Origin of the sequence: Microbulbifer sp. VAAF005 (assembly GCF_030012985.1) — a bacterium.
Classification (GTDB): Bacteria; Pseudomonadota; Gammaproteobacteria; order Pseudomonadales; family Cellvibrionaceae; genus Microbulbifer.
In genome coordinates, this window is the sequence record NZ_CP120233.1 from 3,151,888 (window position 1) to 3,266,757 (window position 114,870).

Genomic DNA, 114,870 nt, shown 5'->3' on the forward strand with positions numbered 1-114,870 from the left:
GGCAACGATCACCTCTTCTTTAAAGTGGTCCCGACTACCGACCCGAACGCCACCCTGGGTATGGCCCTGGCGGTGTTTGCGCTGATGATTTTCTTCAGTATTCGCGAAAAAGGTGCCATCGGCTTCCTTAAAGAGCTGACTCTGCACCCTTTCCATACCGGCAAGTTGTTCTTTGACATCCTGCTGATCCCGGTGAACTTCCTGCTGGAAGCAGTATCCCTGATCGCCAAGCCGATCTCCCTGGGCCTGCGTCTGTTCGGAAACCTCTACGCCGGTGAAATGATCTTTATCCTGATCGCGATTGTCTTTGGCGTTGGCGTTCTCGGCTTTATTGGTGCGGGCCTCCTGCACATGGGCTGGGCGATCTTCCACGTATTGGTAATCGTGTTGCAGGCGTTCGTATTTATGGTATTGAGCACCGTGTACATGGCGATGGCACACCATCGCGACGATGAGCACGAGCACGATCAATAAGTTTTTAACCCTTTTTTCGACCTTTACAACAACTCTTTAACTTTGATTTGGAGAACACAATGGAAGCATTAGGTCTGGTTTACATCGCAAGTGCACTGCTGATCGGTCTGGGCGCCCTGGGCACCGCAATCGGTTTCGGTACTCTGGGTGGCAAGCTGCTGGAAGGTTCCGCTCGTCAGCCTGAACAGGCTCCGGCTCTGCAGGGCAAGATGTTCCTGATGGCTGGTCTGCTTGACGCGGTTCCGATGATCGGTGTTGGTATCGCTATGTACCTGATCTTCGCCGTAGCTCCTGGTCTGGTTTAATTACGCCGTTCCAATTGCCCTTAACCCTATTTAAAGAGCAAGAGGTGTCGGAGTGAATATCAACCTGACTCTAATCGGCCAGTCGATTACTTTCCTGTTTTTCGTCTGGTTTTGCTGGAAGTTTGTTTGGCCGCCGCTTTTGGGCGTGATGAAAGAGCGTGAGCAGAAGATCGCAGATGGTCTCGCTGACGCCGAACACGCACAGAAAGATCTGGAGCTGGCCAAGCGCAAAGCTGCCGAGCAGTTGAAGGAAGCCAAAGATCAGGCTAACGAGATCATTGATGGTGCCAACAAGCGCGCCAACCAGATTCTCGATGAAGCCAAGCAAGCGGCTCAGTCTGAAGGCGATCGCCTGAAAACTGCGGCCAAAGCTGAGATCGACCAGGAAGTGAATCGCGCTAAAGAGCAACTGCGCAGCCGTGTGGCAGACCTGTCTGTCCTGGGTGCGGAGAAGATTCTCGCGGTCAATATCGACGCTAAGGCGCACGACGACCTGATCGATAAACTGGCAGCCGAGCTGTAAGCGAGGAACCCAATGGCGGAACTCAGCACACTGGCCCGGCCCTACGCTAAAGCTGCATTCTCTTATGCGCAGGAAGCCTCCCACTTAGGTGGTTGGAGCACTGCGCTGAGCACTGCGGCAGCGGTCAGCCAGAACGAAAAAGTGCGTGAGCTGCTGGATAATCCCCAGCTCACCAGTGAAGAGCGCGCAGATAAATTCCTGTCGATCTGTTCAGACGAACTCGGCGAGCACGGAAGGAACTTCATCCGGTTGCTGGCGGAAAACAACCGCCTGCAGCTGCTGCCGGAAATTTCCGAACTGTTCGAAGAGCTGAAAGCGCAAGCGGAAGCCACCCTTGAGGTGGAAGTTATTTCCGCGCACGCCTTGAGCGATGCACAGGCGCAAGCACTGGGCCAAAAGCTCAGCGCGAAGTTTGAACGCGAAATACATCTGCACAGCTCGGTGGACGAGAGCCTGCTGGGCGGCGCGATCATCCGCGCCGGTGATACAGTCATCGACGGTACCGTACGCGGCCGTCTGGCCAAGCTCGCCGAGGCGATGAACTCCTAAATTACTCTCCCCGTTGGCGTTAGCCGGCGGGGACTTGAGGAACAGAGCATGCAGCAACTGAATCCCTCTGAGATCAGTGAAATCATCAAGAGCCGCATCGAAAATCTCGATGTGAGCACTGAAGCCCAAAATGAGGGCACCATTGTTTCCGTATCCGACGGCATCATCCGCATCCACGGCCTGGCCGATGTGATGTACGGCGAGATGATCGAGTTCGAAGGCGGCGTTTACGGTATGGCGCTGAACCTGGAGCGCGACTCCGTTGGTGCTGTAATCCTGGGCGACTACAAGGCGCTGGCTGAAGGCCAAAAGTGCCGTTGCACCGGCCGTATCCTGGAAACCCCCGTTGGCCCGGAACTGCTCGGCCGCGTTGTAGACGCGCTGGGTAACCCGATCGACGGCAAGGGCCCGCTGAACAACAAGCTGACCGACGCGGTGGAAAAAGTAGCGCCTGGCGTTATTGCCCGTCAGTCCGTTGACCAGCCTGTACAAACCGGTTTGAAAGCGGTTGATACCATGATCCCGATTGGCCGTGGCCAGCGTGAGCTGATCATCGGTGACCGTCAGATCGGTAAGACTGCTGTGGCGATTGACGCCATCATCAACCAGAAAGGCACCGGCGTTAAGTGTGTCTACGTTGCCGTGGGCCAGAAGCAGTCCTCTATTGCCAACGTAGTGCGCAAGCTCGAAGAGCACGGCGCTATGGATCACACCATCGTAGTAGCCGCTGGCGCCGCCGATCCGGCAGCGATGCAGTTCCTGGCTCCCTACGTGGGTTGTACCATGGGTGAGTACTTCCGCGACCGCGGTGAAGACGCCCTGATCGTATACGATGATCTGACCAAACAGGCTTGGGCCTACCGTCAGATCTCCCTGTTGCTGAAGCGTCCGCCTGGACGTGAAGCCTACCCCGGTGACGTTTTCTACTTGCACTCCCGTCTGCTGGAGCGCGCAGCGCGTGTAAACGCCGACTACGTAGAGAAGTTCACCAACGGTGAAGTGAAAGGCAAGACCGGCTCTCTGACCGCCCTGCCGATCATCGAAACCCAGGCCGGTGACGTATCTGCGTTCGTACCGACCAACGTGATTTCCATTACCGACGGCCAGATCTTCCTCGAGACCGATCTGTTCAACTCCGGTATCCGCCCAGCGATCAACCCGGGTATCTCTGTATCCCGTGTAGGTGGTGCAGCGCAGACCAAGGTGATCAAGAAGCTGTCCGGTGGTATCCGTACCGCTCTGGCTCAGTACCGCGAACTGGCGGCATTCTCCCAGTTTGCCTCTGACCTGGACGAAGCTACCAAAGCCCAGCTGGATCACGGTGAGCGCGTAACCGAGCTGATGAAGCAGAAACAGTACTCTCCGCTGTCTATCGCGGACATGGCTGTTTCCGTTTACGCCGCCGACAAGGGTTACCTGAAAGAAGTAGAAGTTGCCAAGGTTCTCGATTTCGAAGCCGCCCTGCTCGCTTATATGAACAGCGAACACGCAGAGCTGATGGAGAAAGTGAACAGCACTGGTAACTACAACGACGAAATCGACGCAGCTTTCAAAGCCGCTATCGAGAAGTTCGTCGCTACTAGCAGCTGGTAAGAACTCCCTGGAGAGCGCGAGAGAGCGGCGTGTCCGCTCTTTCGGAATATAACTTCCAGCGAACAAGGTAAATCACTATGGCAGGCGGAAAAGAAGTACGCACAAAAATTGCCAGCATCAAGAGCACGCAGAAAATTACTGCCGCAATGGAAATGGTTGCAGCCAGTAAGATGCGCAGGGCTCAGGATCGCATGGCACTGGGGCGTCCCTACGCCCAGCGCATACGCGCAGTGATCGGCCACGTCGCCAACGCTTCGGCCGAGTACCAGCATATTTACCTGCAAGAGCGCGAGGCCAAGCGGGTCGGTTTTATCCTGGTATCCACTGACCGCGGACTCTGTGGTGGCTTGAACGTCAATATGTTCAAAGCCGCTATTCGCGAGATGCAGGCGTGGTCCGAAAAGGGTGTCGACGTCGAAGTCTGCGCGGTAGGTAACAAGGCGGCCAGTTTCTTTAATGCCATCGGCAGCAAGGTTGTCGCAGCGGTACGCGATCTGGGCGATGCGCCCCAGGCCAACCAGCTGATTGGCTCAGTTAAGGTAATGCTGGACCGTTACGCAGAAGGCGATATCGATCGCCTGTTCCTGGTATCCAATGAGTTTATCAACACCATGTCCCAGAAGCCGCAGGTTGAGCAATTGCTGCCGCTGCCGAAGGACGAAGATGAAAAACTCATGCACGAGTGGGACTACCTCTACGAGCCGGATCCGGTTGAATTGCTGGATGGATTGCTGGCTCGCTACATCGAGTCCCAGGTATACCAGGCAGTAGTTGAAAACAAAGCCTGTGAACAGGCAGCGCGTATGATCGCGATGAAGAGCGCCACCGATAACGCCGGTGAGCTGATCGATCAGTTGCAGCTTGTCTACAACAAGGCGCGCCAGGCGGCCATTACCCAGGAACTGTCCGAAATTGTCGGCGGTGCGGCGGCGGTTTAATCCGCTGCCAGTAATGGTCAGCCTAGAAAGAATTTAAAGCTGAGGATCCGGAAATGAGTAACGGGCAAATTGTGCAAGTGATCGGAGCGGTCATCGACGTGGAATTCCCACGCGATTCTGTTCCGAATGTATACGACGCACTGGTGGTTGAGGACAAAAACCTCACCATGGAAGTGCAGCAGCAGTTGGGTGACGGCGTGGTACGCGCTATTGCCATGGGTTCATCCGAAGGTGTCAGCCGCGGTCTGTCCGTGCGCAATACCGGCGCTCCGGTTTCTGTACCGGTTGGCCTGGAAACCCTCGGTCGCATCATGGACGTGCTCGGCAACCCGATTGACGAGTGTGGCCCTATCGGTGAGAAAGAGCGCTCCTCTATCCACCGCGCTGCGCCGACCTACGAAGAGCAGTCCAGCTCTACCGAACTGCTGGAAACCGGCATCAAGGTAATCGACCTGGTTTGCCCGTTCGCCAAGGGTGGTAAGGTTGGTCTGTTCGGTGGTGCCGGTGTAGGTAAAACCGTAAACATGATGGAACTGATCAACAACATCGCTACCGAGCACTCCGGTCTGTCCGTGTTCGCAGGTGTTGGTGAGCGTACCCGTGAAGGTAACGACTTCTACTACGAGATGGCTGAATCCGGCGTTGTTGACCTGGAAAACAAAGCCAACTCCAAAGTGGCGATGGTTTACGGTCAGATGAATGAGCCGCCCGGCAACCGTCTGCGCGTAGCCCTGACCGGCCTGACCATGGCGGAGAAATTCCGTGATGAAGGCAAAGACGTACTGTTGTTCGTCGACAACATCTACCGCTACACCCTGGCCGGTACCGAAGTATCCGCACTGCTGGGCCGTATGCCTTCTGCGGTAGGTTACCAGCCGACCCTGGCGGAAGAGATGGGCGTTCTGCAGGAGCGTATTACCTCCACCAAGACTGGCTCTATCACCTCTATCCAGGCGGTATACGTACCGGCGGATGACTTGACTGACCCGTCTCCGGCGACCACCTTCGCGCACTTGGACTCCACTGTAGTACTGAGCCGTGATATCGCCGCTAAAGGTATCTACCCGGCTGTTGACCCGCTGGACTCCACCTCTCGTCAGCTGGACCCACAGGTAATTGGTCAGGAGCACTACGAAGTGGCTCGCGGCGTACAGTCTGTACTGCAGCGCTACAAAGAGCTGAAGGACATCATCGCGATCCTGGGTATGGACGAGCTGTCTGAAGAAGACAAGCAGACCGTAGCCCGCGCCCGTAAGATCGAGCGCTTCCTGTCCCAGCCGTTCCACGTTGCGGAAATCTTCACCGGTGCACCAGGTAAATACGTTTCCCTGAAAGAAACCATCCGTGGTTTCCAGGGCATCCTGAACGGTGAATATGACCACATGCCGGAACAGGCCTTCTACATGGTGGGAACCATCGACGAAGCTGTGGAAAAAGCCAACAAAGCCAAGGGCTAATCGAGAGAGGCATATACTATGGCCATGACAGTACATTGTGACATTGTCAGCGCCGAGCAGTCTCTCTTCTCCGGGCTGGTAGAGATGGTGATTGTGAGCGGTATCGAGGGTGAGCTGGGTCTCTCCTACGGTCACGCCCAGTTGCTCACCGCTCTGAAAGCCGGTCCGGTGCGCATCATCAAGCCCGGTGGTGAAGAGGAAGTACTGTTCGTCAGCGGTGGCTACGCCGAGGTTCAACCTAATATGGTGACTATCCTCGCCGATGTAGCCGAACGTGAGATCGATGAAGACGCCGCGCAGAAGGCCCGCGAAGAAGCGGAACACGCCCTGCACAAGGCGCCGTCTGAAGTCGACTACGCGCGCATCTCAGCCCAGCTGGCCGAAGCCGAAGCGCGTCTGCGTACCCTGCAGGCAATTCGCAAGGCGGCCGGTAAGTAAACAGTTCTTACCTACTCGTAAGGCCTGTTTTCAGGCGACAAAAAAGCAGCCTCGGCTGCTTTTTTTATTCTTCTGGAAAACTCTAAAAGCCTACCCTTACTCCTACCCTGCGCACACCCTATAACGGCTATAGTTTCAAGTGATGGTTGTATGTTTAAGGATTGAAGAAGCTATCAACTATGAAATGGATGTTAACTGTCGCGTATTTACTTTTTATGTTTGCGCCCTTGACTGCCACTTCTAACAAAGTGATTGCAGCCTCTATTAAAACTAGTAAAGAACCTACTACAGCTGAAAATCTAAAGTCCCCTAGAGCGTTACTAATTCACGGAAGTATCACCTCCCCTATATATGTAGATTCTGAAAATAATGTGCCTGAACACTTGGTGGAGTTTGGTTTCTTTCATTCCGGATGGACTGTCGATGAAATTGCTGAGGTATCGCAATTTACAACGTTTGTTGACGTCTATTACAATGAAATAGATATTATGAAGGCCGCAAGAAGTCATGGACTAAAGATATGGGTACAAATAGCTCCGATATTCTTTGATGGTTATCCGACCTATAGGAAGCGAGCGGATTATTTGGAACGGTGGGAGCTAGCAAGGAAACGATTAGAGCCATTTAGTGATATTATTATAGCGTTTGATCCATTAGATGAACCTTTCCATCGCTCAAAATTAAATAATCAAACACTAAAGCTATATCTAGAAGAAATTGCTCAATTAGTGAAAGAAAGCTTTCCTAAAGCAAAAAGAGCAATTACATTTATGAATGAAACAGTTAGGAAGTCAAATTTCAAAAAAATAATTCCTAAAAAATATAATTTATTTGCTGTAAATTACTATGTAGGAGAGAGTTTTCAACAACAACTAGTAGAAAAGCTAATGGTTAAAACATCACATTTAGATGTTAAATATTATTTAATTCCAAGAGCATTTAAAACCTCGAATAGAGGTTTCGGTAGTATTTCTGAATCACAATTAATCAGCCAGGCAAAGCAAGCTTATGATTTTGCAATAGCAAACCCCAAGGTTATCGCCATTTATCCCTTTGTTTGGGAGAGCATTTTTGGCAAAGACGACTACTACCTTGGGGTTGACAATCTCGAGCGAGTACAAGAAGAGTATCGAAAAATAGGTCACGCGATATCAAACACCAGATAAACTATTTTTTATCACCCATTATGTAAGTGCTGTATATAGCTCTATCATCACCAAGAACCTGCAGGGCAAATAGTTTTTCTTCAAGTGTCTTTACAGACTTCATTCTAAAATCCATTAAATCAGTTGATTTTAAATCAATGACAATAAAATCTGCTTCTTTTCCTTTTTCAAAGTTTCCAACTTTGTCATCGATATCTAATGCTTTTGCAGATCCTAAGGTTGCAAGATAGAAAGCTTTTAGCGGAGAGAGTGTCTTTATATTGTTGTTATTTCCAATCGACTTTTGCAGCTGAACTACCTTATAGGCCTCATCCATAGTCTCTAACATAGAGAAACTGGTGCCGGCTCCCACATCGGTTCCCAGGCCCACGCTAACATTGATTTCTTCACCTCTATTAAGCGGGAATAATCCGCTCCCTAGAAACAGATTAGACGTTGGGCAAAAAGCAATAGCGCTGCCGACAGAAGCCATACTTTCCATCTCTTTGTCATCCAGGTAAATACCATGAGCAAACACTGAGTGGTCCCGATTTAATCCATATATGTTATAAACATCAAGATAACTATTTGCTTCTGGGAACAATGATTTTACCCAATTAATTTCATCCTTATTTTCGGAAACATGGGTATGCATATACACATCGGGATATTCATCTAGTAACTTAGCTGCCTGCTTAAGCTGCTCAGGAGTACTTGTCGGGGCAAATCTTGGAGTAATGGCATAGCTCAATCGATCCTTATTATGCCAACGTTCGATCAGTTTCTTGCTATCGGAATAGGCACTTTGCGGTGTATCTTGCAGGTATTCTGGCGCATTGCGATCCATCAGCACCTTACCTGCAATTAGTCGCATGTTCTCTCGTTGAGCAACTTCAAAGAGAGCATCTACAGACTCTGGGTGAACGGTACCAAATACAAGTGCTGATGTTGTGCCATTCTTTAGTAACTGACTAATAAAGAACTCTGCAACCTCCTTTGCATGTTCTTTATCGGAAAATTTCCTTTCAGTTGGAAAGGTGTATTCTTTAAGCCACTCTAATAATTGCTCACCATGAGCCGCAATCATTCCCGTCTGTGGATAGTGAATATGAGAATCGATAAAGCCGGGAAGTATTAACTTGCCGCGATAATCTACAATCTCTGCGCCTCTTTTTTTTACCGAAATTTCTTCTTCAGAAATTATCCCGGCAATTATTCCATCTTTGACAATTAATCCGCCATCCTCAATATACTCATAAGCTTTACTAGTCTTCGCCGGGTCGGAAGTAAAATGAAGTATGTCACCTTGAAATATAGTTGTCTCTGCATAAACAAAGTTGCTAGAGGCTGAGAGTAATAGAAATAATTTAGCTACATTGGACTTTATATTGCTGCTTAAGGATAAATATTCGACCACCAATTCACTCCGTTAAAATAATAAGCAAACCTACATATTTAGCATTTGAAAGATAATGTGACAAATTTATTTCGATTGTCTCTAGAAGAGCTGGAATACAAAACAACAAATTAACTTATATATTGAGTAATAACCTACTTAAAAATACAGAAATTTGATTTGTATATCTTGTATTTGGAAAAAACTTAATAAATTCCATCTAAACTTGTACTTAAATCTAGATTGAAGGCTCTCAATCCATGTTTAAACATCCAGATCACGTAACAGTAGTTGTTACGAAATTAGAGGAAAGTGTCAGCTTTTTTGAATTGCTGGGTTTTGAGCTTCTACTCAAAAACTTTCTAACTGGCGAGAAAGCGTCACGGTATCTCCAGGTGGATAATGTAGAAGCAGATCACTTTACGATGGTACTAAAGCAGTCATCTCCGAAATTTGAGATACAGCTACTTCACTACCGAAATCCAGTGGTTAAAACTAATCCATCACTAATTGACTTGGCAAGGCCCGGTTATAACCATCTGTGTTTAAAGGTAGATAATTTGAATGAAGCTTTAGAGTATTTATCGAAGCAAGGAATTAGTACAAGAAGCGGAATATTGGAGTATCAAGATAAAAAATTAGCTTTTCTCTTGGGACCAGAGAATATAACCGTTGAATTAGCCGAGTGAATTGTCCAAGCAAATAGATAGTACTTCTACTCAAACTTGACATGTAAATCTCTCGAAGAAATGATACTAGCCTAGCTAAAATTTATGTCTCCATATAAATTCGAGATATTGACATGGCAAATGAAATCATCTTTTATACGAATCCTCAGTCGAGAGGCTGTATTGTTCGATGGATGTTAGAGGAGATATCAGTACCCTATCAAACCAAAGTACTTGAATATGGCGAAGACATGAAATCGCTAGAGTATCTTGCTTTGAATCCCATGGGGAAAGTTCCAACACTAGTGCACGACAACAAAACAATAACTGAAGCAGCAGCAATATGTGTCTACTTGGCTGATGTGTTTTCCGATTCAGGTTTGTCTCCGATAAATAACGAAGAGCGTGCCAATTATTACCGGTGGATGTTTTATTCGGCTGGACCTCTAGAGTCCGCCATTGTGAATAAATATATCTTTGATGAAGATGTGGCTAAAGATAAACAGCAAATGTTGGGTTACGGTAATTATAAACTTGCACTAGATACGCTATCTGGTGCAATAAAATCAAACCCGTATATTGTTGGAGAACGTTTTACAGCAGCAGATGTATATATTGGTGCACAGCTGGGGTGGGGGTTACAGTTTGGAACTATAGATGGACGTGAAGAGTATCAGGAGTATGTAAATCGTTTATCTCAACGTAAAGCATTTCAACGAGCTCAAGAACTTGATGCAGCTTTGGAAAAAGACATGAATATAAGCCCAGCTTAAATTTAAATATATTTTGTTTGAACTAAAAGGTCAGAAACTATATTCCTGACCTTTTTGATTTATCCCAAATACTAGTTTTCAACTAAAAATTCCGCTTTTTATTTGCCGGACAGCTCTGTTGAATCGAAAACGATCATTTCTGTCTATAGAAGTATTTTCATCCATCATATGCTCATAATCACTTTCAACTACTTTGAGATAATCTAGTGCTTCATCTTTATCCCCTTTCATTGCAATAAGGTATGAGCGAGACAAGCACATTCTTAATTTATGAGCATCTGTTAGATGTTCTTTAGGATGATTATCGTGGAGCTTCAAGCATTCCTCTAGGCTAGCTTCGGTGAATGGGTCGTATTCAGCTACTTCCTTAGGAATTGGTTTTTTACACTTATAGATTGAGCTTGAAAATACTTGCCCATACCAGTCGAAATAATCTTCAAGATATCCCATGGTTACTTTAATCCATGGTAAACGATCAAAGAAAAAATCCTGATTAATGAAAAATGATTCGCGCTCAATAAGCTTTGGCATAAACTCTGCTGAAACATGTTTATTTAGGTCCTGAGTTTTACATACATCAATAAAACAAATTTCAATTGGATTATCAGGCCAGGAAAACTCATTAAAATCACCGATATTTAGTTCAATCAATGACTGAAATGGAGAAATACTATTTTCTAATATTGGAACAAAAGATTCACCAAACTTATAGGTCAATGAGTCACACTCCCAAACACGATCCGAACCATTTGCAGGTTTAGGTAGAAAACCCAATTCATAACTACTAATAGGCTTACTATTCAATATATTTGAATTTACGTTGTTTGAAAAATTTGAATTACTCATCAATCCATGCGCGAGAGAAACTACAGAAGCTCCCATAAAGCTTCCTGCATCAACAATATATCCTTTTTGCTGGAAATTTTTTGACGCCAATGAATAGAGTAATTTGCGTTCCGCAATCGAAACCATTCCTGGCGTCTCAAATACGCTCTGGGGGACTTCAGTTTTAGAGAATGATATTTCTGGGTGTACATAACAACCCCTTGCAATTTCCGCATCTTCAATTTCGTACATTATTTTGCTCCGGAAAGAAAATTAATTACTTAGCGTAAGCTACACAAAAAACAACATTTGTCTTCATTTCATCCAGTGTAATATCAGGAATTTCTTCTCTTACTCTGGTCTCTATTTCCGGAGTTAAACGTTCTAAAACATTACTATGTGAAGGCTGTAGTTCCCAGGTATCGATATTAAAATACTTACGTGTTAATGCGCGTAATTCATCGATTCGAATGCGATTTAGATGTGTGTGTAAATAGTGGTCGTGTGGCAAATGGCGAACAATATTAATATGGTTCCAATCACAAAACTTAAGATGATCTGGATTCCCTTCATCTAAAACTGATGGATTATGAGGAGGCATATGGTGCCCACTCCAGCCATAAAAGTTGTGATGCAGAAATATAATTTTTCCTCCTTTCGATAACAACCCCGCAATATCCTCGAATACACCCTCAATTTCCAATAGGTGCTCAGTGACATTGTGTAGGCAAACCGTATCAAAGGTCTTTATACCAACGAGATCGCGGGTAGAGCACTGGCGTAAATCAATATCCGGGATCAAATCCATGATGTCCTGGCCGGACATTGGCGCGTTAACCCACTTTCTTATCCTTTTATTGCGAACTCTCCTGGAGTCTAAAGACATTGCAGGGTCTACACCGGTATAACTGTTTGCCCCAGCACAGAGGTAGCCCATGGCATAGCCGCCAAAACCACAACCGACATCTAAAACATTGCACCCTTGTACATATTTATGTAGTTTTCTTGGCCATGAACAGTAGCCGAGTTCAACGGCACTAGTGATGAGGTCAGAATCAAAATTCTTCAGTGCGTGGCGTATATTAGTGCAGTTGTGGAAAAATGCGATTTTAGCCTGCAATTCATGATTGTCCCAATCTTCTAAAGGCTCGATTTTCTTCAATTGTTTTGCTGCTTTTGAGCGGGAAAGTTTTGAAAATGCAGGGTGAGAACGGGAGGTGTCTAAAATTTCAATCGCTTCCCTGGCGTTATTTTCGATTCGTATCAGTTTGACTTGGTCAAAGACTTTCAGAGCTCGTTTATGTTCTGGACTGCACTTGATTGCTATTTTTATATCTTTTTCAGCTTGATCTATATCTCCTTTAGCTATATTTAGCATAGCGGAGATTATTCTCATGCCTACATGGTGTGGATGTCTTGATATGAAGGTCAGCGCATATTTATCACAATTTAGAATCGAACCATTTTTTGATTCGGCATAGCAAAGAAAATAAGTAGCCGGATGAAAAGGGTTGAGATCGGCAATTGGACGCAATAACTCTCTCGCCAGGTCTATTTCTCCAGCTAATGCAGCTTGCTTCCCTTGTTCAAAATTATCCAGCTGATTGATTTCTAAAGTAGACATTTAATTTTCCAAGTAATGGTAACCAGGTTTTTTGGCGTGGATATTTACTTGCATGCTGCAAATAGGTGCAGTTGCGCTCGATTTAAATCAAATATAATAAGATTGCTTATTATTGAGTACATGCTCGCAGCTAGCATTGATTTTCTTAAATTATGAAAATATTCATAAATGTGAAAGTTGGAGCTGTCAAATAATAAATTTATTTTCTCTGAGAAAACTATTCAAGGTGCAATCTATAAAAGTTGGCGCGGATGCTAACTCGTATAATCGGTAAAGCTGTAAAGCCTGTGTTATAAATTGGATTTTGTAAGATTCACGTTATCCAATTAAGTAGCAGACGATAACACCTCAACCCTTAATAAATTGATCTGCCAACGGCCTGGTTGGCAAAACTTGTGGAGGTGGCTCTTTGAAACTGATAATAGTCGGTGGCGATGGCTTTTGTGGATGGCCAACCTCATTACATCTGAGTAATTTAGGTCATGAAGTTATTATTATTGACAATTTTTCTAGAAGAAAAATTGATAGTGAACTCAATGTAAAGTCATTAACACCGATTCGAGAACTGAAAGAACGTATTGATACCTGGTTTGAGTTAACGGGAAAGGTTATTCGCTTTGTCGAGTTGGATGTTTCCCAGAAATTTAACGATCTTGTAAATCTAATAGAGGAGGAAAAACCAGATAGTATAGTTCATTTTGGTGAGCAGCGTGCTGCCCCCTATTCGATGAAAAGTAGCGCTACTAAAAATTATACGATCTCTAATAACATTTGTGGTACCCATAATATTCTCAATGCGATTGTAGCGACACAGCTTGATATCCACTTGGTTCACCTCGGTACAATGGGTGTGTATGGTTACGGCCATGAGGAGCCCATACCAATACCTGAAGGTTACTTGGATGTAAAAATAGAGACAATTGATAATCGTCAAATTTCAGACTCTATCGTTTATCCGCCTAATCCCGGCTCCATTTACCATATGACTAAGACGATGGATTCGCAGATGTTTCAGTATTATGCGAAAAATGACAGGCTTCGTATTACCGATCTTCACCAGGGGATTGTTTGGGGAACACAGACTGAACTCTCTAGTCTGGATGAGCGCCTGATAAATCGTTTTGATTATGACGGGGACTACGGCACAGTCCTAAATAGATTTCTAATGCAAGCGACTGTCGGTTTTCCACTGACTGTTCATGGCACAGGTGGTCAAACTCGTGCATTTATCCATATCTCTGATACTTGTAAATGTATTGAGCAGGCACTTTTACATCCACCGGAGCTCGGTGAACGGCCACTGATTCTCAATCAGATGGCGGAAACGCAAACACTTTCCGATCTTGCACAATTAGTTCATTCATTGACAGACTGTGAAATAAGTTATCTGCCAAACCCGAGGAAGGAGGCAGAGAGAAATGATCTCAATGTAAAAAATGATTTACTTCGTTCATTCGGATGGCAGCCGATTCTTATTAAAGATAGCCTTCTGCAGGAAATTACAGATATAACAATGCAATATCAAGATCGGGCTGATCATTCAAAAATACCTTGCGTTTCCTATTGGACACAAGGTAATAAACTAGCCGATATTTCCTATCGGGAAAAAACTAGTGAAGTTACAGAAACCATTTCTTAGTGGGTAGCTTTAGCTATGTCTACGCGAATCCTTATTACTGGTGGATGTGGATTTATAGGTTCAAATTTAGTCAAATATCTCAGTACTTTGAGTTTATATGACGAAATTTTAGTTTTAGATAATGAGGTCACTGGCACTACCGCAGCATTAGCCGGCATACCTCATCAATTTATCAGAGGAGATGTTAGAAATCAGCGGGATGTAGATGAGGCAGTAAAGCATGCTGATGCTGTTATACACTTAGCTGCAGATACACGTGTTATTAATTCAATAAATAATCCTGTCTATAACTTTGAAGTAAATGTACAAGGGACAGTCAATCTTCTGGAAGCGATGCGAAGGTATGAGGTTAGATATCTAATTAATGCTTCTACAGGTGGGGCGATCATTGGGGAAGCTGATCCACCTGTACACGAATTAATGCCGGTGAACCCCGCATCGGCTTATGGTGCGTCTAAGGCTGCAGCGGAAGCTTACTGTTCTGCATATTCTCAGAGCTATGGACTATCAATAACTTGTTTACGATTTTCTAATGTTTATGGTCCGCTTTCCCTTCACAAGGGAAGTGTGATAGCAGCTTTTATAAAAAATATTCTGAAAGGACAGGTCTGTGATGTCTACGGAGATGGCTATCAGACTAGAGACTTTATTTTTGTAGGCGATCTCTGCCAGGGAATAATGAAGGCTCTGGAAAAGAGAGAAAATGGAGTGTTTCAGCTAGGCAGCGGCCAGCCAACGTCAATTAACGAAGTAATTAGTTTACTAAGGGATGTCTCGGGCTGCCATGAAGACCTTGAAATAGTTAACCACCCTTTCAGAGCAGGTGAAGTACGTCATAACTATACCGATATTACTAAAGCAAAACAGTACTTGGGCTTTAGACCGGAAGTATCATTAAGGGACGGTATTCAAATTACATGGGATTACTTTGTCAATAAGGAGGATGTTCTGAAGCCCAGCCTCTCGCAGAGGGCCCTACAGAATGCAGATTGACAAATTTTCAGTAGAATCATTCCCTGATTTAAATACTTATGCAGGTTTTGAGTCGGACCAGAAGCTCAGAGTTTGTATAGCCACAGAAGAAATCCTAGGTCCGGTGAGAAATGGAGGGATTGCTTCAACCTACTATCACCTAGCGAAAGGACTGGCAGCACATGGGCACGAAGTACATGTGCTCTACTTAAAGGGTGAAACAGTTGAGAATGAAACACCTGAGTATTGGGTTGAGGAATATTCCAAGTTTGGTGTTTCACTGCACTACTTGGTGCACACGGATGAAACAATAATCGGCCCCTCACAGAGTTGGCAGCGACGATATAGTGCGGCATACCGCTGGTTAATTGAACAGAGACGTTTTGATGTTATCCACACCTCCGAATGGCGAGGTGGATTAATTTATGCGTTGATGGTTAAGAAGTTGGGTTTGGCGTTTAAAGATACATTATTTATTGTAAAGACATCGTCCCCGCACCTCTGGAATCGTCATTATCAAATGCAGCCATTGGTAAAAAGGGAGCTGTTACCAGCGAGTTTTGCCGAGCAGAAATGTGTTGAATTTGCCGATATGGTAATTGGTGGTAGCGCACACCTACTTTGCTTTATGCGCTATGTGGGCTATAAGCTGCCAACATCAACTTATGTTCAGCCAAATATTCTTGATTTTTCTGAAGTTCCCGTTGATGATAAACGCATTAATCGACAGCCTGGTGATGTAGTTCGCACTAAGGAATTGACCTTCTTTGGTCGTTTGGAAATGCGGAAGGGATTGGAGCTCTTTTGTACGGCTCTGGATTTACTTGAGCGGACGGGGAATTGTCCTACCAGAGTTAATTTCCTAGGTAAATATGGTGAAGCCTTACCTAATCAAAACAATGAGAAGGTTGCGGACTATATTGAGCGAAAAGCATCTAGTTGGAGTTTTGAAGTCAATTGCATCACAGATTATAACCAGCCGGAAGCTCTCTCGTTTTTATGTTCCAGGGATATGATAGCGGTAATGCCCTCCCTGATTGAAAACTCCACCATGGCAGTATATGAAACACTGGAGAATAATATTCCTTTTATTGCAACGCGAGTAGGGGGAACTCCAGAGCTTATCGCAAAAGAAGACCATGAAAGTTGTCTTATCGCACCCTACGCATTTGAGCTTGCGAAAAGGCTAGAAGAGGTACTGAAGAGTGGGCATAGGATTGCGCATTCCAGTTTTGATAACAATTATAACCTTCAAGTTTGGTATGGTTTTCATGCCTACTTAGCAGATCTTTTTAAGCAGTATGGTGGCGCTGAAGCGATCACTAAGATTACAGGCTTTCCCACCTTAACAGTTTCTAATGAGATGGAGCTACCGACCCTAGAAGTAGTTGTTCTATTGCGGGATACTGAGAGTGTTATGGAATTTTCTGAGGCACTTTTAGTTGATAGACCCGACTCCATCAAATTTTTATTAATTGATCCCTATCTTGAAAATATTGCTGAGAGAGCTTCTAACTTTCTATTGGAAGCCGGTCTCAATTGTAGTTTGGTGGATTTCATTGGATTTCCAGCAGGGATTGCACTGGCAAAAAGTCTTTCTGAAAGTACTCTAGATGCTTGCATTCTCTGTGATGGTACATCCTCTCGATTAGGTGGAAAATTTTGTGGTGAGTTACGCAAAGCTCTTCAAATAAATCATGAATTCATAATCACTAGCTTTTTATCTCTACCTGAAAACAAGGTGGTAATGCCGATAGGTGGAGATATCGTGTCTGAGATCAGTTTTGGAAATGCAATAGGCACAAATATTATTTGTATCCCAAAACTGGTATCAAGCAAGGTGGGGTCAATACTCCCTTATGATATTCGCTACGGTTTGGTACAAGAATATATTTTAAGGGCGAACAAAGAATTTGGGTTTGAATTGATGGTTATTCCTGAGTGCCATCTTCGGAGTGATTACTATTTAGAGGAATTGGAAGAATCTCGAAATAACGCTAACTCAGTCTACCTTCGCTCAATGTCGTTGATTGAAAATGATAATATTGCCTATCGTAAACTAGCCCTTCTTCCTTCAGCTCAGCCTATTGGAGCTAAATTAAGACCAGCACTTTATCGGGATAAGAATCGTTTGGATGAGGAACCCGTGTGGCTTTTACATGCCGACCGGCCTCGTAAAATGAAAAACCGTAATCCGAGGGTGGTTGTTGGTTTGGACGAGAGAAATTCCCATTTGCTCTGTGTAGCCAAAGGTCCGGGAAATAGGCAATTAATAGTTAATGGCGAGCCCCAGTCAATTTCTTTGGAGCTACAAGATAATGAACTTACTTTACATAGATTCCCAATTCCAGATAAATGGGAAGAAGGTGAAAAATTTAATATTAAGTTTCTTTTAGAAGATCAAGAAATGACTTACACCCGTTTTATACGGGTTATAAAACTTTCTAAAAATGTATTTGCAGCTATCTCTGGAAGCCCAATACTTAATGAGGTAGCTGTTGAGGAGATATTTAACCAAAAATATACCTGGAGTTTCTTCTCTAAATCAGAAAATAACACACCTGAAAACATTCAAGGGGTAGATACTGAAGATACCACTTTATATGGGCAAGATCACGCAGAGGTAGGAGAATTTGTAGACAAGGATTATACAGTAGAAGGTAAGGATGAGCCTGAACATGATATTGCAAAAATTATCCATGAGCAGGGAAAAATCAATGAAACTGAATTTAAACCCAAGTTTAGTTTTCAGGCTGTGATTCAAAAATCTGGCACTACCTTGCAGCGCATATTCAAGGGATATACCGGCTCACCTATTAAAGGTTCAATTCCACCACGAGAACTATTTGCACTCGATCCACGGGTTCTTGAGGGATGGGCATGGGATAGAAGCAATATAGCTAAAAATTTAGTGATTGTCTTAGAGGTGAACGGAAATATTGTAGCTGAAACCACGGCGAATCGTTATGTGGAACGTTTCGGTACTCGAAACCCGAAACTAGCTTGGTATGGATTCCGGTTCTCTTTAACCCCAGAAATAAAGCAGGAAAACTCAGAAATTACCGTACGTGTTAAGGAAAATGGACTTGTCTTACGAAATGGCCGATTGCGTTATCTTAAACAAATGTTAGTCGCGATCTAAGGTGGCTTGAATAATGAAAGAGCTTCACGAGGATATACGCCTTGAAGCTGTTCAGAAATCTAAACGTATTTGTATCCTAACGGAGGATATGTTTGGTCCAATAAAAAATGGTGGTATTGGAACGGCTTACTTTCATTTGGCTATTTTTCTGCAGAGATCTGGTCACAAAGTCACCATCTGTTTCGTTAATGGTTTAGCAAAAAATCCTGTAAAAATGAAAATCACAAAAAAATTTTTTGCAAAACTCAATGTTGAATTTCATGGTGTTGCACCGCAAGCGCTAGCCAAAACGACAATGGCTCGTACTATGGCAATGCCCTATGCAGCCTATGAATGGCTCAAGCGAAATGATCGCTTTGATATTGTCCATGTTTCAGAATGGCGTGGAATGGGTTATATAGCGTTACTTGCCAAGAGTCTTGGTATTGCATTCCAAGATATACATTTTGCTGTTAAAGGTTCTTCCCCAACACTCTGGTCTGCTGAAGGTAATCAACAATTCCTTAAAGAGGAACGGCAATTGGGGTGGGTATTTATGGAGCGCAGAAGTGCCGAGATGGCAGATACTCTGATCTGTGGAAGTCAGCATTTAGTCTGCTGGATGGAAAATAATAAATACCGCCTGCCTGAGCGCAGCTACTATTGGCCAAATGTATTTTTGGATGATCTATTACCTGATAATGAAGCCATAAAAAATAGTAATTTAGAGACAAAAGAATGGGTGTTTTTTGGGCGGCTTGAGCCTCGCAAGGGGGTCATTCTTTTTGTGAATGCATTAAACACTCTTGCTAAAAGAGGGGTTAGATTACCATCGATTACTTTTTTGGGAGGACACTCTTATCGATTTGATGCGCGAAAATTCATAGAGGAAAACCAGAAGCATTGGAGTACAGAAGTCTCATTTATAAGTGATTGTAATGCTATACAGGCTGTAGAGTATTTGAGTGGAGAAGGACGTTTGGCTGTGATCCCAGCTTTGTTAGAGAATTCCCCGATTTCTGTCTACGAATGCCTTGCAACTAAAGTACCATTTATTGCTGCTGATACTGGTGGTACTCGAGAGTTACTTGATGACGAAAATGGAAAAAAAATCCTCTTCAAGCCAAATCATATTGCTTTAGCGAGAAAGTTAGAATTACATGCAAAGAGACTGCCTGCGCCGGGTATAAAACACCATAGGCTTAAGAAGTCGTTAGATGTATGGAATAAATGGCATGGCCAAGAGCATTCAATTATTAAAAATGCCCGATCTTCCAATAGACATGATCCCTTAGTTTCTATATGCGTAACTCATTTTGAGCGTCCAGACTTTCTCTATCAAGCGTTAAAAAGTATTGAAGATCAGACTTATAAGAACATAGAAGTTATTGTGGTTGATGATGGTAGCCATTCACAAGAAGCGCTACACGCGCTGGATATTTTAGAAAGTCACTATCAGAAGAATGGCTGGCAGTTTGTATACCAGGAAAATCGATATGTAGGGGCTGCTAGAAATACTGCAGCACAAAATGCAAGCGGAGATTATCTACTTTTTTTGACGATGACAATGTCATGATGCCGGAAATGGTAGATAAGTTGGTTTGCGCGGCAACTTTTGCAGATATTGATTGCCTGACTTGTAGCTCTATCCGATTCAGCGGCAAGGGGGCACCTAATACTCCAGAAGGTAAGCTCGGAACTCAAATTCGTTTTATGGGACCAGCTAGAGCTTGGGCAACGAAAGTAAATATAGTCGGTGATGCGACGTGTCTGATAAAAGCTACTAAGTTTAGAGATCACGGAGGTTATACAGAGAGATATAGAACAGGTAAAGATGATATTGAATTCTATAGCAAGCTAATTTTAGCAAAGGAAAATGTATCCTATTATCCTGATCCTTTATATTACTATCGCACCGGTGACAACTCTATGAAATCCAGAAATCACCTTCAAGAAGAAGGAGATTTCAGGCAAATAAGTCCTTACCTTGAAGGGCTCGACTCGGAAGAGAAAAGCCTCCTACTACTAAGAAAACAGCAAAAAGATGCCAAAAAAAATAAAGGGGGAAAATATAAGCCAGGGTTTTTAAAGCGAACGATTCGAAAGCTGCGTAAATTCGCTAGGGTGAAAGTTTGAAAGTAGTTAAGTACATTGAAAGTGCTAGTGAAACACGCTTCCCCCTTATTTGTATCTTCCGTGATGAATTGGATATTCTCCCGGCTTTTCTCGACCACTACCGGTCTTTAGGTGTGACATGTTTCCACCTGGTGGATACGGGAAGTAGCGATAACTCGGTAAGCTATCTACTGAAGCAGAATGATGTCCAGCTATACGAAGTTGATTGTGGCTACCCCCAGGCAAACGCAGGTGTAGATTGGGTTAACAGAGTTGCCCGGAACTATTGCCAGGGAAAATGGACTCTTGTGGTTGATGCTGATGAGTTTCTCTGGTTACCTGAAATTTCAGGAAAAACTTCCCTGAAAGTTATAACTCAGCTTATGCAGGGTGAATTAGCTTTTGCTCTATATACTCCACTAATAGATTTCTTTAGCGACAACCTTCAAGGGAATACATATGACATAAGAAACCTTTCCGAGTTAATGGAATCAACGCCTAACTATGTATCTTATAAAAGCTTTAAGAAAAAAAGCATATTAGCTTTTCCTTTTTTTGAAATTCGCTCCAAAGCCAGAGCGCAAATATCTGGTATTTCTGATTACTTTGTTAAATCCTATAAAATTCCGCTGGTTTATTGGCGGACGGGTTTTCAATATTTACGTTCAACCCACTCATGTACGCCGGTTCCTCTCAGTAAAAATTGCGCTCATCTTCTCCATTTCAAATTCCGGTCCGGCTTTCAGCAAAGGCTTAGTCGGGAATTGCAGAACCCTGACCGGATGAATGCTGATGTATATCGCATTTCCAAGGCCATCATTAAAAATCAGATAACTATCCCTCAATACACATCGGATCTGCGCAAGATAGATGGATTCGGGGAAAGCGATTGGCTAACAAAGATGGATTTTGATATTGATTGGCAGAATGAAAATAAGTCCAAAAGCCACTATTTCGAACTGCTCACACAGCAAAAGGTAGCCTCGGAGAGCTTTCTCGCCGATAACTTAAACCGTATAACCAAGTCTTTTAGTTGGCGACTGAGCCGGCCTTTACGCAGATTTCTGTTTCATCGGGGCATATTGCGACACGATCACTATCCAGAAAGGCTCGACCAGGATCATCCATTAGTGGATCAGACGATTGCCATCTATGAGTCATTTTGGTGGCTGGTTACGGGAATCTTTAGGCTGCCTGTCGCAATCTATCGCGCCATTCTCTGGCATAAGCTGGGAGGACGTCGCCGGACTAGGTAGGGCTTTATACAAAAAAGGCCGGGGAGGTTTTTCCCCGGCCTTTTGTTTGCATCTCAGTTTGTGCCTGAGGTTAGTGTACCCAGTGGTGGCGTTCCATCTTCTCCTGTACCGCTTCTGCCGTAGGAGCGGGCATAGCGCTGATAGGCAGGCGTTCGTGGAAGAATGCCAAGCGTTCGCCAGCCCCTACTTCGTTCATGGTTTCCGCCTCAAACACACGGCCATTAATTACCGTGTAGGTAATGTTCTCTGACAGGCGCAGGTTATCCAAGGGGTTGCCGTCAACCACGATCAGGTCAGCCAGCTTACCAGCCTCAATGCTGCCGATATCACCGTCCATACCCAAGTAGCGGGCACCATCGATGGTACCGGCGCGGAAGGCTTCCCAGGGAGTAAAGCCGCCCTGCTCCATCATCCACATTTCCCAGTGGGCTCCAAGCCCTTCGCGCTGGCCGTGGGCGCCGATATGTACGGTGACACCTTCGTCGCGCAGCTGCTTGGCCTGACGGGCCACATTAAAGTGGTTGTAGTGGGCATCCGGCGCAGTGGGGCGACGGATAGAGCGGGGGTTAACGATAAAATCGGGGGTAAAGCGGGTCAGGCGCTCGTTCTTCCATACCTCAGTGCGGTCATACCAGTACTCCTCACCCCAGAGACCGCCGTAAGCCACGACAAAGGTCGGTGTATAACCCACTTGGGTTTGGCTCCACAGCTGCTCCACATCGCCGTAGACATTGGCGATCGGCAGTGAGTGCTCGATACCGGTGTGCCCATCCACAATCATGTTCATATTGTGCTGGTACTTACCGCCGCCCTCGGGCACTACCATAATGCCGGCTTCGCGGGCTGCCTGCAGCACTTGCTGGCGCTGGTCGCGGCGGGGCTGGTTGTAGCTCTTCACTGAGATGGCGCCCATTTCCTTGAGGCGGTTCACGTGGAACTGAGCGTCCTCCAGGGAGTTGATCTTGGCTTTGTAGCCTGGACCCTTGGCGCCATAGAGGATGGTGCCGGTGGAGAAAATACGCGGCCCAGTGATCAGGCCGGCCTTTTGCATTTCAGCGGCGGAGAAGATCTCGCTGCTGTCATTGGAGGGGTCGTGAATGGTAGTCACGCCAAATGCTAGGCTGGAGAACAGGTTCCAGTTCTGCTGCGGGATAATTTCTTCGCGACCCTGAGCACCGTGGGCATGAGCGTCAATAAGCCCCGGTAAAACGGTTTTGCCGGTGATATCGATACGCTTCGCTTCGGTGGGAATCTCCACTTCCGCTGCGGGTCCCACGGCAACAATGCGGTTGCCCCGGAACAGAACCACACCATTGTCGATAATTTCACGGGTGTTTTCCGCATCACGCATAGTGACAACCTTGCCGCCTGTGAGGGCAACGAGACCTGCGCGATTGTCGAAGGACTGCTCAAAGCTCAGGTCGATGCCTTCAGAAACTGGCTCTGGCAGTTCCTCCGGAGCGCCGGCGACAAATTCGAAGGCGTCCTTCAGTTCACGCTCGAACAGTTTGGGGCCGTGTGCCCAGCCCAAAGTGTTGCTATCGGCAGACCAATGCAGGTTTTCACCGGCGCGCTTGGATACCTGGGTGACTTTGACTGCTTTGCTATCGGGGCCGATAACCTCGGATTTGCCGGTATGCATAAAGGGCGCGACAAAGGCTTTGAAGTCCTGGGTGAAGGCAACCCACTTGCCGTCCGGAGACAGGCGGAAGGAAGTAATCTCAGCGCCGTGCAGGTGCTCGCGCTCATCCTTGCCTTCCAGGTTGGTGCTCTTCAGCACGCGCTTGCCGCCGTCAGCGTTTTGGTACTCGGAGAAGTAGATACGATCTTCGCTGGCGCCGAAATGAGGCTCATAGCCGGACTTCACGACCCGGCGCTGCCAGTCGCCGTCGGCGTCTGCCAGGTAAATGCCCGGTTCCAGGGAGTACTCAGGGCTGAGCAGATAGCCACCGGTAAAGCGACGGTAGGCCACTGCGTCACCGCTTGGAGAAAAGCTTGGTTCAACGTACAGGCCCGGCTGCTTGGTGATGTTTTTACCGCGACCGTTGCGAGTGGAAACTACCCTCACATGACCCAGGTTTTGGTCATCCCAAGAGACATAGGTGATCTCGCGACCATCGCGGGACCAGCTGGGATAGAACTCAAAGTGGTCGTCCTGGCGGGTCAGACGACGGCGCTCACCACTGGCGACATCCTGAATATAAATCTTGCCCAATGCCTGGAAAGCGACCTGCTTGCCGTTGGGGGATTTCTGCGCCCAGCGAATCATCTTCACATCGAAGGTTTCCGGCGCTACGTCTACCGGGAAGCGCACCGCATCCGCTACCTGTTTCTCAACTTTCACATGGGCCGCAATCGGTGCGACGCTGTCGCCGTTGATGGAGATGCGCAGGAATTTACCGCCAGTCCAAACGACCAATGACTCACCATCGGGCATCCAGTCGTATTGAACGTAGTTGCCATGGGGGCCAAAGATTTCCTGCAGGTCGCGTTCGAGGCCGGAGTAAACCGGTGTTTCCAGTCCTGTGTCCAAATCTTTCAGGAACAGGGAGGTCTGGTTGTCCTGGCGGCGAATAAAGGCCAGTTTACTGCCATCTGGGGATGGTACAGGTGCCACTGCGCCACCGGGACCGGAGATAAAGGTCTCCTCTTCACCATCCTGGAGGTCATAGCGGTTGATGGCAAAAATTTCCTGGGTGGAGTTTTTGTTGTACTTCCACACGGTGCCGGGGGTGGTATCGATGGAGTAATAGACATAGCGTCCATCTGGGGAGAAGGCCGGATCGGCAATATTTTTCTGGGCGATATCGCCACCGATACGCTCTTTCAGTTGGCGACCTTCACCCCCACCGTAGTGGTACATCCAGATTTCACCGGCGGGAATACTGCGGCCAGACATAAAGCCTTTACGCGCTACCAGGTACTGGCCATCGGGGCTCCAGTTAGGTGAGTGCAGCAAGTTTTCCTTCTCTGTCGTGAGCTGGCGAAGATTGTCGCCATTGCGATCCATCAACCAGATGTTGTCGGCGCCGTCACGGTCGCTGATAAACACGATGGTCTTGCCATCCGGGCTGAAGCGCGGCTGCATATTCCAGGCGATTTCATTGGTCAGGGTTACCGCCTCGCCGCCTGCTACCGGCACTGTGTAGATATCGCCGAGCATATCGAACAGGATGGTTTTGCCATCTGGGCTGATATCCAGGTTGCTCCAGGTGGTCTCGCGGGTGTCCAACTGGATCGGTTTGAATTCGTAGGGTGGCTTGTTGATATCCCAGGATTGGGCTTCCGCCTTTTCTACTTCCTTGTCTTTGGTAGCTTCGAGAGCGCTTTCGGCTTCTGCCACAGCACCCATCGGCAGGGTCAGTGCCAGGACAGCCAGAGCCAACAAATGGCGGCGCGGCTTGTTCTGCTTGGTGGTGTTCATTGAAATATCCCTCCGCCCGATTCTGTGTTTGGCGGCTATATTTGTTTTGTTGGGTTGAGTAACCGGTTGATTTCACAGGGGGTAAATTACCGGGATCAAAGCGGCGCAGCAATCTTAATGCGTTGAATACCAGGGCCCCGGGGCGAACTGTTGTTCACTTGAGTAAACCGGGTCTAGTGGCCACAATGCACTCAAATCTTGTAGACGATTGGAATATCGACCCGTTATGACTATCGATGTTGTGATTTTGGCCGCCGGAAAAGGCACCCGCATGCACTCTGACCTGCCTAAAGTGCTGCATCCTATTGGCGGTATTCCCATGCTTGAGCGGGTAATTGATACCGCCATGTTGTTGGGAGAGGTACAGATTACCGTGGTAATCGGGCATGGCGCAGACCTGATACGTGACCGCTTTGCTGATCGTGGTGTCAGGTTTGTGGAGCAGGAACAGCAATTGGGTACCGGGCATGCCGTGGCCCAGGCGGTGCCCTATTTCCGCGAGGGAGCCACCGTTTTGGTGCTCTATGGCGATGTGCCTCTGGTCAGGGCCGGCAGTTTGCAATCACTGCTATCGGCAGCGGATCACGGACCCGCCCTGCTGTCAGTTGAAATGGCCAATCCCGCCGGTTACGGGCGCATTGTGAGGGATAACAGCGGCTGTGTGCAGTCGATCGTAGAGGAAAAGGATGCCGATGCGGACACCCTGGCTATCCGTGAGGTCAATACCGGCATTTTGGCGACTCCTGGAGCTCTGTTGGCTCGCTGGTTACCGGAGTTGTCCTGTGATAATGCTCAAGGTGAATACTACCTGACCGATATTATCGGTCGTTCGGTCAGTGAGGGGATTCCTGTAACGGGCGTAATTGCCAGTGATCCACTGGAAGTGGCGGGAGTAAATAGCCGTGCGCAGCAGGCGCAGATGGAGCGCGCTTTGCAGCATAACCATGCGACCAGCCTTATGAATGCGGGGGTGACTTTATTGGACCCCATGCGTATAGATGTTCGCGGCAGCCTGGAGTGCGATACCGATGTCTCTATCGATATCAACTGCATTTTCGAAGGGACAGTTTCACTGGGTAAGGGGGTACAAATTGGACCCAATTGCCTGCTAAAAAACTGTCGCCTGGCAGATGGCACCAAAGTAGAGGCCAATTCCATCATCGAAGGCGCTGAGATTGGTGAGGCTTGCACTATCGGTCCCTTTGCACGTTTGCGTCCGGGCACAGAGCTGGCCACCGGTGCCAAGGTCGGTAACTTTGTCGAAACCAAAAAAGCCAAAATTGGTGAGGGCAGTAAGGTTAATCATCTCTCTTATGTCGGTGATGCCCTGGTGGGCGAAGCGGTCAATATCGGTGCTGGCACCATTACCTGTAATTACGACGGTGTGAACAAGTCCCTAACCGAGATCGGCGATAAAGCCTTCATTGGCTCTAACACGGCTCTGGTGGCCCCGGTAACTGTGGGCGCCGGAGCCACAGTGGGTGCTGGCTCCACCATTACCCAGGCTGTGGGGAGCAAAGAGTTGGCGGTAGCACGCAGCAAGCAGCGCAATATTACCGGCTGGCAGCGCCCTTCCAAAAAAGCTAAATAACCCTTACCGTAATTGGGTTGCCCCTCGGAAACTGTAATTCCGGCGGGCCTTCCCTCTCTACGCCTGTTGATAGCCACCCTATCCATTAAACTTGCGCTTCGGGAACAAAAGGAATGGCCCGATGCACAAGCCCAGATTACAGCTGCTTGCCAGTTTTGATATTGCCTCGCTGCAATATTTGGATGAACAGGGACAGACGACCCAAGCCCTACCGGAATTTGCCACCCCGGATACCCTGATTGCTTACTACCGCCAGATGACGCTGGCTCGTATGGTGGATGATCGCGCGGTAAAAATGCAGCGTACCGGTCAACTTGGCACCTATCCCTCCAGCCTCGGCCAGGAAGCTATTGGTGTTGGTCTCGCAGCCGCCATGGCCAAAGAGGATATCTACTGCCCCAATTACCGGGAGACAGGCGCTCTTCTGGAGCGGGGCGTCACTATTGAGGAGATCTACGCAATCTGGGGGGGCGATGAACGGGGGCAGAACTTTCGCCATAGCCGCGAAGATTTGCCCTTGAGTGTGCCTATAGCCACCCAGATGTTGCACGGTGCCGGTGTAGCCTTTGCCCTGAAATATAAACATGAGCATTTCGGTGAACCCATGCGCGTCGCTGTTTCGACCGGCGGCGATGGATCTACTTCGCGGGGAGACTTTTACGAGGCGATAAACCTGGCTGGGGATTGGCACCTGCCTTTAGTGATAGTGATCAACAACAATCAATGGGCCATTTCCCTACCGCGAGATGAGCAAACTGCCTGTAAGACTCTGGCACAGAAGGCTATTGCCGCCGGAATACCCGGCTTGCAGGTAGACGGCAACGATGTGATTGCCGTTCGTGAGGCGGTGGGTGATGCCGTGGAGCGGGCGCGCAGTGGTGCTGGCCCAGCTCTGATCGAGGCGATCAGCTATCGCCTGTGTGACCACACCACCGCCGATGATGCCAGTCGCTACCAGCCCAAAAAAGATGTCAGTGAAGCCTGGTCCCGAGAGCCTCTGCAGCGCCTGCGATCCTACCTGGAAAACTGCGGTGCCTGGGATGATGCGCAGGAAGAAGAGCTGCAACGGGAGCTGACCCAGAAGCTGGAGAGAGCGGTCCACATCTACCGGGAAACCCCCAGAGATGCCGCCACAGCAATATTCGACCACCTCTATGCAAAGTTGCCGGAGCCTTTTCTGGAGCAGTATCAACAGTTGCAGGGAGATAGCTAATGGCTGAGATAACTTTGGTCGAGGCTGTCACCCAGGCTCTGGCTTACGAGATGCAAGCAGACCCGATGGTGGTTCTATTTGGTGAAGATGTTGGTCTGAACGGTGGCGTATTCCGCTCTACCGAGGGGTTGCAGGCCAGGTTTGGCCGGGACCGGGTGATGGATACCCCCCTGGCCGAGACCATGATTGCCGGAATGGCTGTCGGTATGGCGGTGCAGGGCCTGCGACCGGTGGCTGAATTCCAGTTTATGGGTTTTATCTATCCCGGTCTCGATCAGATCCTTAGCCACGCCTCGCGCTATCGCAATCGCACCCGCGGCCGTCTCTCCTGTCCGATTGTCTACCGGGCCCCCTATGGAGGTGGAATCCATGCACCGGAGCATCACTCCGAGAGCACCGAGGCCCTGTTCGCCCATATTCCAGGTCTGCGCCTGGTGGTGCCCTCCTCTCCTGCACGGGCTTACGGTTTACTATTGGCGGCAATTAGAGACCCGGACCCGGTAATTTTCCTGGAACCCAAACGTATTTACCGAGCCGTTCGCCAGGAAGTACCCGACACTGGCGAGGCTCTGCCACTGGATCGCGCCTTTGTGTTGCGGGAGGGCCGTGATATTACGCTTGTCGCTTGGGGCGCCTCCCTCAAAGAGACCCTGCAAGCCGCAGAGCAGCTCGCAGAGGAAGGGGTAGAGGCTGAGGTTATCGACCCGGCCACCCTAAAACCCCTGGATATCCACACGGTAATAGACTCCCTGGAGAAAACCGGGTGCTGTGTCGTTGTGCACGAGGCGGCCAGGTTTTGTGGCCTGGGTGCCGAGGTGATCGCACAGATAAATGAGTATGCCTTCGATCTTTTAAAGGCACCGGTACAGCGGGTGACCGGTTTCGATACGGTGATGCCCTACTATCAACTGGAGGATGAGTATCTACCCGGAGTGCCGCGTATTTTGTCGGCCGTAAAGGAAGTGCTGGACTACGCCAACGGAGGGCCACAATGAAGACTTTTACCCTTCCGGATCTCGGCGAAGGTCTGCCGGATGCGGTAGTGCGGGAGTGGCATGTCAAAGAGGGAGACACCATAGCCGCCCATGAAACTCTGGTGACAGTGGAAACCGCTAAGGCCTTGGTGGAAGTGCCGGCTCCTTGGGGCGGCACTATTGAGAAGCTATTTGCGGCAGTGGATGAGACTGTGAATGTTGGCGATCCCCTGGTGGGATTTATGGCCGAGGGAGAAGTCGCAGTTGAAAGCCCGCCCACTAAAGCTGAAGAATCGGAACAAGAGACTAGTCCTCGGGCCGACAGCGGCACGGTGGTGGGAAAAATAGAGCAAGGGCAAGGTGTGTTGGGGGCTGAGCGGGGGCCGGAGGTGGGCTTGAAGCGACTGGCTACCCCGAGAGTACGGGCCCTGGCCAGGCGTTTGGGGGTAGATTTACAGTCAATATCACCAGCGGGTGCACTGGTAACGGAAGCTCAGGTACTTACTACGGCGGGGCCGGGAACAAAGGCCAAAACTGTGGCGAAGGGGCAGCATCCATCACCTGCCCGCGCTTCTGCCGAACAAACTACAGCCGTTGCCCCTCAATTCGATTATAAGTCTGAAGTCATGACGCCTGCACGTCGCGCAATGGGTTTGTCCATGAGCCGAGCGCGGGATGAAGTAAAGCAGATAACGCTGTGTGACGATGCGGATATTTCCAACTGGTGGGGTAGTGCTCCGGCGCTGCTGCGATTGATTCGTGCAGTACAGGAAGCTTGTGAGGCGGAACCTACCCTCAATGCCCTGTATCAGGCTGAGAAGCTGGCGCCGCAAGGCAGTATCAATATTGGCTTGGCAGTGGACTCTCCACGAGGGCTCTATGTGCCGGTACTCAGGGATGTCGCCCAGCGTACTGATGAAGATCTGCTCCAGCAGGTGGCGGACTTTAAACACCAGGCCCGCGAGACCGGGATCGCCCAGCGAGACCTTCAGGGGGCAAGCATACTTCTCTCCAACTTCGGCTCCATAGCCGGTCGTTATGCCACTCCGGTAGTCATGCCGCCCACTGTTGCCATTGTCGGTGCCGGGCGGGTGTGCCAGGGAGTTGTGGTGGTCAATCGATGGCCGGCACTTCGCCCCCTACTCCCTCTCTCTATCAGTGCCGATCACCGGGCCGTTACCGGTGGAGAGTTGGCGCGCTTTCTTCAGGCAATGTTGGAAACTTTGTCCCTCTAACAGCCTGGTGAGTCCTATACCGGTATCTAATCAGTTGAGTAATGGTTATTGATAAAAGTTGTGGGAACTTTAGTTTCGTTTTGCTATCTTTAAGTTTCGAAACGAAACTTGTATGCCTATGTCCAAACGTAACACCCAACAGCGCCGCCACGGCATTCTCCACTTGCTAAATGAAGTAGGAGAGACCAGTGTCGAGCAATTGGCGCGGCAGTTCGGAACTTCGGAAGTTACGATTCGAAAGGATCTGACGGCAATGGAAAATCACGGCTTGTTGCTGCGTCGCCACGGTGGTGCTATCCCTGTGCCGAGGGAGTTGGTCAATGAAGAAGGGCCCTCAGGGAGCAAGCGGGCCATTGGTCGAGCCGCTGCTGAACTGATACCGGATCACCACCGGATTGTGATCGATTACGGTCGCACCACGGCGGCAATGATTCCTGAGCTTGAAAGCAAGCGTGGCCTTGTGGTGATGACCAACTCGCTGCATGTGGCCAATGCACTGCGCGAACTTGAAAACGAACCGACGCTGTTGATGACCGGAGGCACCTGGGACCCACACTTTGAGGCCTTCCAGGGGCAGGTTGCAGAACAGGTACTGAGGGGATACGACTTCGATCGCGCTTTTATTGGTGCCGATGGAATCGATTTGCAACGCGGTACCTGTACTTTTAATGAACAAATTGGCCTCTCCCGCGTAATGGCGGAAGTTGCGCGGGAAGTGGTTGTACTGGCGGAGTCCAGTAAAGTGGGGAAGCGGATTCCCAATCTGGAATTGTCCTGGGAGCAGGTCGATATCCTGGTAACTGATGATGGCCTGGCGGATGCCGTGGGCCAAAAACTGGAGCAGCTGGGTATCCAGCTCATTTGTGCCGCTGAAGACAGGAGCAGAGGCGCTCAGCCTGAAATGTTAATGGGCGGCGAGACTCCCAGGTTAATGAGGAAATAATTATGTGCGGAATCGTAGGTGCGCTGGCACAGCGCAATGTGACGGGGATTCTTCTGGAAGGGCTGCGCCGCTTGGAGTATCGCGGTTACGACTCAGCCGGAGTCTGCTTAAGCAGTGGAGATGGCCAGCTGCAATTGCGCAAAAGCCTGGGCAAGGTCGCAGATTTGGAAGCCAAATTAAGTGAGGAGAGCGCCGAGGGTCATATTGGCATTGCCCATACCCGTTGGGCTACCCACGGTGTTCCCTCCGATGAAAATGCCCATCCCCATCTGTCTGGCCATATCGCTCTGGTTCACAACGGCATTATCGAAAACCATCAGGAATTGCGTTCAGAGCTTCAGGGAAAAGGCTATGAGTTTGAGTCTGAAACCGATACTGAAGTTGTGGTTCACCTTATTCACTCATTAAGTTCTGAGGGCCGCAGCCTGGTCGACTCTGTGACTGAAGCCACGCATATTCTGGAAGGTGCTTACGCCCTCGCGGTTGTTAGTCATGAAGAGCCAGAAGTTTTGGCCTGTGCCCGCTCTGGTAGTCCCCTGGTCCTGGGGGTGGGTATTGAAGAGAACTTTATTGCCTCTGACCCTATGGCCCTGCGCCAGGTGACTGATCGCTTTATATTCCTCGAAGAGGGCGATGTGGCGGAAGTGCGTCGCGGTGGCATCGCAGTTCGAGACAAGTTGGGAGAGGAAGTCAGTCGCCCGGTGCACAAGTTGACCGGCGGTCATGAAGCTACCGATAAAGGGCGCTACCGCCACTTTATGCAGAAAGAGATTTTCGAGCAGCCCCAGGTGGTCGCAGCCACTCTGGCGGGCCGTATCGGTGAGCGCTCAGTGTTGGCCCAGGCCCTTGGTGCCCGCGCCCAGGAGATTTTGCCCAAGGTGGAGCAGGTACAGATAGTGGCCTGTGGCACCAGTTACCATGCGGGTATGGTAGCCCGCTATTGGCTGGAGGACTGGGCCGGTATTCCCTGCTCGGTGGAGGTGGCCAGTGAACTGCGCTACCGCAAGAAAGTGGTGCGCCCGGGAACCCTGTTTGTGAGTATTTCCCAATCCGGAGAAACGGCTGATACCCTCGCCGCCCTGCGCCAGGGCAAGGACCTGGGCTACCTGGCCTCCATGACCATCTGCAATGTGCCCAACAGCTCATTGGTGCGAGAGTCTGAGCTATCGCTAATGACCGAGGCGGGCCCTGAGATTGGTGTGGCCTCAACCAAAGCCTTTACGACCCAATTGGTAGCCTTACAACTTTTCTGTATCGCCCTCGCCAAGGTCAATGGACTGTCGGCGGAGCGTGAAGCCGAACTGGTCAGCGCCTTGCACCAGTTACCTGAGCTAATGGAGAGTTTTACCGGTCTGGATAAGGTGGTTAAAAACACCAGCAAGGCCTTTGCAGAGAAGAACCACGCGCTTTTCTTGGGGCGTGGTGTCGAATTCCCCATTGCTCTGGAGGGCGCTCTAAAGCTGAAGGAAATTTCCTATATCCACGCGGAGGCCTATCCCGCCGGCGAATTGAAGCACGGCCCCCTGGCACTGGTGGACGGCGATATGCCCGTGGTTGTGGTTGCCCCCAATGATGAGCTGCTGGAAAAACTCAAATCCAATTTGCAGGAAGTGCGTGCACGGGGTGGGCAACTGTTTGTTTTCGCCAGCCCCAAGGCCGGATTTACCAGTGAAGAAGGTGTTACCGTGGTGGAAGTTCCAGATTCCCCAGAGAGTCTGGCGCCGATTCTCTACACCGTGCCGCTGCAGCTATTGAGTTACCATGTGGCGTTGCTAAAAGGTACGGATGTGGATCAACCCAGAAACCTGGCTAAATCAGTCACGGTTGAATAACCGTTCACCTGCCGCAAAAGGTTTATGCACAAGCGAGTAAAGCTGTGTGAATTTACTACTTCTGATAGCGTCACCCTGCGCTATCTAGAGGCCGGCAGCGGCCCCATATTATTGATGCTACACGGCTGGTCCCAGGGGGCGGTGTTGTATAAACATCAGCTCGCTGGGCTCAGCGATCAGTTTCGTGTGATCGCGCTGGATATGCGTGGTCATGGTCAGTCTGACAAGCCCAATCATGGCTATCGAATTTCCCGCCTCGCCAAGGACTTGCAAGAGCTGATCTCAAGTCTGCAACAGGAACCCCTTCATTTACTCGGCCACTCTGCCGGCTGCTCGGTGATATGGAGCTACCTGGAAATGTTTGGTGGGGATAGGGTCAGTGCACTAGTGCTAATCGATGAACCCCCCTGTCTACTGGCAGATCCCGCCTGGAATGAAGCGGAGCGATTGGCAGCTGGAGGCATACTGACCCCGGAGAGCCTCTTCCAGTTTGTGGATAACTTGGTTGGAAAAAAAGGTGTTGAGGCCACCCGCCAAATTCTTATGTCTATGGTCACGCCTTTAATGGGGAAAACCCAACGGGATGAGCTGGTTGCGGTTAATCTGCAGTGTCCCCGTCGCTGGGCTGCAAAGCTTTTTGTGGATAACGTAACAAAGGACTGGCGGGATTTTATCCCCAGGATTGATAAGCCAACGCTAGTGGCTTTCGGTCGTGCCAGTCCACACCCAATAGAGTGCCAGCAGTGGATTCACCAGCAAATTGTGGGTTCCAGGCTTGAGATCTTTGATGTGGCGGAAGGAGGAAGCCATTTCCCGTTTCTGGAAGCGCCACACAGATTTAATGCCCTGGTGAGTAAATTCCTTCTCAAGTTTTCCACAGATAGCCATTTCCCCTCGCCCTAGCTCAGCTTTGTGGATAACTGTGGATAGAGTTATCCATAGTTACTGGAATTTAAAAAATAATTGAAACAGCTTCTGCAAGAAGGCAGTTTCTCCTGTGGATATTCCTTTTTAAGATACCTTCACACCCGTTACCCCATTGGAAAAGGATAAAACTGATGATGAAGGCCGTCGGTTATCAACAGTCTCTGCCAAGCAGTGATAAAGAAGCGCTACAGGATATAAGCCTCCCCATACCGCAAGTCTCCGGCCGGGATCTGCTGGTAGAAGTACAGGCCGTTTCAGTTAACCCGGTAGATACTAAGGTGAGGCAGCGGGCCAGCCCGGATAGCGGTCAGTGGAAAGTACTTGGCTGGGATGCTGTGGGCATAGTGAAAGCGGTAGGCCCGGAAGCGGGACTCTTTAAGGTTGGCGATCGGGTTTGGTATGCGGGCGATATCTCCCGTTCGGGCAGCAATGCCCAGTACCAGCTGGTGGATGAGAGAATCGTTGGTACTGCCCCCAAGACGGTTGGCTGTGCCGAGGCGGCGGCGCTGCCTCTCACTGCGATTACTGCTTGGGAAATGCTATTTGACCGCCTGCAAGTTGCGATGGGTAAAGGGGCAAACAACAAGTCACTGCTGATCATTGGTGCCGCTGGTGGCGTGGGTTCGATCATGGTCCAGTTGGCCCGTCGTCTGACCAATTTGACTGTGATAGGTACTGCCTCCCGCCCCGAAACCAAAAGCTGGCTTGAAGAGCTTGGAAGCCACCATGTGATCAATCATCGTGAGTCTCTTAGCGAGCAGTTAAGCCGCGAGGGCATCGATGGCGTTGACTATGTTGTTAGCCTCACCAATACCGAAGACCACTTGGCGGAAATTATCAAAAGTATCAGACCTCAAGGGAAGTTTGGTTTGATTGACGACCCCGCCTCCTTGGATGTTATGGTACTGAAGCAGAAGAGTGTGTCTCTGCACTGGGAGTTTATGTTTACTCGCGCGCTGTTTTCTACCGAGGATATGGTTGCCCAGCATGTTCTGTTGAATGAACTTGCGGAATTAATTGACCTGGGATTAATTAAAACCACTATGGGGCAGAATTTTGGGAAAATAAACGCAAATAATCTTTTAAAAGCACATCAGCTTATCGAAACCCAGGCTGTAAAAGGAAAAATAGTCCTGGAAGGTTTTTGATAGAGTAAACTCTCTCCTACTCAGAGTCATATCTATGACACCTGGGTGGGAATTTACTTTGAGTAAGCAGTCCTAATTCTTCGATAAAAAAACTAAGTGCAAGATACTTACTTTTCATTATTTGGCAGTAAATTTTTGCTTATATTTCTACCGGGCAAAAATAAACTGATAGAAAAGACATCAAAGTCACTTTTATATTTTTCCGCATTAAGCAGTCACCATTTTATTAAGTTATTAATCCTCGCATAGAAAATAAAAGTCATGCTATAACCATGCTTCGGCATTTTCCAATGATGAGAGGGCCGCTAGGTGGCTACGACAGAAAAAAATAAAACAAAAACCGGTATTGATGCTGCTGTTATGAATGGCGACATCAATATGTTGCTTGGCGAGCCAACCCAGCCGCCAGAACAAGTTCGTGAAGAGCGTAAGAGGAAGCTGACGGCAGCTTTTCGCCTGTTTGGAAAATTTGGTTTTGATGAAGGCGTAGCTGGCCATATCACTGTCCGTGACCCAGAATATGACGATCATTTTTGGGTCAACCCCATGGGGGTTTCCTTTAAACAGATGACGGTGTCACAACTGTTGCTGGTCAATCATCAAGGAGAGGTGGTTGAGGGGGATGGTTACCTTAATGGCGCAGCCTTTACTATTCATTCTCACATCCATAAAACCCGCCCGGATGTGGTAGCCGCTGCGCACGCTCATTCCCTTTATGGGAAAAGTTGGTCTACTCTCGGGCGCCTTCTAGATCCCATTACCCAGGATGCTTGTGCCTTTTATCGGGATCACGGTTTGCTGGATACTTTTTCCGGCGTGGTATTGGAAATGGGAGAAGGCGCAGCCCTTGCTAAAGCCTTGGGTAACCACAAAGCACTGATATTGCAGAATCACGGCTTACTAACGGTGGGTAAATCCGTCGATGAAGCTGCCTGGTGGTATATCACTATGGAAAAAAGCTGCCAGGCTCAATTACTGGCGGAAGCAGCTGGGCAGCCTATTCTGATCGATCCAGAAGTGGCAATACGAACCAGGGCGGTTGTGGGAACTGAACTGGCGGGATTATTTAGCTTTCAGCCTCTCTACAATGTAATTGCAAAAGAACAGCCGGATATGTTTGAGTAAAGAAACTCCAAAAACTCTGCCAAATTTGCAGAGTAATTTTTTGGAGCGCCGCAAAGCGCCGGCACTTTTTCTCAGAATTTATTCCCTGTTTTCTATTCTCGCATAAACTTCCTGATATTGAGTGAACAGCACTAGGGAGCCTCTGAATAACTCCATGATACCTCTGGCATGCAGAGCGGTTCACAATCAAGGCGCGGCTTCGCAGGAATGTCTAGACCTTTCAAGAAGTCGCAACGCGGAGTGTGAATCGCTCTGCAAGCCCCGAAGGGCGGGCCTTGAAGGCCACATCTGCTGCGTTGCAGCTCTTGCAAAGGGCTACGGCCATTCGCGGCGAACTGCGCCTAACATCTGCAGCCTTCAAGACCCGCAGAGGCATTACGGAGTTATTCAGAGGCTCCCTAGTTACTCGATAGAGATCTATTTCAATAAGGCGTCACAGGGAACTGTAGCGAGTAATGCACTATCTGGTTATTGCGCTGGTGCTGTTGTTAGTTGTGGCCATTACCCTGGTTATTGCGCGCCTGTTGCCTTTACCTATTCCACTGCCTTTATTGCAAATTGCTGCGGGAGCAATACTGGGTAGCTTTTTGGGAATAGAAATACCCCTCGAGCCAGAAATTTTTTTCCTGCTGTTTGTTCCGCCCTTATTGTTTATTGCCGGTTGGCGAATACCGAAAGGCGCTCTGTTTCGAGATATCGGTGCCATTGTTACCTTGGCTATTGGATTGGTGCTTTTTACCGTTGTGGGTATGGGATATTTTATTTCCTGGCTGGTGCCGGTCATGCCAATGGCGGTGGCTTTTGCAGTAGCGGCAATTTTGGCACCGACCGATCCCGTGGCGGTATCGGTGGTACACGGTGGAACTTCTATGCCACCACGGCTGGAGCATATCCTCGCCGGAGAGTCCCTGTTTAATGATGCCTCGGGATTGGATATTTTCCGTTTTGCAGTGATTGCTGCCCTCACTGGGACCTTTTCATTTCCCCATGCACTGGCTGGTTTTTTCTGGGTCGCTATCGGCGGTGTGGTTATTGGTGCTGGAGCGGCATTTGCCTGTGGATATATTTTGCGCCTGCTGGTCAGAATTGGCGGTGAGGACACTACTGTACAAGTTCTAGTGAGCTTATTAGTGCCCTTTGCGGCATATATCGCCGCCCATACTTTACAGGTATCGGGTATTTTGGCAGCTGCCAGTGCTGGAATTGCGACTCACTATACCACCTTACACGGCGCGGAAATGTCGACTACACGGATGGACCGCCGTGCAGTATGGAAAACAGTACAAGCAGTTCTTGACGGTATTATTTTTGTTTTGTTGGGAGAACAATTGGTTCGAATTACCGGAGCGGATTTCTCCGGCGCGCGCCACACTGGTGACTTAACAATTATTTTTTATGTCCTGGCAATATTTGTTGTACTACTTCTCCTGAGATTTGTGTGGGTATGGGTCTCCCTATATCTCTCACGTTTTGGGCAGAAAGTAGAATCTTTTGGTACCCATTTTTTATTGGTTAGCGTGTTGACTATCGCTGGGGTAAGAGGGGCGATTACATTGGCGGGAGCCTTTTCCCTTCCCCTCGCTATGACAGATGGAAAGCCGTTGCCCGGCCGTGATTTAGCCCTGATTATTGCAATGGGCGTTATCTTGCTTTCCTTATTGCTGGCAAGTTTTTTATTGCCTGTTCTACTGCGCCGTTTACCCGAAGCCCCCAATTTTGCCGCTATCGGTGATGAAAAAGGTGCGCGAATATCTGCTGCCACAGCGGCAGTGAATCAGTTAATGAATATGCGTCATGATATTGATCGAGGCGAAAAAGATCGCGATCTCGCTTTTGAGGCGGTGGATCACCTTTTGGCTATTTATCGGCGGCGCATAACCCTAGGAGAAGATGAAAGCGAGGATATTATCTGGATGCGTTCCAGGGTTGAGCGTCATTACCACCTTGCCGCACTTTCTGCTGAGCGCGAACAGCTGTTGGAATTGCGTGTCTCCAGGAAGATTGATGATGAACTCCACCGCAAATTGGTTTTGGAGGTCGATCTGGTAGAGGCGAGCTTAATTAACAAAGAATAAATTTTCTTTTGTAATAGACACGCTTAAATTGGTGAAAACTTGATATGGAGTTTGTAGAGCTGTGTTCAGTTAATGGGGTTTCCCTTTTTCAGAAAAGAAAAATAGACAGTCCCCAGCGCGAGCCCCTGGGTAATTACTCAATCCCCTATCCCGCTAAGCAGGTGCAGTTCCGGGAGTTTAGCGAGGGGCAGCGTTTTGATTGGCACTGTGCCCCGCAGGCGCAGTTTATTCTTTATCTTGAAGGCAGGGTGAAGCTCACAACTAGCTCCGGTGAACAATATATCTTTGCTCCCGGAGATATCTTATTAGCCAATGATTTACACGGAGAGGGGCATATCAGCGAGAGTCTGAGTCCGGGCAGGGCTGCCATTGTCGTGCTTAATGACAACCCCTAGGGCCAATAACCGGCTTACTGTTTTTCCATCTCGGGCTTGGCTTCTTCCCAGTAGTGATCCAGATGCAGGTCCTTGTCGCGGCGGTCTTGTTGTAACGCCTGTAAAAGCTGCTCGCGATAGATTCGGCTTTGCGCAATATGCTGGGACTCATCGCGCCAGTAGGGGAAAAGTGCCTCCAGCATACGCTGGTCGTGCTGCTTGAATTTCAAGGCGGCGCGGCGCGCCTGTATGGGACTGAGTCCCAATAGTTCCAGCGCCTTTTCGCCGATGGTCAGGGCCGAGTCCACGGTCTCGCGGAAGATATAGCGGACCCCGGCTTCCATCAAAGCATATTGGTGCATACGGTTGCGGGCCCGGGCGAGGATGGTCACATTGGGGAAGTGTTTTTGCAGCTGGGCCACAATTTCCAGACATGCGGCCTGGTCGCTTAAGGTCAGGATAACCAGCTTCGCATTTTGGGCTCCGGCGGCGCGCAGCAGATCTTCTCGCGAGGCATCCCCGTAGTAAGCCTTGATACCATAGCGGCGCACCAGATCCAGCTGTTCTGCATTGCGTTCGAGCAAAGTGGTATTGAAACCGCAGGCATTTAGAAGTCGCCCGGCGATCTGCCCAAAGCGCCCGTAGCCGATAATGATTACCGGTGAGCCCGAATCCACAGGCGGTGATGTATCTATGTTGGCGGGAACCTCTGGGCCGGTGACAAACCGCGGCTGGATAAACTGTTCGTAGATCAGCAGCAGCACTGGTGTCAGGGCCATGGTCAGAGCAATTTGAGCTACTAACAGGTTGCCGATGTCCGCACTCAGGACCTGAAGCTGGGTAGAGAACGCCACCAGTACAAAACCGAATTCACCGGCTTGCGCTAATGACAGAGCGAACAACCAATCCTCGCCCTTTGACATTCGCAAGGTGCGCGCCAGGGCAAACAGCACGGTAAATTTAACCAGCACCAATGCCAGTGCTAATCCGATTAGCACCAGCGGATTGTCCGCGATCAGGGAGAAATTCAGGCTGGCACCCACGGCGATAAAGAAGAGACCCAACAGCAGGCCCTTAAAAGGCTGTATATCCGCTTCCAGCTCATGGCGGAACTCGCTCTCGGCCAGCAATACCCCGGCGAGGAAAGTACCCAGTGCCGGCGATAGGTCCAGCCAGGTCATTACCGCAGCTGCGGCAAATACGATCAGTAGCGCGCTCACGGTAAACAGTTCGCGAACTTGGCTGCCCGCCATTAGACGCAGTAAGGGACCGAGCAGGTAACGCCCGGCGAAAATAAAAGCCAGCATGGTGCCGATAACTGCCGATGCGTAATACCAACCACTCAAGCCACTTTCATGGGGGCTGGCAGCGGTGCCCGCCAATAGCGGCAATAGCGCGAGGATGGGAATAACCGCGATATCCTGGAACAGAAGTACCGCAAATGCAGCGCGCCCGCCCTGGCTTTTCAGCAGGCCCTTTTCACTGAGGGACTGCAATACGATCGCAGTTGAGGACAGTGCCAGGATCAGCCCAATGGCCACCGATGAGCGCCAATCCATCTCGGAAAAGGCGAGAACCAATCCAGCGATGGCCGCAGCGGAAAACAGTAGTTGGGCACTACCGGTGCCTAGGATAGCACCGCGCATTTTCCACAACTTCTTCGGCTGCAGCTCCAGGCCGATCAGGAACAGCATGAGTGCAACACCAAACTCGGCAACGTGCATTTCATCGCTGGCATCGCCGACCAGGCCTAGGGCACTTGGGCCTATGGCCACACCGGCGAGTAAGTAACCGAGGACTGAGCCCAGGCCCAGGCGGGTGGCAATGGGTACCGCAATCACTGCGGCAGCCATGAAAATTACTGCCTCAATAAGGAAGCCGGAGTGTTCCATTTAATCGTTATCGCTATTTGGCTGTCGGTTGCTGGGGCTCGTCGCGTTCGGGCTCAGAAAACTCCCGGCTGCGACGAATCAATGGCGCTATGGTAGAGCCCTGTACGACGATAGAAAAGAGCACCACGCCATAGGTCATGACCACCCACAGGTAGCGAAGGTCCTGTCCCTGGACGAAGGCACTGCCGGCGGGAATCGACATCGCTAGCGCCAATGCCAGACCACCTTTCAACCCTCCCCAGATCAAAATCCGGTTGGTATAGGGGTGGTACTTGCGGCGACTTTTTAAATACAGGAAGGGTATGCCGACAGCGAAAACTCGGGCGGTGAGAACAATGACAATGCCCACTGCCATCAGTAGGTAGTCGGAGGGGCGCAGGTCGATAGTAATCAGGAACAGGCCCACCAGCAGGAAGAGCAAACCGTTGAGGAAGTCCTCGGTGATGCTCCAGAAATTATCCAGCTCGTGTTGGCTCACCCGGGAAAAGCCGCGCTCGCGGGTAAAGTTGCCAATAATAATGCCACTCACCACCATTGCCAGGGCGCCGGAGACCCCGAGCACATTGGCCAGGGAAAAACCGGCAGTGGGAATAACCATGGTCAGCATCAATTCCAGGCTGTGATCATTGGTACAACAAATAGCCCAGTGGAAAACGCCACCAATGATCAGTCCCAGCAATATGCCCCCCAGTGCCTCGATAGCGAATAGCTCAGCCACTGCCGGTACTGTAGGTTGGCCGCCTTCGAAAGCGAGTGCGTAAATCACCGCGAAGATCACGATACCGAAGCCATCGTTGAACAGGGACTCACCTTCCACCTGAATGGAAACCTGCTCCGGGGCTTTCAGGTTTTTCATTATTGCCAGTACGGCGATAGGATCGGTGGGAGAGATCAATGCACCAAATAACAGGCAGTAAACAAAAGCCACCGGCATATTGATCAGCATCAGGAACCAGTAAAGAAGGGCCCCGACCACAAAGGTGGAAATGAGGGTACCGACAATGGCGAGAAGACCGATCTCCAGTTTCTGGTTGCGCAGCTCCAACAGATCGATATGCAAACTGCCGGCAAAAAGCAGAAACCCGAGCATTCCCTTGAGCAGAATATCCTCAAGGTTGAGGAGCGGCAGAAGCTGATCTGCCCAGGTGCGCAACTCTACCACCCCCAACTTGCCGAGGGCGGTGACCAATAGTGATAAGGCCAGGGCACCGGCGGTAATAGCGATCGTGGTTTGGGCGCGCAATACGTATTGGTTCAAGAAACCCAGAAAAACTGATACGGCGGCAAGAAAACAAAAGGTGTAATAAACTTCCATGCCGTGTGTGGACTCCAGCGCTGAAATATTCTCGGATGGTTTAATGCCATTTTGGGGAGCGCCCCTGCGGCAATTTATATGATGGTGAGTGTGCCGTTATTGTAGTCGTGCAGAGGCTGCTCGATTTCCCTTGGAGTGGATCTAGGGCAACAGGATTACACCGGGGCGGGCCGCGCGGGCACAAGCGGCCAACTCCCTTTTATATGGGCGCGCAATTGTAGCGGCTCTAGGGCGCCAGACAACTGCATTTTTCAGTTTTGCGCTCAAACGGATCGACTTCCCCTACCCACTAAAATTCATTAATGCCTTAGCTTTTTAAACATTACTTCATTACTTACTAACTGCCAATTAGTAGATTCCTACTGACTATTGAAAATAAAAAGGATGATTGTCACGCCAATCTAGTAGTTTTTATCCCTCCTGAGTAAAGGCAGCTACCGACTATCTCATGAATTTTTACGACAGTGTCTACACTGGTTGATAGTCCATACCCATAAATGCGCAATTGAGGAAGTAGTAGTGAAGCATTCGATATTGTGCGACACCTCAAAGCTGATCGGTCGGGTACTGATGTCGCTGATCTTTATATTTGCCGGCTGGAATAAAATTGGCGGCTACGAAATGACAGAGGCCTTTATGGTTTCCATGGGGATACCCGGCTTCATTTTGCCCCTGGTCATCGTTATAGAGTTGGTGGGAGGACTCGCGGTGTTACTGGGGATATTCACCCGGATATCTGCTTTTGTTCTTTTCCTGTTCTGTCTCGCTTCGGCCTTCCTGGTACACCTATCCCCTGGTGATGCAACAGAAATGACCAGCTTTATGAAAAATATCACGATTGCCGGCGGTTTCCTGATTCTTACCTGTGCCGGTGCCGGTCGCTTTAGCCTGGACCATTGGATACGCGGTAAGTAGATTTCAGCAACAGTTGTATAGAGGAATTCAAGCCAATTGCAATCGTGCTTCATTGGGGAGAAATAAGCCGGGCCTATACTGCTGGGATATAGGTAATGACTCTACAGGATTACCATGAAGCTTTTTTATGCACCGGGTGTTTGCTCTCTATCGCCTCATATTGTTGCTTGTGAAGCAGGGATCAATCTGGGCCTGCAAAAGGTCAATCTAAAAACCCACGAGCTGGAAAACGGCGACGACTTTACAAGGATTAGTCCTAAAGGGTACGTGCCGGCACTGCAACTGGAAGGCGGAGAAGTACTGACAGAAGGTCCGGCAATCGTCCAGTTTTTGGCGGAACAAAAGCCCGACGCGCAACTGGCGCCACCAGTGGGCACCCTGGCCCATTACCGGCTTCTCGAGTGGCTCAACTTCCTCAGTGCTGAAGTCCACAAGCTATTTAAACCACTGTTCTGGCATGGTACAGAAGAGGAGCAGGAGGGTTCCCGGGTTAGGCTTATCCGCTGGTTTGACTATATCGAAGGGCAGCTTGATAAAGACTACTTAATGGGAGACGGTTTCACGGTTGCCGATGCCTACCTGTATGTTCTCTCTCGCTGGCTGAAACATCAGCAGTTTGATATGCCCCGGTGGCCCCGGCTTCAAGCATTCCAAAAGAGAATGGAAGAAAGGCCCGCAGTGCAGCGGGCGCTTCAGGAGGAAAGTTTAGAACCGGTGTAAAGAGCTGCCGTTAACGCGGGGTAAAGCGCCGGGTTGCAGGGATATCGGACTCGATCGGTTGGCGAACCTTCGCGACGAATAGTGCAGAGAGTAGTGCCACAAAAGCACAGCCCGCCATAGATCCTGCAATAGGTGTCAGGGTTCCGGTGTGCAGGCTGCTCGCCAGTCCACCCAGTATCCCCCCGGTAATAAACAGAGCGGCGCCGTATAGCGCGTTGGCACTACCGCTGATTTTGGGGAAGAACTCCAAATAACAGGCGGCGGCATTGGGGCCGGTAATACCGATACAGCTCATCACCAGTACCAGGGGAATCATCCACAGGGTAAGTTCTTTGACTCCTGTCATAGTTCCCAGCAGCAGCAGGCCGCAACCCAATAGCTGCAACACAATACCCGCCAGCAGGATATTGCGCGGCTCAAAAAAGTTCAGTAGGCGGATATTCACCTGAACCATGCAAATTAGCCCGAGTACGCAGATACCAAAAAACAGTGGGAACTGATTCGCGCTAACACCGAAGTAATCCATAAACACAAAGGGCGCGGTGGTGATGTAGATAAACATCGAACCGCTGACACAGGCCTGTGCAATCAGGAACCCAATAGCGCGGGGATTGCGCAAAACCTGGCCGTAGCTGCCCACGAGAGACTTTAGCGGCATCATCTGGCGGCGTGCGCGGGTAAAGCGGGAGACGGTCTCCGGTAACAGCAACTGTACTAGTACGAGCATTGCCAAAGCGTACAGTAACAAAAAGACGAATATACTCTGCCAGCCGCCAACGGCTAGTAGTGCGGAGCCGATCACCGGGGCGATCAGTGGTGCAATCAGCATGATGGTGCTAATCAGGGAAATAATTTTTGCCGCCTCACGGCCACTGTGTAGGTCGCGCACAATTGCAGCACATATTACTGTGGCAAAGCCGCCGCCAACTGCCTGGCAGAAGCGCAGGATAATCAGTTGGTCTACATGGTCGGTAAACAGGACTAACAGGGAGCTGGCTATATAGATACTGAGGCCGATAGTTCCTACGAGGCGCCGTCCCCAGCGATCTGATAATGGTCCGCCAAATAATTGTCCAAGGGCAAAGCCCAGCAGAAAACTGGACACTGAGTACTGCATCCGCTCGACTTCTGTATCCAGGGCCGCCGCCATCGCCGGAATGGCCGGCAGGTAGCTGTCGATGGAAAAAGGTGTCAGAGAAACGAGTGCGGCCAGCCACACCACTAGCCAGCGCGGGGCTTTCTCGTCCGGGTTAGAAGCGATGGATGTCATTATGTTGCTCAGGTACAGCCTGGAAGGATCTTCCCGGCAAAGCCCAATTGGCGGGAAATGGCTTTGGTAGAAACGGGCGGGCACATTGTCCCTTGCCCGCTTTGGATATCAGGGAGTTTAGTGCTTGTCTTCCCGCAATGTGTACAGTCCCTGTTTCAGTTTCAACAGGTGCTCCTGTAGCTGAGGACCTTTGCGCTGGGCTACGCCGATAGCGAGGACATCGATTACCACCAGATGGGCGATGCGCGAGGACAGCGGCGTATAGATCTCAATATCCTCTTCTACATCCACTTCCAGTGGGATGCTGGCTTGCTGTGCCACCGGCGAGCCGCTGGGTGCCAAACCAACCACCAGAGCGCCCTGCTCTTTTGCCATGCTCATGGAGCGAAGTAACGCCTTGGTGCGACCGCTCTGGGAGATAGCTACTACTACATCCCCCGCTTGCATGGACATGGCCGACATATTCTGGATGTGGTGGTCCGAGTGAGCAGCGGTGGCCAATTGCAGGCGGAAGAACTTGTGCTGGGCATCGGCGGCGACGGCACCGGAGGCGCCAAAACCGAAGAATTCCACCCGCTTGGAAGCGGCCATCGCAGTGACAGCGGCCTCGAGGGCACGGTCGTCAATTCTATCGCGGACTTTCAGCAGGGTATCCACCGTGGAGTCGAAAACCTTGCGCTTGTATTCGGCAATGGTATCCGTTTCCGTAACCGCAATCTGGCCGAAGCTGGGGCTGGAAGCCAGCTGCTGCGCCAGGTTCAGCTTGAACTCCTGGAATCCGGAGCAGCCCACGGCGCGGCAAAAGCGCACCACGGTCGGTTCACTCACCTGGGCTTCAGTAGCCAGGTCGACGATGCGCATATGAATGATTTCATCGGGGTTGGCGAGAATATACTCCGCCACCTTACGCTCTGATTTGCGCATGGATGACAGTTGTTCACTGATTCGTTGCGTTACTTCCGCCGGTTTCACAGGACTTCCTTCTCTATGCCAGATGGCGCAGTTTAGCCGCTGTGCCCTCCGCTGGCGAGCGACATTACATTGTCAGGTAGGGCAAAATCCTGTTTATTTACACAGGTCTTGTGCATCAGCTCTGGTACAATCTTCGCCCATGGACGTATCTCAGATTTTAGACCCCCTCAACGACGCCCAGCGCGAAGCAGTAGCTGCCGCGCCCGGCAATCAATTGGTTCTGGCCGGCGCTGGCTCGGGCAAGACCCGGGTGCTGGTACACCGCATCGCCTGGCTGATGCAGGTGGAGGGCGCCTCGCCCTACTCCATTATGGCGGTAACCTTTACCAACAAGGCGGCCCGCGAGATGCGCGCCCGTATCGAAGAGCTGCTGGGGGTGAATACCTTTGGCATGTGGGTGGGCACCTTCCACGGCCTGGCTCACCGCCTGCTCAAGGCTCACTGGCAAGAAGCCAAGTTGCCGCAGAACTTCCAGATCCTGGATTCCGACGACCAACTTCGCCTGATCAAGCGGGTACAGGCAGATCTGGGGCTGGATGATAAAAAGTGGTCACCGCGTGAAACCCAGTGGTGGATTGGCGCGCAGAAAGATGAAGGTCTGCGTCCGCAATATATCAATGCCGGCGCCGATCCCTGGTTGCAGACCATGGTGCGAATCTATTTCGCCTATGAAGAGGCCTGTCAGCGCGGCGGATTGGTGGATTTCGGCGAGCTGCTGCTGCGCGCTCACGAGCTTTGGCTGAATAACGACGCTATTTTGGCCCACTACCGTCGGCGCTTCCCCCATATCCTGGTGGATGAGTTCCAGGATACCAACACGATTCAATATGCCTGGCTGCGCTTACTCGCCGGTGAGCAGTGCCATATCACCGCCGTGGGTGACGATGACCAGTCTATCTACGGTTGGCGCGGTGCCAAGATCGAGAATATCCAGCACTTTTCCACAGACTTACGAGAAGTGCAGACGGTGCGACTGGAGCAGAACTACAGATCCACCTCCACCATTCTGAACGCGGCAAATGCGGTGATCGCCAATAACAGTGGTCGCCTAGGCAAGGAGTTGTGGACCAAGGGTGAAGAGGGTGAGCCCATCGCCGTCTACGCGGCCTACAACGAACAGGATGAATCGCGCTTTATTGTCGAGCGTATCAATGACTGGGTGCGCGACGGTAATCGCCGCGATAGCATCGCCATCCTCTACCGCTCCAATGCCCAATCCCGGGTACTTGAAGAGGGGCTTTTGCGCGAGCAGGTTCCCTACCGTATCTATGGCGGCCAGCGCTTCTACGAGCGCCTGGAAATCAAGAATGCCCTGTCTTATTTACGCCTGATTACCAACCGAGATGATGATACTGCGTTTGAACGGGTGGTGAATACGCCCACCCGTGGCATCGGCGCGCGCACTGTAGAGATGGTTCGCTCTTATGCTCGGGAGCAGGGCTGCTCCCTGTGGCAGGCGGCCAAGCTGATGTTGCAGCAGCGGGTATTGGCTGCTCGCGCCGGCAATGCCCTGCAGAGCTTCCTGGACCTGATTAACCAGCTGGCAGCGAATGCAGAAGATAAAGAGTTGGATGCTATTGCTGAGGATGTGATCGAAAACAGCGGTTTGTTGGAGTTTCACGGCAAAGAGAAAGGCGAGAAAGGTCAAACACGGGTGGAGAACTTGCAGGAACTGGTCACTGCCTGTCGCGGCTTTACCGGTGCAGGTCTGCCCGAGGGAGAGGAAGATGAGGAGGAAATCCCGCTTCTTAACCAGTTCCTCGATAGCGCTGCCCTCGATGCCGGTGAAGGTCAGGCGGATGAGTTTGAGGATGCCGTCCAGCTGATGACCCTGCACTCCGCCAAAGGCTTGGAGTTTCCCCTGGTATTTATGGCGGGTGTGGAGGAAAACCTGTTCCCCCACAAGATGTCGGCGCAGGAGCCCGGCCGCATGGAGGAGGAGAGACGCCTCTGCTACGTGGGTATCACCCGCGCCATGCGCAAGCTATACATTACCTACGCGGAAAACCGGCGTCTGTTTGGCAGTGAAACCTATAACAGCCCTTCCCGCTTTATCGGCGAAATTCCACCTAATTTGGTGCAAGAAGTGCGCCTGAAGACCGAAATTTCCCGTCCTCTCTATCAGGCGGACTACGGCAAGGTAGGCCAGTTTTCCGACCCGGCGCCAGACTTCGATGATTTGCCCCCGCTGGTCCTGGGCGGGCGAGTGGACCATGCCAAGTTTGGTGAAGGAACTGTCATTGAGTTTGAGGGAACGGGTCCTCGAATGCGGGTGCTGGTTAATTTTGACGATGTTGGCGACAAGAGGCTGATACTTTCAATGGCCAAGTTGCAGCCGCTTTAAGTGATGGCTTGAGCTGGCACTAAGCATTAAATACTGAGTGCCGGAGCATGTCGGTACTGAGAGGCATGCAGAATTGAAAGTTAGATAGTGGTGAATGGATTCCAGCGATAGCGGGAATCCATCCAAAATACCAGGGTCAGATCACAGAGGACTTCCCCTGAAGACCTAAGTTGGCGACCAAAGCGTCTGCCGATAATTTGTACAATACAAAAATAACGATAAATTAGTAGCAATGAAAAAACTCAATTGGTACCCGGCCATCATTCTCGGGCTCTTAGCCCTGCTCGCCATTACCTTCGCCGCCCTGGTAGCTTCCCGTGCAGCGATGGGCCCTGCCCAGCACTTTTCCGCAGAGGGCAATAAAGAGCTGTTCGAGTGGAAATTAGTTACTACCTGGCCCAAGAACTTCCCGGGCCTCGGCAGTGCGCCGGAGCGCTTTGCCAAGAAAGTCGAGGCCATGTCAGCCGGGCGTCTCAGGATCAAGGTGTATGGTGCCGGTGAGCTGGTACCTGCCCTGGGCGTGTTTGGTGCTGTATCGGAAGGCGCGGCGCAGATGGGGCACGGTGCTGCCTATTACTGGAAAGGCAAGGTGCCTGCAGCCCAGTTTTTTACCGCAGTGCCTTTCGGATTGAATGCCCAGGAAATGAATGGTTGGTTGCATCACGGCGGTGGTCTCGAACTCTGGGAGGAGATCTACGAGCCCTTTAACCTGATTCCACTTGCGGGGGGCTCCACCGGTGTACAGATGGCCGGCTGGTTCAACAAACCTATCAAGTCGGTGAAGGATTTACAGGGTCTTAAGATGCGTATTCCCGGCCTGGGCGGAGAGGTTTTAAACCGCGCCGGTGGCACGGCGGTGACCATTCCCGGTGGAGAACTCTACACCGCCCTACAGACTGGAGTGATCGATGCTACCGAATGGGTGGGCCCCTACAACGATCTCGCTTTTGGTTTCCACCAGGTTGCCGAATATTACTACTACCCCGGGTGGCATGAGCCGGGTTCTATCCTGGAATTTATCGTCAATAAAAAGGCGTTCGAAAAACTGCCCACCGATTTGCAGGAAATAGTGCGAGTCGCCGCCCGTGAAGCCAACCAGGATATGCTCGACGAATACACGGCACGCAATAACCGGGCCCTCAAGGAGCTGGTAGAAGAGCACGGGGTAAAAGTGGAGCGCTTGCCGGAAGATGTTCTGTCTCACCTGAAGAAGATCAACAACGAAATCATGCAGGAGACGGCGCAGCGGGACCCGGAGTTTGCCCGTGTTTACAAAGCCTTTAAGGAATTTGAACGGGATGTGAAGCCCTACCACGAGATCAGTGAAGAAGCTTACTACCAAGCGCGAGAAGTAAAAGAAGATTAGCGCCCATCTACTAGGCAAATGAAGGTGCCGGCTGTGTTGCTCTACAGCCGGGGAACCCAATATCTACAGTCAGGGCAGCGGCCTGGTACGGCCGGCATCGTCAATAGCGACAAATACAAACTCACCCTCGGTGACCTTGACCTGCTCACCAGAATCCACCCGCGTCAGCCAAACCTCGACCATGGTGCGAATCGAGGAGCGCCCTTCTTCAATGGCTTCTGCATAACAGCTGACGGTTGAGCCAACCGGAACCGGCCGCAGGAAAACCATACTGCCTACCGCAACGGTTGTAACACGACCGCGTGCCATGGTTTGCGCGAGAATGGCGCCAGCGAGGTCCATCTGCGACATCAGCCAACCGGCAAAAACATCCCCCTGCGGATTGGTATCGCGGGGCATAGCCAGGGTTTGCAGGGTTAACGTGCCTGTGGGTTGCGGATCTTCATCGAGAGCTGACAGTGCGGACATCGGGTACTCACAGATTGTTAGAGTTATTGGTTTCCACTACTGGAATGGTGGCGCATTCTAGCACAATTTGGCCAGTAATTGACCAGAATAAATTTTGCTCTTTGGTCGACTGCAGGCGCATTTGTGGCAGCTGAAGTTGGTACTTTCAGGCTATTGGCGGTTTTTCACATGTCGCAAATCACTATTGCTGAACTACCCCCGGCAACCAAGTGGCCAGGGCCGGCCATATCGCCAGCAGGCACAGCAGTAAAAGTTGGATGGCAATAAAAGGCGCTACCCCGCGATAGATGGCCGATGTGGCCACAGAACTGGGGGCTACCCCGCGCAGGTAAAAGAGAGCAAACCCAAACGGAGGTGTCAGGAAAGAGGTCTGCAAATTGATGGCAATCATAATGCCGAGCCACACCGGATCAACGCCCATTGCCAGCAGTACCGGGCCCACAATTGGTACCACTACAAAAGTGATTTCGATAAAGTCGAGGATAAAGCCCAGCAGGAAGATTACCAGCATCACCAGTAGGGTCGCGCCGATTACCCCTCCGGGCAGGCTGTGGAAAAATCCTGTCACCAACTCTTCGCCGTTGTAACCGCGAAAAACTAGAGAAAATAAAGAAGCGCCAATCAATATGGCGAAAACCATTGCCGAGACCTGAAGCGTACTGCGGCCGATTTCTCCGGCACGTTTAAAGCTGAGTGCTCCGCGACTGGACGCCAGTAGCGCCGCCCCCAGTGCGCCGACGGCGGCCGCTTCTGTGGGGGTGGCAGCGCCAACGATGATTGATCCGAGCACAATCAGCATTAAGGCAATCGGTGGCAAAAGACTGCGAAGCAGCTGGGCCTTATCCACTTCTGGAGGCTCGCTGGTCTCTGTGGGTTTGGGGCGACGGGCGATAAATAATAGATAAATGATATAGGCGGCCACCAGCAGTAAGCCGGGAATAATTGCCCCCACAAACAGATCCCCCACGCTGACCGGCTTGGGATTAAAAATGCCTGCAGACAGTTGTGCCTGTTGATAGGCATTGGAGAGGGTATCACCCAACAGAACCAAGGCAATAGAGGGAGGGATAATTTGCCCGAGGGTACCGGTGGCGCAGATAGTGCCGGTAGCCAGTTTGGGGGAGTAGCCATTTTTTAACATGGTGGGCAGTGACATCAGCCCCATGGTGACTACAGTTGCACCGACGATGCCAGTACTGGCGGCGAGCAGCGCGCCCACCACCACTACGGAAATGGCGAGTCCCGAAGGAGCCCCCATAAAGGCTTTGCTCAGATTAACCAACAAATCTTCGGCAATCTTGGCTCGCTCCAGTATTACCCCCATCAGCACAAATAGCGGAACGGCAACCAGAGTGCCGTTTTGCATAATGCCGTAGAGGCGATCGGGGAAGGCGCGCAGCAACTCAGCATCAAATACGCCATACACAATACCCAGGCCCGCTGATAGCAGGGCGGTACCCGCGAGGGTAAAAGCTACTGGGTAGCCGAACATAAGCAGAGCGCAGACGGCTGCAAACATCAGAAAGGGGATCAGCTCAATCACACTTCGGCCCCTTCTACCTGCTTCAGTACTGCTTTTGACGACGACATTGGAATGGACTGTTGTTGGGGCAGCATCAATTGCACCAGGGCGCGAATAAACTGGGCCAGTCCCGCCAGAGCCAAGGTGACTGCGGACAGAGGAATCAGGCTCTTCAGTAAAAATACCCCAGGCAGGCCGCCGGCGTTCGCACTGTCTTCAAAAACTGACCAGCTATTCAGTACAAAGTGCCAGCTGCTTATAAATAGAAAGACGCAAAGCGGTAAGAGGAATACCAGATAGCCAATTGCATTGATCCAGGTTTTGGCCCTGGCGCTCATCCTGCGGTAGAAGACATCCACCCGCACATGGGCATCGGTCTGCAACGCATAGGCCAGCCCCAGCATAAAGGCGGCACCGTGCAGGTAAATCACGGATTCCTGTAGGGCGATAGAACCGGTATTGAAGCCGTGGCGCATCACCACAACACAGCTTTGTAACAGGACCATGGCCCAGGTGAACCAGGACAGCAGTTGCCCGGTATGACTGGTCAGGCGCTCGAGTGCCTGCGCGCTGCACAGCAGAAAACGCATGGGGGCTTCTCTCTTTACATCTTATTGTTATTTATGTTGCTCGAAGGTTAACCCTTTGCCCGCTCTCATGCCAGCAGGGTAAAAATACAGCTGTAACCTTTTTGTAATCTTTTATTCATAGAATCGTCACCCGTTGTTCCTAGCATCGCCGCGTGAAATAAAAACACTCATCGGAGTTACACAATGAACAAGCAAATTCTGGCGACTTCTCTGGCAGCCCTGACCCTGGCAACTTCACAGGTTGCTATGGCAGCGCGCGATTACATTAGTGTTGTAGGTTCCTCTACTGTTTACCCGTTTACTACGACTGTGGCGGAGCGTTTTAGCCGCGCAACCCAGTTTAAAACTCCAGTCGTTGAGTCCACTGGTACGGGTGGTGGCATGAAGTTGTTCTGCCAGGGTGTTGGAGAAAGCACTGCGGATATCACCGGTGCCTCCCGTCGCATCAAGCAATCCGAATTGGAGATGTGTAACAGCAACGGTGTTGATGTTGTTGAAGTACAGATCGGTTACGACGGGATCGTTCTTGCGAATGCTAAGAAAGCAGCTCCCTTTAAGCTGACTCGTAAAGACATCTTTCTGGCCCTGGCTAAGGAAGTACCTAACCCAGACGGTTCTGAAACTCTGGTAGCCAACCCCTACAAGACCTGGAAGGACGTAAACCCAGCTCTGCCCAACACCAAAATCGAAGTTTTGGGTCCGCCCCCCACTTCCGGTACCCGCGATGCTTTTGCCGAGCTGGCAATGGAAGGTGGCTGTAAGAAGTTTGGCTGGATCAAAGCCATGAAGAAAACAGACAAGAGCGCTTACAAAGCGATCTGTCACAACGTTCGCGAAGACGGTGCTTATGTTGAAGCCGGTGAGAACGACAACCTGATCGTGAACAAGCTGGTTGCCAACCCGAACGCCCTGGGTATCTTCGGCTTTAGTTTCCTCGACCAGAATGCTGATAAGGTACAGGGCTCCCTGATCGAAGATCAGGCTCCTACTTTCGACTCAATCGCTGACCAGAGCTACCCGGTTTCCCGTCCGCTGTTTATCTACGTTAAGAAGCAACACGCTGATGTGGTTCCCGGTGTTAAGCAGTTCTTGGCTGAATTCACCAATGAGCGCGCCTGGGGTGAAGACGGCTACCTGGCTGACAAAGGTATGATTCCTCTGCCCACCGAGAAGCGTCAAAAGATTGCTACTGATGTGCGCAAGCTGAACGCACTGAGTAATCTCGCAGCCAAGTAAAAAAATTCTGGAGTTGTACTGTCAAAGGGAATTGACGGCCAAGCTCGAAAGGGCTTGGCCGTTCTTTATAAGAAGACTCACAAATTGTCGCCCCCCTGTGATGGAACGCGGGGATAAAGTCTGGATAATGCCAGCGACGATATTTTTAGTACGGTAATTCAATGCAAACCCCCACACTGTTCGCACTTTTGCTGCTCTTGATATTAGTGGCCTACGGCACTGGCTTTCGCCGTGCAGTGAACGCTGCTCGCAGTCTTGGCGGCGTTCGCAATCTGGCCGCCCTACCCAGTTACTACGGATTACTCACCGCCCTTTGGTGTGGTTTGCCAGCACTGATATTACTCTGTGCCTGGTTGGTGTTTGACGATTCGATCATCCGTGCGATGGTCATGAATAGTATTGCCGATAAGCCGGAGAGCATCTCCGGGCAGAACCTTCTCTACGCGCAGATCCAGAATCTCGCGGCGGGCCACCTGATAGGTGAAAAGTCCCCACAATTGCAGAGTGCTGCAGACTACCTCGGTCAGTTGCGTTCCAGCTCCAATAATTTACAGGCCTTCCTGAGTTTAGTGTTGGCCAGCGGCCTTGCCGCTTTTGCACTGCTGCGTTTTTCTCCCAAGCTGCGCGCTCGCGAAAAAGTTGAAAAAGTGCTGCGCACGGTGCTGATTGCCTGTGCCAGCGCCGCGATTCTAACCACTGTCGGTATTTTGTTATCGGTATTGTTTGAATCCCTGCGCTTCTTCCAGTCCGTGCCAGTGAGTGAATTCCTGTTTGGTTTGCATTGGAGCCCACAGATGGCACTGCGCGCAGACCAGGTGGGATCGAGCGGTGCTTTTGGTGCTGTCCCCCTGTTTACCGGAACTCTTATGGTGTCCGCGATCGCCATGTTTGTGGCGGTACCTGTGGGATTGATGGCAGCTATTTATCTGGCCGAGTACGCCAGTAAGCGCGTGCGTTCCCTGGCCAAGCCAGTACTCGAAATTCTCGCCGGTGTACCCACCGTGGTATACGGCTTTTTTGCTGCCTTAACCGTTGCTCCATTTATTCGCGAGTTGGCCACCTCTATGGGCCTACAGGCCTCCAGTGAAAGCGCACTGGCCGCTGGCCTGGTGATGGGCATCATGATTATTCCCTTCGTCTCCTCTCTATCCGATGACGTAATCAACGCAGTGCCCCAGTCCCTGCGCGATGGCGCCCTGGGTTTGGGTTCCACCCAGTCCGAGACGGTGCGCAAAGTTGTGATTCCTGCGGCACTACCCGGCATCGTCGGCGGTGTATTGCTGGCCGTTTCCCGCGCAATTGGTGAAACCATGATTGTGGTTATGGCCGCCGGGCTCGCGGCGAACCTCACCGCAAACCCGCTCGAATCGGTCACGACTGTGACGGTGCAGATTGTGACTTTGTTGGTTGGCGACCAGGAATTTGACAGTCCCAAGACCCTCGCCGCTTTTGCTTTGGGCCTGATGTTGTTTATCTCCACTTTGGTGCTGAACTTTATTGCCTTGCACGTAGTGAAAAAATACCGGGAGCAGTATGACTGATCTTACTCAGGCGCAGGTTCGCGAGCGCATAGAAAAAAGCCTCGCCAGCCGTCACCGCAAAGAAAAGCTGTTTCGTGGGTTGGGTATCGGCAGTATTGCCTTTGGTGTACTCGCTGTACTGATTTTGTTCACTGACATTATCAGCAAAGGCAGTGGTGCCTTTGTGCAGACAGCTATCCAACTGGAGGTGCACTACGACGAACAGGTTCTGGGCATCGATAAGGTCGATGATGAAAGTCTGACCTGGGCAAACTTCACCGGTGTTATTCGTCAGTCCCTGCGCGAACGCTTTCCCACTGTGACTGGTCGCAGTGACAAGCGCGAGCTCTACAGCCTGGTTTCCTCGGGAGCACCTTTTACCTTGCGCGATCGTTTGGCGGCGAATCCGGAACTGTTGGGTAAATCCGAGAAAGTCTGGCTGTCAGTCGATGACGATGTGGATACTTTCGTCAAAAGCCTGAAGGATTCCAAAGAGGGTTTCCGTGGTCGTACCTCGGACCAGAAGGCTGGTTGGATTGAGCAGCTGTTGGACAGCGGTGAACTGAAGAAGCGGTTCAATACCATCTTCTTTACTAATGGCGACTCCCGTGAACCAGAGCAGGCGGGCATCCGCGCAGCCTTGATGGGGTCCCTGTTTACCCTGTTGGTAACTCTGGCACTGTCATTTCCTATCGGTGTGGCGGCGGCGATTTACCTGGAAGAGTATGCGCCCAAAAACCGTTGGACTGATTTGATTGAGGTGAATATCAACAACCTCGCGGCAGTGCCTTCTATTGTTTTCGGTCTTCTGGGCCTGGCGATATTTATTAATTTCTTTGAGTTGCCGCGTTCGGCGCCTCTGGTAGGGGGCTTGGTACTGACACTGATGACCTTGCCCACGATTATTATTTCCAGCCGCGCGGCTTTGAAGGCAGTACCGCCCTCAATTCGCGAGGCGGCAATGGGTATGGGAGCTTCGCGCATGCAGGTGGTTTTCCACCATGTGCTGCCCCTGGCGATGCCGGGAATGTTGACCGGCGCGATTATCGGTATGGCCCAGGCCCTCGGTGAGACGGCACCCCTATTGATGATTGGTATGGTCGCTTTTATTGTCGACGTACCTGCCGGGGTAACCGACCCGGCCACCGTGCTGCCTGTGCAGATTTTCCTGTGGGCAGATAGCCCGGAGCGCGCCTTTGTCGAGCGCACCTCCGCAGCCATTATGGTGTTGCTGAGTGTGCTGATTGTGATGAATACCAGCGCGGTATTGCTGCGCAAGAAACTTGAGCGCCGCTGGTAACAGAGCGCGGATTATCAGAAAGCGGGATATTATATGAGTACCATGACCCTGGATGCCGCCAGCCAAACTGATGCGGCGCAATCCGATGTTGCGGGTAGGCAAATGATGAATGATCGGGCTGATGTTAGAGAAACAGTTGGCCAACCCTTCTGTGACACCGCCAAGTTGCGTATGCGCAATGTGAATGTTTTCTATGGTGAAACCCAGGCGATCCACTCGGTCGGTCTCGATATTGGAAAAAATGAAGTGGTTGCCATGATCGGTCCCTCCGGCTGTGGTAAGTCGACGTTTTTACGTTGCCTCAACCGCATGAATGACACCATTGAAGGTTGTCGCGTCGAGGGCGAGTTAAGTCTGGATGGTGACCCCATCTATGGCCCCAAAGTGGATGTGGTACCCCTGCGCGCCCGCGTCGGTATGGTATTCCAGAAACCAAACCCTTTTCCCAAGTCCATTTACGAGAATGTGGCCTACGGCCCAAAAATCCACGGCATTGCCAGCCGCCGCGCCGATCTGGATGAGATCGTAGAAAATAGCCTGCGCCGCGCCGGTCTGTGGAATGAGGTTAAAGATCGTTTGGACAAGCCGGGTACGGGTCTGTCCGGTGGTCAGCAGCAGCGCCTGTGCATTGCCCGCGCTATTGCGGTGAGCCCGGAAGTGATCCTGATGGATGAGCCCTGCTCTGCCCTGGACCCGATTGCAACGGCGCGAATCGAAGAGCTGATCGATGAGCTGCGCCAGAACTACACTATCGCAATCGTTACTCACTCGATGCAGCAGGCTGCGCGGGTGAGTCAGCGTACGGCTTACTTCCATTTGGGGCATTTGGTGGAAGTTAACGATACTGAAACGGTGTTCACCAACCCCGAGCACGAACTCACTGAAGCCTATATCACCGGCCGCTTCGGCTAAGGTTCCTGCTCGGAGGGAAAACTATGGAAATGCATTTCGATCAACATATCTCACGCCAATTTAATGAAGACCTGGAAAGCTTAAAGACAGAGATGCTGGAAATGGGCGGTATGGTCGCCCGCCAGGTTGCCGATGCAGTTGATGCCCTGGCCAATGCTGACAGTGAGTTGGCCGAGGAAGTTCTGCGTATTGAAGAAGTCATCGATAAGAGTGAGATGGCCCTGGATGAGCACGCCACGCTAATTATTGCCAAACGCCAACCGGCGGCATCTGACCTCCGTATGGTGCTGTCTGTCATTCGAATTGCCCGCGACCTGGAGCGAATTGGAGATGAGGCGAGCAAGATTGCCAAGATGGCCATAGCGCTGACAGATGAAGGTACGTCGCCGCGCGGGTATACCGAAATCCGTCATATTGCCAATGCTGTGCGCAAAATGCTCAATGACGCCTTGGATGCCTATACTCGTTTCGATGTGCAGTCGGCTCTGCAAACTCTTGCTGAGGACCAGCAGGTTGATATGGATTACCGTACGGCCGTACGTGAACTGGTAACTTACATGATGGAGGACCCGCGCAGTATTTCCCGGGTCATTAATGTGTTGTGGACCCTGCGCTCACTGGAGCGGATTGGTGACCATGCGAAAAATATTTGTGAGCAGGTTGTTTACTTGGTGGAGGGTGCTGACATTCGGCACGGGCACCAGGAAAATCTACGCAAGTCCTAAAGGGTTTTGCTAATTTAAAAAGGTCGCCTAGTGCGGCCTTTTTTTGTTGGAATCTAATTCTTAGTCGTCAGGTAATACAGGGAATGAAATTTATCTTCGAAGTTTATTTACAAGATGGGTTTAAAGCTGAGGATTATGCCGATGCTTGGTTGCGTGCTTCCGAGATCATACAGCGCTCTCCGGGAGCGATGGGCACAGAGCTTCATCGAAAAATTGATGACCCCAATGTGTTGATAGCCATTGCTAGCTGGCGATGTAAAAAAGATCGGGATGCTATGCAAGCTGAGCACAGTAAAGAAATTGATGAAATCATTGCCAGCGTGGCCCCTTTTGTAAAAATTAATCTAATAGGGGAATTTTATGACCCGCAATGGGTCGTAAATATTAACAGTGATTGATGTTAATCAATTGAACCTGAATACAACCTGAATAAATATGTCTTCGGACAATAAAATAAAACTTTTTATTTTATTGTTTTTAGCAGGTATTTATTTATTTGGTACATTACAGTCAATTACAGTATTTGTTTTTTCTGGTTGATACGTTTTTTGTCGAAAAAAATATTCGCTTCACCGCAAATTTGGCTCTAATTGCTTATCGTGTAATTTGCTGTTGTTGCGCACCAAAAAACTTTTGCTACAATCCGCAGCCCAATTTGGATCGCTACGTTAACGAAGGATTTATCAAATGAGATTCAAGCTTGCTGCTCTCCCCCTGATGCTTGTCGCTGCAACATCTGCTGCTGAAAATTACAACTCTATTACTTCTGCCGGTTATTCAAACCTTGATTTCGATGAGAATGATGGAAATCAAGTTATAGCTGAAACTACTTACTATTTTGATAGTAAAGAGTCCCTTGGCCCTTTGAATGAGTTTGAATATATCAATAAGGCTAGTAATTTATCTGGGGCTTTCAATCACTTTGATCAAGCTAGTACGGATGAAGATAGTTTTGCTGTAGCCGGTGAGTATTTTACTAATTTTGGTTTAGTTTTGGGAGCAAGCCTAGCTAATATTGATGATGAAGATATTAATACTGCTTCTTTAGGCTATTTGGTTGTCCCAAATTTCTTAGTAAAATTATCATATGTTGATGGTGATGAATTTTCTGAGGATGATGCTTACGCTGAATTTCGTTATAGTCACCAGTTAAGTGGTTCTGACTATGTTGGTTTTGATCTGATTACCGATGATGACTTTGAGAAGAGTGTTTTCTCCTCTAAGTACTATGCTGATCTAGGTGGCGATCAATATTTAACGGCAGAATTTAGCTATTCTGATTACGAAAATAGTGATAGCTATTGGCAAATTGGTGCAGACTATTTTCTTAATCAACGCACATCTTTAGGTGCAAAGTTTGATGAGAATGAAGATGTAAAGGTAGGTTTCTCTCACTTTGTAAGCCGTAATGTTGCTGTCGAAGCTTCTTACAGTACTATCCATGATGATGGATTGAATATTCGTAGCTTTGGCCTAAATACTTACGGAGCAGGCAATAATATTGACATTGATGTAGATAAGTTTGAGCTAGGCTTCACTGTACAGCTATAAGTCGACTGTTAAAGAGGGCTATCTTAGATGGTCCTCTTTACTTAAATTTCTGATTGCTATGTTGCAATAAAAATAAGATATTATACTTTACCAATTTTAATTCTAATTTGTACCATGGGTCCAACTTTCTCCTCCTCCTTTCCTGTTCTGCTGGCCACCTGATAGATCTTGTAAGTAACTTGCTAATTTCGTTTTCTCACGAATAAATCTGTATGAAGTGTAAAAATAACTCTGGAGCTGTTTTAAGTTTCTTTCTGTTTCGAAATAGTTGTTTATAGCTTGGCGTTGAAAATAGTAAATTAGTGCACTAGGACTATATGAGTAGACGCTAATTTTATTTCTTGCAAGTAGCGTTTATTGCGTTTTCAAAAATTATTGCTAGAATTCGTACCTTAATTTAGGTTGATATGTAAACGAAAGGTTCTGGAAATGAGATTCAGTCTCGCTGTTCTTCCCGTGTTACTTCTCCCAGTAACAGCTGCCGCTGAGGAATATAAGTCAATTACTACAGCTGGCTATTCTAGTTTGGATTATGATCTAAATATTTTGGGTGGTGAGTTCGATTCAGGTGGCAATCAGTTTTTGGCTGAAACTACTTATTATTTTTCTGGAAAATAAACTCTAGGCCCCCTAAAAGAGTTTGAATATATTAATAAAGTAAGTAATGTATCGGCAGCCTTTTTCCACAATGAAGTAGATAATAATAATGCCGATAGTTACGCTGTGACCGGAGAGTATTTCTCTCAAAATGGTTTGATTTTCGGTGTTGATTTAACCGAAGTTAATAATCTTAATATTGACACGGTTGCTCTTGGCTATTTATTTAACCCGAATTTTTTATTGGAACTTTCCCATACTGATTTTGAGTCTGATGAAAAGACTTATGTTGAGTTTCGATACAATCATCCGTTGAACGGTGCTGATTATATTGGTTTTGATTTTGTCAGTGACGATGGATTCGATGTGGCTGTCTTTTCCTCCAAATATTTCATAAACTTAGGAGGTGGGAGGTATTTGACCACTGAACTGTCCTATGCCGACTATGAAGGCGGTGACGATTATTGGCAGATTGGTGCAGATTATTTCTTCACACAGAGCACCTCGTTTGGTATGAAATTGGACGAGAAAGACGATATGAAGCTGGCTTTCCCCACTTCTTTAGTCGGAATATTGCCTTAGAGGCTGCTTATAGCACTATGGAGGCAGATGATAATATTAACATTCGCAGCTTTGGTAGTGATACCTATCGTGCTGGATCTACCTCAACGCTTGATGTTATGCCGGATCTTGAAAATGATACCGTGCTTAGCCTTCTGACTCCCTTTATTGAACTTGATGTTGAAAAGTTTGAACTTAGCCTAACAGTTCAGTTATAAGCAAGCTTAAAAGGGCTATCTCAGATAGCCCTTTTATTTTAATCGGATTTATTTATCCCTTGTTGGCGATGGCTTTTATTCGATTTTGTGCCATGGTGCCAATTTCCCCTCCGGCCCCGGCAGCTTCCTGATAGTGCTTGTAAGCACTTTGCTTATTTCCCTGTCTCTCATAGGTCTGGCCAAGGTAGTAGTGAGCGTAAGCGGTATCCAGATAGCGTAGTGATCTGGTTAGGTCGCCCTCTGCAGAGCTATAATTTTTTAATTGGATATTAGTGACTCCCCGTTTTAGCCAATACGAAAATAGCGCCGGATTCTTTTGAATGGCACTGTCGTATGCCTTTCGGGCATTTTTATATTGTTTCTTTTGGCTGAGTAAATCGCCTTCTAGCGCAAAAAAGGCAGCTTCTTTGGGTTGCTGTTTTTGAGCTTTTCTCACCAGCTTTAGTGCAGAGTCAAACTTTTTACTATTGGTTGCGGCAACCGCATCGTCGTAATTCTTGTAAGCATCGGCATCGCGCTTTAATTGCGCTATGGCTTTTTGGTAGGCGGCCCGGTTGGTGATTCCCCCTTTGGGTAGAGATTGACTGTGCTTGATATTAGCGCTGACACGAGACTGGGAAGGGGGATGGCTGGCAAAGAGCGCTTCCAGTCCACCAGCTTGCCGCCCCTCCGACAGTTCAACAAATTTTCTTTGCAGGCGTACGGCCCCCTGGGGATCATATCCCGCAGCGGCCATATATTTCATACCGTATTGATCTGACTCTAACTCATTGCCGCGACTGTAGCGGGCAATATAGGCGGAGCCCCCCAGTTGAGTCCCGGTGGCAATCAAGTCAGAGTAGCCAGAGTCCTGGGTGGCAGCTCCCACGATTGCCAGGCCTGCGCCCAGTAATTGTTGTTGGGACATCGCAGTTGCGGAATGTCGCGCAGCAGCGTGAACTATCTCATGGCTCAGTACGGCAGCGAGCTCAGCTTCGTCATCGAGTAACACCAGCAGGCCTCGATTGATAGCGATTTTGCCGCCGGGTAAGGCCCAGGCGTTGGGAACCGAATTGTTCAGAACCACAAACTCGTAAGGTAGCTGGGGGCGGTCTGAGGCCCGCGCCAGCTTTTGGCCAACCTGATTGATGTAGTTTTGCAGGGCCGGATCAATGGTGTATTGGCCGCCCTGTTGCTGTTGGTTGGCAGCATAGTGCTGTTGCCCCAGTTGAACCTCCTGCTGCGGAGATATCAGCGAAACCTGTTTCTCACCGGTGACTGGATTGACAACGCATCCTCCGAGAATCGTGGTTGTCCAAAACGCGACACATGCCGTAAGCGCTTGGGTACGCGAGATCATTGCCTCCCTCCCTGTATAATGTTGAGTCATTAGAATGGTTACTCATTGTACACAGTACGGGAACTGAGGTTTATGACGGCACTTCAAGTCATTGAGTTATTTGCGGGCAACAACCCCGAAGGTGAGCCCGTGGTGGAACGGCTACAGGTTCGTGTGAGCGAGGATGATAGCTGCCAATTGGTGCGATCCCCTGTCTTTATTAAGGGAATCGCCAGTGGGGATTACATTAAGGTCGATAAAGACACCCAGCAATTTGAGTTGGTAAAGCGCTCGGGGAATTTGGCGGTGCGTATTTTTTGTCGCGGCGATAGCACGGAACTGTCTGATAAGTTGACCCCACAGCTGGAGAAGCTCGGGGGCGATTTGGATCTGGAGGCTCCGCGCGTATTGGTCTACAGCATTCATGTCAGTTGTGGATTCGATAAGATTGAGGAGATCCTCAACAGTGCCTGCGATGGGGCTAACAGCGTTTGGTATTACGGCAATGTTTATGACCCTAAAGACGGGCAGACTCCACTCAATTGGTGGCAGGACGTCCTAAAGCCAGAGTAAACATCCGCTATATATTTGGGTCAGCCACAATAGCTTGGTAGTGTGTGGTTGAGGCGATAGCGAAGCGAGAAGGCACCCGATGTTAATAGTTATTTCACCGGCGAAAACCCTGGACTATGAAAGTGATATTCCCTCACTGGAAACCACCCAGCCGGACTTTTTGAAAGAATCAGCAGCCCTGATCAAAGAGCTGCGCGAACTGAGCCCGCAGCAGGTTTCCAGCTTGATGAAGATTTCAGATAAGTTGGGAGTCTTGAATTACGATCGCTTCCACACTTGGAAGCGCCCATTTACCGATAACAACGCCCGCCCCGCCCTGCTCGCCTTTAAAGGTGATGTTTATACCGGATTGGAGGCGGAGACTATGGGTAAGCGGGACTTTGCCTATGCGCAAAAGCACTTACGTATGCTCTCTGGCCTTTATGGTTTGCTGCGCCCATTGGACTTGATGCAACCCTATCGCCTGGAGATGGGCACTAAATTTGAAAATGCCAAGGGTAAGAATCTCTATGAATTTTGGGGAGATAAGATTACCGAAGCATTGAATGCGCAGTTGCAGGGCGTGAAGAGTCGCGAGTTGGTAAACCTCGCATCCAATGAATATTTCAAATCAGTCAAAACCAAGCAGCTTGATGCTCAGGTGATCACCCCGCATTTTAAGGACCTGAAAAATGGTCAGTATAAGATGATTAGCTTCTTCGCTAAAAAAGCCAGAGGCATGATGAGTCGCTGGGCCATTGACCAGAGGGTAAAGAAGGCTGAAGAGCTGAAAGGGTTTGATGTGGCCGGTTATGTCTATAACCCGAATATGTCCACTGAGTGGGATTGGGTATTTACCCGGGATGAACCGCAGTGAGTAGTACTGAATTGCCGAATGCGCCCTCCTGCGGGCGCAATCGCGAGCCGATTCTCCAACAACTGACTCGCCTGTTGGCTTTAAGTCGCAAAGTGCTTGAGGTTGGCAGTGGTACTGGTCAGCACGCAGTATATTTTGCTCCGCATTTACCGCATCTTGAATGGCAAACTTCAGAGCGATCGCAACAGCTGGAGGTAGTAAAGTCCTGGCTGGCGGAGGTCCCCAATAGCAACCTGCCACAGCCGCTAGTGCTCGATGTTGGCGAATTTTGGCCCGAGATTTCGGCTGATGCTATTTTCACTGCAAACACCTTACATATTATGTCGGCTGAACTGGTACAAAAGTTCTTTCTGCACAGTGCCGATGTTCTGGAGCCGGAAGGTTTGTTGATCGTTTACGGTCCAGTGAAAATTGCAGGAGAGTTTATTGGCCCTATTAATGCGGATTTTGATATCGAGTTGAAGGAGCATGATCCCCAGCGGGGGATTCGCGATCTCGAATGGCTCGATCAGCTGGCAGAGAGTGCGGGGTTCAGTCGCACAGAACTAAATTTCTTGCCGGCCAATAATCAATTAATTGTTTGGCGCAAAAATGATAATAAGGAGTAACTATGCCTGAGTGGTTTGAAATAGCGGTGATCGTAGCTTTTGCCATTGGAGCCGTATTCTTTTTTGCCAAGTACCGTGAGACAGCGGCGGCACTGCATGAGAGTGAGCGCATGAAAGCCCGTTTGTCGAATGACTTGAATCGCTATCGCGATGTGCCCAAGCTGCGCGCTCTGCGAGATGCCCTCATTGGTGCTAAGGCCCTGCCTACCGATGATGAGGGCAATGAGCACCTACTGCTGCGCGATGGGGATTTGCAGTTGCACCATTTGGTTTTGCGCCGGGAAGCAAATGCTCTGGGTAAAGAGGGCACGGCCAGCTATGTCAAAGACGGTAAAGAAGTAGAACTGCAGGAACTGGAGTAATCGAAAGCCGCTTTAATTAGCGGCTTCAGAACTCAACCTGGATGCTGGCTTTTGAGCCAGCTTTGCTGGCGGAAAGTGAAGCGTGAAGAGACTGCCCTGCCCGGGCGTGCTTTCTACACTCATTTCTCCATTGTGTCGCAGCAACACATGCTTAACGATCGCCAACCCGAGACCTGTGCCGCCACTGTCCCGTGAGCGGCCTGGATCAACTCGATAGAAGCGCTCAGTCAGGCGGGGAATATGGATCGAATCGATACCGATACCGTTGTCCTCTACGGAAAAGTGCCCGCCTTTGTCATCCTGCCACCAGCGCAATTGAATTCCGCCCTCTTCGGGAGTGTATTTCACTGCATTTAAAGCTAAGTTGGCAAACGCACTGTGTAATTCGCCGGGGTCTCCATTGAGGTAGCAATCCCCTTTGCAATCAACTTCGATATGATGATGCCGATCGCCACTGAAGCTGCGCGCTTCCTGGGCCACCCTCTCAATCAGTTCTGGTACGGCTACAGCCATATCCCCGCTTTTGCGTTCTGAGGTCTCCAAGCGAGCCAATAGCAGCAGGTCATTGACCAGCGTACTCATGCGGCCAGTCTGCTCCTCCATTTGAGCCAGGGGTTTCCTCCAGGGAGGCGGTGCCATATCACTGCTTTGCAGTGTTTCCAGGTAGCCGGCAATTACCGTGAGGGGGGTGCGCAGCTCATGGGAAACATTGGCGACAAAATCCCGGCGCATCTGCTCGAGATTGTGTAAACGGGTGATGTCGCGAACAATGACCAAAGCCTCATCTTTACCGTAGCGGGTGACTTCCAGCTGTAACATGCGGGCTTCATTGCCAGGTGCGGGCAGAGTGAGGGGTTCTCCGCTGTTATCACCGTGCATATAGCTGACAAAGCCAGGGTCGCGGACAAAGTTGACTAATGACTGGCCGGAATCACTGGCTTGCAACCCAAGGAGTTCACCCGCTGCAGGGTTCCACCAAGCCAGGTTATCGCCGTCTTCCAGGGCTACAATGCCTTCGCGCAGTGCGCTGGTGCTGTCTTGCACTCGGCGCAACATCACGTGCAGCTTCTGCTTCTCGCGGCGGTGGCGCCGCTGCATACGGTAAAAGTCGTCGTAGATTTCGCCCCAAATACCAAAGGCGGTTGGGGCTGGGCCGCGTCTGCCGTTTGCCAGCCAGCGGTTGAAACGTTGCTGTTGCCACAGCACTGAGATCAGGTAGCTGGCCAATCCCGCAATCAGGGCGAGAGACCAGCTGCCAGAGGTGACACCGAGAATGGTGCATCCCAGGGCGATAATTACGAAACGCGAGAACTCGCCAATACTGCGATCCAACATAGAGTTGCCGTGTTGCCTGATAGATGGCGGCAGTGGCACAGCCTCTTCCGCCCGCATTCAATACCTCATGGAACCAGGCCCGCACCCGTTAAGTGCGGAGGTTTGATTCTGCAGGGATCGGTACCGATCCAGAGAGGATTGTCACACTTTTTCTACGGTTTGCACAGAAAACCGATACCCGGTGCCGCGAACTGTCTGGATATAGCGGTCGTGGCCATCAATGGCCAGGGCTTTGCGCAGACGGCGGATATGGACATCCACGGTGCGCTCCTCCACATAGACATTCCCACCCCACACATGATCGAGGAGTTGGGTGCGTGTATAGGCGCGCTCCTGGTGGGAGAGGAAGAAGGTGAGCAGGCGAAACTCTGTTGGCCCCATATCCACCGGCTGCCCTTTGATAGTGACTCGGTGACTCAGTGGGTCCAATATCAGTGCGCCGGCACTGAGCGGTTCTTCCGGGGTTGCCGGGCCCGCGCGGCGCAGTACGGCCTTTAAGCGTGCAACCAGCTCTCGGGGGAGAAAGGCTTGGTGATGTAATCGTCGGCCCCGGTCTCTAACCCTTTGATTTTATTGTCTTCTTCACCTTTTGCCGTGAGCATGATGATCGGCAACGAGGTGGTTAGTTCATCGCGCTTGAGGCGCCTTGCCAGCTCTACCCCGGAAACATCCGGTAGCATCCAGTCGAGCAAAACTAAGTCTGGCTTCTCGTCGATTATCAGGGCGTGAGCTTCCTGGGCGTTCTCCGCCTCAAGACATCGGTAATCTGCCATTTCTAGTGCGACCCGCAGCATATCGCGCACTGCGGATTCGTCATCGACAATCAGGATCGTTTTACTGTGCATTTGCCTGCCATACCCGCTCTGTTGTCAGGGTTTCCCCAGTTATGGCCGAGGATTAAACGGGATTTATATGACAAATATATGACGCCCAGCTTCCGGTGCCCACTATGTCTTTAATTCAGCAGAAAATGCAGCGATATGCCGGCGAAAATGGCAAACCCTACCCAATTATTGTTGATAAAAGCTTGAAAACAGCCCTCTCGCGCCCTGTTTCGAACTAGCCACTGCTGATAAACGAATAAACCCGTAACGGGTAATAGCGCTAAGTAGTAAAGAGGTCCGAGTGTGAAATTTGACCCAATCAGTAGTAGGGCCGCTAGAACTATAAGTTGTAAGGCACCTGTTATGACCTTGTCCATCTCCCCAAACAAAATAGCTGTGGATTTAACACCGATTTGAAGGTCATCATCGCGGTCCACCATCGCATAGAAAGTGTCATAGCACAGGGTCCAAACCAGGTTGGCGGTATAGAGCAACCAGGCCTCTGCTGGCACTTCTCCTGTAACCGCTGCGAATGCCATGGGAATTCCCATACTAAAGGCGGCACCCAAGACCAGCTGGGGGAGGTGTGTGTGGCGCTTCGCAAAGGGATAACCGAATGCCAGGGCCAGGGCTAAAAACGATAGGAGAATCGTGAGTGTGTTGGTGGTGAGTACCAATAGGAAGGCGGCAGCGCTGAGCCCGGCGAAAAGCGCCAAGGCAGATTTTGGTGTCAGCGCACCGGTGGCCAGGGGACGCCCTGCGGTGCGCTTTACATGGGAGTCAATTTTGCGATCGGCAAAATCATTCACTGCGCAGCCTGCCGCCCGCATTAGGATCACACCGAGTGTAAAAACGAGAAACAAGTGAAATCCCGGCCATCCTTCAGCGGCTAACCATAGTGCGCACCAAGTGGGCCAGAGCAACAGCAGTGAACCTATAGGCTTATCCATACGTGTCAGCTGCCAGTAGGGCAGCACGGTGGGCCAGCGTTGTGCGATCTGTTGGCTGATCACAGTGAGTCCTCAGTTGCGATAGTTTGGGCAGCTTCTTGTGGTATGGGATCACCTGTCGGCTTGAAGTTGGGGAGAAAAGCTTCCGCTACCAGCAAGGGCTTGTCTCGCAACCAGAATACCGAGCGGCGCCCCCAGACTTCAAAATCTTTATCTCCAAGTTCGCGATCGGCGCAGCCAGGAGATTTTTGCAGCAGGTTGAGGGTGATTTCCCCTCTGCGAATGCCCGGTTCACTAAACAGCAGCTCCCCCAGTGGGCGGGCATCCAGGCTGCGCAGATTGCGAGATTTTCCCTGCAGGCTGCGCTCAGGTAACACGCTGCGGGCATACACCCAGGGCTGCCCGCAACCATAGAGCAATACCTCCCGAATCAGGGCGCGACTGCTAGGGTTCAGCCCCAGTGCGCGAACTTCTTCAGGGCGGGGAGGCTGCCAACCTTGATAAAGCACACGGACATAAAAGTCCCCGCCACTTTGCTGCTTGAGAGCGGCGGTGAGCGAGTCGGAATAGGTCAGCCAGGGCACCAGGGTGTTGGGCGGTTGCTGTTGTGTGTCTAGAGGCAAACTCTGCCAATCGCCAGAGGGCACAAATGGTGATTGGTGCAACGATAACTCCGCAGTCTGGGTAAAGACCCCATTGTATCCCGGCCGGTGGCAGCAGGTCTCTCCCTGTTGGATTTTTGCTCCCCAGCACGGCAATGGATATAGTGCTCACTGCAATGAAAACAACGATTCATAAAGAGAAGCTTGTTATGGGGCTTACTACCAAAATCTTAGTGGGGATGATTGCGGGTATTGCCGTTGGGTGCATATTCAATTTCTTGAATATGAGCCAGTTGTTCGGTGCCGGTGTAAACAGCGCTATTAACCTTTACCTAACCGAAGGCCTATTCGATGTTATTGGTCGTATCTTTATCGCGTCGCTGAAGTTGATGGTGGTGCCTTTGGTGCTGGTATCACTGATCAGCGGTGCCTGTGCCCTATCGGAAGGCAGCCGAATTGGACCGCTGGCGGGTAAAACTGTCCTTCTTTATATGGTGACAACGGCTATCGCCATTACTTTGGCGTTGTGTCTGGCATTGATCTTCCAGCCTGGGGTTGGTGTTAATGAGGCTGCAGCTGAAGCTGCATCAAAATTTGTGCCGAAGGAGTCTCCACCGCTTTCAGAGGTACTGATCAATATATTCCCGACCAATCCTGTCGCTGCTATGGCTGAGGGGAATATGCTGCAGATTATCGTATTTGCCCTGTTGATGGGTTATGCGATTTCCCGTTGCGGAGAGCCGGGTCAGCGTATTGCCGCCTTCTTTAATGATCTCAATACCGTTGTATTGCGCATGGTCGGTGTGCTGATGGTATTTGCTCCTTATGGCGTATTTGCCCTGCTTGCGAAGACTTTTGCCGACCTTGGGGTTGAGGGGTTGATTCAGCTCGGTAAGTATTTCCTAGTCGTACTCGGCGCTCTGCTTCTGCATGCTTTAGGTACTTACGCAGTGATTCTAAAACTGCTAAGTGGCCTCAATCCGTTGGAGTTGCTTAAGAAGATGCGCCCAACCATGATTTTTGCTTTCAGTACGGCTTCTTCTGCAGCCACTATTCCGGTCACCCTGGCAACTGTGGAGAAACGCTTGGGCGTGGATAATAAAATTGCCGCATTTACTGTTCCTTTAGGCGCGACCATCAATATGGATGGCACCGCGATTATGCAGGGTGTGGCTACGGTCTTTATTGCCCAGTTCTTTGGAATTGAGATCGGCCTGACCGGCTTCCTGACGGTGATCCTGACAGCAACCCTGGCGTCTATCGGTACTGCTGGGGTGCCCGGCGTCGGCCTGATTATGTTGGGTATGGTATTGCAGCAGGTGGGTCTGCCGCTCGAGGGGATTGCCATTGTGATCGGCGTAGATCGCCTGCTGGATATGGTGCGCACGGCGGTCAATATTACCGGTGACGCGGTAGTAAGTAGTGTCGTGGCGAAGAGTGAAGGTGCCCTGGACGAAGAGACTTACTACGATGCCAATTACAAGAGTGTCAGCATTAACGACAACAACACAGTAGGCGCCCACTAGGGCGCTCTCCTCAAGCCTCGGCAAATCGGGGCTTGTTCTGTAACCAGCGTTTAATCAACTGTTGTCGCATGCCCTCTGTCAATTGATGGGAAGTAGCAATTTTTTGCACTTGCGGCAGCAGTTCAGCATCTCTCTGCAAGTCTGCGATACGGTGCTGGATCTCCCCGGTCTGGCGGGTGCCGAGGATTTCACCGGGACCGCGCAGACGCAGGTCTTCCTCTGCAATAGCAAAACCATCACTGTGTTGACGCAGCGCTTGCAAGCGGGCGCGGCCATTCTGCGATAGCGGTGTGCCGTACAGCAGCACGCAGTGGCTGGCGATGGAGCCGCGCCCGACCCTGCCGCGCAACTGGTGCAATTGGGCCAGGCCCAGGCGTTCGGGGTTTTCGATAATCATCAGGCTGGCATTGGGCACGTCTACGCCCACTTCAATGACCGTGGTTGCCACCAGCAAATCCACTTCCCCGGCCTTGAAGGCGCTCATCACCTGCTCTTTTTGCTCTGGCTTCAGGCGGCCGTGTACCAAGGCTACGCGAACGCCTTCGAGCATTTCGGCGAGCTCTTCGGCGGTTGATTCTGCGGCCTGGGCCTGCAGACTTTCTGATTCCTCGATAAGGGTACAGACCCAGTAGGCCTGGCGGCCCTCGGCGATAGCGCTTTGCACCCGTTCCATAACCTGGTCGCGTCGATCATTGGCAATGGCAACGGTGTTGATGGGTTGGCGCCCCGGCGGCAGCTCATCGATGATCGAGCAATCCAGGTCGGCGAAGGCGGACATCGCCAGGGTCCTGGGAATCGGTGTAGCGGTCATAATCAGCTGGTGGGGTTGCAGCCTGCCGGTAGCTCCACTTGCCGCCCCTTTCTCACGCAGCTCCAGACGTTGCTGTACGCCAAAGCGGTGTTGCTCATCGATAATCACTAACACCAGGTTGCGGAAAGCCACCTCCTCTTGGAAGAGTGCGTGGGTTCCCACCACTAACTGGGCCTCGCCACTGGCTATCTTGCCCAGCTGTTTACGCCGCTCGGCAGCCTTTAAGCTGCCCGTTAGCTGAGCAACTTCAATACCCAAAGGTTCCAGCCAATTACAAAAATTGATCCGGTGCTGCTCTGCCAGGATTTCTGTCGGTGCCATGACTGCTACTTGAGCACCGGTTCCAATGCCCTTTAGGGCAGCCATAGCGGCGACCAGGGTTTTTCCCGCGCCCACATCTCCCTGCAATAAGCGCATCATCGGGGTTTGTTGAGCCAGATCCTCAGCGATTTCCTCGCAAACTCTCTGCTGTGCGCCGGTGAGGGAAAATGGCAGACGCGACAAAAAGTCTCGCTCCAGGGATCGGTTAACGGACAGAGGTGGTGCCGCTACCCTAGCGCTATTGCGCCTCAACTCCAGCAGACTCAGATGGTGTGCCAGTAACTCTTCCAGGGCCAGACGCTGCTGGGCGGGGTGAGTACCTGCTGCCAGTTGATCTAGCTGGGTGCCAGCTGGAGGGGCGTGCAAATACAGTAATGCGTCCCCGAGGGGGTAGCGCAGTGATTTGGGTAATAGCCCTGCCGGCAAGAACTCGGTCACTGCGCCGTTTTTCAGCAGAACCAGTGCCTGCTCCACCAATCCTCGCATACGGGCCTGGCTCACACCTTCTGTTAGCGGGTAAACCGGCGTAAGGGTATCTGCGGTCTCCGCGTTTTCGATACCGACGATTTCCGTTTCCGGGTGGTAGAGCTCCAGGCCGTTGGCTCCGCGACGGGCCTCCCCAAAGCAGCGTATTCGGGTTCCTCGGGCAAAGCGGCTTTTCTGTGCGGCAGAAAAATGAAAAAAGCGCAGAGTTAAGGTACCGCTGCCATCCTGTAATCTGACCACCAGGCTGCGGCGGCGGCCGAATACGACATCGGCGGCACTGACCTCCCCTTCGATTACCACATCCATACCGGCGGTGAGGCCGGCAATAGGCACCACCCGGGTGCGGTCCTGGTAGCGTAGAGGCAAGTGGAAAACCAAATCCTGTAGGGAGTTGATATGGAGTTTGGCCAACACCTGAGCAAATTTATCCCCCACGCCTTTGAGGGTGGTAACGGGCAGCTCGGCCAGGTTGTTATCTATCCCACGGTCAGGTGACACTGGCTGATGGCCTCTCGCAGTATGTCGATTGCGCGGTGTCGGGGGAAGCTTGCCCGCCAGGCCAGTGCTACGGTGCGGCGTGGGCCCGGTGCGGTAAAGGGGCGGGTCTCCAGCAGGCCACTGGCGTACTGTGATGCGGTGGCGGCTGAGAGTGGCAATACGGTAATTCCAAGCCCTGAGGCCACCATATGGCGGAGTGTTTCCAGTGAGCTGCCATCTGCGGCTGTGCGTATGCTGCCGCCGCCCGCTTCTTTTTCCATGGTTAGTTGCAGGTGTGGACAAGCTTCCAGTACCTGATCACGGAAGCAGTGGCCCTCACCCAGCAGAAGCACATTGTCTTCAGTGAGTTGATCCGGGGAGATAACCTCCTGCTTTGTAAGTGGATGGCCTGCGGGCATCAATACAACAAATGGCTCGTCGTACAGGGGTTGGGTGACAACGTCGGGCTCGGTAAAGGGGAGAGCAATAATGATGGCATCCAGTTCGCCCTTGCGTAGCCTCTGTCTCAGCGTGGCGGTATATCCCTCCTCAACATAGAGTGGCATTTCTGGTGCCAAATGCTGTAGTTGGGGAATAAAGTGTGGGAACAGGTAGGGCCCAATAGTAAAGATGGCGCCAACAGACAGGGGGCTAGCCAGCTGGTCCTTGCCGGCGCTGGCAATGTCTTTGATGGCTGCTGATTGTTCCAGAACCAGCTGGGCCTGGGCGACAATTCTCTCGCCCAATGGTGTTGCCTGCACTCGAGTTTTTGAGCGCTCAAACAGGGCGACACCGAGCTCTTTCTCCAGTTTCTTTACCGCGATAGAGAGTGTCGGTTGGCTGACGTAACAGCGCTCGGCGGCACGGCCAAAATGCTGTTCCTGGGCGAGAGTTACGATATAGCGCAGTTCATTGAGAGTCATGGTTGAGGCAATTAGATGGCCATTAGTAATAGTAATTATTCATAAATAATCGCCGCTGGCCAATACCCTGTCTCAATCTGTAAGCTGAGAGCGAATATTGGGAAAATTTACTAGTTTTGGGAATTCAGGTGGGATTGAGGCGCAAAATTTTGCTATATCTGTAAGGGGCACACCGAACGGAGATACGTCATGGGAGTTCTGTCCTGGGTCATTCTCGGGTTGATTGCCGGCGCTTTGGCAAAGTGGATTATGCCCGGGAGAGATCCTGGTGGTTGGATAGTCACTATGGTCATCGGCATTGTTGGTGCCTTTATTGGAGGCTGGCTGGGTGCCCTGATTGGGTTCGGTGGTCCAGTGACTGGTTTCGGAATTGGCGACATAATAACGGCTACGATTGGTGCGATAATTTTTCTTGCGATCTATCGCATGTTCAAAAGGCGTGGCAACTAGTCCGCCTTTGGGGAGAGCCTCGGCGGCGAACTATAAGCATTCCGAATTTGAATTTGCCCAAATGACCCCAGCACCTTAGGACTGAATAGCACTGAATCAAGGGAATAAGGTGAGCAGCAAAGATTGTTCACCGGGAACTATATGACACAACAAGAAAAGCTTTGGATCCTTGGGTGTGGTGACCTCGGGGCGAGACTGGCACTGCATATAGACCGAAAGCAATACGCGGTTTATGGAATGCGGCGCAATCCCCTGGTAGCTCTGGCGAGTAAGCGCCGGGCAGATGTGGTGAATTGGCGCCGGGGGGATGCCACTAAGAAAGAGGATATTGAACGCTTGTTGTCTACGGGGGCGGATGTCATTCTCGCGACATTTACCCCCACTGAGCACACGCCAACCGGCTATCACCGCGCCTATGTGGAAACGGCAAAGGCAGTTGCTGAAGTTGTTCCGCACCTTCCATCCCCACCGCGTTTGGTTATTTGGGTTTCATCTACTCGTGTTTATGGCCAAAGCGGCGATGACTTTATCGATGAGCAAACCTTACCTCTGCCCAGTGGTTTTCAGGGAGATAGTTTGCTGGCAGCTGAAGAGATCATTCGCAACGCAATTCCCAACAGTTGCATTGTGCGCTTTGCGGGAATTTATGGGCCTGGTCGAGATCGCTTGTTGTCGCAGGTTCGCGCTGGTCGCTGCGCTCCTCCCCAGCCACCGCAATACAGCAATCGCATCCATGTCGATGATTGTATTGGTTTTTTATTGCACCTTATTGAAAGGCACAAACAGGGGTGGGTCCCGGAGCCTCTTTATATAGGCGCCGATAGCCAGCCTGTGCCGATGTACGAGCTGCAACAGTGGTTGGTAAAAGCGATGGGATATACCAGTGCCCACCTGCGCGAGATTGTGCAAACGAGCGAGCGCCGCTCGAAAAAGCTCAGCAATCAGTTGATGCTGTCCAGTGGTTACGAATTGAAGTATCCAGATTACAAGGTGGGCTATAGCGCTCTGTTGGAGTCGGAGGGCTGAGCTGCCCTCCTCAATTATTGCCACAGCATCGGCGAGAACTTCTTGCCTCAGGTCACCATAATCGCTTCGGCTTCAAAAAGGGCTCCCCGCGGCAACTCCTTGACGACGACGGTTGCCCTGGCGGGATAAGGCTCTTCGAAAAACTCTGCCATTATCTCATTTACAGCGGCAAAGTTGCTGCTGTCGGTAATGTAGAGATTGAGTTTCACAATATGCTGGAGCGATCCGTCAGAGGCCTCACAGACTGCGCTGAGGTTGCGAAAGACCTGGTGGACTTCATCGCTAAAACCTCCGCTAATCATCTGTTGTGTCTCTGGGTCCAGAGCGATTTGTCCCGACAGGTAAACAGTATTATCCACTTTTACTGCCTGGGAATAGGTACCAGCTGCGGCGGGTGCCCGGTCGGTTTTAATAACGGCTCGATTGGGCATGGGGTACTCCATTACTTATCAATATTGTTGAAAAGGAAGACCTATACGGAACTTCCGAATAATCCCATACTTATTTGCGGGGCTTTCAGAAGTCGGTTAAATATATCGCGCTTTGAAGCCTAATGGCAGTTCCCAATGAGATTCCCTTGTGTTCCTCAAGGGCGGGCGATGCGTATGACAGAAGGGAGGTTGCGCAGGCGCTTCATAACCCGCGCCAAATGTACACGGCCACTGACTTCCAGGGTCAGGGAGATCACGCTGTTGTGAGCATCCTTCTCATCCACATTGATCTGCTCGATGCTGGCGCCCTCTTCCGTAATACGAGTAGCCAGTCGGGCAATAATCCCTCTCTCTGACTCGACTTCTACCCGCACATCACCGAGGAACTCCCCTGTCACATCCGGTGACCAGTTCACCAGCATGATGTTTTCTGGGTGCTCGCGAAAATCACCGGTATTGCGGCAGGTGTCGCGGTGTACTACTACGCCTTTGCCCGAGCTGATATGGCCGATAATGGCATCCCCGGGAATAGGACGGCAACAGCGGGCAAAACTGATCATCATGCCCTCTTGGGCATCGATCGTTAAGGGAGAAGAGATATTGCTGGCTTCAGTCTCTTCACTGGTGACGGGCGCGAGTAATTTAGCGGCAGAGAAGGCCACTTTACTGCCCATACCTATCTCTTCCAGCAGCTTGTCCAAAGTTGCGCATTTCGCTTCTTTGAGGCCCGCTTCTAATTGCTCTGGTGATAGCGCGTCTAGGCTCGTGTCGAACTTACTGAGTGCTTTTTCCAGCAGGCGCCGGCCCAGGGTAATGGAATCGTGGTGACGCTGGTGCTTGAGGAAGTGACGGATAGCACTGCGCGCTTTGGCGGTTACTACAAAATTGAGCCAGTTAGGGTTTGGCTGTGCAGTTTTGCGCGTGAGAATCTCGACTTTTTGCCCGCTCTCCAGAGGTTGGGACAAAGGGGCCAGGCGCTGATTGATACGCACGGCAACACAGGAGTTGCCGATATCCGTGTGTACGGAATAGGCGAAGTCCACAGCAGTGGCTCCTGCGGGGAGGTCGACGATCTGTCCTTTAGGGGTAAAGACGTAAACTTCATCCGGGAACAGGTCAATTTTTACGTTTTCAATAAACTCTAGCGAGTCGCCGGCGCGCTGCTGCATCTCTAGCAGTCCCTGGACCCAGCGCCGTGCGCGCACCTGGCTGGTGCCACCGGTATTGATCACCTCATCGCCTGAGGCTTTGTACAGCCAGTGGGCAGCAATGCCACTGTTGGCCATTTCATCCATTTCCTTGGTGCGGACCTGAACTTCAATGGGCACCCCGTGCATACCCAGCAGCACTGTGTGCAGTGACTGGTAGCCATTGGATTTGGGGATAGCGACGTAATCTTTAAACTCGGAGATTACCGGTTTGTACAGGCTGTGCATAACACCGAGAACCCGGTAACAGGTATCCACACTGTCCACAATGATGCGGAAAGCGTAGACATCCATTATCTCCTTAAAGGACTTCTTCTTGGCGCGCATCTTTTGGTAGATGCTAAATAGGTGCTTTTCCCGACCAATCACCAGAGAGCTGATGCCCTCCCGCTGCAAGCGCAGTTCTATAGCATTCTGAATTTGTTCCAGCAGCTCTTTGCGATTGCCGCGGGCGGCGACCAGGGCGGCGCGCAAGCGGCTGGCACGCAGTGGGTAGATGGCAAAAAAAGCGCGATCCTCGAACTCGATACGAACGTCGTTCATACCCAGTCGGTGGGCGATGGGTGCGTAGATCTCCAGCGTCTCGCGGGCAATACGGGCACGCTTCTGCGGTTTCAGTGCGCCGAGAGTGCGCATGTTGTGCAGGCGGTCGGCCAGCTTGACCAGAATCACGCGGATATCGCGGGCCATGGCTAGCGCCATCTTCTGGAAGTTTTCCGCCTGCTTTTCTGCCGGGCTGTCGGTCTCGAACTGGGTTAGTTTCGAGACCCCATCGACCAGGTCGGCAACCTCTCCACCAAACTGCTCAGCCAGAGCTGCCTTGGGGATACCCGTATCCTCGATCACATCGTGCAACATGGCTGCCGCCAGGCTCTCGTGATCCATATGCATGCCCGCGAGAATAGTGGCAACTGCCAGCGGGTGGGTGACATAGGGCTCGCCGGAACGGCGCTGCTGACCATCGTGAGCCTGCTCCGCGTAAAAATAGGCGCGGCGAACGATTTGGATCTGGTCGGGGGGAAGGTATGAGGAGAGGCGGTGGGCCAAACTATCTATGGTGTGCAATGCCGCGCGCGCCTCTCGTAAAACTCAAAAAGTACCTAGTAAGAGACCTGATCAGACTTGCTGATCTGTTAGGTAGTTGGGGGTAACGATAGGAGCAGGTGCCTCTTCGCGTTCCGGCTCGTCGAGGATGGCGGCATCCACCAGGCCCTCTTCGATTTCGCGCAGGGCAATTACCGTGGGCTTATCGTTTTCTTCGGGAACCAATGGATCCCTGCCGCCTGTAGCGATCTGACGGGCGCGTTTGCTGCCGACGATAACGAGCTCGAAGCGGTTGTCCACATGCTCAAGGCAATCTTCAACGGTAATACGTGCCATAAACTTTCGTTTCCATTTGCTGTGCCCGAAGGCAAATTCTGTACAGGGGACCGGCTATTTTACCGGACCGGGAAATGTATGCAATTCGATCAATTGGTTCAGTGGCGCAACAGTGCCTGAAGTAGGTCGCCGTGGCGCAGTTGCTGCAGCTCTAAGCGCTGTCGCTGGGCAACGATAATCGCACGCAGCTCTGTTAACGCTTGGTCGAAGTTATCGTTGATTACCAGGTAATCTGCGGCGACATAATGGGTCATTTCGTCGATGGCCTGGTCCATACGGCGATCAATGACCGCTTGATCGTCCTGACCGCGTCCGGTGAGGCGCTCGCGCAGGGCTTCCTGGGACGGAGGCAAAATAAAAATACCCACTGCATCAGGTCGCAGGCGACGAACCTGTTCGGCCCCCTGCCAATCGATCTCTAGGATTACATCGCGACCACTGGCAAGAGTCTCTTCGATCTCAGCTTTGGCGGTGCCGTAGTAATTATCGCCATAAACTTGGGCGTGCTCAAAAAAAGCATCGCGCTCCAGCATTGCCAAAAACTCTTCCCGCTCGACAAAGTGATAGTCAATGCCATGGGTCTCACCTGGGCGCATGGCGCGAGTGGTATGGGAAACCGATACGGTAACCTGACTGTCGCTGTTTACCAGCGCTTTGACCAAGCTGGTTTTTCCTGCACCGGAGGGGGCGGAGACGGTGTAGAGAGTTCCTGTTTGCACAACTGATCCTGTTCGCGAGCAAAGAGCCCATTATAACCGAAGCTTGTGCCTGAAGATGAAAGAGTGTCGTGAAGGGACAAGGCTAGCCCCCGGCCGGAGTGGGGGTATCTGTTGGGAGATTCAGGGCACGTTACCACCTGCGCGCCTGAGCCCGGCCGGGATAGCCTCGCGGGAGTTTCTTAATCACCACCAACCACCTGTGATCAAGGATTTCCCTCTGTTGCTAATCGCTAACGAAAGTGACTCTATCCTCTTTGCGCCGGATTGCCAACCACCACCATACCAACGTGCTAGTAAATAGGTAGGACGCAAAGAATGGTACAAACGTATTGCTTAGTAGAGGGATAGCGCCGATCAGTGCCGCGAGCCTTGTTAGCTCGAGGTGTCTGGAGTTAGGATGACCATCCAGTATTCTTCCGTTAATGGAAAGGCAAATAATCAGTGCTATTACTGCGCCCATTAATTGCCAAAAGCTTAAGGCGGCACTGAACCATAGGAGTGATAAGGTTGCTGCGGTGTAGCAGAGGTGTTGCGCGAAAGCGTAGTTACGTGCACCAAGGCTGATGTCTGGGTTAAAACGCTGAAAGTTTGCGAGGTTAGTGGAAGCCACAGGCATGGATTTTTCAACATCTGCAGGCCTGTATCCGGTTGGGCGAAACCACAAAGTGAGCTTTTCCCACCAGCTTTTTGTGTACCAGGCATCGACAGCCATTCGTTTCAGGTGCTGTAAATTGGCTGCGACAGGATCAAAGGTATTCAGTGGCTTGCGCACGCCATATAAACAGGGTTCACCCTCAATCTCTGGCTGATATGTGCCAAATAAACGGTCCCAAACAATTAATATCCCCCCGTAATTTTTATCTACATAGATGGGGTTCTGGGCGTGGTGTACCCGGTGGTTAGAGGGAGTAACTACAAACCATTCCAACCAGCGTATTTTGGGTATCTTTTGTGTGTGTGCCCAAAATTGGTAAATAAGATCTATGGCTCCGGCAACAATAACAATCTCTGCTGGTAAACCAATTAGCAGCAGCGGTAGATAAAATATCCAGTCCAGTTGTAACCCCCCGGAAGACTGGCGCAAAGCTGTACTCAGATTGAAATCCTCACTCTGGTGATGCACTAAGTGCTCTGCCCAAAAGATATTTACTTCATGGCAAATACGGTGCTTCCAGTAGTAGCAGAAGTCATAGGCGAGAACTGCCAGGGCCAGGTGCCAACCATTGTCGATTGACCAGCTGAAACCAACCCATTGATAGTAGGGTTCTAGTAACGTAAATAGCGGGATATAGATAATGAGGAACAAGCTTTTGTAGGTCATCCCAATAATGCGATTGAGGATTCCCGTACTGAGGTTACCAACAGCATCATTCAGTCGGTAGATACCCCAGCCCTTCCAGCGATCTAGGGCGAACTCCATTAGTATGGAGAAGAGGAAAAATGGAATGGCAAAAGTAAGCAGGTCCACAGAAGCCCCTTATTTTTATTATTAGATAGCATATCTGATGCACTCTGCCATATCGCTACAGGAGCGCAAACATCGGTGAAGGCTGGATTCTAAAATCAGTCAGTATTCGTTGAGGTTTTTTAAAACAAGTAAGCAGCAGGATCAAAATAGCGGAGTCTACTTGGAACGAATTGCTAGATTGGTAGGGATGGGCTGTTAGTTTATCCACTTTAGTGGCTCGGTGTAGTTAAAAACAATTGCGTATAGCTTTCTTTGGGGAGCGGTACTCCGCTGTGGATTTTGAAAGAAAAAAGGCCGGCATATGCCGGCCTTTTGTACGCTGTGAAGCCTGAGATTTACTCGGTAACTTCTGCTTCTAAAGTGACACCAGTGTAGGATTCATAACCGTAGATACTAATGTACCAAGTACCGGAATCCGGGCTGCTGATGGTGCAGGTCTCATCGTTGCCAGAGAGGTAAGGACGACAGTCATACCTACGCTGGGTGGGATAGTTTCCATGGCGTACGTAGAGGTCAGCATCGCCGGAGCCGCCGGACATCTCTACAGTAAGGGTGGAAGTTCCCGCTTCAATATCGATGGTGAAGTCAGTCCAGTTACCTTGGCTGCCGGAGAGATTGGTTTCCGTCCAGCCCGTGCTACTGCCGCTGTCGTCATCATCACCGCCATTGTCACTATCGTCGCCGCTAGCCATGGCTACAGCAGCTGCAGCGTCGACAATACCGGAGCCACAGTTGTTGCAGGATGATGGGAAGCTGCGAGCAGTGCTGGTGAGGATCGACTCAACTTCATCTGGGGTTACGTTGGGGTCAACCGCATAAATCAACGCAGCAGCACCAGCCACGTGAGGGGCGGCCATACTGGTGCCCTGGCTGTAGTAGTAGCTATCGCTGCCGGCATCTGTGGAGCCGTTGTTATAGGTGGACAGGATACCATCGGAATCGTTTGCGAAGCTCTGTGCGCCACCCGGTGCGGCAACATCTACCACACTGCCAAAGTTGGAGTAGTAAGAGCGGCCGCCGGTGCGGTCAGTTGCAGCGACTGTAATTACACCATCACAGCTGGCGGGGGTGTACTGGCTAGCATTTGCACCACTGTTACCAGCGGCCACAACAACAGTTGCGCCGAGGCTGCGTGCGGTATCGATAGCGCTTTGCGTTGTGGTAGCACAGCTGCCGCTGCCGCCGAGACTCAGGTTCAATACTTGAGCGGGATTTTCGTTGGTGGGCAGGCCGCTAACAGAGCCGCCGGCGCCCCAGATGATGCCGTCGGCAATATCTGAGGTATAGCCACCACAGCGTCCGAGTACACGTACGGGTACGATCTTAGCCTCGTAGGCAACACCGGCTATACCCATGTTGTTATTGGTAACACCAGCGATAGTGCCTGCTACATGAGTCCCGTGCCAGCTGCTGTCGCTTTCGGAGGTTTCGTCACAGGTACCGGCTTCATACCAATCGCCAGGGTCTGTGGGATCGTCATCCCGCTCATCTCCGTCTACAGAAACGAAAGTGTCTGAGATCATGTCGTAGCCTGGCAGAATATTGTCGACCAGGTCGGCGTGGGGCAGATAACCGGTATCGAGTACGGCAACGACTACCCCATCGCCTTGGGTGACGTCCCAGGCTTCTGGCAAGTTCAAACCACCGGTGGATTCATAGTAGTGCCACTGGCTGAGGTAGCTCGGGTCATTGGGTTCGGCCATGGCCTGTAGGATCAAGTCCGGCTCTGCGTATTCCACATCCGGATCTTGTTTAAGGCGGTCGATGATTGCGTTTACTTCAGTTCTATTTTTACGGCCTTCCAGGCGCATTACCTGGGCACCGGTGGCCATACGGCGAAGGTGACGCATCTTGTGGCCGGCGCGGCGAGAAGCTTTCTCGACCGTCTCATCGGCCATGGTAGCAGCCTTCCCAACTTTAGCGCTCTCCTTGTACTTTACGATGATGCGGTCAGTCACCAGTGTATTATCAGCCTCTGCTGCGTGAGCAGCAAAAGGTGTTGTACACAGTAACGAAAGCGCACTCGCCAGAGTCGTCTTTTGTAAAAGACTTTTCAATGATGATTTCATTATTGTTATATCTCCGAGATATTTTTAATCCGGTTATCAGTATTCTGATAGACCGAAGACTCCTGAATAACTCCGCGCTGACAAAATAAATTTGCTTAACGGATGGGTCTAGAAACTGTCTTGTTCCTAATCGACAAGTCAGTTGGACCAAAATTGGTACCAAAGTTTCAAAATGGTACTCCTGTATAACGTTTGTGAAATTATTATCCTCAGCTTCAGCCTTTAAATTTGTGTGGCTTTTGGCGACAAATTTATAAGTTTTGGTAAAAAAATCTGGTAGTGAGAATTTATCTACAGGAGAGTTGTGGAGGGGGTCACAAGAAGAATTTGATTGATATACGAATATTTTTAAATAAGTATTACTGCACAAAGAAACGGGTAACTTGCTGAGCATGCCCAATGAAGTGCGCCCTGCATTTGAGAAGATTTACTTTCAGGCTCTTTCACTAGCGAGCCAGCAGCCCCCCTGGAGCCTGGTTAGACATTCGGATTAGGGGGTGCCCCAATAGTTGAGCTAGAAAGGTTGGTGTTAGGAGCTGGCCCTATTATAGCTGGGGGTTTTGGCCCACAATTTTGCAGCTAGCAATCCGAAGATAAATCCAAATAGATGAGACTCCCAGGAGATAAAACCACCCCGTGGCAAGACACCGAAAATAAGCCCTCCATAAAGAACGGCTACCCCAATAGATATTAATAAACGGCTAAATTTCCTGCTGATAAATCCCGCAAGAAGCAAAAAGCCAAAGTAGCCGTAGATTACTGAGCTAGCCCCTAAGTGATTACTACCCCTGCCACCAAAAAGCCAAACGGCAAGCCCGGTGGTGATCACAATAAACAGGGTAACTTTCAGGTATGTTTTGATCCCGTATTGCAGTACTAAGAAACTGAAGATGCAGAGAGTGAATATGTTCGAGAAGAAGTGCCAGCTACTTCCATGCAGTAATGGTGCAGAAAAGATATGAGGGAGGTGATTAATTGAGCGGGGAACAATCCCAAAGTAATTAAGCGATCGGCCGCTCAGAATGTTGATAACCTCAATTGCAGCAAGCACTAAAAAAATAGCACCGACCCACTTCAGATCTTGTCGCATAAATCTTCCTCAAAAGGGAGAACCTTGGCTTTTCTCGTAATTGGGAGCAGGGGGCACTCATTACTTTGGTGAGAATGCTCCAAAGTGTTACTCGATATTTTGTACTTGCTCGCGCATCTGTTCGATCAGCACCTTGAGCTCTACCGCAGCTTGGGTTGTGTCAGTGACCACAGATTTTGAGGAGAGGGTGTTGGCTTCGCGGTTAAATTCTTGCATCAGGAAATCCAGCCGCCGGCCAATTGAACCACCGCCGGCTAAAACCCGGCGTGTTTCGGAGGTGTGCGCACTGAGGCGGTCGAGCTCTTCATCGACATCTGCTTTCTGGGCCAACAGGACGATCTCCTGCTCAAGCCGGTCCTTGTCAAGCTCCACTTGCAATTCTTCCAGGCGGCTGCGCAGCTTTTCCCTCTGTGCCTCAAGAATTTGGGGAAGCAGCTCTCGAACATTGGCGACTTGTGCTTCAATCCCGATTAGGCGGGCTTCAATAAATTTGGCCAGCTCAGCGCCTTCGCGCTCGCGGTTTGCGCGCAGTTGCCCGAGTGCCTCGCGAAAAGCTTCTACTATCGTTGCGGATTGCTGATCGGTATCCGCCTCTGGCTCTCTGATAACGCCGGGCCACTGCAGAATTTGCAAGGGGTTTAGCGGCTGAACATCCTCGCCATCCGCTACCTGCCTTGCCGCTTGAATCAGTGCCTGGGCAAGGGGTTGGTTGATTTCCAGACCTGTATTTTCGGCGCTATTAGCCTTTAGGCTCAGGGTCAGTTCAATTTTGCCTCGGGATAGTGTTTTACGCAGAGTATCGCGCAGCTGTGTTTCCAGAGGACGAGCGGCTTCGGGCAAACGGAAGTGTGGCTCCAGGTAGCGATGGTTGACCGAGCGCAACTCCCAGATAGCGGTGCCGCTTGCGTAATTGGCCTCGGCGCGTCCAAAGGCTGTCATGCTGCGCACTTTGTTCTGTTCCCGTTGACTGGCCATAGCTGATCCCCTACAGGCGTATTAATCGGCCCGGCATAATAACACAGCGTTTGGATCTCGATGCTGGGGTATATAATGCGGGGCTTTCATTCAATATTTGAGGTGGACTATGCAGCGTCCCAGTGGCCGCGCCCCAGCGCAATTGCGCCCGGTAAAAATTACCCGCAACTATACCCGTCATGCGGAGGGATCTGTGTTGGTGGAGTTTGGTGATACCAAGGTTTTGTGTAATGCCTCTCTATCCAGTGAAGTCCCAAGGTTTTTGCGCGGCCAGGGTAGCGGTTGGATTACTGCAGAGTACGGCATGTTGCCACGCTCCACAGGTTCGCGCATGCCCAGAGAGGCGGCTAAGGGCAAGCAGAGCGGGCGTACTGTGGAAATTCAGCGTTTGATTGGTCGCTCATTGCGGGCGGCAGTAGATCTGGAGAAGCTGGGTGAGAACCAGATCACCGTAGACTGTGATGTTATCCAGGCTGATGGTGGAACCCGAACTGCAGCAATTACTGGTGCTTGTGTGGCACTGGTTGATGCGCTCCGTCATATGCAGCGAGAGAAGATTATTGCCGAGGATCCACTTAAGAACATGGTTGCAGCTGTGTCGGTGGGTATTTATCAGGGAGAGCCCCTATTGGATCTGGACTATCCGGAAGATAGTTCAGCGGATACAGATATGAATTTGGTCATGGCTGCTGACGGCGGCATGATCGAGGTTCAGGGCACGGCCGAGGGCGAGCCGTTTACCGAGAAACAGTTTGCTCAGATGTTGGGACTGGGCAAGGCGGGTATCGATGAGTTGATCGCACTACAGAAGCTGGCTTTGGACGAATAAAGTCGGCACTTCCCGAATCCAGCCCCGCTTTTCAAGGGAGAGGGGCTGGAAGTTGATGCAAATCAGGTTTCGATTTCGTAGTCCATAATCACCGGCAAATGGCTGGAGAACTTCACATTTTTATTGATGGCACCGTACTCGATACGATTTTTCAGGCCATGTGAAACAATCTGCATATCGGTACGCCACCCGTCCCCTTCTCCGACAGTGCCGCTGGGCCACCAGCTAAATTCATCGGTGTCTTTTACCACACGCCGAAAAGCATCGACATAACCAACATCGTTGAAAAGTTGGTCAAGCCAGCGTTGCTCGTGACGCATAAAACCGGGGGAGTCTTGATGATCCTGCCAGTTTTGCACGTCGGCACGACGGTGAGCCATGCCCCAGTTACCACAGAAGATAAAGTCGCGGCGTTTGCGGCTGATTTTTAGCAGGTGCGCCTGCATATCTTCAAAAAACTGAACTTTTTTATCTAACGATGACTCATCGGAAGCTACTGGCGCAAGTAGGGAGCCAATACTCAGGCGCTCAAAGTCCGCTTGTAAATAGCGGCCGTACATATCTTCACCATTCGCAAAACCCATACCAAATATTATGGCCTTGGGTTGACTGCGGGTGTAGATCGCCACACCGTTCTCGTGGGGAGTTCCCGAGTCGAAGAAATAACTGTAATAACCGTCGGGATGAAATATTGGATGGTCCAGTTCGGGCTCGAGAGAGCGCAGGTCCTGAAGGCAGATGATGTCTGCGTCCTGCTCTGCCAACCAATCGTAGAGACCGCGTTGTGCGGCCTGATGAACGCCGTCTACCGACAAGCTCACTATTCGCATTATTAGCCCCTTACCAGCGGACTGTGTATCATTAGAAACATTATATGCATGCCTACCCCCGGGAATGCTACGGGGAGGTCTCCCTTCACCTTAGCCAATAGTTAACAATTTTCCATGCAGCAATATCAGCGCGATTTTATCCAACTTGCCCTGGATCATCAGGTCCTGTGTTTTGGCGACTTCAAATTGAAGTCGGGCCGTCAAAGTCCGTATTTTTTCAATGCCGGTCGCTTTCATACCGGTGCTGCACTGGCAGCGCTGGGACAAGCTTATGCCGAGGCGATTATCGCTTCGGGAGTGGAGTTCGATGTCATTTTTGGACCGGCCTACAAAGGTATACCGCTGGGTGCGGTGACTGCTGTGGCTCTGGCCCAAAAAGGGATCGATAAGCCTTTCTGTTACAACCGGAAAGAAGCCAAGGATCACGGTGAAGGCGGAACCTTAGTAGGTGCGCCGCTTAATGGCAAGGTTTTGATTATCGATGATGTCATTACTGCAGGCACAGCAGTGCGTGAAGTGATGCAAATTATCGAATCTCACGGTGCAGAAGCAGCGGGTGTTGTGATCGGCCTCAACCGCCAGGAAAAGGCCAGTGAAGATTGTGAATTCTCCGCTATCCAGCAAGTTGAGAGACAGTACAATATCCCAGTGGTCGGCATCGTACAGCTAGACGATGTGATCAGCTTTCTCGAGCAGGAGTCGAAAGATAGCGATACTCTGCAGAAAATTGTGGACTACCGGCAGCGCTACGGTGTCGCGGGTCAATAGATTTTGCCCCCCGAATCGCGGGCCGATTAATACAGAGAGTAGAGCGATGCGAATCGCCCCTATAGCGCCTTTATTGATCAGCACCCTATTGCTGTTGTCTTTAGAGGCATATGGTAACAATGGCCGTGTTTTGTATCGATACACTGATCACCAGGGTGTCTTGGTGATAAACGATGCTATTCCGCCGGAATTTGTTCCGAATGGCTATGAGATTCTTACTCTCACTGGTCGTGTGGTTGATGTGGTTGCACCGCAGCTCAGCCCCGAAGAGCACCAGGCCCAGCTTAAGTTGGAGGCCCAGCGCAAAGCGGATCGCAAGCTGCTTAAGCGTTATAACAGTATTGCGGATATTGAGAGTGCACGGTCGCGCAAGCTGGCAATCGTTGAGCAGGATATGGCGATCATGCGTTCAAATATTGGCAGCCTGCGCCGACAAATTGCTCAAGAGGAAGCCTCTGCTGCACGTACGCAGCGGGGCGGTCGAGAGGTGTCTCCCGAGTTGTTGCAGAGAATCGTGGACCTGCAAAAAGAAATGGAGGTACTTGAAGAACGCCTTAACCGACGCGCGACCGAGATGGATACCATAGGAGCAGATTTCGATAAGGCGGTAGCCCGCTATACGGAACTTACCTCTGAGAGTTAATCAGTTTCCAGGTATCTAAATTTCCCAGGTGGGCTGCTACTAAAAGCCCACCTGAAGAAATCATTATCTGGCTGCAGCTACCGTCTCACGGAAGAATCCAGCTGTTAATACGGGCCACTGTTCAGCCCAATACTCTGTAGGCTTCCGCTTAAAGCCGCTGCGTACATATTGCACGATACGCCCCTCTGCGCTGGCCAGCAGCAGATTGGCAGCACCACCGAGAGGTAGGGTCGGGCGAAGGTGCTCACGCAATTCGGCTTCACGCAAGATCTGCCTGATCTGGGTTTCCAGCCGATCAAACAGCTGCAGGATGCGCCCGTGCAGCCTCTCAGTTTCGCCGGTAAGTGCATCGCCTGTAAGCAGGCGAGTTATGCCGGGATTGCGCTCACAGAAGGCCAGCAGGAGCTGCAGAATTTTCTGGCAGCGATTGAGGGCTGAGGGCTCTTCCTGCAGGATCATTGCGATACGGCTGAAGATTGTCTCCTCAATAAATTCGATCAGCCCTTCAAACATCTTGGATTTACTGGGGAAGTGACGATATAGCGCGGCTTCAGAGAAACCGACTTCCTTGGCCAGTGCTGCTGTTGTAATACGTGCGCCAGGGCTGACTTCTAGCATATGTGCTAGGGCTTCCAGGATTTGTTGACGCCGATTGATTTTTTCGCTGCTCATTGACTGCCTTTGGTCCGCTTGGGGGGCGGAATTTAGTTTTGCTCTTGTCGTCTTATTTTGACGGCGGCAGAATCCTACCGATTCGCCGGGCTGTCTTCAATTGCCAAGGGCCTAGTGGTCCATAGTTTGCACTTCATTGTTGGTAATCAAAGTGCCTACACCTCGATCAGTAAATATTTCGAGCAATATGGCGTGGGGGACACGGCCATCAATAATATGAGCAGAATTTACCCCGTCTTGAACGGCGTCCAGAGCGCAGGCAATTTTCGGCAGCATGCCGCCATAGATGGTGCCATCCTGAATTAAGTTCTCTACCTCATTGGTGCTCAGACCGGTGAGAACTTCTCCCTCCTTATCCTGCAAGCCCGCAACATTGGTTAGTAGCATCAGTTTCTCTGCTTTCAATTGCTCGGCAATTTTTCCGGCGACGAGATCGGCGTTAATATTGTAAGAGAGCCCATTGCCGTCGACGCCAATAGGGGCAATAACCGGGATAAAGTCGCTGTGAACCAGCATATTGATCACATCAATATTAACTTTCTCGACTTCTCCCACCTGGCCAATATCTATGATTTCAGAGGCATGCAGCCCTGCACTCTCATTTTTCCGCGTTAACTTGCGCGCCTTGATAAGCAGACCATCCTTGCCTGTAACACCCACAGCACGCCCCCCATTTTTATTGATCAAGTTAACGATCTGCTTGTTGACTGTTCCCCCTAAGACCATTTCTACAACATCCATGGTTTCGCTATCGGTGACTCTCATCCCATCTACGAAGCGGGACTCAATACTGAGTTTGTCTAGTAATTGCCCAATTTGAGGACCGCCGCCGTGCACGACTACGGGATTCATACCCACTAGCTTCATCAGGATAATATCTCGTGCAAAGCTGTTTTGTAGCTGCTCATCCACCATGGCGTTACCGCCGAACTTGACCACAATGGTTTTGCCCGTAAAGCGCTGGATATAGGGCAGAGCTTCATTGAGAACCTGGGCACTTTTCAACGCAGAGTTTAGATCTAGGGACATGGACAGTTCCTTACACAGGGCGATAGACAGGCAGGCAAGGGTGCGAACCTGAGTCGCCAAAGATTCAAAGCAAATGTGGTGGATTGTTTACTAAGCAACACGGGCTGTGCCTAGTGGCGACAGCTTTTGTGCCGCCTTTTTATCTTAATCGAGCAGTTGCCAGTCGGGTACTACAATCGCAGGAGCAATTTTTTTAAGTTGCCCCATCACTTCTGTACGGATACGTTCAAGGGCTTGTTCGCTTTCGGCCTCAAAGCGCAGAGTCAACGCACTGGTGGTATTGGAAGCACGTATAAGTCCCCAACCGTCGGAAAATTCTATACGTAGCCCATCGATGGTGTTGACATCAGCATTGCTAAAATTCCCTTTCTCGCGCAGCTGTTCAATCAACGAGAATTTCTCAGTTTCTTCAACAGGTAGCAGGATTTCGGGGGTGCTGTACATTTTTGGTAATGTATCGAGGAGTTCGTCAAGGCTCTGTTCGCGCAGTGCCATGATCTCAAGCACCCGTGCGGCTGCGTAGAGGCCATCGTCGAAGCCAAACCAACGGTCTTTAATAAAGATATGCCCTGATAGCTCGCCGCCCAAGATAGCTTTGGTCTCCAACATCTTGGCTTTCATGGGGGAGTGACCAGTCTTCCACATAATCGGGCGGCCACCATATTGGTTGATTAGCTGGGATAAACTGCGGCTACTTTTAACGTCGAAGACAATATTTTCTCCAGGATTTCGCGCGAGGATATCCCTTGCTAATAACATAACCAGTTGGTCGGCCCAAGCGATACGACCGCTGCTTGAAATTAAGGTAACACGATCGCCATCACCATCCAGAGCTACGCCCAGATCTGCACCAGTAGCCAGTACTTTTTCAGTGAGGGCCTCGAGGTTTTCAGGCCTGGAGGGGTCCGGTGCATGATTGGGAAAGTTGCCATCTACTTCACAATATATCGGTGTTACGGCACAGCCCAATTGCTCAAACAGGCGGGGTGCTAAATTAGATGTAGCACCATTGCCGGCATCGACAACCAGATGTGGTTGTCCAGCGAGAGCGACATTGTTGAATACCTCATCGACATATTTATCGGTGATTTCTTGTTCCCGGTTAACACCCTCGCCGCTTTTAAGCGAGCCTTTCTTCATTAATTGGTAGAGCCCCTGCAGCTTGTCTTCCGCCAGGGCGCGACCTTTCAGCACGATTTTAAAGCCGTTGTATTCTGCTGGATTATGGCTAGCAGTAACAATGACCCCGCTACTGGTGTTTTTTCCCTTTGCGCAGGCGTAATAGAGCAATGGCGATGGAATCAAACCGAGGTTGATAGAGTTACAGCCACTATCAAGAATCCCCTCAATCAGGCATTGGCTAAGAGCTTCGCTGCTATTGCGTCCATCCCGGCCTACTAGCAAGAGATGTTCACCGGCGTGCTGTGCCAGGGTGCCAAGCGCTCTACCCAGCTGATAGGCAAAAGGTTCATTGATTTCCTGCCCGGCGATTCCACGGATATCGTAAGCGCGGAAAACATGCTGGGGATACTCATTGGTAAGAGACAGGTCGGATTTATCAACACCACTTTCTGGAAGGTTCTCTGAGCTATTTTCCTTTTCGCTTTCTGAACTTTCCGAGTCAGAGTCTGAGATACTCGGTGCTGAGGCCAAACTCTGCGGTAAAAAATCTGTATTGGGAGTCTGTGCAGTCCCCCCATCAGAGTTTTGTGGATGTGCTTTATTTAGCTCGTCACCACTAGCCTCCTTACTCCTTTCCCATGGGGCTCTTGAATCGCGGGGTAAGAATTTGAGCAGGGCGAGCAGACTTGCCAATATCCCAGCGCCAGCACCAATGTAAATCCAGGATGTGGGCAGGCTGTGCTGTTCGACAAAGGCTTGGGAGGGACTGAAGTGAAGGCTTAAATAGCTGTCGTCAAGTTGCTCCACAGTGTTGTAGCCTTTTCCTTTACCGGCGCGCCACAGTGTTTGTCGGTGGGCATCGGGAAATTTCTGCATCAACTGAACTTGTCCATTACTACTGCCCAGGTTTTTTAAAATATTTTCCAGCACAGAAAAGGGTTGGGTAGCCAGTAGCTGTTCATTTTCCAAATTAATAACACTATGTAATTGCCAGCTATTTTCCATACCTGTACGCAGTACTTCCATTGGTTGCTCAGGTGTTCCCTGGCCGCGCTTTAACAAGTCAACTAGGGCAAAGTTGAGGGGGGATTTTTCCCAGAGCCTACTCGAACCTGTTCAGAAGAAAAGGCCTGGAGGGATACCTGCTCAGGTAGTTTGGCAGATTCAATCAGTATTGCTGCAGGGAGTTTCCTTGACTCCAGGGCCTGCAGGCTTTTTGAATAGCTTGTAATGTAAGACTGCACTATCTCAGCTAGTTCGGCAGTTTTTTGTTTGGCAGCTAACTCAATCTGCGAATGATTATGTGGCATTACAAGGTATTGGGCTAATAGATATGCGCCGCCCAGCCAAGCGACAACTATTAACAGTGATGGTAAAAGCAACCCTTTATGCATGGTACCGCCTGGTTTCTTTTTGTTGTTGGAGACCACAGATATCCCTATTTTGTGCGTAAATTTTGTTACACAGCCCTAGAGGCAATGAGTTCAATGAGTTGTCGGGCCAGGTCGGTCTTTAAAGCGGGAGCTAGTTGGCTCTGACCGTCGGTATCGATCACGGTGACAGCATTGTGATCGCTGTTAAATCCAGAATTTGGCTGGCTTACATCATTGGCAATAATCATATCGAGGTTCTTTCGGCGGAGCTTGCTTTGAGCATGCTCAAGTACCTGTTCAGTCTCAGCGGCAAATCCAATGGTAAAAGGCCGCAGCTCGGTCCGTTTGGCAATGGCCGCGACGATATCGGGGTTTTTGATTAGGGCAATTGCATCATCATTTTTCCCGTCTTTCTTTTTGATTTTTTGCTCAGCGACCTGGGCCGGGCGGAAATCGGCAACGGCTGCTGCACTGATAAAGATATCGCAGAGGTCGGCAGCATTTATTGCTGCTTCATACATATCCTGGGCGCTGACAACATCAATACGATTGACCTTCGGCGGCGTATCCAGATTGACGGGACCGGCAATCAACGTTACGTCGGCGCCGGCACTCTGCGCCGCAGCAGCCAGGGCGAAGCCCATTTTTCCAGAGCTGTGGTTGCTGAGAAACCTCACGGGGTCAATGGCTTCCCTGGTGGGGCCGGCAGTGATTACTACCCTGCGGTTCTGCAGTGAGTGGCTTGTGTGAAACAGGGCTTCAGCGTGTTCCGCCAGATTTTCTGGTTCTAGCATACGGCCGGGACCTACGTCGCCACAGGCCTGGCTGCCTGCGCCCGGGCCCCAGAATATGACTCCGCGCCCCTTCAGGGTCTGAGTATTGGCTGAGGTAGCTGCGTGGCGCCACATGGCTTGGTTCATGGCTGGTGCCAGGGCCAGGGGGGCTTCACTGGCCAAGCAAAGGGTGGTTAGAAGGTCATCAGCCATACCGGCGGCCAACTTCGCGATTACCTGGGCACTGGCTGGAGCAATCAGGATAAGGTCAGCCCATTTCGCCAGTTCGATATGACCCATGGCGGCTTCTGCCGAGGGGTCCAACAAGTCTGTATGCACCGGATTACCGGATAGCGCCTGAAAGGTTAGTGGCTGTACAAACTCTCGCGCCCCGGCACTCATTACCACCCGGACTTCTGCGCCGCGCTCTTTGAGCCGGCGAACCAGGTCGGCACTCTTATAGGCGGCAATTCCACCGCTGATACCTAAAAGTATGCGTTTGTCGGCCAGAGAGGACATAAATGCTGTTTCCGATTTGGTGCGAGCCGGTAAGATTAGCATTTCTGCGTCGTTTCTTATAAGACAGCAGTAGCGCCTTGCCGGTGCTGAGAGGAAAAGGTGTTCAGTAGATGTGCGATAGATAAGTCACGGACTAACTGGGCTACAAATGAAAATAAAAGATTGGCCCGCAGGCGAGAGGCCTCGGGAAAAGCTGTTGGAGAGAGGGGCTGAGGCTCTGTCGGATGCAGAGCTATTGGCAATTTTTCTGCGTGTGGGGCTCCCCGGCCTCTCAGCCGTGGATTTGGCCAGGGGGCTTCTCAATGATTTTGGCGGCTTGCGCCCTCTGCTGGAGGCTGAGCGAGACGGTTTCTGCCGCGCGCGAGGGCTCGGCGATGCCAAGTTTGCCCAGTTGCAGGCGGCGCTGGAAATGGCCAAGCGGCACTTGGCGGAAACCATACAGCACGGCAGCGCACTGTGCAGTCCCGGAGCTGTCAGGGATTACCTGGCAATCCAGCTTAGGCACCGGCGCAGGGAAGTGTTCTGCTGCCTTTACCTGGATAATCAACACCGGGTAATTGCTTTTGAGGAGTTGTTCGAGGGGACTCTGAATGCGGCGAATGTCTATCCGCGTGAAGTAGTACAGCAAGCGCTGCTGAAGGGAGCTGCGGCGGTTATTTTGGCGCACAACCACCCGTCTGGTGTCAGTGAGCCCAGCCAGGCAGATATCTGGATTACCGAGCGTTTAACCCAGGCGCTAGAGCTGGTGGATATCAAAGTTCTGGATCATTTGATCGTCGGTGAGGGCAAGGCGCTATCCTTTGCAGAGCAGGGATTGATGTAAAGGCGTCGTTCCCGGCGTTGAAATGTTGTACAAAACTTGCTCCCTACGGGCTCTTTTGGTATAAAACGCCGCTCTTTGCGGCCGGGCCAGATTCTGCACAGGTTCCGCCGCCATCCAGGAACCGGATTAGAATCCCGATTTTTATGTTCCCGCACTACCCTTTCCTCTTCAGGATTGGCGCCATGCGGGCACAAGCGTTTTGAAGAGGCCAACAGATGTCCAAGGTATGTCAGGTAACCGGTAAGCGTCCGGTCACCGGAAACAATGTATCCCACGCTAAGAACCGCACCAAGCGTCGCTTCGTGCCGAACCTGCACAGCCACCGTTTCTGGGTTGAATCCGAGAAGCGTTTTGTGAAGCTGCGTGTTTCCGCGAAAGGTATGCGCGTTATCGATAAGAAAGGTATCGACGCTGTCTTGACTGAGCTGCGCGCCCGCGGCGAAAAAGTGTAACGGCTGTAGCCCAGCTAATAGATTGGAGATAGAGCAATGCGTGAGAAGATTCGTCTGAATTCCAGCGCCGGTACTGGCCACTTCTACACCACTACCAAAAACAAGCGCAACATGCCTGAGAAAATGGAGATCAAAAAGTACGATCCCGTTGTACGCAAGCATGTAATGTACAAGGAAGGCAAAATCAAGTAATTGCCTACCGCTACTGTACAGAAAGCCCGGTTTTAACCGGGCTTTTTTGTGCGTATTGGAAACTGAGCAGCCAGTTTACACAGGGTAACTCCAGACGATGCCAGAGCTCCCAGAAGTAGAAACCACTCTCAGAGGCCTGCAACCTCACCTGGAGGGGCACAAAATTCGCTCCGCAAAAGTGCGCCAGCATCAATTGCGCTGGCCCGTGGAGGCAGACTTTGAGCGCCGTATCCGCAATGCTCGGATACTGAAGCTGGAGCGCCGGGCCAAATACCTACTGGTGCATACTGACAAGGGCTGCGCTATCTGGCACCTGGGGATGTCTGGCAGCTTGCGTATGGTCGAGGCTGCACGGGCACCGGAAAAGCATGATCATATCGACTGGCGCCTGGATAGTGGTCTCACACTGCGTTACCGCGACCCGCGCCGTTTTGGTGCCCTACTGTGGACGGTAGCGGACCCTCTGACCCACGACTTACTCAGCCACCTGGGCCCAGAGCCTCTCTCGGAAGAATTTAGTGGTGACTATCTGTTCGAGACTTCGCGCAAGCGCAAGCAATCGGTCAAAACCTTTATCATGGATGGCCGTATCGTTGTGGGGGTGGGCAATATTTACGCCAGTGAATCTCTTTTCCTGGCGGGCATTCGCCCAGATCGACAGGCCGGTTCTATTTCCAAAGTCCGATACCAGCGCTTGGCTGAGTCCATAAAGCAGGTTCTCAGTCAGGCGATCGCCCAAGGTGGGACTACCTTGCGGGACTTTATCGGCGGCGATGGAAAACCAGGTTATTTCGCCCAACAACTAAATGTTTATGGCCGTGCGGGTGAGCCCTGTCCCTCTTGTGGCCGAGCAGTTAAAGATATGGTATTGGGTCAGAGAAATACCTTTTTCTGCTCTAGCTGCCAACGTTAAATCGCATCCTTCTGGCAGCTTTAGGCAATACTAATATCATCGTATTGTCGATAAGGAGCTGCTTAGTGGTCATGATATTGCCTTTTCTTACGGTCACCCTGTCGATTTGGGCCGTTTGGAACGGTCGTCGCCGCTCCGCAATGGGCTGGTGGTTGTTGACCCTGCTGATCTTCATTATGTGGTGTGGATATCATATGACGCGAGCATTGTCGCTGTCTTTCTAGGGACCGTACCCATGATGGTGTTTATGGTCAGGAGGCTGGATAGCTTGGCGCTGTTAGCGGTAAGCATAATCCTATGGATTGCCTTGATCATGGAGTTGGCATTTCATCAACACCCCTGCCCCCTCTGTCTTTTACAGCGTGTTGCCTTTGCCATGATTGGCATGGGATTAATGCTGAACCTGCGCTTTAGTATTCGTGCAGAGCATTACGGCGTTGTTATTCTTTCGTGTCTAGCCGGTCTCGCTGCTGCTGTCAGGCAGGTATTGCTGCATATCACCCCTGGCGATCCAGGGTTTGGTAGCCCAGTATTTGGCTTACATTTATACACTTGGTCTGCGCTGATTTTCTTTGTCTTACTGATCTACTGTGGCGTTGCATTAATGTTTGGTTTTAAGCGGCGAAGTTTTGCCACCAGAGAGTTCACTTTGATTGAAAAGTGCATTGCCATCTCGTTCTTTACTGTCGTGTTGGCCAATTTCGTCGCGGTTCTCCTCGAGTGCGGTTTGGGTCCCTGCACCAGTGGGTCATTTGGGTATCACTGGTTGTGGTCTCGAAGTTAGGCACACAAATGTGTCCGAGCTTTCTACACTTTTCCTGATAAGACCCGAGTATCGGGAATTGCGGAAAACTGTGAGGAGTCCCTATGCGCCTGGCCTGCCTGCTCATTTCACTATTGTTAATTGCTTGTGAACGAGCTGAATCTCCCTCGCCGGCCGCCAGTGTTGAACCCGCCCAGCACGTTTTAAGGAATGCGTATATCTATACCGTCGACCCGGCCCGCAGTATTGCCTCGGCAATGGCTATCCGCGATGGGCGCATTGTTTATGTGGGTACAGATCGGGGGGCAGAAGCCCTTGTAGGAGAGGGAACAAAGGTCACTGATCTCAGTGGAAAAATGGTATTGCCCGGTTTTATTCAGCAAATACCTGATGTTGGTATCAGTGACAGTTTGGATTTATCCACATATAAAACTGTAGAGGGGTATGAGAATAGCGTTCGTAAATTTATTCAGGCCAACCCCGAGAAGCAGCTTGTCGTCGGCAGCGGCTGGCGTCATGTTATTTTTGCACCACACAGACCACATAAAGCAATATTGGATCAAATAAATGATTTGATCCCCATTATTCTTTTCTCAGAAGATGGCGCCAGTGTATGGACTAACTCTGAAGGTATTGCCGCAGCTGGGATTGATATGGAGTCTAATTTTTCTGAGGGCGGTAGGATCGAAAAAGATGAAGATGGTCTTCCCATCGGTATTTTTCATGGTCGTGAGGCGGTGGAGGTTTTTTCCCGTCTGATACCCGTAAATAATGAGGGGGAAAAACCAACTCGAAGTTTTTCAGAGATTAAGAATATTGCGGCCAAGAGAGGCGTAACTACTTTTTTTCAGGCTGTAATGCCGCTCAATGATTTAAATAAATATCTCAGCGCCTTCGATCGCCCACTATCGTCAGAGAAATTGAGTTTGCGTATCCGAGCATCCTTTGAAATAGCGATGGATGTCACTGGTAAGAAACTTAGAGAATTGCAGAAGGTTGCAGAAAAGTATTCCAGTGATGATTTCAAGATCAATTCGGTCAGCTTGAAAGCTGACAAGGTAGGTTTAGGTGATCAACGTGATTCAGGCCTATCGAGTGAACTTATTTCCAGGATAATTACTCGTGCTAATTCACATAATTTCCAGTTTTACCTGGATGCTAAGCGTAATAAAGAGTTGGCAGCTCTACAAAAGCTCATACAGATATCCCTGGATGGTGGCAGGGAGTTGGGATTGCGTAACACCCTGCTTAATATTAGTTCGGATAATGCTGGGAGTGTATTGTCAGCTGATAAGGAAAAACCGATTTTATTGCTGTCAGTAGCAGCGCGCTCAAAAGTTTCTCCAGATGATAAAAGTTACTTAACTGAAAGTCGAAAATCTAATACAGAGCCTCGTCATATAGCCGTGGTTATGGACTCGGGATATGTTGCCGGGCGAGAGGTGTCACCAATCCAGAACATCCATGCTGGAGTCAGTAACCAGATATCATTGGAGACAATGATTGAAATGTTCACTTTTACCGGTGCTGTTACGAATCACCTGGAGCGGGATACCGGTAGTTTGGAGGTGGGAAAGTGGGCGGACTTTATTGTTTTGGACAAAAACCTGTTTTTAATTCCGCAGCGAGATATTGGTAGTGTCCGGGTGATACAGACTTATTACAAAGGTCAGAAAGTCTATGACCGCAGGCGCTAAGGAGAGGAAGAAACCGAGGGGAAGTGCGCCCCTCGGTTGATCAATGTTAACGCCCTTGGGCGCTGCCCTCGCGGCGGGGGTCGGCTCCCCCGTACAGCTTGTTATTTTGCAAAGCGATTGCATGGATACCACTGTTGAGGCCCCTTTCGACAACCTCGTGCCCACGGGCTTCGAGTTTCTCGATAGTATCGGAGCTGAAAAAGCCGGGCTCCAATTCGACCCTCTTACCGATTGCACCGATATTTCCCGCAGAAATCGCTTCGGCAATCGGCATATTCAAGCCCAGATGGTAGAGAATGGTGCGCGCGGTGTAGTCAATAATTCGTGAGCCGCCGGGGGAACCCACCAGAAGGCGCATGCTGCCATCTTTATTGAAAACGATGGTGGGGGACATGGAAGAGCGTGGTCTCTTGCGCGCTTGAATGCGGTTGGCCACCCGCTCCCCACTACTGTTATTTGGAGTGAAGGAAAAATCGGTGAGCTGGTTGTTGAGCAGGAAGCCCTTCACCATCAGGCGCGACCCGAAGCCGGTTTCAATACTGGTCGTCATACTGACACCATTACCGTAGCGGTCGACAATCACTAAATGACTGGTGTTGGGCAACTCTGGCGACTGGGCCATCACCCGCTTCCCCCCGAGTTCGGCTGGGGTACCCGGAGTCGCAGCTGTGGCAGAGTCCGGGTCGATTAACTGCGCGCGGCGAGCCAAATAATCCCTGGACACCAGTGATTTACTGGGTACTTGGACAAAGTCGGAATCACCGGAGTAGGTGTTGCGATCGGCAAATGCCAGTTCCGAAGCTTCGATAAATAAGTGGGTGAGCAGATCACTGCCAGGCTCGAAGCGCTCCAGTGGGAATTGTTGCAGCATGCCCAGAATGCCGCCTACTGTGGTACCTCCGGACGACGGGGCATCCGCACCGCACACACGATATTCGAGAAACTCCGAACACAGGGGCTGGCGCTCCTTGGCCCGGTAGCTAACCATATCTTCGAGGCTCAGGAGCCCTGGGTTGGCACTGTCATAGCGCACAGCTTTGACGATAGCCTTGGCAATGTCGCCGTGATAGAAGGCATCCGCACCGCCCTGGGCAATGGCCTCCAGGGCTTCCGCGTAAGCTGGATTCTTCAAGTTGTGACCCACCGGCAGGGGCTTGCCATCACTGTTGAAGAAGTAGCTGGCAATTTCCGGTCGAGCAGCCACCTTCGGCATGCGCAGTAACAGCTGGTGAAGGCGCGGTGATATCTGAAAGCCGGATTTGGCCAGGTGTATGGCCGGCTGAAATAACTGCTCCCAGGGTAACTTGCCATCGCGCTCGTGAGCCATTTCCAGCATTCGCACAACACCGGGAACGCCGACCGAGTAGCCGCCGATTACAGACTCAAAAAATGAACGCGGCTTGTTGTCGCGGATAAAGTAATTTTCGTCTACCTGAGAGGGGGCTGTCTCGCGCCCGTCGTAGTACTTGAGCTTCTTTGCCGCAGCGTCATAGCTGAGCATAAATGCCCCGCCACCAATCCCGGAGGATTGTGGTTCTACCAATCCCAATACCATCTGAGCGGCAATGGCGGCGTCCACAGCGCTGCCGCCCCGGGCGAGAATCTGCTCGGCAGCCCGGCTGGCATGGGGGTTGGCAGTGACTGCCATATAGAAGTTGGCCGTTGAGGACTTAACGGCAGTGCGACCGGTATCAAACTCCGGTTGTGGTTCATCGGCAAAAGCGAAAGCGGGACTCAGAACCAGTGCAAAGGCGGCGAGAAAGTTGCGCACGTAACACTCCGCGGATTGTGGATAAATCCGCTCGAGTGTATCAGAAATAGCCAGATTCAGGCTTAACGAAATTTCTCTTCCAGCGCGCTTTGTACAGCAGCCGGAACAAACTTGGTGACATCGCCGCCCAGGGAGGCAATTTCACGTACTAAAGAGGATGAAATGTAGGACAAATGTTCTGCCGGTGTCAGGAACAGGCTTTCCATATTGGGCGCTAACTGGCGGTTCATATTGGCCAGCTGGAACTCGTATTCAAAGTCGGACACCGCGCGCAGACCGCGCAGTACGCCATAAGCATCTACTTGGCGCACCAGGTCGGCGAGCAGGATATCAAACCCAATGACTTCGACATTGGGCAGGTGACCGAGAACTTTTTGTGAAAGTTCTACCCGCTCCTCTAAGGTGAACAGGGGGTTTTTGCGATTGCTGGCAGCCACAGCCACGATAACGTGGTCAAACAAGCGGCATGCGCGCTCCACCAAGTCCAAGTGACCATTGGTGATGGGATCGAAGGTTCCGGGATAGACGACTTTTTTCATACGCCAAGGCTTAAATGCGGGCCGAATGGGATGCGAATGGTAAACAATTTACGGCTAAGGTCAAAACCGAATCTTTTTATTCTTCCCTAACCTGCCGGGCCAGCGCGACGAAACAAGCGCATACACACCTGTCCCGCACGTTTTTCTTTTTCCTGTTCCCAGCCTGGTATTGATGCAACCACTGTGTCTCGCGGTGTTTCCACATAGATTAATGCATCCTGCGAAAGATGGCCGGACAGGGCGCCTAGAGTTGCCTGCCAAAGATTGTCGGCAAAAGGGGGATCGATAAATACGAGGTCGTATTTACTTCCATTACTTCCGAGGAACTCTTCTGCACTACAGTTATGGACTTTGGCTTCCCGGGCATTTAACTGTTTTAACTGTTCCGCCAGGGTTCGCGCAGCGCGAGTATTCAGCTCGACAAAATCTACCGAGCCGGCGCCTCGGGATAGCGCCTCCAGACCCAGGGCTCCTGAACCGGCAAAGAGGTCCAGGCAGCGGGCGTCGGGCAGGTAGAACTGTAGCCAGTTAAACAGAACCTCCCGCAGTCGGTCGCCGGTAGGTCTCAAGCCCTCCACTGGGGCAAACTGTAATTTTCGCCCGCGCCACTGTCCGCCAATGATGCGTAACTGTGAAAGGTTTTGCGGGCTTTGCTTTCGGGATGAACTTCTGGCCAAGGTAACTCTCTACTGGGGGCTTAGCGATGCTAAGATTAGCGTCTTTCTGCAAGCGGTACATCCGGACATACGAATGATTTTTGACTTCCTGCGCAAAAAGAAGAAGCGCAAGCCCGAACAAAGTGAGCCCCAGCAATCCCAGGCGGAGGTCACTGCTGCGTCTGAAGAGGAATCATCGGCGCAGAGCCCAGAGCCTTCAGCGCTAGAGCAAGAGCCCTCAGCGCTGGACAAAACGCCCTCAGACATAGAGGAAAAGTCGCCTGCCCAGGGAGAAACCTCCGCTCTGGAGGAGGCAAAGGTCCCTATCGATGTACCCACTACCCCAGCTTCTGCCCCCCAAGAGGAAAGTGCCGGCTGGGCGCAGCATACTGATGCGGCGGGCGAGCCGGAGGCCGTTGTCGAACCCTCACAGGTGGTTGCAGCAGAGCCTGTAATAAAAGAAGAGGCCGAGAAGCCAGCCCCGATTCAATCCGAGCCAGCTCCAAAACCCAGAGCCAAAGAGCAGCTGAAACCGGAAGCCAAAAAGAAAGAGGGCTTCTTTGCGCGTATTCGTCGCGGCCTCAGCCGCACCAGCAACCAGTTTGTCGAGGGGATGGGAAACCTGTTCCTCGGGGCCAAGGAAATCGATGAAGATCTGCTGGAAGAACTTGAAACACAGCTGTTAATGGCAGATGTGGGAGTTGAGGCCACCAGCGAGATCGTCGAGCGCCTGACCGAACGGGTATCCCGTCGGGAACTGGCCGATGGCGATGCACTTTACAAGGCATTGCAGCAGGAGCTGGCTGACTTACTCGATAGTGTTGATGCTCCCCTGGAAATCGATATCAGCAAGAAGCCTTACGTCATTCTGGTAGTGGGCGTAAACGGTGTGGGTAAAACCACAACAATCGGCAAGCTGGCCCACCGCTTTCTCGGTGAAGGCAAGTCAGTGATGTTGGCTGCCGGTGATACATTCCGTGCCGCAGCAGTTGAGCAGCTGCAGGTTTGGGGGCAGCGCCACGATGTACCGGTTGTAGCGCAGCATACCGGTGCCGATAGTGCGTCAGTTATTTTCGATGCGGTTCAGTCTGCCCAGGCGCGCGGCGTTGATGTGGTAATTGCCGATACCGCCGGGCGCCTGCACACCAAATCCAACTTGATGGAGGAGTTGTCCAAGGTGCGCCGGGTGATGGGCAAGCTGGACCCCAGCGCGCCCCACGAGGTGCTGTTGGTACTGGATGCTGGCACTGGCCAAAATGCGATTAACCAGGCCTCTCAGTTCCGTGAGGCGGCCGGCGTTACTGGCTTGGTGCTGACCAAATTGGATGGTACTGCCAAAGGCGGCGTTATCTTTGCCCTGGCTCGTCGTTTCGGTATCCCGGTGCGCTTTATCGGTGTGGGTGAGCAGGCGGAAGATCTACAGCCATTCCGCGCTCGTGAGTTCGTATCCGCCCTGTTTGGCCGCGATAAGGCCTGATAATTCGCCTAGGAAATAACAAGAACAACAGAAGCCGTGATCACTTTCGATAATGTGAACAAGCGTTACGCATCGGGGCAGGATGCCCTGGTGCGAGTCAGCCTGGAAATCCCCCGTGGCGATATGGTGTTTCTAACCGGTCACTCCGGTGCGGGTAAAAGTACTTTGCTGAGACTCCTGACCGCGATTGAACGCCCTACTAAGGGCAGTATTCTTGTCGCCGGACAGAATCTCAACCGCCTGCGCAATGGCCAGATCCCCTACTACCGCCGCAATCTGGGTATTGTCTTCCAGAATCACCAGCTGCTATTTGACCGCAGCGTTTTTGACAATATTGCCCTGCCCTTGTCTGTTGCTGGTTGCAATAAGCGCGAGGTGGGGCGTCGGGTTCGCGCAGCCCTGGATAAGGTTGGCTTGCTGCACAAGGAAAAGCAAAATCCCATTATGTTGTCTGGTGGTGAGCAGCAGCGGGTTGGGATTGCCCGCGCAGTCGTTAACAAGCCCGCGATATTGGTTGCCGATGAGCCCACCGGCAACCTGGACCCAACACTCTCGCAGGAAATCATGCAGTTATTCGCCGACTTTAACGCAGTGGGAGTTACGGTGCTGGTGGCGAGCCACGACTTGGAACTGATTGCACGGATGCGCCGACGGGTATTGACCCTACAGGCTGGCCAACTGATATACGACGGAGTTCCGAGCCGTGAAGTACACCCAAGCTAAAGCGCAACGGCAGGCCAACCCTGCCGCAGACAAACGTGTGCGCAGCACCGGCGCTGTTGTTGCACAAACAGGGTTGGGCGATCGATGGAATAGCTGGTTGGGGCATCACCGTGAGATGGCCGCCGACTCTGTCAGTCGATTTTTTAGCGCACCCATGGCCAGTGCAATGACGGCGCTGGTGATTGCTATTGCCCTGGCCCTGCCGGCGGCATTGCAATTGGGCCTGTTGAATTTCCAGCGCGCGGTGGCTGGTTGGGATGGGCAGCCACAAATTTCTGTTTTTCTACACAAAGATGCGAGACAGGCTGCGGTTAATTCCCTGGCCGACAAATTGCGCAGTGACCCCGCTATCGCGGAGGTAACTTATGTCTCCCCGGAAGATGCCCTGGCAGAGTTTGAACAGGCCTCGGGGCTTGGGGATGTATTGGTTGGCCTGGATGCCAACCCCCTGCCGGCAGTGCTGTTGCTGCGGCCAAGGGATGCGAAGGACGGCGATAAACTTCAGGCTTTGGTGGAGAACCTGAGAGCCCAGGCACTGACGGATTCAGTGGTCTTGGATCTCGCCTGGGTCCAGCGCCTCGCCCAGATCACCGAACTGGGGCAGCGTCTCTCCGCAGGTCTAGCCCTGTTATTGGCACTGGGAGTGGTATTGGTGGTGATCAATACCATACGACTGCATATCGAAAGTCGTCGGGAGGAGATCCTGGTAGTAAAGCTCGTTGGCGGCACTAATGCGTTTGTGCGACGGCCGTTCCTTTACAGTGGCATTTGTTATGGACTATTTGGCGGGCTGTTGGCGTGGCTGTTGCTTGCAGGTGGTGTGGCTATGTTGTCTGGTCCAGTTGAGAGTCTGTCATCAAGTTATGGCAGTAGCTTCGAACTGAGAGGGCCGGGCGCCAGTTACTTCTTTCAATTAACTTTGGGGGCCTCCTCTCTGGGCCTATTAGGGGCTTGGCTTGCGGTAGCGCGACACACTCGCAAGATAGAACCCCGCTGACCGTTCAGTCTGATCAAGAAGGGTAAAGTGTTCTGGCAAAGGGAACCTGAGGCGTAAAAAGCCCCTCTAATTCCGCGAAATACAACAGAATACGGTAGTTGTTGGCGGGCTTTCTTATCTGCCCGTGCAAGTGCTACACTGAGTCCAGCTTGTCGCCGGATACAGTATCCGCCGGCAGCGGCCGGTAAGATCGGCCGACTAATAATGACAGGAGAGACCTGAATGGGAACCAGCCTACAGCCAGTGCATACGCTGTCTCCGGGCGCCAACCTGGGAGCTTATATCCAGACCGTCAGTGGTTTTGACGTACTGACCGCTGAACAGGAAAAGCACCTGGCAGAAGACCTCTATTACCGCGAAAATCTCGATGCTGCACGCCAGCTGGTCATGTCACACCTGCGCTTTGTAGTGCATATCGCCAAATCTTATTCCGGCTACGGGCTCAATGAAGCCGACCTGATTCAGGAAGGTAATGTCGGTTTGATGAAGGCCGTCAAACGCTTCAATCCCGAAAAGGGAGTGCGCCTGGTATCCTTTGCGGTACATTGGATTAAAGCTGAAATCCACGAATTTATCCTGCGCAACTGGCGTATTGTCAAAATTGCCACCACCAAGGCGCAGCGCAAATTATTCTTCAACCTGCGCGGTCAGAAGAAAAAACTCGCCTGGTTGACCAATGCAGAAGCTAAAGCCGTCGCCAAAGACCTGAATGTGGATGTTACCCAGGTCCATGAAATGGAAGGCCGCCTGGCTGCACACGATGCGGCTTTTGATGCGGGTGTCGATGACGATGACGATACCGCCTGGCAGGCACCGGCTCACTACCTGGAAGACCGCAGTTTTGATCCGGCCGCCCAGCTTGAGCGGGATAACTGGCAGGAAACCAACTTGACCAGCCTCGCCAGTGCCATGGCACAACTGGATGATCGCAGCCGCGATATTATTCAGGCCCGCTGGCTCAGTGAGGAGAAATCCACATTGCATGAGTTGGCTGATAAGTATGGTGTTTCCGCTGAGCGAATTCGCCAGCTGGAAAAAAATGCCATGAAGAAAGTGCGTGCTGCTATGGAAGCCTAAATCGGCATTCTGGTACACGGGTAAAAAACCGCGCAGTAGCGCGGTTTTTTTGTCCCGCCTGTTACAGGCATACCTGTCACCACTGGGTAAAACAAAAAGGGAAGGTAATGGCCAAACTCTATCTGCTGCTGTGTGCATTCTTTGGCGCTAGTGGTGTGGCTCTGGGGGCGTTTGGGGCTCACGGCCTGCGCGGTAAAGTGGCAGAGAACCTGTTAGAGGCCTATAAAACCGGAGTCCAGTACCAGATGATCCATGCCCTGGCGCTGTTTGGTGTGGTACTGCTAATGCAAAACTGGGGAAACCGATTATCGCTGACCCTGAGCGGTGCTCTTTTTACTTTCGGTATTATCTTCTTCTCCGGCAGTCTCTATGCCTTGGCACTGGGAGGCCCCCGATGGTTAGGTCCAATCACTCCTCTCGGTGGGCTGATGATGATTGCCGGTTGGGTAGCCCTGTTTTTTGCCGCATTTAATTTCTCTAAGTAGCCACCTTTACTGGGCTTACACTCAGATACCGAGCCCGAACAAAACATCAAGATATAAACCGTTTCGCATAAGAGGTCGCGAACAATGCAAGACGAATCTGCGGAAGATTTTCCCTACCGCACAGAATTTAAGAAGAAATCTATCCGCAGCTATGTGATTCGCGCGGGGCGAATGACAGAGGGGCAGCGCAATGCCTTTGACAATTATTGGGGGCAGTATGGACTCTCCCTATTTGATGGACCTCTGGATCGCCAACAGGTCTTTGGCCGCGAGGCGCCACTGGCGTTAGAGATCGGTTTCGGTATGGGGGATTCCCTGCTGGCCATGGCTGAAGCCGAGCCAGATAAGGATTTTATTGGTATTGAAGTACACCCGCCGGGCGTTGGCCGGTTGATCAATAATGCCGGCAAGGCAGGTATCAAAAACCTGCGTGTTTACATGGCCGATGCGGTCGATGTCCTAAACGATTGTATTGCCGATGGGAGCCTGGATCGTTTCCAGCTGTACTTCCCTGACCCCTGGCACAAGAAGAAGCACCACAAGCGCCGGATAGTGCAGCCGGAATTTGTTCGCCTGATTTGCAGCAAGTTAAAAACTGGCGGTCTTATGCATATGGCGACAGACTGGGAGAATTATGCCGAGCATATGCTGGAAGTATTGCAGGGTGAAAACCTGCTAGAAAATACCGCCAGTGAGGGTGATTATGTTGCCCGGCCAGAATGGCGCCCAGAGACCAAGTTTGAGCGTCGAGGGCAGAGACTGGGGCACGGTGTTTGGGATCTGGTATACCGCAGGTTACCTGGTGAAGCGCCGCCGCTAACTACCACTGACGTAGATGCGTCAACTGTTGAAGAGTCCAAAGGCGAATAATTCGCACTGACGATCGATGTTTGCCACCGGTGCTAACATGGCACCAGTGGCATGCAACAGCCCACCTCTATTGTTAGAAAAACTCATTCCAGTTTTTCTTGGCCGCTTCCCATCGGCGCTTGTCTTCGACAACATTCAGGTTGCGGATGGTGTTACTTTCATAGGACATCCAGTCCGACAGTTCAATATTATTTTGGGTGCCTGCAAAATAACGCATGCGAAAGCGGCGAATAAATTGGTTGGGAATAGCCATAAAGGCAACTTCACGTCCCTGGGTGACAGTGGAAACCTCTACGCATTGGTGGTTTCTTTTATCGAGCTCATAGATAAAACCGGTAGTGGCTAAGTCACCCTCATTTGTTCCATGCACAAAATAATACCTTTTTGGGCAATAAGTTTTGTTGTGCCAGGCAAAGCGCGCAACAATATTTGCATTGGTAGTGGTTGAGATGACTTGGTTAGATGCTCCGGTACCCAGGTGCGGATCAAAGCGGCCATTTTGATTCATCCAGGGAAAGAATCCCCCGGCTTGCCACAGCTTCTGTGGTGGGCGGGTATCGCCACGGTATAACAGCGTTGTCACTGTGTGCAGATTAAAACCACTGCGGCTAAATCGGTAATTAAATAGTGAGAAAGGGACGTCCAAATGAGCTTCGATGTTGGATATTGCTCTCCTCTCAGAGCTGAAAGCTTCACTGGCTTGTCGATACCAGCAGTAGGCTCCACCGAGTAAAGCTAAAACGGCATCTTTACGGCGTGTTATTCCATCGCTATCGAGTAGCTTGGTGGGTGTGGAGGGATCAAATCCAGTAAGCCAGGTATATAGGGTTTCCACTAGTACTTTGGCGACACGGGTAATCCTTCCATAATCATTTGTTTGAATTTGTACTGCCTGGCTTACTAATTGGTCGATCCGGGTTAGCCCATCACTACTGCGCTTGTGATACCACTTACTGTTGCTATTGGAATTATTTTGGAAGTCCTGTGCGTACTCACGGATACTTTTGGGGACATAGCAGGTGGTTTGTATGTTTTGTGGGTGAACCAAGTTCCTAACATAGTTATCGATATTGGGTGCCAGCAAGGGTTAACTCTCCTGTCTTTATTACTGTTTTTCGCCACTAGCCGTCTATGCTTCTAGTGGTGCTGTGATTATCGAATTTTATTTCCAATAAGAACCGGATTCAGGAAGCATCGCGAAAACAAAACCGAATTATTTTTATTAATAGATATTGATGTTAATAATAATTTGGGGGGTTGATCAAGGAAGGAATCTTGGTGTTTCTAATGAGAAGGCGTGATCCTCTGCTTTCATTTCTCTATAGCCTGCCGTTTATCTTACTCTTTACAGTTTCTGAAGTCCGTGCTGATTTTGTTGGAACTTTAAACCTCTATGTTAATGGGGGTAAGCATTGGTTTGATGGCGACCGCCTACAAGGCACACCATTTCGCGGTTTTGAAATGCGAGATACCTCAGGTGTCGGTGCCGGTTTTGGCTTTAACATGACAAATCATTGGGCGATGGAAGGGGTTGTCGACTATTTCGTCGTGAGTGTTGCGGATACGCCCGAGAAAGTAGATGTGTATAACTACCGTATAGATCTCCTATATCAATTTGGAGGGCAGTTCTGCGGTAATTTTTGTTGGCAGCCCTATGTCGCGTTTGGCCTGGGTGAAATGCGTATTAATTATGACCGGCGTTACCGTAAAAAACACTGGCATCCAGATGACCCAAAGTATGTCTATGATCCGGATCATCCCTACGACCCATACTATCCCTATCCTTGGGATTGTCGTAAGAAATTCTATGTCCCTGAGGATCGGCCAGACGGCCACCATTATCCCTACCCGCCTTACCATTGTGACTGGCATGACCGGCAAAATATGGTGAATGTGGGAATGGGAATTAAATATCACCTGGGGCCCCGTTGGCAGGCCCGCGCAGATATACGGCTTTTCCAGGGGGTCGAAGAAGGTGGTGTCGATGGTTTTGCCAGCTTGGCGGTCGGCTATCAATGGCTTGAATATCCGGATTTTTGGTATGACGAAGATGCCGATGGTGTTATTGATGCCACTGATCAATGTCCGCAGACCCCAGTGGGAATCGATGTGCAATTAGATGGCTGCCCGCTGGATACAGATTTTGATGGTGTACCCAGCTATATCGATCAATGCCCAAATACACCGATTGGTATTGCAGTGGATGAATACGGTTGTATTCGTTAAGGGCAGCTAAAATCGATTTCTTCAGCGGGCGGCAGAAAAGTTCTGAAGCCCGCTGAAGATATTGTTTAAAATGATTTTCTATAAAATTACTCGCTGCGAATTTCTTCGAGCTTCTCAGAAATTTCCAGCCATTCCATTTCCAGTTCTTCCATTAATTCCTGCTGCTCCGACTGCTCTTTATTAAGTCGAGCTATTTCTTCCTGCTGGCCGCCGCTATATAGCGCTTCATCGGCAAGTTTTTCCTGTACTGCGGCCAATGCCTTTTCTGCCGTAGCCATCTGTCGCTCAATATTCTTGAGTTTGTTGGTCAGGGGCTTCAGTTGTTCGCGTAGAGCGGCGGCGGCGCGCCTTTGGGCCTTCTTATCCTCAGGGGCTTTTTCCTCTGTGCCAGTAACAGTGGAGGGGCTCTCCTCTTTGCGTTTCTTTTCCCGGTTAAAGCCGAGCAGCCACTGTTTGTAGTCATCAAGGTCGCCGCTATAGGGTTCGGCGCGGCCATTGGCCACCAGAATAAATTCGTCGGCAGTATTGGCCAGTAGATGACGATCGTGGGAAACCAATATGACGGCACCGGGAAACTCCGCCAGCGCCAGGGTCAGGGCGTGGCGCATTTCCAAATCAAGGTGGTTTGTCGGTTCATCGAGAAGCAACAGGTTAGGTTTTTGCCAGGCCAGTAGTGCCAGGGCTAAACGGGCTTTTTCACCGCCGGAAAAGCCCCCTACCGTTTCGAAAACCCGATCGCCGATAAAACCGTAGCCGCCGAGAAAATCCCGCAGCGATTGCTCCGAGGCATCGGGGCTCAGCCTTTGTAGGTGCAGCAACGGGGAACCGTTGCTATCCAGTGCTTCCAGCTGATGCTGGGCGAAGTAGCCGATGGCCAAGTGTTCGCCACATTGGCGCTCGCCGCTGAGGGGGGCGAGTGTGCCAGCCAGGGTTTTGATTAGAGAGGACTTGCCAGCACCATTGGGGCCGAGCAGGCCGATACGGCGTCCCGGTTGAATGCCCAGCTGAACGTTCTTCACCACTATTTTTTCGGCATAGCCAATATCCGCCTCGCGCAGGTCGATTAACGGATTAGAGGTTTTCTCGGAAGATGGCAAAGTAAAATGAAAAGGGGAATCCACATGGGCCGGGGCAATCAGAGCCATCCGGTCCAGGGCTTTCAGGCGGCTTTGTGCCTGCTTGGCCTTGCTCGCCTTGGCGCGAAAGCGCCGCACAAAGTCTTCCATATGTGCGCGTTCGGCCTGCTGTTTTTCAAACTGTATTTGCTGCTGGGCCAGGCGCTCAGCGCGAGCGCGCTCGAAGGCACTGTAATTGCCGCTGTACAAGACCAGTTTTTGCTGTTCAAAACTGACAATGCCGTCGACCACTGCATCGAGAAAGTCGCGGTCGTGGGAAATAATCAGCAGGGTACCGGGGAAGCGTTGCAGCCACTGTTCCAGCCAAAGGGTGGCATCCAGATCCAAGTGGTTGGTGGGCTCGTCCAACAGCATAAGATCTGCGGGGCACATCAGGGCGCGGCCCAAATTGAGGCGAATACGCCAGCCACCTGAGAAGCTGCGAACGGGGCGCTGTTGCTCTTCGTGGGAAAAGCCGAGCCCGTCGAGGAGTTGCGCGGCGCGCGCCGGGCCACTGTAGCCATCAATACTGGCCATGCGCTCGTGCAGTTCTGCCAGTTTGTGACCGTCGGTATCGCCGCTTGCTTCGGCCTCTGCCAGTTGCTTTTGCAATAGCCGCAACTCGCTATCGCCGTCTAAAACGTAATCCAGTGCTGACTGCTCACTAGCTTCTACCTCTTGGGCCATATGGGAGATACGCCAGTTGCTGGGGAGGTCTACCTGCCCCGCATCGGTTTCCAGTTGTCCAAGCAGCAGTTTGAACAGAGTTGACTTGCCACAGCCGTTGGCACCGATAATTCCGACTTTGTGGCCGGGGAAGATTCTGCAATCTGCGCTGTCAAGCAAGTCGCGCTCACCTCGGTGCAGAGAAACCCCTTGTAAATTGATCACTGGAAAAACCTCATATGAATAGGCCGATGAATGCTAGGCTATTGAACAGACCCGGACTCCACAGAGACTGGGGCACTATGCCGATCAGCAAAGGGTCGGGATTCTAACGTGACAAATACTTCACCTCCATCTTCCCCCAAGGAAAACCCCCTCTGGCAGTTCAGCTTGGACTTTTATACCTATCAGGATGTCGAACAGTTCCTACTCGACTGCCAAGACAGAAATGGCGCTGACGTGTGTCTTCTACTGTGGGCGAGCTATACAGCCGTTTGTGGCAAGGAAATCAGTGAAGAGGGATGGAGAGTCGCAGATCGAGGCGTTGCGCCGCGCAGGCGAATGATTCGCAGTGTGCGACACCTGCGTCGTTGGTTGGGGAGTTTGCGCCCCCATACCCAGCGGGTCTACGCGCTGTGTAAACGCTATGAATTGAAACTGGAGCAGTTGCAGTTGGCTGCGCTGTGGAAAATTTATGCTGAGGACTGGCCGGGGGATCGCTCTGCACTGGAGCTAGCATCCCAGCAATATGGTTTGCAGCAAAAAGATCAGGCCCACTGGGCGGGCCTGATCGAAAGCTACTTGGCTCACAGGGGGGCAGCGGGTTAAGCCACTGTTACACCCCTCTGGGCGCTGTACTTTTCTGGGGTCGCCGGTAATACAGTCGTGAAAAGTACAGAGCTCAATTAAGCAGCACCGTATTTGGCTGCGAGGAGTCCCGAGACTATTCGCCGCTGGGTTGCTCCGAAGAAAAGAGGCTGTTTGCCGGAGTGCTGGGAGTAATCGTTGCTGCTGGGCGCGGAGTTTCCACCGGTTTCTGCTGCTCAGCTGGAGCCATTGCTTTTGAATCGTCTTTGGGTTTCTCAACGGTTTCAGGTTTGCTGACAGCCTTCACCTTCGGAGTTTCTGCGCTTGGCTTGACTGTTGCAGGCTTGGCTTCCGTTGAGGGTTTGCTCGCCGCTGGTTTTTTGGCAGCAGTAGTTTTAGCTGGAGCTTTCTTCGCTGGATTTTTTTCTCGGCAGTAGAAGCTTTCTTGGCTGGTGCTTTTTTCGCAGCAGTGGAGGCTTTCTTTGCGGGAGTTTTCTTTACAGCTTTAGTGGCAGCGGCGGTTTTTGCTGGCGCTTTCTTGGCACTAGTTTTCTTTTCTGTGGCTTTTTTTGCCACTGTCTTTTTCACTGTTTTGGCGGTGCTGGTAGTGCTTGCTTTAGTGCGGCTCTTTGCTGCGGTTGCTTTAGGAGCGGCTACTTTTTTTGAGGTGGTAGCTTTGCGGGCTTTTGGCTTGGATTTGTTCAGTAGTTTTTCTGCTTTTACACCGGCCTTACGCACAGCTTCGGCAGCTTTCAGCTCGGCCTTTGCCTGGGACTCGGTACTCTTTGCTTCGGCGTGTGATGCCTTTGCTTGCTGGAGTACTTCGTTATGCTTTTCTACATTGGCCTTGGCGGTTTCTACACGCTTTTGAGTGGCAGCTGTCTTTCGTGTCTTGGCTGCAGTTCTAGCGTCTACTAGTTTGGTTTTCGCTTTAGCTAATTTTTCTTTTGCAGAAGTCAGTGCTTTTCCGGCTTTTAAAACACTTTTGCCGGCATCGGCAACTTTCTTGTTGCGGGCTTTGTCTAGCTTGACGGTTAGCTTGGAAATTTGTGCTTCCAGTTCTGCGACTGAATTGACAGCTCTTTGTTTGGCAGCCATGAGTAAATGTCCTGACGTTTATTATCAATTGGAACATCCGGACAGTGTACGGATCAGATCTATATGTAATAAACATATTTAAATCAGGGATCTGAACACTGTAAATTGTTCTGAAACTGAAAAGCACCTCAAACAGTCCGGAACAACAACCGGCGACTGGTCGATAATAGCGCTGTTTTTAAAAAAAATGTATGCCGTAAGCAGCGAAAATAGTGCTGTAAATGTATTTTTTTCTCGCTGGTCCCTGGAACCTTAAGGTGGAATGTGGTGTCCTGCACAGTGTGCGCGTCATCGGTATGCACTTGCAGTCGCCTTAGGTTAGACTTGAGCGGACTGGCGGAAAAGGTGCGCCTGGAGGCTAAGGGCCGAATCAGGATTACTTGATAAGCCGCCGCAGGCATTGACCCAGGGTCAAGCGCGAATCATTCAACGCAATACGGACAAAGAGACAACACCCATGAATAAATACCCTTTGGCTGCAGCAATTGCCCTTGGCCTGGCGCTGACCGGCTGTAACGAACAGGGATCTAAGCAGGAAAAAGAAGTTGCCCTGGACACCCAGGAGAAGAAGGTCAGCTACATCATTGCCGAAGATATGGCGAAGCGCCTTGAAGCTCAGGATGTGAAATTAGATCCCCAAGTGGTGATGATGGCTCTTAAGGATGTTTCCAGCGGCAATGAATCCCGTTTGACTGAAGAAGAAAAGCAGCAAACGATTGCTGCCTTCCAAGAGCAAATGCAGAAGAAGCAGCAGGAAATGCTGGCTCAGCAAGAGAAAGAATTCAAAGAGACAGCTGATAAAAACCTGCAGGAAGGAAAAGCCTTCCTCGAAGAGAATGCCAAGAAAGATGGTGTTGTTACCACTGATTCCGGCCTGCAGTACAAGGTGATTAGTGAGGGTTCCGGCGGCAAGCCCAGCGAGAACAGCACTGTTGAAGTGGACTACAAGGGTACCCTGATCAATGGTGAAGAGTTTGATAGCTCTTACGCCCGTGGTGAGCCGGTCCAGTTCCCGGTTAATGGTGTTATCAAGGGTTGGACCGAAGCGCTGCAACTGATGAAAGAGGGTTCCAAGTGGGAGCTTTACATCCCTTCCGAGCTGGCATATGGCCCGGGTGGTGCAGGCGGTAAGATCGGCCCTAACGCAACGCTGATTTTTGAAGTGGAGTTGCACAAAGCCAATGTTGGCAAGGAAGATGGCGCCGAGAAAAAAGAAGAGAAAAAAGAAGAGCCCAAAAGTGAGTAATTAGATTTACTACTTTGGATTCAATAAAGGCGCCCATTGGGCGCCTTTATTTTTTACCCTGAAAAATCAATAACAAAAATCTTCGATTAAAGGCGCCGGTTTCCCATCGACTTTATAGTGATGAATTCAGTTTTCAGACCAGTTGGTTTTTATGGGCTGTGTGCAAAAGTGCGATCATTCGATCTTCGGAACTAAAGCGGGTTTCCAATGCTTCCCCCAGCTGTGACAAATCCGGGTTCAGGCTGGATAGATCGTCGGTTTCCTGGTACTTATCATTGAAATCGACAGCGACATCAGTGGTCACATCAATATCCCGATAGAGTTCCCGCGCCTTTTGCAGCCCCTGTTTATCATCAAAAGCCTGGCCTTCCAGTATGAGTTGTTCGTATACCTCAAAGTGTCCCGCAGAGACGTAGTCCACCAGCAACTGGCAAAGATGACGAACACCGTTCTCGGTCTCCGAATCCCCATCGTTAAACTCTTTCTTCTCAGATAGGTGGTAGTAACTTACCAGCAGGATTTGTCGGGACTGTAGCCAACGGTCAATGATTTCACTGACGCCACCCCAGCGCTCGCGCGCAGATTTACAATTTTCCAGCATCTCCAAGAATCCTTTGGTTACTGTTGCCGTGATAGCCAGCTTTATTGCTGATCCCGAAGGCCCTAAGAAGATAGGAGATTCCCCCGCCGACGGCAAGGCGCAGAGTGTGATCTACGCCAGAATACAACGATGCTTGCGGCGATCTTCGGTGGAGCAAATCTAGGGTGTTTTATCCACTGATAATGAGCGGCAAAACCAGTGCTGTGAGCGCACCGCAGGTACCCATCGCCAATGCTGCACAGGCGCCGCAAAGGGCGCTGATTTCTAATGCCCGCGCGGTCCCCACCGCGTGGGCATTAATGCCGAGTACGATACCGACAATGCGCTCATCGTGAATATTGAGCCTACTCATTAGAGCTGGGCCAGCGATAGCACCGACCACTCCAGTCAAGACCACAATAGCCGCAGTGAGGCTGAGAGAAGCGTGGATTGTTTCCGCCAGTGCCAATGCGATGGGGGTGGTAATGGACTTGCCGCTCAACGCCAGTAGTACTGACTTGCCCGCGCCGAATATCAAGGCGATTAATACCGCTATAACCGGGGCCAAAATCGCGCCCACAAAAATAGTGACAAGTAGCGGCCAGCCGGCTTTGCGGATAATCACTAGATTTTGTTTGAGAGGGACAGCCAGGGCAACAACTGCTGGACCTAACAAACTGTACAGTAATGCACTGGAGCCCTGATAACTCTCATAGGGGATATGGAGAACACTCAATGTTATTGCGGTCAAAATGCTAGCGCTGATGATAGGGTGTAGCAGAACAGTCTTGTAGCGCCGGTAAAGGGTAACACCGATAAGAAAAGCTATGACATTCAAGGGCAATACAAAGATTGGGCTCGCCAGAAATTCATTCACTCTCTATTACCCCCAGAGCGAATCAGCAATTTCTTTAGTAGCTGTGCGCAAATAGCGATACTGATCAGTGTGCCAATCACAATAGCGGCGATTAAGGCTAGCCAGTCGGATAGAGTCAGGCCCTGGAAAAAAATACCCCGACAGCCGCCGGTAGCAATAACAGCGGCAATAGGTAAAGCAGTTGTGAGCTGACTTTGGCAAGGCCTGCGGGAGCCCCACCATTGAATACGAGAATCACCAGTAGCATCAGCATCCCTATGACAGATCCCGGAATGGGTAGTGACAGGCTTGAGCTGGTGAAATTGCCCAGCCAGGTACAGGCAACCAGAATGGCAGCTCCCCCAGCCAGTGCAGTATGTTGTGCAGCGTGGATTTTGACATGTAGGAGATGGCGGCCGGTAAAGCCGCCGGAGATTGTTAAGCTCTGCGGAATGCTTGCCAGCCACCGAACAGGATCAGACCGGCAAAACCGATAGCGGCCCAACCGGGGATACTCAGGCCCATCATGGTCCACTGTACTTCAGCACAATTGCCATCGCCGCTCAGCAGTGCCTTGAGCACATCGGCCATCGGGAAAACTTCAATCATATAGCTGACGCTTGGACCACAGGCCGGTACTTGGTCTTCCGGCAGGCTTTGCAGCCACAGTTGGCGACCGGCAAAGTAGAGACCGCCCATTGCCCACAGGGATACCAGCAGGCCGTAGACACGACGGCCAATGGTGGCAGGGTTGTGCAGGAATGCGATCAACGAAACTACACCAACACCCAATAGCATTACCCGCTGGGTAATACACAATTTGCAAGGC

The 114,870-nt window shown here is 50.9% G+C and carries 109 protein-coding genes and 2 pseudogenes (2 of these 111 cut by a window edge); 68 read left to right on the top strand and 43 right to left on the bottom strand.

All coding sequences use genetic code 11. The annotated features are described in order from the left end of the window. From atpB to P0078_RS14050, 9 genes are all read left to right on the top strand, one after another. Positions 1-474: the 3' portion of a F0F1 ATP synthase subunit A gene (gene atpB / locus P0078_RS14010; protein ID WP_282930570.1), read on the top strand. It extends 453 nt beyond the left edge of the window; 474 of the gene's 927 nt are visible here — the last part of the coding sequence; its start codon lies beyond the left edge, outside the window; its stop codon occupies positions 472-474. Positions 475-533: 59 nt separating this feature from the next. Next, complete coding sequence (gene atpE, locus P0078_RS14015; RefSeq protein ID WP_020413895.1) at positions 534-779, top strand: F0F1 ATP synthase subunit C; 246 nt, start codon at positions 534-536, stop codon at positions 777-779. 52 nt (positions 780-831) lie between these two features. Next, positions 832-1,302, top strand: coding sequence for a F0F1 ATP synthase subunit B (locus P0078_RS14020; protein ID WP_282930571.1), 471 nt, complete (start codon positions 832-834; stop codon positions 1,300-1,302). 12 nt (positions 1,303-1,314) lie between these two features. Next, a complete protein-coding gene (locus P0078_RS14025; RefSeq protein ID WP_282930572.1) occupies positions 1,315-1,851 on the top strand; it encodes a F0F1 ATP synthase subunit delta in 537 nt (178 codons plus the stop codon). 48 nt (positions 1,852-1,899) lie between these two features. After that, a complete protein-coding gene (atpA, locus tag P0078_RS14030; protein ID WP_108735090.1) occupies positions 1,900-3,444 on the top strand; it encodes a F0F1 ATP synthase subunit alpha in 1,545 nt (514 codons plus the stop codon). Between the two features lie 77 nt (positions 3,445-3,521). Next, positions 3,522-4,382 carry a F0F1 ATP synthase subunit gamma gene (atpG, locus tag P0078_RS14035; RefSeq protein WP_282930573.1) on the top strand — a complete coding sequence of 287 codons (861 nt, stop codon included), beginning with the start codon at positions 3,522-3,524 and terminating at the stop codon, positions 4,380-4,382. 53 nt (positions 4,383-4,435) lie between these two features. Beyond that, a complete protein-coding gene (gene atpD / locus P0078_RS14040; protein WP_282930574.1) occupies positions 4,436-5,839 on the top strand; it encodes a F0F1 ATP synthase subunit beta in 1,404 nt (467 codons plus the stop codon). Positions 5,840-5,857: 18 nt separating this feature from the next. Beyond that, entirely contained in the window at positions 5,858-6,277 is a 420-nt protein-coding gene (locus P0078_RS14045) for a F0F1 ATP synthase subunit epsilon (RefSeq protein ID WP_108735087.1), read from the top strand. Between the two features lie 179 nt (positions 6,278-6,456). After that, positions 6,457-7,443, top strand: a complete 987-nt coding sequence (locus P0078_RS14050) for a hypothetical protein (protein WP_282930575.1) — start codon at positions 6,457-6,459, stop codon at positions 7,441-7,443. Position 7,444: 1 nt separating this feature from the next. Here the strand turns inward: P0078_RS14050 and guaD are convergent, their stop codons facing one another. After that, entirely contained in the window at positions 7,445-8,839 is a 1,395-nt protein-coding gene (guaD, locus tag P0078_RS14055) for a guanine deaminase (protein ID WP_282930576.1), read from the bottom strand. A 239-nt stretch (positions 8,840-9,078) separates the two neighbouring features. On the opposite strand from guaD, the gene P0078_RS14060 reads away from it, so the two are divergent. Next, entirely contained in the window at positions 9,079-9,507 is a 429-nt protein-coding gene (locus P0078_RS14060) for a VOC family protein (RefSeq protein ID WP_282930577.1), read from the top strand. A 113-nt stretch (positions 9,508-9,620) separates the two neighbouring features. Continuing rightward, entirely contained in the window at positions 9,621-10,259 is a 639-nt protein-coding gene (locus P0078_RS14065) for a glutathione S-transferase family protein (protein ID WP_282930578.1), read from the top strand. Positions 10,260-10,337: 78 nt separating this feature from the next. Here P0078_RS14065 and P0078_RS14070 read toward each other — a convergent pair whose 3' ends face one another. Both P0078_RS14070 and P0078_RS14075 read right to left on the bottom strand, forming a co-directional pair. Further along, positions 10,338-11,336, bottom strand: coding sequence for a hypothetical protein (locus P0078_RS14070; RefSeq protein WP_282930579.1), 999 nt, complete (start codon positions 11,334-11,336; stop codon positions 10,338-10,340). A gap of 25 nt (positions 11,337-11,361) precedes the next feature. Continuing rightward, positions 11,362-12,708: a class I SAM-dependent methyltransferase gene (locus P0078_RS14075; RefSeq protein WP_282930580.1), complete on the bottom strand. Its 1,347-nt coding sequence runs from the start codon at positions 12,706-12,708 to the stop codon at positions 11,362-11,364. A 409-nt stretch (positions 12,709-13,117) separates the two neighbouring features. Between P0078_RS14075 and P0078_RS14080 the strand changes: the two genes are divergently transcribed. From P0078_RS14080 to P0078_RS14105, 6 genes are all read left to right on the top strand, one after another. Further along, positions 13,118-14,347, top strand: coding sequence for an NAD-dependent epimerase/dehydratase family protein (locus P0078_RS14080; protein ID WP_282930581.1), 1,230 nt, complete (start codon positions 13,118-13,120; stop codon positions 14,345-14,347). A gap of 15 nt (positions 14,348-14,362) precedes the next feature. Further along, the gene (locus P0078_RS14085; protein WP_282930582.1) at positions 14,363-15,340 is read left to right on the top strand and encodes an NAD-dependent epimerase/dehydratase family protein; all 978 of its coding nucleotides are present in this window, start codon (positions 14,363-14,365) and stop codon (positions 15,338-15,340) included. After that, on the top strand, positions 15,330-18,461 hold the full coding sequence (locus P0078_RS14090) for a glycosyltransferase family 4 protein (protein WP_282930583.1): 3,132 nt from the start codon (positions 15,330-15,332) through the stop codon (positions 18,459-18,461). The genes P0078_RS14085 and P0078_RS14090 overlap by 11 nt, the downstream gene beginning before the upstream one ends. Positions 18,462-18,474: 13 nt before the next feature. Next, positions 18,475-20,016, top strand: a complete 1,542-nt coding sequence (locus P0078_RS14095; RefSeq protein ID WP_282930584.1) for a glycosyltransferase — start codon at positions 18,475-18,477, stop codon at positions 20,014-20,016. After that, positions 20,013-20,576: a hypothetical protein gene (locus P0078_RS14100; protein WP_282930585.1), complete on the top strand. Its 564-nt coding sequence runs from the start codon at positions 20,013-20,015 to the stop codon at positions 20,574-20,576. The genes P0078_RS14095 and P0078_RS14100 overlap by 4 nt, the downstream gene beginning before the upstream one ends. Positions 20,577-20,863: 287 nt before the next feature. Next, on the top strand, positions 20,864-21,811 hold the full coding sequence (locus P0078_RS14105; RefSeq protein ID WP_502867278.1) for a glycosyltransferase family 2 protein: 948 nt from the start codon (positions 20,864-20,866) through the stop codon (positions 21,809-21,811). Between the two features lie 70 nt (positions 21,812-21,881). On the opposite strand, the gene P0078_RS14110 is transcribed toward P0078_RS14105, so the two are convergent. Then, positions 21,882-25,235: an amidohydrolase family protein gene (locus P0078_RS14110; RefSeq protein ID WP_282930586.1), complete on the bottom strand. Its 3,354-nt coding sequence runs from the start codon at positions 25,233-25,235 to the stop codon at positions 21,882-21,884. A gap of 226 nt (positions 25,236-25,461) precedes the next feature. On the opposite strand from P0078_RS14110, the gene glmU reads away from it, so the two are divergent. The 11 genes from glmU to P0078_RS14165 all read left to right on the top strand — a co-directional run bounded on the left by glmU (position 25,462) and on the right by P0078_RS14165 (position 38,693). Then, a complete protein-coding gene (glmU, locus tag P0078_RS14115) occupies positions 25,462-26,826 on the top strand; it encodes a bifunctional UDP-N-acetylglucosamine diphosphorylase/glucosamine-1-phosphate N-acetyltransferase GlmU (RefSeq protein WP_282930587.1) in 1,365 nt (454 codons plus the stop codon). 121 nt (positions 26,827-26,947) lie between these two features. Continuing rightward, entirely contained in the window at positions 26,948-28,039 is a 1,092-nt protein-coding gene (gene pdhA, locus P0078_RS14120) for a pyruvate dehydrogenase (acetyl-transferring) E1 component subunit alpha (RefSeq protein WP_282930588.1), read from the top strand. Then, positions 28,039-29,034 carry an alpha-ketoacid dehydrogenase subunit beta gene (locus P0078_RS14125; protein WP_282930589.1) on the top strand — a complete coding sequence of 332 codons (996 nt, stop codon included), beginning with the start codon at positions 28,039-28,041 and terminating at the stop codon, positions 29,032-29,034. The genes pdhA and P0078_RS14125 overlap by 1 nt, the downstream gene beginning before the upstream one ends. After that, the gene (locus P0078_RS14130; protein WP_282930590.1) at positions 29,031-30,248 is read left to right on the top strand and encodes a dihydrolipoamide acetyltransferase family protein; all 1,218 of its coding nucleotides are present in this window, start codon (positions 29,031-29,033) and stop codon (positions 30,246-30,248) included. The genes P0078_RS14125 and P0078_RS14130 overlap by 4 nt, the downstream gene beginning before the upstream one ends. 118 nt (positions 30,249-30,366) lie before the next feature. Then, a complete protein-coding gene (locus P0078_RS14135) occupies positions 30,367-31,191 on the top strand; it encodes a DeoR/GlpR family DNA-binding transcription regulator (RefSeq protein WP_282930591.1) in 825 nt (274 codons plus the stop codon). Between the two features lie 2 nt (positions 31,192-31,193). Continuing rightward, entirely contained in the window at positions 31,194-33,023 is a 1,830-nt protein-coding gene (glmS, locus tag P0078_RS14140; RefSeq protein WP_282930592.1) for a glutamine--fructose-6-phosphate transaminase (isomerizing), read from the top strand. A gap of 24 nt (positions 33,024-33,047) precedes the next feature. After that, positions 33,048-33,926, top strand: a complete 879-nt coding sequence (locus tag P0078_RS14145) for an alpha/beta fold hydrolase (RefSeq protein WP_282930593.1) — start codon at positions 33,048-33,050, stop codon at positions 33,924-33,926. A 155-nt stretch (positions 33,927-34,081) separates the two neighbouring features. Further along, the gene (locus P0078_RS14150; RefSeq protein WP_502867279.1) at positions 34,082-35,098 is read left to right on the top strand and encodes a zinc-binding alcohol dehydrogenase family protein; all 1,017 of its coding nucleotides are present in this window, start codon (positions 34,082-34,084) and stop codon (positions 35,096-35,098) included. A 360-nt stretch (positions 35,099-35,458) separates the two neighbouring features. Next, on the top strand, positions 35,459-36,223 hold the full coding sequence (locus P0078_RS14155) for a class II aldolase/adducin family protein (RefSeq protein WP_502867297.1): 765 nt from the start codon (positions 35,459-35,461) through the stop codon (positions 36,221-36,223). Between the two features lie 455 nt (positions 36,224-36,678). Beyond that, the gene (locus P0078_RS14160) at positions 36,679-38,298 is read left to right on the top strand and encodes a Na+/H+ antiporter (protein ID WP_282930595.1); all 1,620 of its coding nucleotides are present in this window, start codon (positions 36,679-36,681) and stop codon (positions 38,296-38,298) included. A gap of 44 nt (positions 38,299-38,342) precedes the next feature. Beyond that, a complete protein-coding gene (locus P0078_RS14165; protein WP_282930596.1) occupies positions 38,343-38,693 on the top strand; it encodes an AraC family ligand binding domain-containing protein in 351 nt (116 codons plus the stop codon). Between the two features lie 14 nt (positions 38,694-38,707). On the opposite strand, the gene P0078_RS14170 is transcribed toward P0078_RS14165, so the two are convergent. Next, complete coding sequence (locus P0078_RS14170; RefSeq protein WP_282930597.1) at positions 38,708-40,564, bottom strand: monovalent cation:proton antiporter-2 (CPA2) family protein; 1,857 nt, start codon at positions 40,562-40,564, stop codon at positions 38,708-38,710. A gap of 13 nt (positions 40,565-40,577) precedes the next feature. Continuing rightward, the gene (locus tag P0078_RS14175) at positions 40,578-41,879 is read right to left on the bottom strand and encodes a cation:proton antiporter (RefSeq protein ID WP_282930598.1); all 1,302 of its coding nucleotides are present in this window, start codon (positions 41,877-41,879) and stop codon (positions 40,578-40,580) included. 519 nt (positions 41,880-42,398) lie between these two features. On the opposite strand from P0078_RS14175, the gene P0078_RS14180 reads away from it, so the two are divergent. Both P0078_RS14180 and gstA read left to right on the top strand, forming a co-directional pair. Continuing rightward, positions 42,399-42,794, top strand: coding sequence for a DoxX family protein (locus P0078_RS14180; RefSeq protein WP_282930599.1), 396 nt, complete (start codon positions 42,399-42,401; stop codon positions 42,792-42,794). Positions 42,795-42,908: 114 nt separating this feature from the next. Beyond that, positions 42,909-43,514 carry a glutathione transferase GstA gene (gstA, locus tag P0078_RS14185; protein ID WP_282930600.1) on the top strand — a complete coding sequence of 202 codons (606 nt, stop codon included), beginning with the start codon at positions 42,909-42,911 and terminating at the stop codon, positions 43,512-43,514. A gap of 10 nt (positions 43,515-43,524) precedes the next feature. Here gstA and P0078_RS14190 read toward each other — a convergent pair whose 3' ends face one another. Both P0078_RS14190 and hexR read right to left on the bottom strand, forming a co-directional pair. Next, a complete protein-coding gene (locus tag P0078_RS14190) occupies positions 43,525-44,784 on the bottom strand; it encodes a multidrug effflux MFS transporter (protein ID WP_282930601.1) in 1,260 nt (419 codons plus the stop codon). Between the two features lie 117 nt (positions 44,785-44,901). After that, complete coding sequence (gene hexR, locus P0078_RS14195; protein ID WP_282930602.1) at positions 44,902-45,756, bottom strand: transcriptional regulator HexR; 855 nt, start codon at positions 45,754-45,756, stop codon at positions 44,902-44,904. A 139-nt stretch (positions 45,757-45,895) separates the two neighbouring features. On the opposite strand from hexR, the gene uvrD reads away from it, so the two are divergent. Further along, positions 45,896-48,100: a DNA helicase II gene (gene uvrD, locus P0078_RS14200; RefSeq protein ID WP_282930603.1), complete on the top strand. Its 2,205-nt coding sequence runs from the start codon at positions 45,896-45,898 to the stop codon at positions 48,098-48,100. Positions 48,101-48,332: 232 nt separating this feature from the next. Further along, entirely contained in the window at positions 48,333-49,466 is a 1,134-nt protein-coding gene (locus P0078_RS14205; protein ID WP_282930604.1) for a TRAP transporter substrate-binding protein, read from the top strand. 69 nt (positions 49,467-49,535) lie between these two features. Here the strand turns inward: P0078_RS14205 and P0078_RS14210 are convergent, their stop codons facing one another. The 3 genes from P0078_RS14210 to P0078_RS14220 all read right to left on the bottom strand — a co-directional run bounded on the left by P0078_RS14210 (position 49,536) and on the right by P0078_RS14220 (position 52,046). Beyond that, positions 49,536-49,925: an acyl-CoA thioesterase gene (locus P0078_RS14210; protein WP_108735392.1), complete on the bottom strand. Its 390-nt coding sequence runs from the start codon at positions 49,923-49,925 to the stop codon at positions 49,536-49,538. Positions 49,926-50,115: 190 nt separating this feature from the next. Beyond that, positions 50,116-51,477, bottom strand: a complete 1,362-nt coding sequence (locus P0078_RS14215; protein WP_282930605.1) for a TRAP transporter large permease — start codon at positions 51,475-51,477, stop codon at positions 50,116-50,118. Beyond that, the gene (locus P0078_RS14220; RefSeq protein ID WP_282930606.1) at positions 51,474-52,046 is read right to left on the bottom strand and encodes a TRAP transporter small permease subunit; all 573 of its coding nucleotides are present in this window, start codon (positions 52,044-52,046) and stop codon (positions 51,474-51,476) included. The genes P0078_RS14215 and P0078_RS14220 overlap by 4 nt, the downstream gene beginning before the upstream one ends. 183 nt (positions 52,047-52,229) lie before the next feature. Between P0078_RS14220 and P0078_RS14225 the strand changes: the two genes are divergently transcribed. From P0078_RS14225 to P0078_RS14270, 10 genes and pseudogenes are all read left to right on the top strand, one after another. Then, complete coding sequence (locus P0078_RS14225) at positions 52,230-53,282, top strand: PstS family phosphate ABC transporter substrate-binding protein (RefSeq protein ID WP_282930607.1); 1,053 nt, start codon at positions 52,230-52,232, stop codon at positions 53,280-53,282. A 161-nt stretch (positions 53,283-53,443) separates the two neighbouring features. Next, positions 53,444-54,823 carry a phosphate ABC transporter permease subunit PstC gene (gene pstC, locus P0078_RS14230; RefSeq protein WP_282930608.1) on the top strand — a complete coding sequence of 460 codons (1,380 nt, stop codon included), beginning with the start codon at positions 53,444-53,446 and terminating at the stop codon, positions 54,821-54,823. Continuing rightward, the gene (gene pstA / locus P0078_RS14235) at positions 54,816-56,102 is read left to right on the top strand and encodes a phosphate ABC transporter permease PstA (protein ID WP_282930609.1); all 1,287 of its coding nucleotides are present in this window, start codon (positions 54,816-54,818) and stop codon (positions 56,100-56,102) included. Before pstC ends, pstA begins: the two co-directional genes overlap by 8 nt. 102 nt (positions 56,103-56,204) lie before the next feature. Continuing rightward, positions 56,205-57,014: a phosphate ABC transporter ATP-binding protein PstB gene (gene pstB / locus P0078_RS14240; protein WP_282934617.1), complete on the top strand. Its 810-nt coding sequence runs from the start codon at positions 56,205-56,207 to the stop codon at positions 57,012-57,014. Positions 57,015-57,037: 23 nt separating this feature from the next. Next, entirely contained in the window at positions 57,038-57,739 is a 702-nt protein-coding gene (gene phoU, locus P0078_RS14245) for a phosphate signaling complex protein PhoU (RefSeq protein WP_282930610.1), read from the top strand. Between the two features lie 83 nt (positions 57,740-57,822). Continuing rightward, a complete protein-coding gene (locus tag P0078_RS14250; protein WP_282930611.1) occupies positions 57,823-58,137 on the top strand; it encodes an antibiotic biosynthesis monooxygenase family protein in 315 nt (104 codons plus the stop codon). Positions 58,138-58,426: 289 nt separating this feature from the next. Further along, a complete protein-coding gene (locus tag P0078_RS14255) occupies positions 58,427-59,290 on the top strand; it encodes a putative porin (RefSeq protein WP_282930612.1) in 864 nt (287 codons plus the stop codon). A gap of 429 nt (positions 59,291-59,719) precedes the next feature. Further along, positions 59,720-59,908, top strand: coding sequence for a hypothetical protein (locus P0078_RS14260; protein ID WP_282930613.1), 189 nt, complete (start codon positions 59,720-59,722; stop codon positions 59,906-59,908). A gap of 12 nt (positions 59,909-59,920) precedes the next feature. Then, positions 59,921-60,469: pseudogene (locus P0078_RS14265) on the top strand (putative porin); the annotation flags it as partial. 17 nt (positions 60,470-60,486) lie between these two features. After that, positions 60,487-60,666 carry a hypothetical protein gene (locus P0078_RS14270; protein ID WP_282930614.1) on the top strand — a complete coding sequence of 60 codons (180 nt, stop codon included), beginning with the start codon at positions 60,487-60,489 and terminating at the stop codon, positions 60,664-60,666. A gap of 52 nt (positions 60,667-60,718) precedes the next feature. Here the strand turns inward: P0078_RS14270 and P0078_RS14275 are convergent, their stop codons facing one another. Continuing rightward, positions 60,719-62,005: a M48 family metalloprotease gene (locus P0078_RS14275; RefSeq protein ID WP_282930615.1), complete on the bottom strand. Its 1,287-nt coding sequence runs from the start codon at positions 62,003-62,005 to the stop codon at positions 60,719-60,721. A gap of 72 nt (positions 62,006-62,077) precedes the next feature. On the opposite strand from P0078_RS14275, the gene P0078_RS14280 reads away from it, so the two are divergent. From P0078_RS14280 to P0078_RS14295, 4 genes are all read left to right on the top strand, one after another. Next, positions 62,078-62,557, top strand: a complete 480-nt coding sequence (locus tag P0078_RS14280) for a DUF4265 domain-containing protein (RefSeq protein ID WP_282930616.1) — start codon at positions 62,078-62,080, stop codon at positions 62,555-62,557. A gap of 79 nt (positions 62,558-62,636) precedes the next feature. After that, positions 62,637-63,413, top strand: coding sequence for a peroxide stress protein YaaA (gene yaaA / locus P0078_RS14285; RefSeq protein WP_282930617.1), 777 nt, complete (start codon positions 62,637-62,639; stop codon positions 63,411-63,413). Then, on the top strand, positions 63,410-64,021 hold the full coding sequence (locus P0078_RS14290; protein ID WP_282930618.1) for a DUF938 domain-containing protein: 612 nt from the start codon (positions 63,410-63,412) through the stop codon (positions 64,019-64,021). Before yaaA ends, P0078_RS14290 begins: the two co-directional genes overlap by 4 nt. 2 nt (positions 64,022-64,023) lie before the next feature. Continuing rightward, positions 64,024-64,383: a hypothetical protein gene (locus P0078_RS14295; RefSeq protein ID WP_282930619.1), complete on the top strand. Its 360-nt coding sequence runs from the start codon at positions 64,024-64,026 to the stop codon at positions 64,381-64,383. 12 nt (positions 64,384-64,395) lie between these two features. Here P0078_RS14295 and phoR read toward each other — a convergent pair whose 3' ends face one another. The 4 genes and pseudogenes from phoR to P0078_RS14315 all read right to left on the bottom strand — a co-directional run bounded on the left by phoR (position 64,396) and on the right by P0078_RS14315 (position 68,157). Next, entirely contained in the window at positions 64,396-65,775 is a 1,380-nt protein-coding gene (phoR, locus tag P0078_RS14300; RefSeq protein WP_282930620.1) for a phosphate regulon sensor histidine kinase PhoR, read from the bottom strand. Positions 65,776-65,859: 84 nt separating this feature from the next. Beyond that, positions 65,860-66,563, bottom strand: a pseudogene (gene phoB, locus P0078_RS14305) (phosphate regulon transcriptional regulator PhoB). A 110-nt stretch (positions 66,564-66,673) separates the two neighbouring features. Beyond that, positions 66,674-67,555, bottom strand: a complete 882-nt coding sequence (gene ubiA / locus P0078_RS14310) for a 4-hydroxybenzoate octaprenyltransferase (protein ID WP_282930621.1) — start codon at positions 67,553-67,555, stop codon at positions 66,674-66,676. Continuing rightward, on the bottom strand, positions 67,552-68,157 hold the full coding sequence (locus P0078_RS14315) for a chorismate--pyruvate lyase family protein (RefSeq protein ID WP_282930622.1): 606 nt from the start codon (positions 68,155-68,157) through the stop codon (positions 67,552-67,554). The genes ubiA and P0078_RS14315 overlap by 4 nt, the downstream gene beginning before the upstream one ends. 146 nt (positions 68,158-68,303) lie before the next feature. Here P0078_RS14315 and P0078_RS14320 point away from each other — a divergent pair, with 146 nt between their 5' ends. After that, positions 68,304-69,620, top strand: a complete 1,317-nt coding sequence (locus P0078_RS14320; RefSeq protein WP_282934618.1) for a dicarboxylate/amino acid:cation symporter — start codon at positions 68,304-68,306, stop codon at positions 69,618-69,620. 10 nt (positions 69,621-69,630) lie between these two features. Here P0078_RS14320 and recG read toward each other — a convergent pair whose 3' ends face one another. Both recG and P0078_RS14330 read right to left on the bottom strand, forming a co-directional pair. Next, positions 69,631-71,736 carry an ATP-dependent DNA helicase RecG gene (gene recG, locus P0078_RS14325; protein ID WP_282930623.1) on the bottom strand — a complete coding sequence of 702 codons (2,106 nt, stop codon included), beginning with the start codon at positions 71,734-71,736 and terminating at the stop codon, positions 69,631-69,633. Further along, positions 71,715-72,638, bottom strand: coding sequence for a hydrogen peroxide-inducible genes activator (locus P0078_RS14330; RefSeq protein WP_282930624.1), 924 nt, complete (start codon positions 72,636-72,638; stop codon positions 71,715-71,717). Before P0078_RS14330 ends, recG begins: the two co-directional genes overlap by 22 nt. A gap of 189 nt (positions 72,639-72,827) precedes the next feature. Here P0078_RS14330 and P0078_RS14335 point away from each other — a divergent pair, with 189 nt between their 5' ends. Further along, positions 72,828-73,088, top strand: coding sequence for a GlsB/YeaQ/YmgE family stress response membrane protein (locus P0078_RS14335; RefSeq protein ID WP_108735039.1), 261 nt, complete (start codon positions 72,828-72,830; stop codon positions 73,086-73,088). A gap of 141 nt (positions 73,089-73,229) precedes the next feature. Beyond that, the gene (locus P0078_RS14340; RefSeq protein ID WP_282930625.1) at positions 73,230-74,114 is read left to right on the top strand and encodes a sugar nucleotide-binding protein; all 885 of its coding nucleotides are present in this window, start codon (positions 73,230-73,232) and stop codon (positions 74,112-74,114) included. Between the two features lie 47 nt (positions 74,115-74,161). On the opposite strand, the gene P0078_RS14345 is transcribed toward P0078_RS14340, so the two are convergent. The 8 genes from P0078_RS14345 to P0078_RS14380 all read right to left on the bottom strand — a co-directional run bounded on the left by P0078_RS14345 (position 74,162) and on the right by P0078_RS14380 (position 83,454). Beyond that, positions 74,162-74,545, bottom strand: coding sequence for a Rid family detoxifying hydrolase (locus P0078_RS14345; RefSeq protein WP_282930626.1), 384 nt, complete (start codon positions 74,543-74,545; stop codon positions 74,162-74,164). A gap of 155 nt (positions 74,546-74,700) precedes the next feature. Beyond that, positions 74,701-76,818 (bottom strand): bifunctional GTP diphosphokinase/guanosine-3',5'-bis pyrophosphate 3'-pyrophosphohydrolase, encoded by a 2,118-nt coding sequence (gene spoT, locus P0078_RS14350; protein WP_282930627.1) that lies wholly within the window; start codon positions 76,816-76,818, stop codon positions 74,701-74,703. A 51-nt stretch (positions 76,819-76,869) separates the two neighbouring features. Then, entirely contained in the window at positions 76,870-77,133 is a 264-nt protein-coding gene (gene rpoZ, locus P0078_RS14355) for a DNA-directed RNA polymerase subunit omega (RefSeq protein WP_282930628.1), read from the bottom strand. A gap of 98 nt (positions 77,134-77,231) precedes the next feature. Then, complete coding sequence (gene gmk / locus P0078_RS14360) at positions 77,232-77,852, bottom strand: guanylate kinase (protein WP_282930629.1); 621 nt, start codon at positions 77,850-77,852, stop codon at positions 77,232-77,234. 223 nt (positions 77,853-78,075) lie between these two features. Then, on the bottom strand, positions 78,076-79,320 hold the full coding sequence (locus P0078_RS14365) for a sterol desaturase family protein (RefSeq protein ID WP_282930630.1): 1,245 nt from the start codon (positions 79,318-79,320) through the stop codon (positions 78,076-78,078). Positions 79,321-79,655: 335 nt separating this feature from the next. Then, complete coding sequence (locus P0078_RS14370) at positions 79,656-81,389, bottom strand: S8 family peptidase (protein WP_282930631.1); 1,734 nt, start codon at positions 81,387-81,389, stop codon at positions 79,656-79,658. Positions 81,390-81,918: 529 nt separating this feature from the next. Next, positions 81,919-82,479 carry a rhomboid family intramembrane serine protease gene (locus tag P0078_RS14375; RefSeq protein ID WP_282930632.1) on the bottom strand — a complete coding sequence of 187 codons (561 nt, stop codon included), beginning with the start codon at positions 82,477-82,479 and terminating at the stop codon, positions 81,919-81,921. Positions 82,480-82,566: 87 nt separating this feature from the next. Next, positions 82,567-83,454 carry a YicC/YloC family endoribonuclease gene (locus tag P0078_RS14380; RefSeq protein WP_282930633.1) on the bottom strand — a complete coding sequence of 296 codons (888 nt, stop codon included), beginning with the start codon at positions 83,452-83,454 and terminating at the stop codon, positions 82,567-82,569. Between the two features lie 109 nt (positions 83,455-83,563). Here P0078_RS14380 and rph point away from each other — a divergent pair, with 109 nt between their 5' ends. Next, on the top strand, positions 83,564-84,283 hold the full coding sequence (rph, locus tag P0078_RS14385; protein ID WP_282930634.1) for a ribonuclease PH: 720 nt from the start codon (positions 83,564-83,566) through the stop codon (positions 84,281-84,283). A 62-nt stretch (positions 84,284-84,345) separates the two neighbouring features. Here the strand turns inward: rph and P0078_RS14390 are convergent, their stop codons facing one another. Then, complete coding sequence (locus P0078_RS14390; protein WP_282930635.1) at positions 84,346-85,113, bottom strand: exodeoxyribonuclease III; 768 nt, start codon at positions 85,111-85,113, stop codon at positions 84,346-84,348. A gap of 114 nt (positions 85,114-85,227) precedes the next feature. On the opposite strand from P0078_RS14390, the gene pyrE reads away from it, so the two are divergent. Next, complete coding sequence (gene pyrE / locus P0078_RS14395) at positions 85,228-85,881, top strand: orotate phosphoribosyltransferase (protein WP_282930636.1); 654 nt, start codon at positions 85,228-85,230, stop codon at positions 85,879-85,881. A 46-nt stretch (positions 85,882-85,927) separates the two neighbouring features. Continuing rightward, complete coding sequence (locus tag P0078_RS14400; RefSeq protein WP_282930637.1) at positions 85,928-86,524, top strand: hypothetical protein; 597 nt, start codon at positions 85,928-85,930, stop codon at positions 86,522-86,524. 63 nt (positions 86,525-86,587) lie between these two features. Here P0078_RS14400 and slmA read toward each other — a convergent pair whose 3' ends face one another. From slmA to coaBC, 5 genes are all read right to left on the bottom strand, one after another. Then, a complete protein-coding gene (slmA, locus tag P0078_RS14405) occupies positions 86,588-87,196 on the bottom strand; it encodes a nucleoid occlusion factor SlmA (RefSeq protein WP_108735025.1) in 609 nt (202 codons plus the stop codon). A gap of 111 nt (positions 87,197-87,307) precedes the next feature. Further along, the gene (gene argB, locus P0078_RS14410) at positions 87,308-88,225 is read right to left on the bottom strand and encodes an acetylglutamate kinase (RefSeq protein ID WP_282930638.1); all 918 of its coding nucleotides are present in this window, start codon (positions 88,223-88,225) and stop codon (positions 87,308-87,310) included. A 144-nt stretch (positions 88,226-88,369) separates the two neighbouring features. Beyond that, the gene (locus P0078_RS14415; RefSeq protein WP_282930639.1) at positions 88,370-90,373 is read right to left on the bottom strand and encodes a phosphomannomutase/phosphoglucomutase; all 2,004 of its coding nucleotides are present in this window, start codon (positions 90,371-90,373) and stop codon (positions 88,370-88,372) included. A gap of 41 nt (positions 90,374-90,414) precedes the next feature. Continuing rightward, positions 90,415-90,741 carry a hypothetical protein gene (locus P0078_RS14420; RefSeq protein ID WP_282930640.1) on the bottom strand — a complete coding sequence of 109 codons (327 nt, stop codon included), beginning with the start codon at positions 90,739-90,741 and terminating at the stop codon, positions 90,415-90,417. Between the two features lie 65 nt (positions 90,742-90,806). Beyond that, positions 90,807-92,012: a bifunctional phosphopantothenoylcysteine decarboxylase/phosphopantothenate--cysteine ligase CoaBC gene (gene coaBC, locus P0078_RS14425; protein WP_282930641.1), complete on the bottom strand. Its 1,206-nt coding sequence runs from the start codon at positions 92,010-92,012 to the stop codon at positions 90,807-90,809. A gap of 148 nt (positions 92,013-92,160) precedes the next feature. Here coaBC and radC point away from each other — a divergent pair, with 148 nt between their 5' ends. The 7 genes from radC to P0078_RS14460 all read left to right on the top strand — a co-directional run bounded on the left by radC (position 92,161) and on the right by P0078_RS14460 (position 96,852). Further along, on the top strand, positions 92,161-92,835 hold the full coding sequence (gene radC, locus P0078_RS14430) for a RadC family protein (protein WP_282930642.1): 675 nt from the start codon (positions 92,161-92,163) through the stop codon (positions 92,833-92,835). 215 nt (positions 92,836-93,050) lie between these two features. Then, a complete protein-coding gene (gene rpmB, locus P0078_RS14435) occupies positions 93,051-93,287 on the top strand; it encodes a 50S ribosomal protein L28 (RefSeq protein WP_020413982.1) in 237 nt (78 codons plus the stop codon). A gap of 36 nt (positions 93,288-93,323) precedes the next feature. Continuing rightward, positions 93,324-93,479, top strand: a complete 156-nt coding sequence (rpmG, locus tag P0078_RS14440; RefSeq protein WP_020413983.1) for a 50S ribosomal protein L33 — start codon at positions 93,324-93,326, stop codon at positions 93,477-93,479. Positions 93,480-93,576: 97 nt separating this feature from the next. After that, the gene (gene mutM / locus P0078_RS14445) at positions 93,577-94,392 is read left to right on the top strand and encodes a bifunctional DNA-formamidopyrimidine glycosylase/DNA-(apurinic or apyrimidinic site) lyase (RefSeq protein ID WP_282930643.1); all 816 of its coding nucleotides are present in this window, start codon (positions 93,577-93,579) and stop codon (positions 94,390-94,392) included. A gap of 71 nt (positions 94,393-94,463) precedes the next feature. After that, positions 94,464-94,616, top strand: coding sequence for a DUF5993 family protein (locus P0078_RS14450; protein WP_282934619.1), 153 nt, complete (start codon positions 94,464-94,466; stop codon positions 94,614-94,616). Between the two features lie 11 nt (positions 94,617-94,627). Then, positions 94,628-95,176, top strand: coding sequence for a disulfide bond formation protein B (locus P0078_RS14455; protein WP_282930644.1), 549 nt, complete (start codon positions 94,628-94,630; stop codon positions 95,174-95,176). 83 nt (positions 95,177-95,259) lie between these two features. Then, positions 95,260-96,852: an amidohydrolase gene (locus P0078_RS14460; protein WP_282930645.1), complete on the top strand. Its 1,593-nt coding sequence runs from the start codon at positions 95,260-95,262 to the stop codon at positions 96,850-96,852. Between the two features lie 46 nt (positions 96,853-96,898). Here the strand turns inward: P0078_RS14460 and ggt are convergent, their stop codons facing one another. From ggt to rsmD, 3 genes are all read right to left on the bottom strand, one after another. Then, a complete protein-coding gene (gene ggt, locus P0078_RS14465) occupies positions 96,899-98,623 on the bottom strand; it encodes a gamma-glutamyltransferase (RefSeq protein WP_282930646.1) in 1,725 nt (574 codons plus the stop codon). A 62-nt stretch (positions 98,624-98,685) separates the two neighbouring features. Then, positions 98,686-99,162, bottom strand: a complete 477-nt coding sequence (gene coaD / locus P0078_RS14470; protein ID WP_282930647.1) for a pantetheine-phosphate adenylyltransferase — start codon at positions 99,160-99,162, stop codon at positions 98,686-98,688. Positions 99,163-99,248: 86 nt separating this feature from the next. Further along, positions 99,249-99,839, bottom strand: coding sequence for a 16S rRNA (guanine(966)-N(2))-methyltransferase RsmD (gene rsmD / locus P0078_RS14475; RefSeq protein ID WP_282930648.1), 591 nt, complete (start codon positions 99,837-99,839; stop codon positions 99,249-99,251). Positions 99,840-100,344: 505 nt separating this feature from the next. Between rsmD and ftsY the strand changes: the two genes are divergently transcribed. The 6 genes from ftsY to trmB all read left to right on the top strand — a co-directional run bounded on the left by ftsY (position 100,345) and on the right by trmB (position 105,447). Next, entirely contained in the window at positions 100,345-101,295 is a 951-nt protein-coding gene (gene ftsY, locus P0078_RS14480) for a signal recognition particle-docking protein FtsY (RefSeq protein WP_282934620.1), read from the top strand. 36 nt (positions 101,296-101,331) lie between these two features. Further along, complete coding sequence (gene ftsE / locus P0078_RS14485) at positions 101,332-102,018, top strand: cell division ATP-binding protein FtsE (RefSeq protein ID WP_282930649.1); 687 nt, start codon at positions 101,332-101,334, stop codon at positions 102,016-102,018. Then, entirely contained in the window at positions 101,999-103,015 is a 1,017-nt protein-coding gene (gene ftsX / locus P0078_RS14490) for a permease-like cell division protein FtsX (protein WP_108735012.1), read from the top strand. Before ftsE ends, ftsX begins: the two co-directional genes overlap by 20 nt. Before the next feature lie 222 nt (positions 103,016-103,237). Then, the gene (rpoH, locus tag P0078_RS14495; protein ID WP_282930650.1) at positions 103,238-104,092 is read left to right on the top strand and encodes an RNA polymerase sigma factor RpoH; all 855 of its coding nucleotides are present in this window, start codon (positions 103,238-103,240) and stop codon (positions 104,090-104,092) included. A gap of 107 nt (positions 104,093-104,199) precedes the next feature. After that, positions 104,200-104,577 (top strand): DUF423 domain-containing protein, encoded by a 378-nt coding sequence (locus tag P0078_RS14500; protein ID WP_282930651.1) that lies wholly within the window; start codon positions 104,200-104,202, stop codon positions 104,575-104,577. A gap of 84 nt (positions 104,578-104,661) precedes the next feature. Further along, positions 104,662-105,447 (top strand): tRNA (guanosine(46)-N7)-methyltransferase TrmB, encoded by a 786-nt coding sequence (gene trmB, locus P0078_RS14505; RefSeq protein ID WP_282930652.1) that lies wholly within the window; start codon positions 104,662-104,664, stop codon positions 105,445-105,447. A gap of 73 nt (positions 105,448-105,520) precedes the next feature. On the opposite strand, the gene P0078_RS14510 is transcribed toward trmB, so the two are convergent. Beyond that, positions 105,521-106,531, bottom strand: coding sequence for a hypothetical protein (locus tag P0078_RS14510; RefSeq protein ID WP_282930653.1), 1,011 nt, complete (start codon positions 106,529-106,531; stop codon positions 105,521-105,523). Positions 106,532-106,734: 203 nt separating this feature from the next. Here P0078_RS14510 and P0078_RS14515 point away from each other — a divergent pair, with 203 nt between their 5' ends. Continuing rightward, complete coding sequence (locus P0078_RS14515) at positions 106,735-107,673, top strand: outer membrane beta-barrel protein (protein WP_282930654.1); 939 nt, start codon at positions 106,735-106,737, stop codon at positions 107,671-107,673. Positions 107,674-107,759: 86 nt separating this feature from the next. Here P0078_RS14515 and P0078_RS14520 read toward each other — a convergent pair whose 3' ends face one another. Continuing rightward, a complete protein-coding gene (locus P0078_RS14520) occupies positions 107,760-109,679 on the bottom strand; it encodes an ABC-F family ATP-binding cassette domain-containing protein (RefSeq protein WP_282930655.1) in 1,920 nt (639 codons plus the stop codon). Between the two features lie 108 nt (positions 109,680-109,787). Here P0078_RS14520 and P0078_RS14525 point away from each other — a divergent pair, with 108 nt between their 5' ends. After that, on the top strand, positions 109,788-110,282 hold the full coding sequence (locus tag P0078_RS14525) for a TIGR02444 family protein (RefSeq protein ID WP_282930656.1): 495 nt from the start codon (positions 109,788-109,790) through the stop codon (positions 110,280-110,282). A 115-nt stretch (positions 110,283-110,397) separates the two neighbouring features. On the opposite strand, the gene P0078_RS14530 is transcribed toward P0078_RS14525, so the two are convergent. Both P0078_RS14530 and P0078_RS14535 read right to left on the bottom strand, forming a co-directional pair. Continuing rightward, a complete protein-coding gene (locus P0078_RS14530) occupies positions 110,398-110,568 on the bottom strand; it encodes a hypothetical protein (protein WP_282930657.1) in 171 nt (56 codons plus the stop codon). Beyond that, a complete protein-coding gene (locus P0078_RS14535; protein ID WP_282930658.1) occupies positions 110,565-111,359 on the bottom strand; it encodes a histidine kinase in 795 nt (264 codons plus the stop codon). Before P0078_RS14535 ends, P0078_RS14530 begins: the two co-directional genes overlap by 4 nt. Positions 111,360-111,816: 457 nt before the next feature. On the opposite strand from P0078_RS14535, the gene bamJ reads away from it, so the two are divergent. Continuing rightward, complete coding sequence (gene bamJ, locus P0078_RS14540) at positions 111,817-112,605, top strand: BamJ family beta-barrel-assembly machinery protein (RefSeq protein ID WP_282930659.1); 789 nt, start codon at positions 111,817-111,819, stop codon at positions 112,603-112,605. 133 nt (positions 112,606-112,738) lie between these two features. On the opposite strand, the gene rsd is transcribed toward bamJ, so the two are convergent. From rsd to P0078_RS14560, 4 genes are all read right to left on the bottom strand, one after another. Next, on the bottom strand, positions 112,739-113,206 hold the full coding sequence (gene rsd, locus P0078_RS14545) for a sigma D regulator (RefSeq protein ID WP_282930660.1): 468 nt from the start codon (positions 113,204-113,206) through the stop codon (positions 112,739-112,741). Positions 113,207-113,375: 169 nt separating this feature from the next. Then, positions 113,376-114,062, bottom strand: coding sequence for an LrgB family protein (locus tag P0078_RS14550; protein ID WP_282930661.1), 687 nt, complete (start codon positions 114,060-114,062; stop codon positions 113,376-113,378). Positions 114,063-114,177: 115 nt separating this feature from the next. Then, positions 114,178-114,576 (bottom strand): CidA/LrgA family protein, encoded by a 399-nt coding sequence (locus tag P0078_RS14555; protein ID WP_282930662.1) that lies wholly within the window; start codon positions 114,574-114,576, stop codon positions 114,178-114,180. After that, positions 114,480-114,870, bottom strand: partial view of a disulfide bond formation protein B gene (locus P0078_RS14560; RefSeq protein ID WP_282930663.1) — the 3' portion only. It continues 101 nt past the right edge of the window; only the last 391 of its 492 coding nucleotides appear in the window; the start codon falls outside the window, past its right edge; the stop codon is at positions 114,480-114,482. Before P0078_RS14560 ends, P0078_RS14555 begins: the two co-directional genes overlap by 97 nt.

What these genes read in the sequence shown, in the direction of transcription:
- P0078_RS14145 (WP_282930593.1), top strand. Translation starts at nt 33,048, where the DNA reads ATGCACAAGCGAGTAAAGCTGTGTGAATTTACTACTTCTGATAGCGTC.
- pstA (WP_282930609.1), top strand. Translation starts at nt 54,816, where the DNA reads ATGACTGATCTTACTCAGGCGCAGGTTCGCGAGCGCATAGAAAAAAGC.
- P0078_RS14460 (WP_282930645.1), top strand. Translation starts at nt 95,260, where the DNA reads ATGCGCCTGGCCTGCCTGCTCATTTCACTATTGTTAATTGCTTGTGAA.
- phoU (WP_282930610.1), top strand. Translation starts at nt 57,038, where the DNA reads ATGGAAATGCATTTCGATCAACATATCTCACGCCAATTTAATGAAGAC.
- P0078_RS14280 (WP_282930616.1), top strand. Translation starts at nt 62,078, where the DNA reads ATGACGGCACTTCAAGTCATTGAGTTATTTGCGGGCAACAACCCCGAA.
- glmU (WP_282930587.1), top strand. Translation starts at nt 25,462, where the DNA reads ATGACTATCGATGTTGTGATTTTGGCCGCCGGAAAAGGCACCCGCATG.
- rsd (WP_282930660.1), bottom strand. Translation starts at nt 113,206, where the DNA reads ATGCTGGAAAATTGTAAATCTGCGCGCGAGCGCTGGGGTGGCGTCAGT.
- P0078_RS14340 (WP_282930625.1), top strand. Translation starts at nt 73,230, where the DNA reads ATGACACAACAAGAAAAGCTTTGGATCCTTGGGTGTGGTGACCTCGGG.
- P0078_RS14205 (WP_282930604.1), top strand. Translation starts at nt 48,333, where the DNA reads ATGAAAAAACTCAATTGGTACCCGGCCATCATTCTCGGGCTCTTAGCC.
- P0078_RS14225 (WP_282930607.1), top strand. Translation starts at nt 52,230, where the DNA reads ATGAACAAGCAAATTCTGGCGACTTCTCTGGCAGCCCTGACCCTGGCA.
- slmA (WP_108735025.1), bottom strand. Translation starts at nt 87,196, where the DNA reads ATGAGCAGCGAAAAAATCAATCGGCGTCAACAAATCCTGGAAGCCCTA.
- glmS (WP_282930592.1), top strand. Translation starts at nt 31,194, where the DNA reads ATGTGCGGAATCGTAGGTGCGCTGGCACAGCGCAATGTGACGGGGATT.
- P0078_RS14270 (WP_282930614.1), top strand. Translation starts at nt 60,487, where the DNA reads ATGGAGGCAGATGATAATATTAACATTCGCAGCTTTGGTAGTGATACC.
- P0078_RS14500 (WP_282930651.1), top strand. Translation starts at nt 104,200, where the DNA reads ATGGCCAAACTCTATCTGCTGCTGTGTGCATTCTTTGGCGCTAGTGGT.
- P0078_RS14090 (WP_282930583.1), top strand. Translation starts at nt 15,330, where the DNA reads ATGCAGATTGACAAATTTTCAGTAGAATCATTCCCTGATTTAAATACT.
- P0078_RS14155 (WP_502867297.1), top strand. Translation starts at nt 35,459, where the DNA reads ATGAATGGCGACATCAATATGTTGCTTGGCGAGCCAACCCAGCCGCCA.
- mutM (WP_282930643.1), top strand. Translation starts at nt 93,577, where the DNA reads ATGCCAGAGCTCCCAGAAGTAGAAACCACTCTCAGAGGCCTGCAACCT.
- uvrD (WP_282930603.1), top strand. Translation starts at nt 45,896, where the DNA reads ATGGACGTATCTCAGATTTTAGACCCCCTCAACGACGCCCAGCGCGAA.
- coaBC (WP_282930641.1), bottom strand. Translation starts at nt 92,012, where the DNA reads ATGTCCTCTCTGGCCGACAAACGCATACTTTTAGGTATCAGCGGTGGA.
- pstC (WP_282930608.1), top strand. Translation starts at nt 53,444, where the DNA reads ATGCAAACCCCCACACTGTTCGCACTTTTGCTGCTCTTGATATTAGTG.
- rpmB (WP_020413982.1), top strand. Translation starts at nt 93,051, where the DNA reads ATGTCCAAGGTATGTCAGGTAACCGGTAAGCGTCCGGTCACCGGAAAC.
- P0078_RS14220 (WP_282930606.1), bottom strand. Translation starts at nt 52,046, where the DNA reads ATGCGTTTTCTGCTGTGCAGCGCGCAGGCACTCGAGCGCCTGACCAGT.
- P0078_RS14135 (WP_282930591.1), top strand. Translation starts at nt 30,367, where the DNA reads ATGTCCAAACGTAACACCCAACAGCGCCGCCACGGCATTCTCCACTTG.
- pdhA (WP_282930588.1), top strand. Translation starts at nt 26,948, where the DNA reads ATGCACAAGCCCAGATTACAGCTGCTTGCCAGTTTTGATATTGCCTCG.
- P0078_RS14065 (WP_282930578.1), top strand. Translation starts at nt 9,621, where the DNA reads ATGGCAAATGAAATCATCTTTTATACGAATCCTCAGTCGAGAGGCTGT.
- yaaA (WP_282930617.1), top strand. Translation starts at nt 62,637, where the DNA reads ATGTTAATAGTTATTTCACCGGCGAAAACCCTGGACTATGAAAGTGAT.
- rpmG (WP_020413983.1), top strand. Translation starts at nt 93,324, where the DNA reads ATGCGTGAGAAGATTCGTCTGAATTCCAGCGCCGGTACTGGCCACTTC.
- P0078_RS14075 (WP_282930580.1), bottom strand. Translation starts at nt 12,708, where the DNA reads ATGTCTACTTTAGAAATCAATCAGCTGGATAATTTTGAACAAGGGAAG.
- P0078_RS14175 (WP_282930598.1), bottom strand. Translation starts at nt 41,879, where the DNA reads ATGGAAGTTTATTACACCTTTTGTTTTCTTGCCGCCGTATCAGTTTTT.
- trmB (WP_282930652.1), top strand. Translation starts at nt 104,662, where the DNA reads ATGCAAGACGAATCTGCGGAAGATTTTCCCTACCGCACAGAATTTAAG.
- P0078_RS14370 (WP_282930631.1), bottom strand. Translation starts at nt 81,389, where the DNA reads ATGAAATCATCATTGAAAAGTCTTTTACAAAAGACGACTCTGGCGAGT.
- P0078_RS14170 (WP_282930597.1), bottom strand. Translation starts at nt 40,564, where the DNA reads ATGGAACACTCCGGCTTCCTTATTGAGGCAGTAATTTTCATGGCTGCC.
- P0078_RS14250 (WP_282930611.1), top strand. Translation starts at nt 57,823, where the DNA reads ATGAAATTTATCTTCGAAGTTTATTTACAAGATGGGTTTAAAGCTGAG.
- coaD (WP_282930647.1), bottom strand. Translation starts at nt 99,162, where the DNA reads ATGAAAAAAGTCGTCTATCCCGGAACCTTCGATCCCATCACCAATGGT.
- P0078_RS14320 (WP_282934618.1), top strand. Translation starts at nt 68,304, where the DNA reads ATGGGGCTTACTACCAAAATCTTAGTGGGGATGATTGCGGGTATTGCC.
- P0078_RS14400 (WP_282930637.1), top strand. Translation starts at nt 85,928, where the DNA reads ATGCGAATCGCCCCTATAGCGCCTTTATTGATCAGCACCCTATTGCTG.
- atpE (WP_020413895.1), top strand. Translation starts at nt 534, where the DNA reads ATGGAAGCATTAGGTCTGGTTTACATCGCAAGTGCACTGCTGATCGGT.
- argB (WP_282930638.1), bottom strand. Translation starts at nt 88,225, where the DNA reads ATGTCCCTAGATCTAAACTCTGCGTTGAAAAGTGCCCAGGTTCTCAAT.
- P0078_RS14060 (WP_282930577.1), top strand. Translation starts at nt 9,079, where the DNA reads ATGTTTAAACATCCAGATCACGTAACAGTAGTTGTTACGAAATTAGAG.
- P0078_RS14050 (WP_282930575.1), top strand. Translation starts at nt 6,457, where the DNA reads ATGAAATGGATGTTAACTGTCGCGTATTTACTTTTTATGTTTGCGCCC.
- P0078_RS14390 (WP_282930635.1), bottom strand. Translation starts at nt 85,113, where the DNA reads ATGCGAATAGTGAGCTTGTCGGTAGACGGCGTTCATCAGGCCGCACAA.
- P0078_RS14045 (WP_108735087.1), top strand. Translation starts at nt 5,858, where the DNA reads ATGGCCATGACAGTACATTGTGACATTGTCAGCGCCGAGCAGTCTCTC.
- P0078_RS14375 (WP_282930632.1), bottom strand. Translation starts at nt 82,479, where the DNA reads ATGCGACAAGATCTGAAGTGGGTCGGTGCTATTTTTTTAGTGCTTGCT.
- P0078_RS14150 (WP_502867279.1), top strand. Translation starts at nt 34,082, where the DNA reads ATGATGAAGGCCGTCGGTTATCAACAGTCTCTGCCAAGCAGTGATAAA.
- P0078_RS14260 (WP_282930613.1), top strand. Translation starts at nt 59,720, where the DNA reads ATGAGATTCAGTCTCGCTGTTCTTCCCGTGTTACTTCTCCCAGTAACA.
- P0078_RS14535 (WP_282930658.1), bottom strand. Translation starts at nt 111,359, where the DNA reads ATGGCTGCCAAACAAAGAGCTGTCAATTCAGTCGCAGAACTGGAAGCA.
- atpA (WP_108735090.1), top strand. Translation starts at nt 1,900, where the DNA reads ATGCAGCAACTGAATCCCTCTGAGATCAGTGAAATCATCAAGAGCCGC.
- gstA (WP_282930600.1), top strand. Translation starts at nt 42,909, where the DNA reads ATGAAGCTTTTTTATGCACCGGGTGTTTGCTCTCTATCGCCTCATATT.
- P0078_RS14085 (WP_282930582.1), top strand. Translation starts at nt 14,363, where the DNA reads ATGTCTACGCGAATCCTTATTACTGGTGGATGTGGATTTATAGGTTCA.
- P0078_RS14070 (WP_282930579.1), bottom strand. Translation starts at nt 11,336, where the DNA reads ATGTACGAAATTGAAGATGCGGAAATTGCAAGGGGTTGTTATGTACAC.
- P0078_RS14160 (WP_282930595.1), top strand. Translation starts at nt 36,679, where the DNA reads ATGCACTATCTGGTTATTGCGCTGGTGCTGTTGTTAGTTGTGGCCATT.
- pyrE (WP_282930636.1), top strand. Translation starts at nt 85,228, where the DNA reads ATGCAGCAATATCAGCGCGATTTTATCCAACTTGCCCTGGATCATCAG.
- pstB (WP_282934617.1), top strand. Translation starts at nt 56,205, where the DNA reads ATGATGAATGATCGGGCTGATGTTAGAGAAACAGTTGGCCAACCCTTC.
- P0078_RS14420 (WP_282930640.1), bottom strand. Translation starts at nt 90,741, where the DNA reads ATGCATAAAGGGTTGCTTTTACCATCACTGTTAATAGTTGTCGCTTGG.
- bamJ (WP_282930659.1), top strand. Translation starts at nt 111,817, where the DNA reads ATGAATAAATACCCTTTGGCTGCAGCAATTGCCCTTGGCCTGGCGCTG.
- phoR (WP_282930620.1), bottom strand. Translation starts at nt 65,775, where the DNA reads ATGCGGGCGGAAGAGGCTGTGCCACTGCCGCCATCTATCAGGCAACAC.
- P0078_RS14335 (WP_108735039.1), top strand. Translation starts at nt 72,828, where the DNA reads ATGGGAGTTCTGTCCTGGGTCATTCTCGGGTTGATTGCCGGCGCTTTG.
- P0078_RS14515 (WP_282930654.1), top strand. Translation starts at nt 106,735, where the DNA reads ATGAGAAGGCGTGATCCTCTGCTTTCATTTCTCTATAGCCTGCCGTTT.
- P0078_RS14295 (WP_282930619.1), top strand. Translation starts at nt 64,024, where the DNA reads ATGCCTGAGTGGTTTGAAATAGCGGTGATCGTAGCTTTTGCCATTGGA.
- P0078_RS14345 (WP_282930626.1), bottom strand. Translation starts at nt 74,545, where the DNA reads ATGCCCAATCGAGCCGTTATTAAAACCGACCGGGCACCCGCCGCAGCT.
- P0078_RS14190 (WP_282930601.1), bottom strand. Translation starts at nt 44,784, where the DNA reads ATGACATCCATCGCTTCTAACCCGGACGAGAAAGCCCCGCGCTGGCTA.
- atpD (WP_282930574.1), top strand. Translation starts at nt 4,436, where the DNA reads ATGAGTAACGGGCAAATTGTGCAAGTGATCGGAGCGGTCATCGACGTG.
- radC (WP_282930642.1), top strand. Translation starts at nt 92,161, where the DNA reads ATGAAAATAAAAGATTGGCCCGCAGGCGAGAGGCCTCGGGAAAAGCTG.
- P0078_RS14165 (WP_282930596.1), top strand. Translation starts at nt 38,343, where the DNA reads ATGGAGTTTGTAGAGCTGTGTTCAGTTAATGGGGTTTCCCTTTTTCAG.
- atpG (WP_282930573.1), top strand. Translation starts at nt 3,522, where the DNA reads ATGGCAGGCGGAAAAGAAGTACGCACAAAAATTGCCAGCATCAAGAGC.
- P0078_RS14130 (WP_282930590.1), top strand. Translation starts at nt 29,031, where the DNA reads ATGAAGACTTTTACCCTTCCGGATCTCGGCGAAGGTCTGCCGGATGCG.
- P0078_RS14100 (WP_282930585.1), top strand. Translation starts at nt 20,013, where the DNA reads ATGATGCCGGAAATGGTAGATAAGTTGGTTTGCGCGGCAACTTTTGCA.
- rph (WP_282930634.1), top strand. Translation starts at nt 83,564, where the DNA reads ATGCAGCGTCCCAGTGGCCGCGCCCCAGCGCAATTGCGCCCGGTAAAA.
- P0078_RS14455 (WP_282930644.1), top strand. Translation starts at nt 94,628, where the DNA reads ATGATGGTGTTTATGGTCAGGAGGCTGGATAGCTTGGCGCTGTTAGCG.
- rpoH (WP_282930650.1), top strand. Translation starts at nt 103,238, where the DNA reads ATGGGAACCAGCCTACAGCCAGTGCATACGCTGTCTCCGGGCGCCAAC.
- P0078_RS14330 (WP_282930624.1), bottom strand. Translation starts at nt 72,638, where the DNA reads ATGACTCTCAATGAACTGCGCTATATCGTAACTCTCGCCCAGGAACAG.
- P0078_RS14450 (WP_282934619.1), top strand. Translation starts at nt 94,464, where the DNA reads ATGATATTGCCTTTTCTTACGGTCACCCTGTCGATTTGGGCCGTTTGG.
- P0078_RS14110 (WP_282930586.1), bottom strand. Translation starts at nt 25,235, where the DNA reads ATGAACACCACCAAGCAGAACAAGCCGCGCCGCCATTTGTTGGCTCTG.
- P0078_RS14380 (WP_282930633.1), bottom strand. Translation starts at nt 83,454, where the DNA reads ATGGCCAGTCAACGGGAACAGAACAAAGTGCGCAGCATGACAGCCTTT.
- P0078_RS14275 (WP_282930615.1), bottom strand. Translation starts at nt 62,005, where the DNA reads ATGATCTCGCGTACCCAAGCGCTTACGGCATGTGTCGCGTTTTGGACA.
- P0078_RS14095 (WP_282930584.1), top strand. Translation starts at nt 18,475, where the DNA reads ATGAAAGAGCTTCACGAGGATATACGCCTTGAAGCTGTTCAGAAATCT.
- rpoZ (WP_282930628.1), bottom strand. Translation starts at nt 77,133, where the DNA reads ATGGCACGTATTACCGTTGAAGATTGCCTTGAGCATGTGGACAACCGC.
- P0078_RS14255 (WP_282930612.1), top strand. Translation starts at nt 58,427, where the DNA reads ATGAGATTCAAGCTTGCTGCTCTCCCCCTGATGCTTGTCGCTGCAACA.
- P0078_RS14025 (WP_282930572.1), top strand. Translation starts at nt 1,315, where the DNA reads ATGGCGGAACTCAGCACACTGGCCCGGCCCTACGCTAAAGCTGCATTC.
- P0078_RS14415 (WP_282930639.1), bottom strand. Translation starts at nt 90,373, where the DNA reads ATGGAAGTACTGCGTACAGGTATGGAAAATAGCTGGCAATTACATAGT.
- P0078_RS14125 (WP_282930589.1), top strand. Translation starts at nt 28,039, where the DNA reads ATGGCTGAGATAACTTTGGTCGAGGCTGTCACCCAGGCTCTGGCTTAC.